83 protein-coding genes, 4 tRNA genes, 1 other RNA gene, 1 pseudogene and 1 riboswitch are annotated in these 97,874 nt (G+C 60.8%); of the genes and pseudogenes, 76 read left to right on the forward strand and 13 right to left on the reverse strand.

All coding sequences use genetic code 11. The annotated features are described in order from the left end of the window. From DWV43_RS03065 to DWV43_RS03210, 30 genes are all read left to right on the forward strand, one after another. Positions 1-102: arginine deiminase family protein (locus DWV43_RS03065; RefSeq protein ID WP_147343553.1), on the forward strand; the 102-nt coding region annotated here is incomplete at its 5' end. A gap of 105 nt (positions 103-207) precedes the next feature. Then, entirely contained in the window at positions 208-1,203 is a 996-nt protein-coding gene (gene argF / locus DWV43_RS03070; protein WP_117584234.1) for an ornithine carbamoyltransferase, read from the forward strand. Positions 1,204-1,341: 138 nt separating this feature from the next. Beyond that, the gene (locus DWV43_RS03075; RefSeq protein ID WP_369832310.1) at positions 1,342-2,829 is read left to right on the forward strand and encodes a YfcC family protein; all 1,488 of its coding nucleotides are present in this window, start codon (positions 1,342-1,344) and stop codon (positions 2,827-2,829) included. A 605-nt stretch (positions 2,830-3,434) separates the two neighbouring features. After that, positions 3,435-4,916: a DUF1846 domain-containing protein gene (locus DWV43_RS03080; RefSeq protein WP_117638233.1), complete on the forward strand. Its 1,482-nt coding sequence runs from the start codon at positions 3,435-3,437 to the stop codon at positions 4,914-4,916. Between the two features lie 256 nt (positions 4,917-5,172). After that, positions 5,173-5,511 carry a hypothetical protein gene (locus DWV43_RS03085; RefSeq protein ID WP_040358312.1) on the forward strand — a complete coding sequence of 113 codons (339 nt, stop codon included), beginning with the start codon at positions 5,173-5,175 and terminating at the stop codon, positions 5,509-5,511. 178 nt (positions 5,512-5,689) lie between these two features. Further along, positions 5,690-7,351, forward strand: a complete 1,662-nt coding sequence (locus tag DWV43_RS03090; protein ID WP_055252564.1) for a CTP synthase — start codon at positions 5,690-5,692, stop codon at positions 7,349-7,351. Between the two features lie 2 nt (positions 7,352-7,353). Continuing rightward, complete coding sequence (gene xerD, locus DWV43_RS03095; protein WP_172674638.1) at positions 7,354-8,295, forward strand: site-specific tyrosine recombinase XerD; 942 nt, start codon at positions 7,354-7,356, stop codon at positions 8,293-8,295. Between the two features lie 449 nt (positions 8,296-8,744). Beyond that, entirely contained in the window at positions 8,745-9,179 is a 435-nt protein-coding gene (locus DWV43_RS03100) for a division/cell wall cluster transcriptional repressor MraZ (RefSeq protein WP_035137949.1), read from the forward strand. Positions 9,180-9,199: 20 nt separating this feature from the next. Beyond that, positions 9,200-10,165, forward strand: coding sequence for a 16S rRNA (cytosine(1402)-N(4))-methyltransferase RsmH (gene rsmH / locus DWV43_RS03105; protein WP_117636014.1), 966 nt, complete (start codon positions 9,200-9,202; stop codon positions 10,163-10,165). A gap of 90 nt (positions 10,166-10,255) precedes the next feature. Beyond that, the gene (locus DWV43_RS03110) at positions 10,256-10,726 is read left to right on the forward strand and encodes a hypothetical protein (RefSeq protein ID WP_117584230.1); all 471 of its coding nucleotides are present in this window, start codon (positions 10,256-10,258) and stop codon (positions 10,724-10,726) included. 182 nt (positions 10,727-10,908) lie between these two features. Next, positions 10,909-12,609: a peptidoglycan D,D-transpeptidase FtsI family protein gene (locus tag DWV43_RS03115; protein WP_369831529.1), complete on the forward strand. Its 1,701-nt coding sequence runs from the start codon at positions 10,909-10,911 to the stop codon at positions 12,607-12,609. Between the two features lie 127 nt (positions 12,610-12,736). Then, on the forward strand, positions 12,737-14,161 hold the full coding sequence (gene murF, locus DWV43_RS03120) for a UDP-N-acetylmuramoyl-tripeptide--D-alanyl-D-alanine ligase (protein ID WP_117817052.1): 1,425 nt from the start codon (positions 12,737-12,739) through the stop codon (positions 14,159-14,161). 3 nt (positions 14,162-14,164) lie between these two features. Beyond that, complete coding sequence (gene mraY / locus DWV43_RS03125; protein ID WP_089571579.1) at positions 14,165-15,184, forward strand: phospho-N-acetylmuramoyl-pentapeptide-transferase; 1,020 nt, start codon at positions 14,165-14,167, stop codon at positions 15,182-15,184. Positions 15,185-15,193: 9 nt separating this feature from the next. After that, entirely contained in the window at positions 15,194-16,600 is a 1,407-nt protein-coding gene (gene murD / locus DWV43_RS03130) for a UDP-N-acetylmuramoyl-L-alanine--D-glutamate ligase (RefSeq protein WP_117817053.1), read from the forward strand. Between the two features lie 36 nt (positions 16,601-16,636). After that, positions 16,637-18,130 carry a putative lipid II flippase FtsW gene (gene ftsW / locus DWV43_RS03135; RefSeq protein ID WP_117640325.1) on the forward strand — a complete coding sequence of 498 codons (1,494 nt, stop codon included), beginning with the start codon at positions 16,637-16,639 and terminating at the stop codon, positions 18,128-18,130. After that, positions 18,120-19,235, forward strand: a complete 1,116-nt coding sequence (gene murG, locus DWV43_RS03140; protein ID WP_117817054.1) for an undecaprenyldiphospho-muramoylpentapeptide beta-N-acetylglucosaminyltransferase — start codon at positions 18,120-18,122, stop codon at positions 19,233-19,235. The genes ftsW and murG overlap by 11 nt, the downstream gene beginning before the upstream one ends. 97 nt (positions 19,236-19,332) lie before the next feature. After that, the gene (gene murC, locus DWV43_RS03145; protein ID WP_117817055.1) at positions 19,333-20,751 is read left to right on the forward strand and encodes a UDP-N-acetylmuramate--L-alanine ligase; all 1,419 of its coding nucleotides are present in this window, start codon (positions 19,333-19,335) and stop codon (positions 20,749-20,751) included. Positions 20,752-20,756: 5 nt separating this feature from the next. Next, positions 20,757-21,668 carry a UDP-N-acetylmuramate dehydrogenase gene (gene murB, locus DWV43_RS03150; RefSeq protein ID WP_117640323.1) on the forward strand — a complete coding sequence of 304 codons (912 nt, stop codon included), beginning with the start codon at positions 20,757-20,759 and terminating at the stop codon, positions 21,666-21,668. A 193-nt stretch (positions 21,669-21,861) separates the two neighbouring features. After that, positions 21,862-22,881: a cell division protein FtsQ/DivIB gene (locus tag DWV43_RS03155; RefSeq protein WP_233539191.1), complete on the forward strand. Its 1,020-nt coding sequence runs from the start codon at positions 21,862-21,864 to the stop codon at positions 22,879-22,881. 199 nt (positions 22,882-23,080) lie between these two features. Continuing rightward, positions 23,081-24,235 carry a cell division protein FtsZ gene (gene ftsZ / locus DWV43_RS03160; RefSeq protein ID WP_117647221.1) on the forward strand — a complete coding sequence of 385 codons (1,155 nt, stop codon included), beginning with the start codon at positions 23,081-23,083 and terminating at the stop codon, positions 24,233-24,235. 210 nt (positions 24,236-24,445) lie between these two features. Then, a complete protein-coding gene (locus tag DWV43_RS03165) occupies positions 24,446-25,246 on the forward strand; it encodes a polyphenol oxidase family protein (protein WP_089571585.1) in 801 nt (266 codons plus the stop codon). Continuing rightward, positions 25,243-26,079, forward strand: a complete 837-nt coding sequence (locus tag DWV43_RS03170) for a phosphate ABC transporter substrate-binding protein (RefSeq protein ID WP_117564651.1) — start codon at positions 25,243-25,245, stop codon at positions 26,077-26,079. The genes DWV43_RS03165 and DWV43_RS03170 overlap by 4 nt, the downstream gene beginning before the upstream one ends. Before the next feature lies 1 nt (position 26,080). Further along, positions 26,081-27,007 carry a phosphate ABC transporter permease subunit PstC gene (gene pstC / locus DWV43_RS03175; protein WP_117817057.1) on the forward strand — a complete coding sequence of 309 codons (927 nt, stop codon included), beginning with the start codon at positions 26,081-26,083 and terminating at the stop codon, positions 27,005-27,007. Positions 27,008-27,010: 3 nt separating this feature from the next. Continuing rightward, complete coding sequence (pstA, locus tag DWV43_RS03180; protein ID WP_055251684.1) at positions 27,011-27,916, forward strand: phosphate ABC transporter permease PstA; 906 nt, start codon at positions 27,011-27,013, stop codon at positions 27,914-27,916. 12 nt (positions 27,917-27,928) lie between these two features. Next, a complete protein-coding gene (pstB, locus tag DWV43_RS03185) occupies positions 27,929-28,732 on the forward strand; it encodes a phosphate ABC transporter ATP-binding protein PstB (protein ID WP_089571588.1) in 804 nt (267 codons plus the stop codon). 92 nt (positions 28,733-28,824) lie between these two features. After that, entirely contained in the window at positions 28,825-29,682 is an 858-nt protein-coding gene (locus DWV43_RS03190) for a PhoU domain-containing protein (protein WP_117817058.1), read from the forward strand. Positions 29,683-29,801: 119 nt separating this feature from the next. Next, positions 29,802-30,539, forward strand: coding sequence for a YggS family pyridoxal phosphate-dependent enzyme (locus tag DWV43_RS03195; protein WP_117817059.1), 738 nt, complete (start codon positions 29,802-29,804; stop codon positions 30,537-30,539). Positions 30,540-30,599: 60 nt separating this feature from the next. Next, positions 30,600-31,322 carry a cell division protein SepF gene (locus DWV43_RS03200; protein WP_089571591.1) on the forward strand — a complete coding sequence of 241 codons (723 nt, stop codon included), beginning with the start codon at positions 30,600-30,602 and terminating at the stop codon, positions 31,320-31,322. Between the two features lie 57 nt (positions 31,323-31,379). Beyond that, on the forward strand, positions 31,380-31,625 hold the full coding sequence (locus DWV43_RS03205; protein ID WP_227790178.1) for a YggT family protein: 246 nt from the start codon (positions 31,380-31,382) through the stop codon (positions 31,623-31,625). 61 nt (positions 31,626-31,686) lie between these two features. Further along, positions 31,687-32,361 carry a DivIVA domain-containing protein gene (locus DWV43_RS03210; protein WP_006234242.1) on the forward strand — a complete coding sequence of 225 codons (675 nt, stop codon included), beginning with the start codon at positions 31,687-31,689 and terminating at the stop codon, positions 32,359-32,361. 167 nt (positions 32,362-32,528) lie between these two features. Here the strand turns inward: DWV43_RS03210 and DWV43_RS03215 are convergent, their stop codons facing one another. The 3 genes from DWV43_RS03215 to DWV43_RS03225 form a co-directional block, all read right to left on the reverse strand. After that, the gene (locus DWV43_RS03215; RefSeq protein WP_117817060.1) at positions 32,529-33,059 is read right to left on the reverse strand and encodes a nitroreductase family protein; all 531 of its coding nucleotides are present in this window, start codon (positions 33,057-33,059) and stop codon (positions 32,529-32,531) included. Positions 33,060-33,342: 283 nt separating this feature from the next. Then, entirely contained in the window at positions 33,343-33,966 is a 624-nt protein-coding gene (locus tag DWV43_RS03220; protein ID WP_055251695.1) for a DUF47 domain-containing protein, read from the reverse strand. Positions 33,967-34,033: 67 nt separating this feature from the next. Next, positions 34,034-35,083, reverse strand: a complete 1,050-nt coding sequence (locus DWV43_RS03225) for an inorganic phosphate transporter (RefSeq protein WP_117786663.1) — start codon at positions 35,081-35,083, stop codon at positions 34,034-34,036. Between the two features lie 250 nt (positions 35,084-35,333). Here DWV43_RS03225 and DWV43_RS03230 point away from each other — a divergent pair, with 250 nt between their 5' ends. The 4 genes from DWV43_RS03230 (at position 35,334) to DWV43_RS03245 (ending at position 38,459) form a co-directional block, all read left to right on the forward strand. After that, complete coding sequence (locus DWV43_RS03230) at positions 35,334-35,672, forward strand: hypothetical protein (protein WP_147346257.1); 339 nt, start codon at positions 35,334-35,336, stop codon at positions 35,670-35,672. Positions 35,673-35,751: 79 nt separating this feature from the next. Further along, entirely contained in the window at positions 35,752-36,447 is a 696-nt protein-coding gene (locus DWV43_RS03235; RefSeq protein WP_117757011.1) for a Bax inhibitor-1 family protein, read from the forward strand. Between the two features lie 140 nt (positions 36,448-36,587). Further along, positions 36,588-37,721, forward strand: coding sequence for a TIGR02452 family protein (locus DWV43_RS03240; protein ID WP_117817062.1), 1,134 nt, complete (start codon positions 36,588-36,590; stop codon positions 37,719-37,721). A gap of 78 nt (positions 37,722-37,799) precedes the next feature. Beyond that, positions 37,800-38,459 carry an SGNH/GDSL hydrolase family protein gene (locus tag DWV43_RS03245; RefSeq protein WP_117584214.1) on the forward strand — a complete coding sequence of 220 codons (660 nt, stop codon included), beginning with the start codon at positions 37,800-37,802 and terminating at the stop codon, positions 38,457-38,459. Between the two features lie 246 nt (positions 38,460-38,705). Here DWV43_RS03245 and thiD read toward each other — a convergent pair whose 3' ends face one another. After that, the gene (gene thiD, locus DWV43_RS03250) at positions 38,706-39,536 is read right to left on the reverse strand and encodes a bifunctional hydroxymethylpyrimidine kinase/phosphomethylpyrimidine kinase (protein WP_117800350.1); all 831 of its coding nucleotides are present in this window, start codon (positions 39,534-39,536) and stop codon (positions 38,706-38,708) included. Positions 39,537-39,714: 178 nt separating this feature from the next. Continuing rightward, the gene (gene thiC, locus DWV43_RS03255; protein WP_099431544.1) at positions 39,715-41,049 is read right to left on the reverse strand and encodes a phosphomethylpyrimidine synthase ThiC; all 1,335 of its coding nucleotides are present in this window, start codon (positions 41,047-41,049) and stop codon (positions 39,715-39,717) included. After that, positions 41,042-41,157, reverse strand: a riboswitch (TPP riboswitch). (Overlaps the previous gene by 8 nt.) 63 nt (positions 41,158-41,220) lie before the next feature. On the opposite strand from thiC, the gene DWV43_RS03260 reads away from it, so the two are divergent. Then, positions 41,221-41,736 carry a hypothetical protein gene (locus DWV43_RS03260; protein ID WP_117779345.1) on the forward strand — a complete coding sequence of 172 codons (516 nt, stop codon included), beginning with the start codon at positions 41,221-41,223 and terminating at the stop codon, positions 41,734-41,736. A gap of 40 nt (positions 41,737-41,776) precedes the next feature. Here DWV43_RS03260 and DWV43_RS03265 read toward each other — a convergent pair whose 3' ends face one another. Both DWV43_RS03265 and DWV43_RS03270 read right to left on the reverse strand, forming a co-directional pair. Continuing rightward, the gene (locus DWV43_RS03265) at positions 41,777-42,586 is read right to left on the reverse strand and encodes a YaaA family protein (RefSeq protein ID WP_117817063.1); all 810 of its coding nucleotides are present in this window, start codon (positions 42,584-42,586) and stop codon (positions 41,777-41,779) included. Positions 42,587-42,689: 103 nt separating this feature from the next. Beyond that, positions 42,690-44,087 carry an aminopeptidase gene (locus DWV43_RS03270; protein WP_117817064.1) on the reverse strand — a complete coding sequence of 466 codons (1,398 nt, stop codon included), beginning with the start codon at positions 44,085-44,087 and terminating at the stop codon, positions 42,690-42,692. A 166-nt stretch (positions 44,088-44,253) separates the two neighbouring features. Here DWV43_RS03270 and polA point away from each other — a divergent pair, with 166 nt between their 5' ends. Further along, a complete protein-coding gene (polA, locus tag DWV43_RS03275) occupies positions 44,254-46,998 on the forward strand; it encodes a DNA polymerase I (protein ID WP_117817065.1) in 2,745 nt (914 codons plus the stop codon). Between the two features lie 345 nt (positions 46,999-47,343). Here the strand turns inward: polA and DWV43_RS03280 are convergent, their stop codons facing one another. After that, on the reverse strand, positions 47,344-48,171 hold the full coding sequence (locus tag DWV43_RS03280) for a Cof-type HAD-IIB family hydrolase (RefSeq protein WP_117817066.1): 828 nt from the start codon (positions 48,169-48,171) through the stop codon (positions 47,344-47,346). A gap of 554 nt (positions 48,172-48,725) precedes the next feature. Here DWV43_RS03280 and DWV43_RS03285 point away from each other — a divergent pair. The 4 genes from DWV43_RS03285 (at position 48,726) to ndk (ending at position 52,694) form a co-directional block, all read left to right on the forward strand. Then, positions 48,726-49,952, forward strand: a complete 1,227-nt coding sequence (locus DWV43_RS03285) for an argininosuccinate synthase (protein ID WP_035138001.1) — start codon at positions 48,726-48,728, stop codon at positions 49,950-49,952. Positions 49,953-50,185: 233 nt separating this feature from the next. Continuing rightward, positions 50,186-50,356, forward strand: coding sequence for a hypothetical protein (locus tag DWV43_RS10155; RefSeq protein ID WP_156058436.1), 171 nt, complete (start codon positions 50,186-50,188; stop codon positions 50,354-50,356). A gap of 118 nt (positions 50,357-50,474) precedes the next feature. Next, the gene (argH, locus tag DWV43_RS03290) at positions 50,475-51,905 is read left to right on the forward strand and encodes an argininosuccinate lyase (protein WP_117806434.1); all 1,431 of its coding nucleotides are present in this window, start codon (positions 50,475-50,477) and stop codon (positions 51,903-51,905) included. Between the two features lie 384 nt (positions 51,906-52,289). Then, complete coding sequence (gene ndk / locus DWV43_RS03295; protein WP_055251725.1) at positions 52,290-52,694, forward strand: nucleoside-diphosphate kinase; 405 nt, start codon at positions 52,290-52,292, stop codon at positions 52,692-52,694. A 175-nt stretch (positions 52,695-52,869) separates the two neighbouring features. Here ndk and rpiB read toward each other — a convergent pair whose 3' ends face one another. Further along, positions 52,870-53,337: a ribose 5-phosphate isomerase B gene (gene rpiB, locus DWV43_RS03300; RefSeq protein WP_117629409.1), complete on the reverse strand. Its 468-nt coding sequence runs from the start codon at positions 53,335-53,337 to the stop codon at positions 52,870-52,872. A gap of 270 nt (positions 53,338-53,607) precedes the next feature. Here rpiB and DWV43_RS03305 point away from each other — a divergent pair, with 270 nt between their 5' ends. Continuing rightward, positions 53,608-54,927, forward strand: coding sequence for a serine dehydratase subunit alpha family protein (locus tag DWV43_RS03305; protein WP_117817067.1), 1,320 nt, complete (start codon positions 53,608-53,610; stop codon positions 54,925-54,927). Here DWV43_RS03305 and DWV43_RS03310 read toward each other — a convergent pair. Then, positions 54,924-55,682, reverse strand: coding sequence for an HAD family hydrolase (locus DWV43_RS03310; protein WP_117757023.1), 759 nt, complete (start codon positions 55,680-55,682; stop codon positions 54,924-54,926). The two genes, DWV43_RS03305 and DWV43_RS03310, sit on opposite strands and share 4 nt — an antisense overlap. Before the next feature lie 315 nt (positions 55,683-55,997). On the opposite strand from DWV43_RS03310, the gene rpsA reads away from it, so the two are divergent. The 3 genes from rpsA to DWV43_RS03325 all read left to right on the forward strand — a co-directional run bounded on the left by rpsA (position 55,998) and on the right by DWV43_RS03325 (position 58,584). Then, complete coding sequence (rpsA, locus tag DWV43_RS03315; protein ID WP_022095232.1) at positions 55,998-57,164, forward strand: 30S ribosomal protein S1; 1,167 nt, start codon at positions 55,998-56,000, stop codon at positions 57,162-57,164. A 341-nt stretch (positions 57,165-57,505) separates the two neighbouring features. Beyond that, positions 57,506-57,867, forward strand: an RNA gene (gene rnpB / locus DWV43_RS03320) — RNase P RNA component class A. A gap of 78 nt (positions 57,868-57,945) precedes the next feature. Then, on the forward strand, positions 57,946-58,584 hold the full coding sequence (locus tag DWV43_RS03325; protein ID WP_199569345.1) for a YigZ family protein: 639 nt from the start codon (positions 57,946-57,948) through the stop codon (positions 58,582-58,584). 67 nt (positions 58,585-58,651) lie between these two features. On the opposite strand, the gene DWV43_RS03330 is transcribed toward DWV43_RS03325, so the two are convergent. Beyond that, positions 58,652-59,098: a C-GCAxxG-C-C family protein gene (locus DWV43_RS03330; RefSeq protein ID WP_117817069.1), complete on the reverse strand. Its 447-nt coding sequence runs from the start codon at positions 59,096-59,098 to the stop codon at positions 58,652-58,654. Positions 59,099-59,331: 233 nt separating this feature from the next. On the opposite strand from DWV43_RS03330, the gene DWV43_RS03335 reads away from it, so the two are divergent. The 4 genes and pseudogenes from DWV43_RS03335 to DWV43_RS03350 all read left to right on the forward strand — a co-directional run. Then, positions 59,332-60,615, forward strand: coding sequence for an O-acetylhomoserine aminocarboxypropyltransferase/cysteine synthase family protein (locus tag DWV43_RS03335; RefSeq protein WP_117629414.1), 1,284 nt, complete (start codon positions 59,332-59,334; stop codon positions 60,613-60,615). 140 nt (positions 60,616-60,755) lie between these two features. Beyond that, on the forward strand, positions 60,756-62,060 hold the full coding sequence (locus DWV43_RS03340) for an MFS transporter (RefSeq protein WP_117817070.1): 1,305 nt from the start codon (positions 60,756-60,758) through the stop codon (positions 62,058-62,060). A gap of 157 nt (positions 62,061-62,217) precedes the next feature. Beyond that, complete coding sequence (locus tag DWV43_RS03345; RefSeq protein WP_117629416.1) at positions 62,218-62,796, forward strand: xanthine phosphoribosyltransferase; 579 nt, start codon at positions 62,218-62,220, stop codon at positions 62,794-62,796. 153 nt (positions 62,797-62,949) lie between these two features. Next, positions 62,950-63,261, forward strand: a pseudogene (locus tag DWV43_RS03350) (peptide chain release factor-like protein); the annotation flags it as partial. A gap of 21 nt (positions 63,262-63,282) precedes the next feature. On the opposite strand, the gene DWV43_RS03355 reads toward DWV43_RS03350, so the two are convergent. Both DWV43_RS03355 and DWV43_RS03360 read right to left on the reverse strand, forming a co-directional pair. Beyond that, the gene (locus DWV43_RS03355; protein ID WP_117817071.1) at positions 63,283-64,245 is read right to left on the reverse strand and encodes a diacylglycerol kinase family protein; all 963 of its coding nucleotides are present in this window, start codon (positions 64,243-64,245) and stop codon (positions 63,283-63,285) included. Positions 64,246-64,331: 86 nt separating this feature from the next. Then, positions 64,332-65,753 (reverse strand): chloride channel protein, encoded by a 1,422-nt coding sequence (locus DWV43_RS03360; RefSeq protein WP_117817072.1) that lies wholly within the window; start codon positions 65,751-65,753, stop codon positions 64,332-64,334. A 214-nt stretch (positions 65,754-65,967) separates the two neighbouring features. On the opposite strand from DWV43_RS03360, the gene glp reads away from it, so the two are divergent. The 28 genes from glp to DWV43_RS03490 all read left to right on the forward strand — a co-directional run bounded on the left by glp (position 65,968) and on the right by DWV43_RS03490 (position 97,725). Beyond that, positions 65,968-67,230 (forward strand): gephyrin-like molybdotransferase Glp, encoded by a 1,263-nt coding sequence (gene glp / locus DWV43_RS03365; RefSeq protein WP_117817073.1) that lies wholly within the window; start codon positions 65,968-65,970, stop codon positions 67,228-67,230. Positions 67,231-67,240: 10 nt separating this feature from the next. Then, positions 67,241-67,720: a molybdenum cofactor biosynthesis protein B gene (locus DWV43_RS03370; protein WP_117817074.1), complete on the forward strand. Its 480-nt coding sequence runs from the start codon at positions 67,241-67,243 to the stop codon at positions 67,718-67,720. A gap of 202 nt (positions 67,721-67,922) precedes the next feature. After that, a complete protein-coding gene (gene modA, locus DWV43_RS03375) occupies positions 67,923-68,795 on the forward strand; it encodes a molybdate ABC transporter substrate-binding protein (protein WP_117817075.1) in 873 nt (290 codons plus the stop codon). A 245-nt stretch (positions 68,796-69,040) separates the two neighbouring features. Then, entirely contained in the window at positions 69,041-70,306 is a 1,266-nt protein-coding gene (gene modB / locus DWV43_RS03380; protein ID WP_233542711.1) for a molybdate ABC transporter permease subunit, read from the forward strand. A 3-nt stretch (positions 70,307-70,309) separates the two neighbouring features. Then, positions 70,310-71,380, forward strand: coding sequence for a sulfate/molybdate ABC transporter ATP-binding protein (locus tag DWV43_RS03385; RefSeq protein WP_117817077.1), 1,071 nt, complete (start codon positions 70,310-70,312; stop codon positions 71,378-71,380). Positions 71,381-71,842: 462 nt separating this feature from the next. Next, positions 71,843-72,154 (forward strand): hypothetical protein, encoded by a 312-nt coding sequence (locus tag DWV43_RS10245; RefSeq protein WP_199569349.1) that lies wholly within the window; start codon positions 71,843-71,845, stop codon positions 72,152-72,154. After that, entirely contained in the window at positions 72,064-73,008 is a 945-nt protein-coding gene (locus tag DWV43_RS03390) for a double-cubane-cluster-containing anaerobic reductase (RefSeq protein WP_199569350.1), read from the forward strand. Before DWV43_RS10245 ends, DWV43_RS03390 begins: the two co-directional genes overlap by 91 nt. A 159-nt stretch (positions 73,009-73,167) precedes the next feature. Then, entirely contained in the window at positions 73,168-73,932 is a 765-nt protein-coding gene (locus DWV43_RS03395) for an acyl-CoA dehydratase activase (RefSeq protein ID WP_117817078.1), read from the forward strand. A 70-nt stretch (positions 73,933-74,002) separates the two neighbouring features. Further along, entirely contained in the window at positions 74,003-75,052 is a 1,050-nt protein-coding gene (gene selD / locus DWV43_RS03400; RefSeq protein WP_117817079.1) for a selenide, water dikinase SelD, read from the forward strand. 60 nt (positions 75,053-75,112) lie between these two features. Further along, positions 75,113-75,739 (forward strand): sulfurtransferase-like selenium metabolism protein YedF, encoded by a 627-nt coding sequence (yedF, locus tag DWV43_RS03405; protein ID WP_117817080.1) that lies wholly within the window; start codon positions 75,113-75,115, stop codon positions 75,737-75,739. A 19-nt stretch (positions 75,740-75,758) separates the two neighbouring features. After that, positions 75,759-76,010 (forward strand): DUF3343 domain-containing protein, encoded by a 252-nt coding sequence (locus DWV43_RS03410; protein ID WP_117817081.1) that lies wholly within the window; start codon positions 75,759-75,761, stop codon positions 76,008-76,010. Next, on the forward strand, positions 76,007-77,146 hold the full coding sequence (locus tag DWV43_RS03415) for an aminotransferase class V-fold PLP-dependent enzyme (protein ID WP_117817082.1): 1,140 nt from the start codon (positions 76,007-76,009) through the stop codon (positions 77,144-77,146). The genes DWV43_RS03410 and DWV43_RS03415 overlap by 4 nt, the downstream gene beginning before the upstream one ends. A 67-nt stretch (positions 77,147-77,213) precedes the next feature. Further along, positions 77,214-78,572, forward strand: coding sequence for a branched-chain amino acid transport system II carrier protein (brnQ, locus tag DWV43_RS03420; RefSeq protein ID WP_117817083.1), 1,359 nt, complete (start codon positions 77,214-77,216; stop codon positions 78,570-78,572). 91 nt (positions 78,573-78,663) lie between these two features. Further along, positions 78,664-78,740, forward strand: a tRNA-Pro gene (locus DWV43_RS03425). Between the two features lie 6 nt (positions 78,741-78,746). Further along, positions 78,747-78,820, forward strand: a tRNA-Gly gene (locus DWV43_RS03430). Positions 78,821-79,143: 323 nt separating this feature from the next. Then, positions 79,144-79,980, forward strand: coding sequence for a formate/nitrite transporter family protein (locus DWV43_RS03435; protein WP_117817092.1), 837 nt, complete (start codon positions 79,144-79,146; stop codon positions 79,978-79,980). Between the two features lie 186 nt (positions 79,981-80,166). Further along, a complete protein-coding gene (selA, locus tag DWV43_RS03440) occupies positions 80,167-81,624 on the forward strand; it encodes an L-seryl-tRNA(Sec) selenium transferase (protein WP_158566024.1) in 1,458 nt (485 codons plus the stop codon). Then, positions 81,621-83,591 carry a selenocysteine-specific translation elongation factor gene (gene selB / locus DWV43_RS03445; RefSeq protein WP_117817084.1) on the forward strand — a complete coding sequence of 657 codons (1,971 nt, stop codon included), beginning with the start codon at positions 81,621-81,623 and terminating at the stop codon, positions 83,589-83,591. The genes selA and selB overlap by 4 nt, the downstream gene beginning before the upstream one ends. A gap of 214 nt (positions 83,592-83,805) precedes the next feature. After that, a tRNA-Sec gene (locus DWV43_RS10160) sits at positions 83,806-83,902 on the forward strand. A 262-nt stretch (positions 83,903-84,164) separates the two neighbouring features. Then, positions 84,165-85,520: an NADP-specific glutamate dehydrogenase gene (gdhA, locus tag DWV43_RS03450; protein WP_117817085.1), complete on the forward strand. Its 1,356-nt coding sequence runs from the start codon at positions 84,165-84,167 to the stop codon at positions 85,518-85,520. 167 nt (positions 85,521-85,687) lie between these two features. Beyond that, the gene (locus tag DWV43_RS03455; protein ID WP_199569352.1) at positions 85,688-86,590 is read left to right on the forward strand and encodes a xanthine dehydrogenase family protein subunit M; all 903 of its coding nucleotides are present in this window, start codon (positions 85,688-85,690) and stop codon (positions 86,588-86,590) included. Beyond that, positions 86,590-89,421, forward strand: a complete 2,832-nt coding sequence (locus DWV43_RS03460) for a molybdopterin cofactor-binding domain-containing protein (RefSeq protein WP_117817087.1) — start codon at positions 86,590-86,592, stop codon at positions 89,419-89,421. Before DWV43_RS03455 ends, DWV43_RS03460 begins: the two co-directional genes overlap by 1 nt. 140 nt (positions 89,422-89,561) lie before the next feature. Beyond that, positions 89,562-89,645, forward strand: a tRNA-Leu gene (locus DWV43_RS03465). An 88-nt stretch (positions 89,646-89,733) separates the two neighbouring features. Continuing rightward, entirely contained in the window at positions 89,734-91,035 is a 1,302-nt protein-coding gene (tig, locus tag DWV43_RS03470; RefSeq protein ID WP_233509174.1) for a trigger factor, read from the forward strand. A gap of 163 nt (positions 91,036-91,198) precedes the next feature. Further along, on the forward strand, positions 91,199-91,819 hold the full coding sequence (locus DWV43_RS03475) for an ATP-dependent Clp protease proteolytic subunit (protein ID WP_022095182.1): 621 nt from the start codon (positions 91,199-91,201) through the stop codon (positions 91,817-91,819). Between the two features lies 1 nt (position 91,820). After that, complete coding sequence (gene clpX, locus DWV43_RS03480; RefSeq protein WP_117817088.1) at positions 91,821-93,227, forward strand: ATP-dependent Clp protease ATP-binding subunit ClpX; 1,407 nt, start codon at positions 91,821-91,823, stop codon at positions 93,225-93,227. Between the two features lie 211 nt (positions 93,228-93,438). After that, entirely contained in the window at positions 93,439-96,135 is a 2,697-nt protein-coding gene (locus DWV43_RS03485; protein WP_117817089.1) for a valine--tRNA ligase, read from the forward strand. A 246-nt stretch (positions 96,136-96,381) separates the two neighbouring features. Next, a complete protein-coding gene (locus DWV43_RS03490; protein ID WP_117817090.1) occupies positions 96,382-97,725 on the forward strand; it encodes a folylpolyglutamate synthase/dihydrofolate synthase family protein in 1,344 nt (447 codons plus the stop codon). Positions 97,726-97,874: the final 149 nt, after the last annotated feature.

Genomic DNA, 97,874 nt, shown 5'->3' on the forward strand with positions numbered 1-97,874 from the left:
AAGGAGGGCCTGGACCTTCTCGTCGTGCCCTCCGCCGAGCTCTCCCGCGGCCGTGGCGGCCCGCGCTGCATGAGCATGCCCTTCTGGCGCGAGGACCTCTAAGTCTTTCCGTTTCCGGTGCGGTCCCCCTACAACCGCACCGGCTTCGCCCGTTAAACGGGCAACACTAATACTTACGTAATTCATTTCTTCGAAAGGATTCGAACCATGGGTGTTAACCTCTCCGGCCGTAGCTTCCTCAAGCTCCTCGACCTCACCACCGAGGAGATCGAGTACCTGCTCAAGCTCTCCAAGAACTTCAAGGACATGAAGCGCGCTGGCGTTCCGCACCGCTATCTCGAGGGCAAGAACATCGTCCTGCTCTTCCAGAAGACTTCCACCCGTACCCGCTGCGCCTTCGAGGTCGGCGGCATGGATCTGGGCATGGGCGTCACCTACCTCGATCCGGGCTCGTCGCAGATGGGCAAGAAGGAGTCCATCGAGGACACCGCCCGCGTTCTCGGCCGCATGTATGACGGCATCGAGTTCCGTGGCTTTGCCCAGGACGACGTCGAGGAGCTTGCCGCTAAGTCCGGCGTGCCCGTCTGGAACGGTCTGACCACCGAGTGGCACCCCACTCAGATGCTCGCCGACATCCTGACCGTCCAGGAGAACTTCAACTACGACATCAAGGGCAAGACCCTCGTCTTCATGGGCGACTGCAAGAACAACGTCGCTCGCTCCCTCATGGTCGTCTGCTCCAAGCTCGGCATGAACTTCGTGGCCTGCGGCCCCGAGGAGTGCATGCCCGCTGACGACGTCATCGAGGCCTGCAAGCCCATCGCTGAGGCCAACGGCTGCACCATCAAGCTGACCACCGACGTCAAGGACGGCGTCACCGGTGCTGACGTTCTCTACACCGACGTGTGGGTCTCCATGGGCGAGCCCGACGAGGTCTGGGCCGAGCGCATCGCTCAGCTCACCCCGTATCGCGTTACCTCCGAGGTCATGGCTATGGCCAACCCGGGTGCCATCTTCCTGCACTGCCTGCCCAGCTTCCACGACACCAACACCACGATTGGCGCCGAGAAGTGCGAGCAGTTCGGCATCACCGAGCAGGAGGTCACCGACGAGGTCTTCGAGAGCCCCGCTTCCAAGGTCTTCGACGAGGCCGAGAACCGCATGCACACCATCAAGGCTGTCATGTACGCTACGCTCAAGTAAGAGCATCTAGCATCTCGCTCGGGGTGCATTGCTGCGCACCCCGAGCGCTTTTGTCTGGTAAAAATCTCGCACAGAGCGACATGCACGGCACGGAAGAGCCGCTTCGGGCGAGATCAGTAATTGATTTATGAAGGGGGGATGAGAACTATGACTGAGACCGCTAAGAAAAAGCGCGGTATGCCTTCATCGTTCACCATTCTTCTTGCTCTGCTGGCAATCGTCGCGGTTATCACCGTTATCGTCTCCGGTACGTCCGGTGGCGCGGTTACCGCTGCCCGCTTGAGCGATTTCTGCACCGCCCCGGTCAAGGGCTTCGCTGACGCTCTGCCCGTCTGCCTCTTCGTTATGATCCTCGGCGGCTTCCTCGGCATGATGACCGAGACCGGCGCCCTGGACAACGGCATTGCCGTTCTGGTGCAGAAGCTTAAGGGCAATGAGATCATGCTCATTCCCGTGCTGATGCTCATCTTCTCCCTCGGTGGTACCACCTATGGTATGTGCGAGGAGACCGTTCCCTTCTACGCCCTGCTCGCCGCCACCATGATGGCTGCTGGCTTCGACCCCATGGTCGGCGCTGCTACCGTCCTGCTCGGCGCTGGCTGCGGCTGCCTCGGCTCCACGGTTAACCCGTTTGCCGTCGGTGCTGCCGTTGACGCTCTGACCGGCGTTGGCATTGAGGTCAACCAGTCCATCATCATCGGCCTCGGTGCCGTCCTGTGGATTGTTACCACTGTTATGTCCATCCTCTTCGTTATGAGCTATGCCAAGAAGGTCAAGGCTGACAAGGGTTCCACCATCCTTTCGATGCAGGAGCTCAAGGACGCCGAAGAGGCTCACGGCAAGGCTGCTTCCGAGGTTCACAAGGAGGTCAAGCTCACCGGTCGTCAGAAGGGTGTTCTGATCGCCTTTGCCTTCACCTTCGTCGTCATGATCGTCGGCTTCATCCCGCTGGCCGACCTCAATGAGGGCGTCGCCAACTTCTTCGATGCTGGCGCTGTCTATGACGCCGACGGTAACGCCATCGTTCAGGGCTGGTCTGCCCTGATCACCGGCCTGCCCATTGGCCAGTGGTACTTCGACGAGGCTTCCACCTGGTTCTTCCTCATGGCTGTCCTGATCGGTATCATCGGCGGCCTGTCCGAGAAGCAGATCGTCAACACCTTCATCACCGGCGCTGCCGACATGATGTCCGTTGTCCTCGTCATCGCTCTTGCCCGTGGTATCTCCGTCCTCATGGCTAGCACCGGCCTCGACGTCTACGTCCTCGACGCTGCCGCCAATGCTCTGTCCGGCCTGTCCGGCGTGATCTTCGCCCCCATGAGCTTCTTGGTCTACTTCGGCCTGTCCTTCCTGATCCCCTCGACCTCCGGCATGGCCACCGTCTCCATGCCCATCATGGGACCGCTGGCTGTCAAGCTCGGCTTCTCGCCCGAGGTCATGGTCATGATCTTCTCCGCCGCCATCGGTGTCGTGAACCTGTTCACCCCGACCTCCGGCGCCATCATGGGCGGTCTTGCCCTGGCCAAGATCGAGTGGACGACCTGGCTCAAGTTTGCGCTTAAGCTCATCGTCGCTCTCTCCGTCGTCTGCGCCGTCATTCTGACCGTCGCTTGCGTGATGCTCTAAGTACCCCTTGGGTACCCCACGGAAACCATGACGATCCTATAACGGATCACCTGGTCATCGTCTGTCCGGTGGGGTAACCCCACCGGTAGACTCCTACCTTTAGCCCCCTCCCGTTCCGTGCGCGGGAGGGGGCGCTCTTGTGTTCCGGCGTTTTACCAAACGCCGGAACCACTCGACGCTGCAAGCCCGCCAGAGCGGCAATCTGACGTTCAATCGTCGGGCATGGCCAAAAGGCCTATGCCCTCCTCTTTCACGTCACCTTGCTCGCTCTGGTGGGCTTTCGCTGACTTATGCTCAACCTGCGGCGCTGCCATTGTTGGCGCAGGGGGCGGCTTGCTCGCTCTGGTGTCTGTTCGCTGTCCGTTCTCTGCCCGCGACGTTTCTGCTGTTGGTGCAAAGGGGTCAGGTTACTTTGCGCCAAAAGGGGAAGTTGCGGTGGAATAGTTCCCGTTTGGCCGTCTTGAGGGGTTAAACAGGAGCTATTTCACCGCAACTTATCGATGGCGTGTTTGGTTGGTGCCTGTTGATGGCCTGGGCATCGGGGAGGGCAGGCTCCGTTATAATCGCGTAGGAACTTAATTTACGAAACGGGACGGGAGCCATACATGCGCCAGGGTTTCGACAACGCGAAGTATATCGAGCTGCAGGCCGCTCATATTAAGGAGCGCATCTCGCAGTTTGGCGGCAAGCTGTATTTGGAGTTTGGCGGCAAGTTGTTCGATGACTATCATGCCAGCCGCGTGCTGCCGGGTTTTGAGCCGGACAGCAAGTTTCGCATGCTCAAGAGCATTGCCGATGACGTTGAGGTCATCATCGCGATCAACGCGAACCACATCGAGAAGAATAAGGCCCGTGGCGACCTGGGCATTACCTATGACGAGGACGTTTTGCGCCTGGTCGACTTGTTCCGCGGCAACGGTTTCGCTGTCGCGGCGGTGGTCATCACCCAGTACGCCGGCCAGCCCGCCGCCGATGTGTTCCGTAATCGCCTGAATGCGCTCGGCATTCCCGCCAAGCTGCACTATCCCATCGAGGGCTATCCGCACGACGTCGACCTGATCGTGTCCGACGACGGCTATGGCAAGAACGAGTTTGTCGAGACCACCCGTCCGCTCGTCGTCGTGACTGCGCCCGGCCCTGGCTCGGGCAAGCTCGCCACCTGCCTGTCTCAGCTCTATCACGAGCACAAACACGGCACCGCTGCCGGCTACGCCAAGTTCGAGACGTTCCCGGTCTGGAATCTGCCCCTCACGCATCCGGTCAACATCGCCTATGAGGCCGCCACGGCCGACCTCGACGATGCCAATATCATCGACTCCTTCCACTTGGAGGCCTACAACAAGACCACGGTCAACTACAACCGTGACGTCGAGGCTTTCCCGGTGGTCCGTGCCCTGATGGAAAAGATTCTGGGGGAGAGCCCCTACCAGAGCCCCACCGACATGGGTGTCAATATGGTCGGCTTTGCCATCACCGATGACGATGCCTGTCGCGATGCCTCCAAGATGGAGATCGTCCGCCGCTACTTTTCTGCGGTCGAGGCCGTGCGCCGCACCGGCGTGGGCGATGAGCAGGTTGATCGTCTCAAGCTCATTATGAAGAAGGCCGGTATCGACAAGAATTACTCGCCGGCACGCTCGGCCGCCCTTACCAGGGAGCAGCTGACGGGTGGCCCCGTAGGCGCCATGGTCATGCCCGACGGCTCCGTGGTGACCGGTAAGACTTCCACGCGCCTGGGCGCCGCGAGCTCGCTCATCATGAACGCGCTTAAGCATGTCTCGGGCGTTGATCTTGAGCTCGAGGTCATCAGCGATGAGGCGATCGAGCCTATCAGCAAGCTCAAGACGCATTTCCTGGGTAGCAAGAACCCGCGGCTGCACACCGACGAGACGCTTATGGCGCTCTCGATCACCTCGGCCACGAGTGAGACGGCCGCTCGCGTCCTTTCGGGCCTGGAGCAGCTGCGCGGTTGCGACGCCTTCTTTAGCGTGATTATCTCGCCGACGGACGAGACGGTACTGCGCAAACTGGGTATCAACGTGTGCTGCGAGCCCAAGTTTGAGCGCCGCGGTTTCTTCCATCGCTAAGTTTGAAGCACCGCGGTAATTGCATTGCATTTTGGCCGTATCGGGTTAGCGCCCGGTACGGCTTTTTGATCAATAAAGCGCCTATTTCGGCGAAAAATAGTCGTTTACCTGCCTAGAAACAATTTGAGCGGTATACAATAACCGTAACTGTTTCATCCTTAGCGGGATGCCGCATGATGGATATTACCTGCCATCGTGAGGTGTGTCGGTCGCGCACGGCGCGTTAGATGCTCGTGCTCGGTTTGAGGAGGCTGCCATGGCGGGCAAGGGTCGTGCGAGTGTCAACGATATGAAGCGTGTCGAGGTGCTGGTGTTGATGGAGATCGACCAGCAAACCGAAGACAATGGCGGGCCGTATGGTTTCTCGCGCAAAACGCTTGCCGAGCGCGTGGGGGTTTCGCCGTATCGTGCCCGCGCCGCAATCGATCGCTTGGATTCCGAAGGCATGATTGATGTCGTCTCGCGTTATAGCGATGACGGCGGTCAGCTTGCAAATGGCATTTGCCTCACCGAACGTGGCGAGTGGTATCTTGAGGGCGTCCGTACCGGCATGCTCGTTCAAGAAATGCTTGAGGACGAGGTTGCTGATCGATAGCAGCATGTAACCCTTGCCATAGCGACGCCGCCTGGGAAACCGGGCGGCGTTTTGTTTCAAGATTGAGAAATGCAATCGCACACGAGAAAAATTGCGAACGGTCCGCGGCGCGAGTATTACAATGAAGACCCGTAAGATGTGGATAAACAACTTCTACGGGAAGCGCAGGTAACTCAATATGACCAAGCATGTGTTCGTAACCGGTGGCGTGGTTTCGTCCCTGGGCAAGGGTATCACCGCGGCCTCGCTGGGCCGTCTGCTCAAGTCGCGTGGCTACAAAGTAACGATGCAGAAGGCCGACCCGTATCTGAACGTCGACCCCGGTACCATGAGCCCGTTCCAGCATGGTGAGGTCTTTGTAACCGAGGATGGTTACGAGTCCGACCTGGACCTGGGTCATTACGAGCGCTTTATTGATGAGAACCTGACCCGCGATTCCAACTTTACGACCGGTGCCATCTACAAAAGCCTAATCGCCCGCGAGCGTCGCGGCGACTTTTTGGGCGGCACCGTGCAGGTGATTCCTCACGTCACCAATGCCATTAAGGATAAGTTCCGCCGCATCGAGGAGCAGACCGGCTCCGATGTAGTCATCACCGAGCTGGGCGGCACGATCGGCGACATCGAGTCCCAACCGTTTGTCGAGGCCATTCGTCAGTACCGCAAGGAGGCCGGCCCCGAGAACGTCTGCTACATCCACGTGTCGCTCGTTCCCTATATCGCCGCCGCCCACGAGGTCAAGACCAAGCCCACGCAGCATTCCGTCAAGGAGCTCCGCAGCTTTGGCATCCAGCCCGATATTATCGTGTTGCGCTCCGACCACCATATCGATGACGCTATCCGCGGAAAGATCGCAAGCTTCTGCGACGTCGACACCGATTGCGTCTTTACCAACGAGGACTGCGCGAGCATTTACGATGTTCCGCAGCTGCTTGCCGAGCAGGACTTTGACCTGCGCATTTGCGAGCGCCTGGGTCTGGACCCGCGTGAGCGCGACATGAGCGAGTGGAACGAGTTCCTGCGCAAACAGAATCACGCCAACCATCACGCCGACAAGGTGAAGATTGCCGTCGTTGGCAAGTACACGCAGCTGCCCGATGCGTACCTGTCGGTTATCGAGGCCCTGCACCATGCGGGCGTCTTCTACGATCGCCATGTGGACGTCCAGCTGGTCGACGGCGAGAGCCTCGACGAGCAGAATGTCTCCGAAGTTCTGGGCGACGCTTCGGGTATCCTGGTCCCCGGCGGCTTTGGCAAGCGCGCCCTGGAGGGCAAGATCCTCGCGGCCGAGTTTGCCCGCGAGCACAAGATTCCGTATCTGGGCATTTGCCTGGGTATGCAGGTAGCCGTGTGCGAGTTCGCCCGCAACGTCGTCGGCCTTGCCGGCGCCAGCTCCTCCGAGTTCGACCCGGACGGTCCGTTTAGCGTCATCGATCTGATGAGCTCGCAGGAGGATGTGACCGAGAAGGGCGGCACCATGCGTCTGGGCGCCTATCCGTGCAAGCTCGCCGCCGATACCCTCGCTCGCGAGGCATATGGCGAGGATCTCGTCTACGAGCGTCACCGTCACCGCTTTGAGTTTAACAACGCCTTCCGCGACCAGCTCGAGGACGCCGGCTTGGTTATCTCTGGCCTCTCACCCGACGAGCGCCTGGTCGAGATGGTCGAGCTGCCGCGCGACGTGCATCCGTGGTATGTGGCAACCCAGGCTCACCCCGAGTTCAAGAGCCGTCCGACCAACCCGCAGCCGCTGTTCCGAGAGTTCGTGCGTGCCTCGATCGGTCAGCACGAGGGTGTCGATCGCCTACAGGTGACGCCCATGAACCTCGCTACGGACTAAGGGTGCCGGCGAACAAAGAACATACCGAAGCTACTCCCTCGTCGCTCGCCGTGGCGGCGGGGGAGTATCTCGATTACCTCGCGGTCGAGCGGGGTTTGGCGCGCAACACGATTGCGGCCTACCGTCGTGACCTGACGACGTACTGCGCCTATCTGGAGCGGGCGGGCATCATGTCTTTTGATGAGGCGACTCGTCAGGTCGTGGAGGGCTTTGTCGCCGACCGTCGCGATGGGGGCTATTCCGATGCCTCGGTGGAGCGTGCGCTTGCGGCCGTGAAGGGCCTGCATGCCTTTTTGGTGCGCGATGGGATTGTGGCCCAAAATCCAACGGCGGCGTTGCGCCTGCCTAAAAAGGCTGAGCGTTTGCCGGAGTATCTATCGGTGGAGGATGTCTCGGCGCTGCTCGATCAAGACTTCCCCGAGGGCGAGATGGGCTTGCGCGACCATGCCATCTTGGAAGTGCTCTACGGATGCGGCTTGCGTGTGAGCGAGTTGGTGGGGCTCGATGTGGGCGATATCCATATCGACGATGGCTTTGTGCTCGTTCGCGGTAAGGGCTCAAAGGAACGCCTGTCCCCGCTGGTGGGAAGCGCGGCGCGAGCTCTGACGCTCTATTTAACTGAGGGGCGTTCTCGCTTGGCGGCCCATGCCCACGGAACCGAGACCTCGGCGGTCTTTTTAAATAAGAACGGCCGCCGTCTGTCGCGCCAGGGCATCCATGCCATCTGTGAGCGCTACGGGCGCCAGGTGGGGCTGGTGGGACTCCATCCCCATACGCTGCGTCACTCCTTTGCCACCCATATGCTTGCGGGCGGTGCAGACCTCCGTGTGCTACAGGAGATCTTGGGACATGCCGATATATCGACCACGCAGGTCTACACGCATGTCGATCGTACGCAACTGACCGAGGTCTATCTGGCGGCGCACCCGCTGGCACATCGTTAACACATCGCTGGCCTGCATATCTATAGGTATTTGGGGACGGGCCCCAGATTGCCGCGGCGTGCTTTTGCGCGCGCATGGGCAATCTGGGGCCCGTCCCATTTTTTGCCACTTGTCGTCGCGGTGGTGGGCCGCATGTGCCTTGGGTGGGGGAGTTTGGGGGCGATGTGAACGGCATGTAAAGGGACGCAAAAATCGCCTCAAGGTCAACTTGAAGGTTGAGGTTGAACGGCGGGGTGCCACAGGTGGCATCCCGCCGTTGCTGTAAACACAACATATTGTGTTTTCGAACATATGATTGGGGGTGTTTTGCAATATATGGTGGGCGGGGTGGGGGAAGGGGTGGGGAAAGGTGTTGAAAAATGGGACGGTTCCCCATATTATTGATGACGTCGACAGGCGGGGTGGTTCCCCGCGTACGTGCCATCTGAGTAACCGAGGGGAGGGCGCACATGGGAATGACGGGTGCATACGAGCGCAATCTCGATGCAAAAGGTCGTCTGTCCCTGCCTGCACCCCTTCGTGAGGAGCTTGGAGAGCACGTTCGCGTGTTTAAAGCCCTGGATGTCGATGCTCTGTACGTGTTCTCTGCCGAGGCCTTCGATAAGTGGGTCGAAGGACTCTTCGCGGGTCGTGAGGGCCACGAGGGTTTTAACCCGCGTGACATCAACGACCAGAAGCTCATGAGGGCGATCAACAAGCGCACCACGTCGATGGATGTGGACAGCGCGGGTCGTATCGGTCTTTCTGAGTCTCTCCGCAAGCAGGCGAACCTCGACCGCGAGGTCACGGTTGTGGGCAACTACGACCACCTTGAGGTTTGGGACCGCGCTACGGCCGATGAGGACGATGATGACGAGGCCCTGCTGGACCTCTTCTTCTCGTAAGGGCAAGGCACGAGTAACGGATGGAGCGTGGGATCTTGACACAAGAATATCGGCATGAACCTGTCATGCTCGGCGAAGTGCTTGAGTCGCTGCAGCTAAAGAGCGGCTCCGTCGTCTGCGACTGCACCCTTGGCGGTGCCGGCCATTCGGTAAAGATGGCCGCGCAGGTGGGGGAGACCGGCCTTTTGCTCGGCGTCGATCAGGACGACATGGCCCTCGAGGCCGCTGGCGCCCGTCTGGACCGCGAGGTTCCCGGCGTACCGCACCAGCTGCTGAAGGGCAACTTCGGCGACTTGGACGAGCTGCTTTGCTCGGCCGAGGTGCCCGGGGTCGATGGCTTCCTGTTCGACTTGGGCGTTTCGTCGCCGCAACTCGATATCCCTGGCAGGGGCTTTTCGTACAACGAGGACGCCCCATTGGACATGCGGATGGATCCGGGTAACAACACCTTAAACGCAGCTGAGGTCATCAACACCTATAACGAACACGACCTCGCCCGGATTCTACGCGTCTACGGCGAAGAGAAGTTCGCCTCGCAGATCGCGCGTGAGATCGTGCGCCGCCGCGAGCATGAGCCGATCGAAACCACCGGTCAGTTTGTCGAGATCATCAAGGCTGGTATCCCCGCTGCCGCTCGTCGGCATGGCGGACACCCAGCCAAGAAAAGTTTCCAGGCCATTCGCATCGAGGTCAATCACGAACTCGATGTGCTCGAGCGAGGGCTAGACGCCGCCACAAGGTGGCTCAACCCGGGCGGACGCATCTGCGTCATCTCGTATCACTCGCTCGAGGACCGTATCGTAAAGAACCACTTTAAGGAGATGAGCCAGGGGTGCACGTGTCCGCCGGAGATTCCGGTGTGCGTGTGCGGCAACGTGCCGATACTCAAGGTCATCACCCGCAAACCCCTGGTTGCCCAACCCGATGAGGTTGCGCGCAACCCTCGGGCGAGATCAGCCAAGATCCGCGTGGCGCAGCGTCTGTAGACGCGACCGCGCGATATTGGACCTCCCGCTCGCACCATAAACGAAGCTTAAACACACTACCAACGTACTCGGGATGGGAGGCGGCATATCATGGGCTACAACACCTCAAACGCAGCACTCGCCTATGATATGAACGCCATGCCCGCCTATCGTGAGACACCGCAGGCCCCCGTTGCTCCCCGTGAGCAGCGCACGCCGCGCTTTGATGTCTACACGGGCGCGGGCCGTCAGGCAAACCAGGCGGTAAGCCCGGTTTTCATGAGCGTTCTTAAAACGTTTTGCATCATTGCGGCTATCTTCATGACGATCGGCGTCGCCCGCGTGGCGCTCGCCGGCGTTACGGCCCAGGTGCTCAACAGCAACGCCGAGCTTACCAACACGCTCGAAAAGGCGACCGATGAGAGCTCCGACCTGGAGGTCATGCATTCGGTCTATGGCGCCGACACGCGCATTCGCGACCTTGCGGGCGCTTATGGCATGGTGGAGCCCAGCGAGAGCGTTACACTTGACTTTTCGCAGGATGCAGCCGCGGGCGCCAACGCGACCGCGACCGCTCAGTAGCAAGACGGTAGCTGAGTATGACAAATGACTATCGCCGCGGTTCCGATGGGGGCCGCGGTTCTGGACGTCCCTCGTCGCGGGGACGTTCTGGTTATCAAGGAACGGGTCGGCAATCTTACAACGCCGGGCGGTCCCGTGGCAACGACCCGGCGTCGCGACTTCGCGGCTCGGGTGGCCCTCAAGTGCATAACACCAGGTCGCGCAAGAGTTCGTCGACCGAATGGCTCACGGGCACGCCGCTGCCTCGCCGCAAAGCCGTCATGGGATTCATCGGGCTTGGCTTGGGCTTGGGCGTCTTTCGCCTTGCCGACTATCAAATTGTCGAAGCCGATAAACTGCGCGAGCGTGCCGATGCGCGTCGCCTGCTTGCGCAGACCCTCTATGCCAAACGTGGCACCATCTACGACCGCAACGGTAACGTGCTGGCGTCGTCGGTCGAATGTCGCAACATCGCCGTGAACCCGCAGCTTGTCGAGGACGTTGACAAGACGGTGTCGGCGCTGGTCAAGGCAACTGGAATCGATAAAAAGACCTGCCGCAAGCTCGTCGAGTCCGATGGAACCTGGGTGTATATCAAGCGCCAGGTGGACGAAGACGATGCTGTGGCGCTGGAGAAGAAGAACCTGCCCGGCGTGCTTTTTGAGCAGGCCATGAAGCGCGTATATCCATACGGCAATCTGGCATCGCAGGTGCTGGGTGTAGTGAATGTAGACAACGACGGCTTGACTGGTCTCGAAAAGCAATACAACAAGCTTCTGACCGGCACGAACGGTTCTCTCGTACGCGAGCGCGCGAGGGACGGCAGCTATATCGCGGGCGGTGCCTATAAAAAGGTGGCTGCGGTCGACGGCGTTGATATCGTGACGACGCTCGACGTCAATATCCAGCGTGCGGCCGAGGATGCCCTGGCAGAGGCAGTTGAGAAGACTAAGGCCAAGAACGGCTCGGCGCTGGTCACCGATCCTACGACAGGAGAGATCTTGGCAGCCTGCTCGTATCCGACCTACGACCAGACCGATTTGGAAAACGCCAAGACCGAGGATATGAACCTGCGCCTGGTTACCGACGCCTACGAGCCCGGCTCGGTCTTTAAGACACTCGTGGCGGGCGCCGGCTTCGACTTGGGCGTCGTGCGATCGAGTACGTCGTTTGAGGTGCCGGCGAGCATCAAGGTGGGCGACGATACCGTCACCGATGCCGACAAGCGCGACTATGCCATGACCATGGATGTGCGCGAGATGATGCGCCGTTCGTCCAACGTGGGCTTTGTCCTGGTGGGGCGCAAGATCGGTGCCGACGACTTTGCCGCCTATGTGGACAAGTGGGGCATCGGTCACAGCTCTGGTGTAGATTTTCCGGGCGAGAGCCTGGGCATCGTCAAGGAGCGTGACCAGTATGACGGCGCCACGCTGGGCTCGATGAGCTTTGGACAGGCGCTGTCTGTCTCGCCGATTGAGATCGCACGTGCCGTGGGCGGCATCGCCAACGGCGGCGTGATGATGACCCCGCACTTCTATAAGTCCAGCAAAGGCGACGAGAAGGACTGGGGCGAAGGCGAGCGTGCGATTTCTGAGGATGCAGCATCCCAGGTGACATCGTGCATGCAGACGGTCGTGTCGGAGGGAACGGGCGTTGGCGGCGCGGTTGACGGCTATGACGTGGCGGGCAAGACCGGCACGGCCGAACGTGCCGACGAGAACGGCGGCTACCTCAAGGAGAACTACATGTCGTCCTTTATGGGCTTTGCGCCGGCACAATCACCCAAGGTGCTGTGCTATATCACGCTCGACGGAACGCCGAGCGGCTCAGATGCCGCTGCGGTGCCGTTCCAGTCCATTATGGCCAACGCGCTCGACGTGCTGGGCATCCCGCGCACGAAGTAGGGGGTTACAATCTTTGGGGCGTGGTTTGTTGTCCCATATGAGGGGTGTTCGCATGCCCTGCACCACGCATGCGCGGCGCTGGGATACAATACGCCGATAGCATTATTAGGTTTACAGGGGAGCTGCAATGATAGAGATCGCCGTCAACAACCTCGCGGCCGCAACAGGGGCCCGAACCGTGACGGGAGAAGTCGATCGGGTATGCCGCGGGTGCGTTATCGACTCGCGCCAGGTCGAGGAAGGGACGATTTTCGTCGCCTTTCCCGGTGAAAACGTCGACGGCAATGATTTTGCTTCCCGTGCCGTCCAGTCGGGTGCCGGCGCCGTCGTGATGACGCGTGAGCCCGATGCCGAGTTGGTCTCGCTGGCGCAGGACAAGGGATGCGCCATCCTGCTGACCGATGATCCCGAGGAGTTTCTGCTTCGTTTGGCGCACGCGTACCGCCTGGAGCTTGGCTGCCTGGTCGTTGGCATTACCGGTTCCATCGGCAAGACGACGACCAAGGACGTGCTCGCCGCTGTACTCGCCAAGCGCTATCGTGTCTGGGCCACCAAGGGCAATTTCAATAACCTGATCGGCATGCCGCTCACGGTGCTTTCCGCTCCGGCCGATACCGAGGTCCTGGTGCTCGAGATGGGCATGAACCATTTCCACGAGATCGAGCGCCTGTCTCAGTCTGCCAATCCCAACCTTGCCATCGTGAGCAAGATCGGCACCTCTCATATCGGCATTTTGGGCAGCCGCGAGAACATCGCCCGCGCTAAGGCCGAGATCGTTCAGGGCATGTGCGCCGCTGGCGACTATTTGCCGCTGCTGGTTTTGGGCGGTGAGGACGACTTTACGCCGTTCATTCGCGACACGTTCGCCCAACCTGCTGGTATCGACGTGATGCTGGCCGGCGTCTCGGACGATGATGAGGTCCGTGCCCGCGACGTTCGCGTTGATGACGAAGGCCGTCCGGTCTTTACGCTCGATTTTGGCCAGGGTGAGACGATCGATACCATGCTTGCCATCCCCGGCGTGCAGTCCGTTCCTAATGCCGTTAAGGCCGCCGCGGTTGCCTATCGCCTGGGCGTGACGCCCGAGCAGATCGATGCTGCCTTTAGGGGTCTCACGATCACCGGACACCGCCAGGAGATCAAGCGCGCCAAGAGCGGTGCACGCGTCATCGATGACTCCTATAACGCCAGTGCCGAATCCATGGCTGCTGGCCTCGATCTGCTGTGCTCGCTTTCGTGCACGGGGTCTCGCATGGCGATCCTGGGCGAGATGGGCGAGATGGGCGATGAGGCTCCTCGCATGCATGAGCTCGTGGGCGCCTATGCCGCCGCCAAGAAGCTCGACATGCTGGCGTGCGTGGGTGGTGAGCTGGCCCAGCTTATGGCCGATGCCGCACGCATGATGGGCATGGACGAGGACCGCATCCAGGTGTTCTCCGATTATCAGCAGGTGCTCGACCGCATGGGCGGCGCGCTTGAAAAACATGATGTTGTACTGGTCAAGGGTTCCCGCTTTGTTGAGCTCGACCGCTTTGTGGAAGGTGTGTGCTAGCCCATGTTCGGCAATCCCTCGTATCCAACGTATCAGGCTTTTTTGGGGCTTGGCATCGCCGCAGCCATTGCGCTGCTGCTCATGCCGTGGTGGATCAAGCTGCTCAAGGTCGAGGGTATCGGCCAGCAGGTTCGTGCCGACGGCCCCAAGCGTCATTTGGTTAAGCAGGGAACGCCCACCATGGGTGGCGTTGTCATCCTCGTCGCGATCTCGCTGACCTGCCTGCTGATGGGCAAGCTCACCACCGAGCTCGTACTCGTACTGCTCGCCACGCTGGCGACCGGCGTGCTGGGCCTGATCGACGACCTGACCTCCGTTACGCATGGGCGCTCGCTCGGTCTGACGCCTCATGCCAAGATGATCGGCCTAACCATTATCTGTGTCACCTTTACGGTACTTGCCGTCAACTGGTGCGGCGTCGCCCCCGAGATTCGTTTTCCCGGTGGGTTGACGATCGACCTTGGCGTGCTTTCGACCACCATCTGCGGCTATTCGTTCCCGTGGCTCTATATTGTCTTTTGCTGGCTGATGATTGCCGGTCTTTCTAATGCCGTGAACCTGACCGATGGCCTTGACGGTCTTGCTGGCGGCACCTCCATGATCGCCATGCTCGCCATGGCTGCCATGGCGTTTTTGCACGGAGACGTGAATCTGTCCATCTTCTGTACCGCGTGTGCCGGTGCCTGCTTGGGCTTTCTGTGGTTCAACTGCTATCCGGCGAGCATCTTTATGGGCGATACCGGCTCGCTTGCTCTGGGCGCCGCGTTTGCCTGCACGTCCATCATGACCAACACCGAGGTCGTCTCCCTCATCATCGGCGGCCTGTTTATCGTTGAGACCCTGTCGGTCATGATTCAGGTTGTCTACTTCCATTTTACGCACAAGCGCGTCTTCCTTATGGCGCCCATCCATCATCATTTCGAAAAGAAGGGCTGGGCCGAGACCAAGGTCGTCATCCGTTTTTGGATTATCGCTGCGGCCTTTGGTGCCGTTGGCCTTGCTCTGTTCTTCCAGTTGGGATAGTGGTCTTTCATGCCTCTTGCTGATGTCTTTAGCCTGCTCGTTTTGGGTCAGGGCAAATCCGGTCTCGATGTCGCCCGCTGGGCGCTGGCACATCCCGAGCGCGTAAGCACCGTTACCGTGTATGGCGGCGGCACCTCTGAGCCCAATGACGCCACGCGTGCGCTCGAGGCTGCTGGTGCGTCGTTTGTCTATGGGACCGAACAGGTCGAGGGCGCCTATGACGTATGCGTGACGTGCCCGGGCATCTCGGAGTTCTCGGGCTTCTTTAAGGCCGGGCGCGAACATGCCGCCCAGATTATGGGTGAGCCAGAGTTTGCCTATCGCCTGTCGCCCGATAACTGGATTGCCATCACGGGCACCAACGGTAAGACGACCACCACGTCGCTGACTGATTATCTGCTCAAGGCTGCCGGCGAGGCCAGCGTAGCTGTCGGCAACATCGGTGAGCCGCCTATCAACGAGATTGACGGCCGAGCCCACAACGAGTGGTTTGTGGCTGAGCTCTCGAGCTATCAGATTGCTACGACCACCGAGCTCCACCCTCGCGTGGCAGTGCTGCTCAACATCACTCCCGACCACTTGGGCTGGCATAAGAGCCATAAGAACTATGCGCTTGCCAAGATCAAGCTGTTTGACAATATGGTCGATGACGATCTGGTGGTTGTCGACGTCGAAGACGCCGGCATTCACGAGTTCGATGAGTACATCTATACGCCGGGTCGCCGCATCTGCAAGGTCGCTTTTGACGAGCCCGAGGGTGCAGACGCCGCCTTTGTGCGCGACGGCAAAATGGTCGTGCGCCTGAAGGGCGTCGAGACTCAGCTTGTCGCCACGTCCGAGCTCAAGATCTCGGGCCACCACAATGTCATCAATGCCTTATGCGCCGCCACGGCTGCTCTGGCCGTCGGTGCCGATGTCGATGGTGTCCGCCGCGGTCTGGCCTCGTTCCAGCCGCTCGAGCATCGCGTGGAGCCGTGCGGCGAGATTGACGGTGTGCGCTACGTCAACGATTCCAAGGCGACCAACACCGACGCGGTCGAGAAGGCGCTGACGGCATTTCCCGATGACGACGTGATCTTGCTGCTCGGCGGCCACGATAAGGGCACGCCGCTCACGGACTTCGCGCGCGTTGTTATGGATAACGTGCGCTCGGTCGTCTGCTTTGGCGATGCGCGCGAGCGCTTCACCGCCGCTATGGACGAGGCCGATGTCGATGGCGATGTGGATATCGCCCAGGCGGATGACCTACGCGATGCCGTGGACGTTGCCCGTTCGCTGTCGAGCCGTGGCGACGTGATCTTACTTTCTCCTGCCTGCTCTTCGTTCGATGAGTTCTCGGGCTATGAGGAGCGCGGCCGCGTGTTTAAGGACTATGTGGCCCAGCTTGCCGCTGCAGCGAAATCGCAAATGGAATAGGGGTTGCCGGTGAGAGAGGAGAGCCCCCGACAAGGTATGAGGAGGCCCGACTCGGACCGTGCTTCCTCGCGGCGTAGCACACCGCGTTCCGGTCGCGGCGGGCGGTCGTTTAGCGAACGCTATATTGCCGGCGTTCCCGCCCGCATCATGCGCCCCCGTCTGATATTCATGGCCTGTCTGTTTATCTTGGTGTGTTTTGGCCTGCTGATGGTGTACTCGGCGTCTTCGGTCGAGGCGCTGCACGAGAATGGCTCAGCGACGTTTTTTCTGGGTCGACAGGCTGCGTTTGCCGTGGTCGGTGTTCTGGCGCTGATTGCCATCGTGCGCGTTTTGCCGGACAGCTGGTTTGGGGAGGATGTGCTCAGGATCTTCCTCATAGGCATGATAGGGCTACTGTTTCTGGTGTTCTTGGTGGGCAGCGGCAGCCGTGGCGCCACGCGCTGGCTCAACATCGCCGGCATTCAGTTCCAGCCTTCCGAGTTTTTAAAGCCATTTGCCATTGCGTATTCGGCCATCATGCTCGATCGCTTCTTTTCGCCCGGTGGCAACATCAACGAATTCCTTCGCAAGATGGGCATCTACCTGGGCATTTCGCTCTTTCTGATCTTTATCCAGCCCGATTTCGGTACCGTCCTGATCATCCTGTTGACCCTCATGTGCATGGCGTTGTTTGCGGGTCTCGACCCCAGATTTATCATCGGCGTGCTAATCTTCGGCATTCTCGTGATCGTGATTGCGCTTGTCGCAGAGCCATACCGTATGGTGCGTATTCAGGTTGCCTTGAACCCTTGGGCCGACGAGTATGGTGACGGCTATCAGGCCACGCTTGCCATCATGGCCTTTGCCTCGGGCGGTCTGTTCGGCCGTGGCATCGGCAACTCAACCATGAAGTACTCGTATCTGCCCGAGGCGCACAATGACTACATCCTGGCCATCATTGGCGAGGAAGTCGGTTTTGTCGGAACCGTCCTGTTCTTCTTGGTGTTTGCGATGCTGATCTACTCGGCGTTTCGCATTGCCGAGCAGGCGACCGATCGTCGGGGCGCGCTCATGGCGTCTGGCTCTGCGGTCATTCTCGCGGTGCAGTTTTTGATCAATGCGCTGGGCATCCTCAACGTGTTTCCCATGACGGGCAAACCGTTGCCGTTTATTAGCTATGGCGGTTCGTCGATTATTGTGTCGCTTATGCTTGCCGGTCTGATCCTACGCGTTTCGTACGAGAGCGCCCGTCGCGATGAGTACGACCGTCGCCGCGAGAGCTTTGCCGTTATGGATGAGAGTACCGCCGGCGTGCCCCACGTGCGCGGCGAGCGGTCTTCGCGTAACGGCTTTACCGTTCTGGATGGCTCTGCGACCGAGCCGGCAGCCCGTCCGCGTCAGCGAACGGCGCCGCAAGGTCGTCCGCAGCGCCCAACTCCTCGCAATGCGGGCGGCGGATATAATCGAATCGATTTGAACTCGGACCCGTCGGCGCGTTTGCGCACCGACGACCAGGGACCGCGTGTACGAAGGGACTACCATGACCGATAAGATGACCGTTGCTATTGCAGCCGGCGGCACGGCAGGGCATATCAACCCCGCGCTCGCCTTGGCCGAAGAGCTGCGTGACCGTGGCCACCACGTTGTGTTCGTGGGCCAGTCGCGCAAGCTCGAGGGTCGTCTGGTCCCCGAGGCTGGGTTTGATTTTGTGCCCATTACGGTTACGGGCTTCGACCGCTCCCGTCCTTGGACGGCGCTGACCTCGCTGTGGCGTGTCAACAAGGCCAAGCGTGCGCTCGCCAGTCATTTCTCAAAGGTCGGCAAGCCCGATGCCGCCATCGGTTTTGGTGCCTATGTCGAGGTTCCGTTGCTGGGGTGGTGCAAGGGCGCAGGCGTTCCGTATCTGCTGCATGAGCAGAACTCTGTTCCGGGCCTGGCCAACAAGATGATGAACTCCCACGCCGCTCGCGTGTGCATCTCGGTGCCGGCAGCGCGTTCGGTCTTTGAGCGCGAAGGTGACCCTGACCACGTGCTCATGACCGGCAACCCCGTACGTCGCTCGGTGATCGAGGGCGATCGCGCTCGCGGCCGCAAGGCACTTGGCGTTCCCGAGGACGCTACGCTGCTGCTCGTCTTTGGCGGTTCACTTGGCGCCCAGCACCTCAACGAGCGCGTGGCTTCGCTCAAAAACGAGCTGCTTTCGCGCAAGAACCTCTATGTGTTGCATTCGACGGGTGCCGACGGCTTTGAGGAAACCGAGCGCGCTTTGGCGCTGACGCCCGAGGGGGCGAAGCGTTACCGCGTCCAGCCTTACATCGACAACATGGGCGACATGCTGGCTGCTGCCGATTTGGTGCTATCGCGTTCGGGCGCATCGAGCGTGGCCGAGATCGCTGCGCTCGCCGTGCCCTCGGTGCTCGTGCCGTACCCGCATGCGACGGCCGACCACCAAACCACCAATGCCCGTTATCTGGTCGACGCCGGGGCCGGCGTGCTCTGTGCCGATGCCGATATCGACGGTTCTGCCTTTGCCGATGAGCTGCTGCACCTGGTCGATGACGCGGCGGCACGCGACGCCATGCGTCAGGCGGCGCGTGGTCTGGCTCGGGATAGGGCCGCCGCTCTTCTGGCGGATGCGGTAGAGGGTTTGCGTTAGTTAGACGGGATATCGTCGGTCGCCCTCGCGCTGATGCGGTAGGTGCGGTACAGTTAACGGGTTACAGGCAGTGTTTACGCAAGGAGTACACGAGCACATGGCTGATTCCCAGACTGCAACCTTCGCGCCCGAGTTTAAGAGCGCCCACTTTATCGGTATCGGCGGCGCCGGCATGAGCGGCATCGCCCTCGTTCTGCACGAGCGCGGTTATGCCGTTACCGGCTCCGACCTTAAGACGTCACGTTATATCCGCCAGCTTACCCGCGCTGGTGTGAAGGTGCATGTGGGCCATGAGGCCGCCACGATCGACGAGGTCAAGCCCGACGTGGTTGTTGTGTCCACCGCTATTCCGGAGTCCAACCCTGAACTCGTGCGCGCTCGCGAGCTGGGTATTCCCGTGTGGCCCCGTGCCAAGATGCTCTCTGCTTTGGGCCACGGCTACACCACCGTCGCTGTTGCCGGCACGCATGGCAAGACCACCACGTCTTCGATGTGCGCCACCATGCTCGACCGCATGGGTCTGGATCCGAGCTTCTTGATCGGCGGCATCGTCGAGGGCTATGACACGAACGGCAAGAACGGCTCGGGCGACTACTTTGTCGCCGAGGCCGACGAGTCCGACAGCTCCTTCCTGTTCCTGAACCCCAACGTGGTCATTGTGACCAACGTCGAGGCCGACCACCTCGATCACTACTCGGGTATCGAGGAGATCGAGGCAACTTTCGCCAAATTCATGAGCCTGGTGGGCGAGGACGGCACCGTCATCGTCTGCGGCGAGGACCCGCATCTGGTCGAGCTCGCCAAGTCGACGGGCCGTCACGTGCTTTCCTACGGCTTTGCCGAGAGCAACGACATCGTCTGCGTGCACCCGGATGTCAAGGGCATCCAGAGTGACTTTATCGTTCGCTTTGAGGACGGCACTGAGCACGCTGTGGAGATCAAGAGCAACCCCGGTCGCCACAACATGCTCAACGCCACGGCGGTGCTCACCGTCGCCCATGTCCTGGGCCTTGACATCGACGCCGCCGCCAAGGCGCTCTCGAGCTTTGAGGGCGTCCGCCGTCGCTTTACCCACGTGGGCGATATCGATGGCATCACCGTGGTCGATGATTACGGCCATCACCCCACCGAGATCAAGGCGACGCTTGCTGCCGCTTCCTCGCTGGGCTACAAGCACGTCGATGTCGTGTTCCAGCCGCACCGCTATTCGCGCCTGCAGGCCCTGTGCGACGACTTTGCCGATGCATTTGCCAATGCCGATAAACTGCTGCTGATTGATGTGTTCTCGGCTGGCGAGATGCCCATTCCGGGTGTCACCTCTAAGATGCTCGCCGATACCGTGCGCGCCAAGCATCCTGGCAAGGAGGTCGTGTACTGCTCCAGCCGTCTTGAGCTCAATCAGGAGCTCGAGCAGATGGTGGGCGAGGGCGACCTGCTGCTCACCATGGGTGCCGGCGACGTTACGACCGTCGGTCCCGAGTTCATTGAGTATCTGACTGCCAAGAAAGACGCTTAAGTCTAATGGGTCTGTTTAACGCCGTCATGGCGCTCTCGGGCATGATCGACACGGATGTGATCGAGGACGAGCGCCTTGCGCGTCATACGAGCTATCGTATCGGCGGCAAGGCCGACCTCTTTGTGACGTGCCATAGCTATCATGCCCTCCGCCGCGCCGTGGCGGTGCTCGATCGCGAGCAAGTGCCGTGGGTCATCATCGGCAAGGGCTCCAATCTGCTGGTTGCCGATGGCGGTTATCGCGGTGCCGTCATTTCGCTCGGACGTGAGTTTCAGCGCACGGTTGTTGCCGATGACGGTTGTACGCTGACGGTCGGTGCGGGCGTGATGTTTGCGCGCCTGGTCAACGATGCCCTGTCGCGTAGCCTCTCGGGCCTTGAGTTTGCCGTTGGCATTCCTGGTTCGGTCGGCGGTGCGATATCCATGAATGCCGGCACACGGACCGAGTGGATTGGCTCGCTGGTTGAGGATGTCGTAACGTTTGACCCGGCATCCGGTATCAAGCATTATGCGGGGTCCGAGATCACTTGGGACTACCGCGAATGTAGCCTTCCCCGCAATGAGATCATCCTCGAGTGCGTGTTCAAGCTTAAACCGGCGCCCAAGGCCGACATTCGCGAGCGCATGGAGCGGTACCTTACAAGGCGCAAGCGTACGCAGCCCATGGGTCGCGCATCCTGCGGGTCTGTCTTTCGCAACCCGCCCGATGCGAGTGTGGGCAAGCTTATCGAGGATTGTGGATTAAAGGGTTTTTCGATTGGCGGCGCGGAAGTTTCGCCCGTTCACGCTAATTTTATCGTTAATAACGGAACTGCCTCGGCCGATGACGTTGCCGCGGTTATTAGACATGTGCACGGAAAGGTGAGGGAGGCGTATGGCATCGAGCTCAGACCGGAAGTTAAATTCCTCGGCTTCTAGAGCATCGAAACCCACCTTCCGCCGCGCCGGAGGGCGTTCCGGCGCGCCTGCCAAACCTCAACGCAATACCGTTGCGCGCTCTAAGTCTGTCGGGCATGCTCGACAGGCCAGTCGTCCGGTCGTCGGCTCTCAGCTCGGTAATCGTCCGGCCGCAAAAAAGTCCTCGCGTCCCTCGGTATCGTCAAAGCCTGTTATGGGCGCCAAGCCTGCCCGTCCCATGGCAACTCCTAAGCCCTCGACGGGAACTAAAGCGGCGCGTCCGGGTCGCACGCTGGGCGCATCGAAACCGCGCTCGCTGACATCGGTGCCGGCTACCGCCAAGAAGCCTTCGGGTAAAAAAGGCGTCAACCCGTTGTCTTCACTTGGGGCGATGGCAAATAAAACATCAGACGCCGCTTCTGTCGTTGCGGGCAAAGGCAAAATCGTGGGCGGCGTTCTGGCCGTCTTGGTCGTGCTCGTCGTCGTTGCCATCGTGGTGATCAACTCTGGATTGTTTACCGCCACTGATATTCAGATTCAAGGCAGCGAGCATGTGACGAAGCACGATGCTATCCAGCTGATCGATTTGCCCGAGGGAACGTCGCTTTTTAACGTCGATCCCGACCAGATTACCGAGGACCTCAAGCAGAACCCGTGGGTCTCGGGCGTGGATGTCCAGCGTCAGTTTCCGCATACGCTCATCATTACGCCGATGGAGCGCAAGGTCATCGCCATTGCCTATATCAGCTCCGATGACCTTGCCTGGGCCATCGGGGATGATGACACCTGGATCGCCCCGCTGTCGACGTCGGTCGAAGTGGACGACCAGGGCAACGTCATCACGACAGGGCAGGGTTCAAATACCTTGACCGGAATCGATGCCGCGCTGGCGCTCGCTAAGCATTATGGCGCGGTGCTGTTGACTGATGTCTCGGCGGATGTCGCTCCAGTTTCCGGCCAGGCGGTGAGCTCCAAGGCCGTCAAGGCCGGCCTGGATTACGCACGCGGTTTTTCGAGCGAGTTCTTGGACCAGGTGAAGGATATTTCCACGCCTTCCGTTGAGGCTATCTCGGCAAATCTCGACAACGGCGTCGAGGTGTCGCTGGGCGATTCGGATGATATCGCCAAGAAAGAACGCATCGTGACCAAACTACTTTCGCAGGTAGAGGGCGTAACTTATATTAATGTGCGCTCTCCGGGCAACTACACGTTTAGGAACGCACCGACCGCCTAGCATCCTAAATGGCTTTGTTGAGGGGCCATACCACGCCGTTTATCTGGTTTGTTTGGTTTTCACGGTCAATTATTTGACTGATACGTTCATAATGTGCAAACATAATACGGTTTACCTTTGCATTTACTTTCAACCTGAAGGTTAATGTGCGCAGGGGTCAACCCATGCTATGGCTATAACCTTTGTTCGGAGGACCGACATGCACGAGACAGAGATCAACAACTACCTTGCCGTCATTAAGGTGGTCGGCGTCGGCGGCGGCGGTACCAACGCGGTCAATCGAATGATCGAAGAGGGCATCCGCGGCGTCGAGTTTGTTGCCATCAACACCGATGCTCAGGCGCTCGCGATCTCTGATGCCGATATCAAGGTGCACATCGGCACCGACCTTACCCGCGGCCTGGGCGCCGGCGCCAACCCCGAGGTTGGCCGCAAGGCTGCCGATGAGTCCCGCGACGATATCGCCGAGGCGCTCGCTGGCGCCGACATGGTGTTCATCACCTGCGGCGAGGGCGGTGGCACCGGTACCGGCGCCGCTCCCATCGTTGCCGATATCGCGATGAACGAGGTCGGCGCGCTGACCGTCGCCGTCGTGACCAAGCCCTTCACCTTCGAGGGCCGCAAGCGCAAGAAGAGCGCCGAGGAGGGCATCAAGACCCTCTCCGATTGCGTCGACACCATGATCGTTATCCCTAACGACAAGCTGCTCGACATCGCCGAGAAGAAGACCACGATGCTCGAGGCGTTCGCGATTGCCGATGGCGTCCTTTCCCAGGGCACCCAGGGCATCACCGACCTCATCACCGTCCCGGGTATCATCAACCTGGACTTCGCCGATGTTAAGACCATCATGAAGCAGGCTGGTACCGCCATGATGGGTATCGGTACCGCTTCTGGGGACACCCGTGCCGTCGACGCTGCCCAGCAGGCTATCTCCAGTCCGCTGCTCGAGAGCTCCATCGATGGCGCCACGCGCGTCCTGCTTTCCATCGCCGGCTCCAAGGATCTGGGCATCCAGGAGATCAGCGACGCCGCCGACGTTGTCGCCAATGCCGTCGACCCTGAGGCCAACATCATCTTCGGTACCGTTGTTGACGAGTCCCTGGGCGACCAGGTGCGCATCACCGTTATCGCTACGGGCTTCTCCGACTCCAACGTCAACCGTCAGGATGAGCTCTTTGCTGCTCAGCAGTCTCAGAGCAAGGCCGCTGCCTCCGCTGAGCCGCAGCGCACCGCTCCGGCTGCCAGCCCGGCTCAGGCCGCTCCGACCCGCAACGTCGGTGGTACCGAGCTGCCCAACTTTGGCAACGACCAGTTCGAGCTTCCCGACTTCCTGAAGCGCGGTAGCTTCTAGTTCGTTTTTCTCAACGACCTGCACGGGGTGTGTCCATTTGGATGCACCCCGTTTTGTTTCTCGTTTGTAAACGAAAGCCTTCAATCTCCTTACGTTCCCTTTACGTTTGGTCCCTACCGCTGCGGGTATCCTTTTAAGGAAGTATGACAGCCGTATAAACGCGGACTGCGCGGCGACGCCGCGGTACTTGTGTTATTAGGAGGCTTTAGTATGGCAGCACGTGCGGACAACGTTTCGCGTGTCGACCATGATGGAGTTACGTTGGTGGAGGGCGCGACATCCGATGTCCGCTTTGCCTTTACCGAGCGCACCGGTGGCGTTTCTGAAGATGCGTACTCCTCGCTCAACCTGGGCTCGCATGTAGGCGATGACCCCTTTGCTGTTCAAGAAAATCGTCGTCGAGCGCTCGAAGCTATGGGCGCCACTGAGTGCGAGCATAATCTGCTCGTGCCCAATCAGGTACATGGTGACCATATCGTTACGGTGACTTCGAACGGCGCCGACGATCTTGAGGCTGTTCGCGAGCAGATTGCCGAGGGCTGCGATGCCATCGTCTGTACGGCCCATGACGTGCCCGTGCTGCTCTGCTTTGCCGACTGCGTTCCCGTGGTGCTGGTGGCCCCTGGCGGATTTGCCGTGGTGCACTCCGGTTGGAAGGGCACGATTGCACGTATTTCTGCCAAGGCGTGCCAGGCGCTTTGCGATGCTGCCGGCTGCGATGCGAGCGACGTTTCCGCCTATATCGGCCCCCATATCTTGGCTGACGAATATGAGGTATCCCAGGAACTCATGGATCGCTTTGCCGTCGAGTTCTCTTGCATCGATGCGAGTGCCTCTCGCATGCTCGATCTTTCCGCTGCCATTTGTGAGGCGCTGGTAGATGCCGGTGTGGACGCGGATAATATCGTGGATACCCAGCTTTCGACTGTGCGCCAGAACGACCGCTTTTATTCCTACCGTAACGAGGACGGCACCTGTGGGCGCCATGCTGCGATCGGCGTGATGCTATGAGAAAGATCGTATCGGTCCTGAGCGCCGCTGTGCTTACGCTTACGCTGTGCGCCTGTTCTTCGGGATCTTCTACCTCTTCCATTACCGTGGCCGGCTCCACGACCTGCCTTCCTATCGCCGAAATTGCGGCAGAGGGCTTTAAGGAGGAGACCGGCATCGACGTGCTCGTTTCCGGTTTGGGCTCTTCCGCTGGCATCGAAGCCGTCAGCGCTGGCACGGCCGATATCGCCAGCTCCTCCCGTGGACTCAATGCCGACGAACAGGATCTGGGCCTGACTCCCATCGTCATTGCCCACGACGGTATCGCGGTCATCGTGAACGACGATAACCCGGTCGATAACCTCTCGACCGAGCAGCTCCGCGATATCTATGCCGGCAAGATTACTAATTGGAAAGAGGTCGGTGGCGAGGACCTGAAGATTCAGGTCATCAACCGAGACGAGGCATCCGGCACGCGTGAAGCATTCCGCACCATCGTGATGGACGGCACCCCGTTCGATCGCCGCTCGGCCGTTCTTTCGGGCACGGGCCAGGTGCGCGACGTGGTATCTCGTTCGCACGGTGCCATTGGCTACATTTCGCTGGGCTTCGTCGATAGCCTCAACGCCAAGACCTCGGTCAAGGCCGTCTCGGTCAATCATGTTGAGGCGTCCGAGAAGACGGTCGCGAGCGGCGGCTATCCCATCTCACGCGACCTTTACTTCTTTGTGAAGGGTGCGCCTTCGCAGCAGGCGCAGGATTACATCGACTATGTGACGTCCGAAAAGATGGACAAGCAGATTCGCGAGGCGGGCTTTATCCCCGTCACCAACGACGAGAAGGGGAGTGAGTAGCATGGAAGCACAGGAAAACTCCCAGACTGAGCAGAATGGTCAGGCGCCCAAGAAGCGCGAGCTGGCGCTCGTATCGCGCAGCACCTATATCAAGGAGAAGGCGCTGCAGCGGATCTTCTTTGCCTGCGCGTTCTTGGCGGTTGTTACCGTCATCCTGATTTTTGTCTTTACCACGTACTCGGCGCTGCCCGTCTTTACCGACATCGGTCTGGCGGACTTCTTTAGCTTTACGTGGGCGCCCTCTGAGGGTCACTACGGCATCGTGTCGCTGCTTGCCGGCTCGGGTCTGGTGACCGTCGGCGCGCTCGCCATGGGTGTGCCCCTAGGCGTGGGCACGGCCGTGTATCTGGTCGAGATCGCCAGCAAGCGCGTGCGCAAGCTCATCAGCCCTGCCGTTGACCTGTTGGCCGGCATCCCTTCTATCATCTATGGCTTCTTTGGCATGATCATCATCCGCCCGTTTATCGCACAACTGACCGGCGGTCTTGGTTTTGGCGCGCTGACGGCGTGGTTCGTGCTCGCCATTATGATCGTGCCCACCATCACGACGCTTACCATCGATGCTCTCAATTCCATTCCCATGGGCATTCGCGAGGCATCGTATGCCATGGGCGCCACCAAGTGGCAGACTATCTATAAGGTCGTGTTACCTGCCGCCAAGCTGGGTATCGTGGATGCCATCGTGCTGGGTATGGGCCGTGCCATCGGCGAGACCATGGCCGTGCTCATGGTCGTGGGTAACGCCCCGGTTATTCCCGACAGCATTGCGAGCCCCATCTCGACGCTCACGAGCCAGATTGCGCTCGACATGAGCTATTCCTCGGGTCTGCATCGCTCGGCGCTGTTCGGCATGGGCGTGGTCCTGTTTATCATTTCCGCCACGCTGGTGGGCATCGTCCGCCTGGTTTCCAAGAAGAAGAGGGGGTAGGCTATGTCCGATTCCGTTGACACGACGGTCGATACGACCTCGTCGCGCGAGCGCATCAAGCGTGCCCTTTCCCACGGCAAGAAGGGCCGCATCAACAAGGACCTGTCCAACAAGATCATGCTTGGCGTGTTCCGTGCCGCGGCATACATCACCACGCTGGTGCTGGTCGCTATCATCGCCTACGTGGTCATCAACGGCCTGCCACACATCTCGCTCGACTTTATCTTCGGTTGGCCCCAGGGCGTCAACGCCGAGGGCGGTATTTGGCCCACGATCGTCTCGACCGTCTATGTGACGGCGCTCGCCATGCTTATCTGCACGCCGATCGCTGTGCTGGCAGCCGTCTATCTGGCCGAGTACGCCAAGCAGGGCAAGATCGTCGAGCTCATTCGCTACGCTGCTGACGCTTTGGCCTCGGTGCCCTCCATCGTTATGGGCCTGTTTGGCTACGCCTTGTTTGTCGAGGCCATGGGCCTGGGCCTTTCGATGGTCTCGGCCGCTCTGGCGCTCGCGCTCTTGATGCTTCCCATCGTCATGCGCACCACCGAAGAGGCCATTCGCGCCGTCCCGCGCTATATCCGTTGGGGCGCGTACGGCCTGGGCGCCACCAAGTGGCAGGTTGTCTCCAAGATTGTGCTTCCTTCTGCCTTTGGCCGTATTGCCACGGGCATTGTCCTTGCCATCGGCCGTGCCATTGGCGAGACCGCCGTGGTGCTCTACACCATGGGCCAGGCCATCAATCTACCTATCTCGCCGCTCGATTCCGGCCGCCCCATGACCGTTCACCTGTACCTGCTTGCCAACGACGGCATCAACATGAACGCAGCCTACGGCACCGCGCTCTTGCTGATGGTGATCATTCTGGCCTTCAACCTGTTTGCGCGCTTCCTGTCGCGCAAGCGTCGCTAGTTAAGGAGTCCCATGTCCGTTTATCAGTCCGCTCCCACGCTGGAGCAAGCGGCCATTACGGCCAAGGATTTCAACTTTTGGTACGGTGACTTTCATGCGCTGACGGGGCTCGACCTCAACATCGCTAAAAACGCCATCACCTCCTTCATTGGCCCTTCGGGCTGCGGTAAGTCGACGTTTTTGCGCTGCATCAACCGCATGAATGATCTTATCGAGGGTACGCGCGTCGAGGGCACCATGACGCTCGACGGCAACGATATCTATGCCGAGGGCGTCGACCCGGTCGACCTCCGTCGCCGCGTGGGCATGATTTTTCAGCAGCCCAACCCGTTTCCCAAATCCATCTACGAGAATGTCGCCTTTGGCCCTCGTCTGCAGGGCGTGACTAGCAAAAGCGACCTCGATGACATCGTGGAAGAATCGCTCAAGCGCGCCAACCTCTGGAAAGAGGTATCCAATCAGCTCAACAAGGATGGTTTGGCGCTCTCGGGCGGTCAGCAGCAGCGTCTGTGCATCGCGCGCGTGCTTGCGGTGCAACCCGATGTCCTTCTGATGGACGAGCCCTGCTCCGCCATCGACCCCACGTCCGTCTCTAAGGTCGAGGATCTGATGGCCGAGCTGGCGCCCGAGATGACGATCATCATCGTCACGCATTCAATGCAGCAGGCAGCTCGTATCAGCGACTACACCGCATTCTTCTTGCAGGAAGTTGCCGGCGAGCCCGCCACGCTCATCGAGTATGGTCAAACCGACGCGATCTTCACCAGCCCGGTGGACTCGCGGACGGAAGACTATATCACCGGCCGCTTTGGCTGATCGGTGCGACTAGTCCCAAGCCGATCGGACCTGGTCCGGTGCGTATTCACTGTGCGGGCTGCATGACCGCACCCAACTGATTGGAGTGAACCATGCGCAAACTGTTTTCCCGTCAGCTCGTCGAGGCCCGTCACGAGATGCTGAGCATCTATGAGGCCGTCGATCTGGCTCTCCACGATGCCGTGAAGGCCTATGTGACCGACGACCGCAAGCTCGCCACCAAGACCAAGAAACGTACGCTTTCGATTGACGCGCGCTGCGCCAACCTGGAGGCCGTCTGCTACAACCTGATCGCCACGCAGTCACCGGTCGCCTCCGACTTCCGCCTGCTTCAGACGATCATCTACGTCGACTTTAACCTGCAGCGCATGACCGATAAGGTCCGTCAGATCTGCCGTGCCACGCGTCATATGATCAAGGCCGACATCTCGCTGCCCCAGGAGCTCGTCGGTACGGTTGAGGCCGAGGCCGAAGCTGTTTACCAGGTGCTGGGCTCTTCGCTTTCTGCGCTCGTCACCAATGACATGTCCATCATCTGCAACCTGGCCGTCGAGGACGAGCCAGTGCACGCCGCCTACGAGAAGTTCTTCCGCACCTTTAACCGTATGGATACGGGCGACTTTATGGACGACGACAGCAACTATGACGACCTGCGCCGCGCCATCATGGTTTCGCGCTACCTCGATCGCATCGCTTCCATTTCCATCGATGCCGCTTGCCGTCTGACCTTCCTGTTGACTGGTCAGCGTATGAACGCCGGCGATATCGCCCGTGTGGACGAGGATGAGCTCGAGAGCATGCGCGTGCCTTCGGGCGAGGGTGTTATCATGAGGCCCGCCGTCGACGCGCGCTACGTTGCCAAGGTGCCCGCCAACGAGGTCAGCGAGGGTCTTCGCTACCTGCTCGATCATCTTGAGGACGAGGACGATGGCGAGGACGACGAGGAGTAAGTAGCCCCGTTCGTCGAAAGATTGTAAATACCTAAGTGAGCGCGGCCTTGCACATGCGGGGCCGCGCTCTTGCGTTAGCATGGGACTACTTGTTTGGCTGTCAGCGGAGGCGATTGGCAATGGATAACTATTTGGATTTGATGCGCGCTCGCCGCGAGCAGATTCTGGAACGTTTTTATGCGGCGCTCGATCGCGCGGGCCGCCCCCACGACGCCGCGCGCCTCATTGCCGTGTCCAAGACCGTTGGTGTCGATGAGACTGTTGCTGCCATCCAGGCGGGGTATAGCCATTTTGCCGAGAACCGCCCGCAGGAGCTGGTTCGCAAGCTCACGGGTCTGGCGGAGCATCCGGAGCTGTCCGAGGTGCGCTTCGATATGATCGGCAACCTGCAGACCAATAAGATCAATGCGGTGCTGGGCTCAGCCGAGCTGATTCACTCGGTGGGTTCGCTGCATCTGGCACAGGCGATCTCGAGCCGTGCTGTCCGCAAGATTGAGGCAGGCGAGCTCGCCGGCCCCCAGCGTGTGCTCATCGAGGTCAATGTGAGTGGTGAGGAGTCGAAGGGAGGCTTTTCGCCCGATGAGATTCGCGCCGCCGCGGGTGAGCTTGCGGAACTTGAGGGAATTTGCGTACAGGGGCTTATGACTATGGCGCCCCGGGGGAATAAGGATGTGGCACGCCGCACCTTTGCGGGGCTTCGTGAGCTGAGGGATGAGCTGGAGGCTGCGCATCCCGATTTGAACCTGCCTGAGCTTTCCTGCGGCATGAGCGAGGACTTTGAGCCTGCCCTTGAGGAGGGCTCTACGCTCGTTCGCCTGGGCAGGGTAGTATTTAGCCCGGAGTTTGCAGTAAAATAAGGCTCTGAAGTGCGCACTGATTATCGGGGCGCCTGCACTAAACCGCGAGAGGACACAACCATGGGCTTCCTTGACGAGATTAAAAATAAGATGCACCTGGGCGGCCAGCAGGGTTACGACCAGGGTTATGGCCAGGACGACGACTACGGCTACGATGACGGCTATGACGATAGTTATCAGGGCAACGGCTACGGCGGTGCTTCGGGCGAGGGCTTCTACACCCAAGACGAGCCGAGCAACGGCCTGCTTGGTCAGACGCGCCGCGGTGAAGCTGAGTCGGTTGCCGTGTATACGCGCTCCGGTCAGCTGGTCGGCGATGACTCCCGCCATGCCACGACGTATAACCCGCCTTCGCGCTCGCAGGACAGTGTTGCGAGCGGTTATCGTCCTGGTGCCTATGACACGCCGTCGAGCTACGCCGAGAACACCCGCGCCCGTGCCGCCGCTGCGCCCGCGCCTGCACCGAGTGATGCCTCGGCCTATGCGAGCAATATCATCAACGCCACGCCGCAGCTGCCGGCCTATGTCCTGCGCCCCGAGAGCTATGACGACGTGGAGACCGTGGTGCGCCGCGTTCGCACCAAGCAGCCTGTCGCACTGATTTTTGTGGGCGTACGCACCGAAGTTGCTAAGCGCGTCTTGGACTTCTCTTACGGCTTTGCCTGCGGTCTGGGTGCCACGGTCAAGGAGGTGGGCGACCGCGTGTTCATGGTGCTGCCCGCCGGCTGCGAGGTCAAAGATTCCGATCTCAAGAAGCTTCGTGCCGACGGCTACCTTAAGTAAAGACAAGACGAGGAGATTCCCATCAACATCTACACTATCGTCCAGCTGGTCAACACGCTGTTCAACTTCTATTCCACGCTCATTGTCGTCTACTGCTTTATGACGTGGATTCCCATGAAGCAGGGTGGTTTGCTTCAGGATATTGCTGCGGTGCTCGATAGCGTGTGCGGTCCGTGGCTCAACCTGTTCCGTCGTTTCATCCCGCCGATGGGCGGTATCGATTTTTCGCCGGTCGTTGCGATTATTGCGTTGCAGTTGGTGCAGAGGCTGGTTCTGCAGCTTCTTATAGGTATACTCGTATAGAACTGACTTAGTAACTTACGTCGGGCGTGTAGCGCCGAGGCGATGAAAAAGGAGACTTGTTATGGCTATTACCCCTGCAGACATCCAGGCTCAGACTTTCTCTGAGGCCAAGCGTGGCTACGATCCCGCCGAGGTCGACGTCTTCTTGGAGACGCTGTCCTCCGAGGTTGACGCTATGCTCGCTAAGATCGTCGACCTTAAGGGTCGCCTGACTGCTACCGAGCAGCAGCTTGCCGATGCGCAGGCTCAGCTTGCCCAGGCTCAGGATGCCACCGCCCAAGCCGTTCCTGCCGCCCCCGTGGCTGCTCCCGCCCCTGACTTCTCCGCTCAGGAGCGCCAGATTTCCGCTGCCCTGATCGCTGCCCAGCAGACCGCTGAGACCATCGTCAACGATGCCAACGAGAACGCTGAGCGTATCCGCAACGAGGCTGACGCTAAGGCACGCGAGGTTATCCGCCAGGCTCTGACCGAGAAGCAGGCCGAGCTCGAGGAAATCGATCGTCTCAAGGCTTCCCGCGAGGAGTTCAAGGCCGAGTACCTCAAGCTCATCCAGCACTTCATGGACGATGCCCAGAACTCCTTCCCGGCCGACCTCATGGCCTCCACGCCGGTCGGTTCTGCCGCTTCTCCTGCGGTGACTGTTCCCGCCGAGCCGCTGCCCGTCGCTGACCCGGTTGTCCCCGTGGCCGATCCCTTCGCCCCGATCGACAACTTTGCCGCCGACGACCTGGACTAACATTCGGCCTACAATTTAGTGCCTAGAAAGGACCCGCAGCTTGCGGGTCCTTTTTTATGACTGTGCCGGGGTGCGTAACATAAAAAACCGAGCCCTGCACATAGTGGCGCAGAACTCGGCGAACGGGTGAGCGGTCAAGGGTAGGTTTTAAGGCATGTCCCAAAAATCTACTTGAGGAGGAAGTCGGAGAGGGGAATGGTGCGGGCCTCGCGATGCTCGGGGTCTGCGATGTGGTCGGCAGGATAGCCACAGACGAGCATGTGATAGGGATAGACACCCTCGGGCAGGTTGAACTGCTCGCGGGCTAGCTCGGGCTTAAAATGGCACACCCAGCACGTTCCTAGACCCTGCTCGGTGGCCTCCATCATCATCTGATCACACACGATGGATGTATCGATTTCACTGGAATTCATCTGGTCATACGGGCGTACCCAAGCATCATCGGTAACGCTGCAAATAAGGAAGATGAGCGGAGCGCCAAAGATAGACCCATCACGAGCAAACCGAGGCTGACAAGCAGCAGCCTTCTCCAGAAGCTCGGGCGTATCCAACACCATCACACGAGAAGGATGATTATTACAAGCAGAAGGAGCAATGCGCCCAGCCTCAACAATGGCATCCACCACAGCCTGCTCAACAGAACGGTCCTCAAAAGAACGACAAGAATACCGACCACGAGCCAGATCCAAATAAGACATACAAGCCCTCCTATAATTAAAAATCAAACAAACCAAAAGTAACCCAAAGAGTACCCAAAGCAGCAATCAGCCAAACGCTCATCAAGGGCCAAAGTGTCCGAACGGATACCAAAGGTCCCTTCAGCCAAACCCCCATCGCGCTAAATCTATCAGCCAAAGTTCCCAATGGTGGTACGTAAGGCGAAGGGCCGGCCACGGTTTACTTTCGAACGACTCTGCAAAGCAGCCGGAGTGAGAAAGCAAACCGTGGCCGGCCCTTCGCCGCCGGGACACGTACCCCCAATTAACTGTTCTTCATGACAATCGAATCCACGACATCGGCCACATTCTCGCAGCAGTCGGCGCAGTACTCCAGGAAGGCGTACACGTCACGCCAGGCGATAACCTCGAGCGGGTCCTTGCCGTTAACGTGCAGGTTACGCATGGCGTTGATATAGAGCTCGTCGGCCTCGGACTCGATGGTGTTGATCTGGATGACGAGCTCGCGCAGCGTCTTGGACTTGCGGTAGTTGGGCAGCTCGACCATCAGGTCCTTCATGGCGCGGCAGGCGTCGGTCACCTTGTGGGCGATGACGATGGCGTCGGGATGGATGCTCTGGATGTTGGTGAAGTAGACGCGCTGCACGACGCCCTCGATACGGTCGAGTACGGTGTCGAGCGAGCAGCTCATCAGATCCAGGTCCTCGCGCTCAAGCGGGGTGATAAAGGCCGTGAGCAGGGCGTCCTCAAGCTCATGGTGCTTCTTGTCGGCCGCATGCTCGATCGCGTGCATCTTGTCGAGCATATCGTGAATCTTCGCGGGATCGAAGTTCTCGAAAATCTTGGTAAGCAGCTCGGCGGCCTGGACGGCAAGGTCGGCGCAGGCGACGTAGTTGTCAAAGTAGAATGAATCGGGTTTCTTTGCCATGAGTGGGTCCTTTCGAGGCGAAGACGGGTGGGCGAAGTTTTGCGGTCCGGATGGACGCTCGGTGTGGCTAGAGGAACATCATGAACAGCTTGGCCATGACAAAGCTGATGAGTCCGCAGGCGGGGAAGGTGAAGAACCAGGTGAACATCATGTCCTTGACGACGCCGAAGTTGATGGCCGAGAGGCGTTTGACGGCACCGACGCCCATGATGGCGCAGGTCTTGATGTGCGTGGAGGACACGGGGATGCCGGTAAGGGTGGCAAGCAGCAGGTTTGCGGCGCCCGCCAGGTCGGCGGAGAAGCCCTGGTACTTTTCGAGCTTGACCATGCTCTGGCCGACGGACTTGATGATGCGCTCGCCGCCCACACTGGTGCCGATGCCCATGGTGGCCGAGCACAGCAGCATGATCCAGATGGGGATGCCGGCGTCGCCGACGCTAGTCTGGCCGTTGGCGAAGGCGACACCTAAAAAGAGCACGCCGATGAACTTCTGTCCATCCTGCGCGCCGTGCATAAAGCTCATGGCCGCGGCACTCGCAATCTGAGCATATTTAAAGAAGACATTGGCACGTCGCCTGTTGGCGGCGGCGAAAAGAATCGAGACGAGTTTGCACAGGATCCAGCCCATGACAAAGCCCAGACCGATGGAGAGCGCCAGGCCGTAGATGACCTTCATCCACTCGTGGACGTTGACGCTGTTCGCGCCGCCGAGGGCGATGGCAGCACCGGTCAGGCCGGCGATAAGGCTGTGGCTTTGCGAGGTGGGGATGCCAAAACGCGACGCTGTGGCGCCGTAGACGACGATGGAGAAGAGCGCCGCGCAGAGGCACGCGAGTGCCATGGTGCTGTTTCCGCCAAAGTCGACGATATGTGAGATGGTGTTGGCGACGCTCGCGTTAAAGTGCGTCATGATGAGCACGCCCAAGAAGTTGAATGCGGCGCTCATGAGGATGGCGGCGCGGGCGGGCATGCAGCGCGTGGTGACGCAGGTCGCGATGGCGTTGGGCGCGTCGGTCCATCCGTTGACGAAGATGGCGCCGAGCGCGAGGATCACGGTGACGGCAAGGACTGGGTTCGACACAAGCTGGCCGAGGAAGGTTGAGAACGTTACGTCCATATATGGGCTTTCTCGAAGTTTGCAGACACGTTACAAAAACATGATAAATCGTATCACCTCCTGCGGGTTTCTTTACCGAGTTCTGATGGGAGAAGTGAATTTTTTGGCACTAACATTGAATATTAGCCCTGTTGACCGCGGGTGTTCTTTTTGCTAACACGCCATGAGGACACGTGCGCGCGTCCCAACACCCCAAAACCACAGTCTGTTCGCTTTACAACATACAAACATGCGTTCGATAATAGGGGCCATGGAATATCGACAGACAGACGGCAAAACTCGACGCGTGCACAAGCAGTATGTGGACGTCGTGGCTCGCATCCTTGCGGGCGGACAAGTCGTGCCGGTCACCGTCTGCTGGGTCGACGGCCGTTGTTTTACGATCGACGAAATTATCTCGACCACCGGGTTTGGCCTGACGGTTCACGGCATTCGTACGGCAACCTATAAGGTACGTTTTGGCGGACATGCGACCGAGTTGTATCTGGAGGACCAAACGCGTGAGCGGGCGGACGGCTCGCAGGCGCACGTGATGCGTTGGTGGGTCTGGGCTTTTGATCGTACGCTCGAGGGCGAGCGCCGCAGGTAAGAGCGCGCGGCATTCGGGTACAATGGCAGGAATCTTGTCACCTACGGCGCTGTTGTGGCGCTTTTTGAAAGGACGAAGTATGAACGATATCCAGGGCTATCAGAACGGCCCCATCGAGACCGGCGCAAGCCGCGCCAAGGAGATGTCGCCGCGCGCGTACAATCTTGTCATGTCTGCTCTGATCTTTTTGGGCTTTTGCGCCATGGGCGCCGGTGCTTACTTTACGAGCACCATGTCGTTTGCGCGCATGATGATGAGCGGCGCCGCTTTGCCGCTGGTCTTTGGCTCATTTATTTTGACCATCGTCGGCATGGTCATGATGTCGGCTGCTGCCAGCAAACAGTCCGTGGGCCTGTCGCTCGTGGGCTACGTGGTCTTTGCGAGCACCTTTGGCCTGACGGCGTCGTTTGGTCTTGCCAACTACGACCTGCCTACCATTAACACCGCCTTTATCGCCACGGCCGCCATCACCTTTGTCTTTGGTGCGCTGGGCGTGACCTTCCCCAAGTTCTTCCAGCGTGTGTATGGCATTGGTTTTGGCATCTTGCTTGCCACGATTCTGGTCGAGATCGTGCTGATGTTCATGGGCGTTTCGCAGTCCATCACCGACCTGATCGTGATTGTGGTGTTTGCCGGCTTTATTGGCTACGACACCTATGTGGCCACGACGGTGCCGCCTACGCTGCCCAATGCGGTGCTCATGGCGTCCAATCTGTTCGTGGACATTATCAACGTGTTCCTACGCATCCTGAACATCCTCGGCCGTCGCGATTAAAGCGCGGCATTGCGATGCTTTCTGCCGGACACGGTAAAACGATGCGAAAGGCGGTCCTTCGGGGCCGTCTTTTTTGTGCGCGGCGGGGTATCATGGATGGGAAAAGCCGATAGCGGCAGCGACAGGAAAGGTGGCCATGTATGGCAGACGTCGACAACAGGAACCGTAACCGCAGGTCCAACCGAGCGGGTCAGCCCAATCCCAAGCGCGAGGCCCGTGCCAAGGCCGCCGAGCGCCATGTGATGACTGTGTCCGAGGCCTGCGCCAAGGATATCGAGCGTTCGCTTGCTGGTGTTCGCGAGTTTGACGGCATGCCCGCCGGCTTTGTCGCGGCGATGAAGGCCAAGGTTCAGACTGCTGTGGCCCCCGAAGAGCAGGTCGCCGAGGACGTCGAGAACGCGGAGACTGCCGAGGTCGAGGCAGCGCCCGAGACCGAGGCGGCGCCCGAGCCCGTCGAGGAGCCTGCCGAGGAAATCGCCGAAGCTGAGTCCGCGCCTGCTGAGGAGCCCGCTCCGGTCCTGCCCGAGGTCACTGTGCTTGATGCCTCCGCCACGCAGGCAATCCTCGATAACGGTCGCGGCTATGCGCAGTTCTGCGACATGGCCGTGCTCGCCTTTGCCTCGTTTACCAATCCGGGCGGTGGATATATTCAGGGTTATCTGGGCCAGGAGGCCACGCTGTGCGCCGATTCGTATCTGTACAACGTTCTCGATAGGCAGCGTAAGTGGTACGGCGAGAACCGTCGCCGCAACATCAACTGCGAGCTCTATCGTAACCGTGCCCTAGTGGTGCCTGCGGTGCGCTTCGACCGCAACCACGTGCATGCATACGCCGACGTGATCGTGGCCGCCGCGCCCAACGTTAAGCGCGCCCGCCAGGAGTATCGCGTGAGCGACGATGCTCTGCTGGATGCCCTGCGCGACCGCATTCGCTTTGTGCTCGCCATCTGCGACGAGTTGGGTCGCGAGAAGCTCGTGCTGGGCGCATGGGGCTGCGACAACAACGGCTTTGATGCCGAGGCCGTGGCCGAGCTCTTCCGCAAGGAGCTCGCATCGGGCGACTTCAAGGTCAAGCAGGTCTTCTTTGCCGTGCCCTCTACGCGCTGGGACGAGGACTTCGCCAAATTCGAGCACGTGCTGGCAAACTTCCCCGAGCGAAACGAGGAGTCCTATGCTCAGGTTGCCGCCCGCGCCGCAGTCGCCCGTGCCGCCGAGCAGGCTCAGGCCGCTGCCGAGGATGACGAGGATGACGACGACTGGCGCAAGTACCTGTAAACGGTGCTCGTGATGCGATATACCGAGCCGACGGGAGAGGCTGCTCCTGTCGGCTTTTTATTGAGTGGGGAGCTTACGATGAAAAACGTTCTGTGCTTTGGTGACAGCAACACCTATGGTTACGATCCGGCGGGCATGCGCGACGGTACCGCGGTGCGCTATGCGCAGGATGTGCGCTGGTGTGGCGTGGTCCAACGTGACTTAGGCGAGGGCTGGCATGTAATTGAAGAAGGCCTCAACGGCCGCACGACGGTACGCGACGACATGTGCCATCTGGACACTAACCTCAACGGCATTCGCGCGCTTCCGATGCTGCTCGAGGCTCATAAGCCGCTGGACGCCATTGTGATCATGCTGGGCACCAACGACTGTAAGACGGTCTTTAACGTGACAGCTTCCGATATCGCCCGTGGCGCCATGGCGCTGATTCGCGCCGTCCGCGCGTTTCCGTGGACCGACGCTGCGCCTTGCCCGCGCATCCTGCTGATGGCTCCTATCAAGATCAAGCCGCAGATCGCCGATGTATATATGACCGATTTTGACGAGCGTTCCGTCGAGGCATCTGAACATTTTGGCGAGTACTATGCGCACGTGGCCGAGCAGTTTGGCTGCGACTTTTTGAATGCCGCCGAGTTTGCCGAGCCGGGCGATATCGACTATCTGCATATGATGCCCGAAAGCCACGAGAGCTTGGGACATGCCGTGGCAGCCAAGCTCCAAGAGATGCTCGGTGAGTAGCGCGACCCAAAGCGGTACAAAAGTTTCCCTTGCGGCGGCTTGTTTCGCTGCTTTGTCTTGATCTGTAACAGTTCCAAGGCCGGAAACGGGCTAGATGTTACAGATTAAGATTATTTAGGTCGATATCGGTCGTTTGTCTCGATCTGTAACATCTGGGCGGCTAAATCATCCCTATCTGTTACAGATCGAGATATATGCAGGAACCGCCACAAAGGTGTCCTTTGCGGCGGTTTTGGGCTGCGAATCTTAATACTGCCACATGTGGTTGACAGGGCCGGAGCCTTTGCCCATGTTCAGGCCGGCGGCCAGAGCGCCTGTCAGGTATGCCTTGCCGGCATTGACGGCATCGGCAAGATCCATGCCCTGGGCCAGCGCGCAGGCGATGGCGGACGAAAGCGTGCAGCCGGTGCCGTGTGTGTTGTCGGTCTCGATGCGCTTGTGGCGGAACCACGTGGTGAGCGGATCGCCCAGATGGTTGCCCTCGTCATCGAGTGGCGCGGGTTCGGCCAATACATCGTTGGCCTCGTTGACAAGATGCCCACCCTTAACGAGGGATGCGCAACCAAAGCGGCGGGTGAGGAGCATGGCAGCATTTTGCTGTGTGCGCTCGGAGTCGACCTCGTAGTCAAGCAGGGCCATGGCCTCGGGAATGTTGGGCGTGATAACGGTCGCCAGCGGGAACAGGCGGCGGGTGAGCGCCTCGGCGGCATCTTCGGCAATCAGCCGTGCGCCCGAGGTGGCTACCATGACGGGGTCGACGACCACGTTTGTCGCGTTCCAGGCGCTCAGGCGGTCGGCGATAACCTCGATAATCTCGGCAGAGGAAACCATGCCGATCTTGACGGCGCTGGGGCGGATATCGTCAAATACGGCGTCGATCTGCGCAGCGACGATATCAGGGGAGATATTCTGCACGGCGGTGACACCGAGCGTGTTTTGTGCGGTGATGGCGGTGATGGCCGTCTCGGCATACAGGCGGTGCGCCGTGATGGTCTTGATGTCGGCCTGAATGCCGGCGCCACCGCTGGAATCGGATCCTGCGATGGACAGGACGGCAGGTACCTTACTGCGATCCATGTTTGCTCCCTTGTTCGGTCGGAATCAAATGGGTCTTTAAGCCAGCATTATAAAGATGCCCGGGCCGACTCTATGTCGAACCCGGGCGGGCGATGCAATCTTTACGCAAATGTAAGCAAATGTTCACACGTCAACAATTGACGAACACCATGTTACCGATTGTGGCTCCGGTGACGAGTTAGTCCTCCATGCCGAGGTCGATCGTCGTGCCTTCGAACACCTTGTTAACGGTGCGGACGGCGCACATCTTGCCGCACATGGTGCAGGTGCCCTCGGTGGCGGCGGGGGATTCTTCGTAGCGTTTCTTGCCGGTGACCGGGTCGAGAGCACACTTCCACATGGCATCCCAGTCGAGCTTGCGGCGTGCCTGGCCCATCTTGTCGTCCATGTCGCGGGCGTGCGGCACCTTCTTGGCGATATCGGCGGCGTGCGCGGCAATCTTAGTGGCCATGAGGCCATCGAGCACGTCCTGGGCGTTGGGCAGGCACAGGTGCTCGGCCGGCGTCACGTAGCACAGGAAGTCGGCACCGGAGCTGGCGGAGATGGCGCCGCCGATGGCAGCGGTGATGTGGTCGTAACCCACGCCGATATCGGTCACCAGCGGCCCGAGCACATAGAACGGGGCATTGTGGCACAGGCGCTTCTGCAGTTTCATGTTGGCGGCGATCTCGTCGAGCGCCATGTGACCCGGGCCCTCGACCATGACCTGGACGCCGGCGGCCCAAGCGCGCTTGCACAGCTTGCCCAGCTCGATCATCTCAGCGGTCTCGGTGGCATCGTTGGAGTCGTAGAGGCAGCCCGGGCGGCAGGAGTCGCCGAGCGAAATCGTCACGTCGTACTCGTGGCAAATCTCGAGCAGCTCGTCAAAGTACTCGTAGAAGGGGTTTTCGTTGCCGGTGACCTCCATCCAGCCAAACAGTAGCGAGCCGCCGCGACTGACGATGTTCATCAGGCGGCCGGTCTCCTTAAAGGTCTTGGTGACCGACTTGTTGATGCCGCAGTGGATGGTCATAAAGTCCACGCCATCCTCGGCGTGCGCGCGCACGACCTCGAACAGGTCGTCCTTGGTCAGCTTGACCAGCGGCTTTTCCATGTAGCCGATGGCGTCGTACATGGGGACGGTGCCCACCATGAGCGGCGTCTCGTCGATGAGCTGCTGGCGGAACTGGCGCGTTTTGCCCGAGTTGGAAAGGTCCATGATGGCGTCGGCGCCAAAGTCCTCGGCGATCTTGACCTTCTTCCATTCCTCGGCGGCATCGGCCTTGTCGCCCGAGATGCCCAGGTTGACGTTGACCTTGGTGGACAGGCCCTCGCCGACACCAAAGGCGCGCATGCCCTTTTTGATATGCACGATGTTGGCGGGAATGGCGATGCGGCCGTCGGCCACGCGCTCGCGGATGTACTCGGGGTCGCGATGCTCGCGCTCGGCGACTTCCTTCATCTGCGGCGTGATCTGCCCGGCGCGGGCGAAGTCGATTTGCGTGACGAGCTTGGGCTCGGTCTGTGTGCTCATTGGCACGGCTCCCTTCGTTGGCATTACCCATATCAGGTTTGCGGGTCAGGGCGGGCGCGCCCAGTCTCAGCCTGCCGTCTTGTCCTGCAAGCTCCCCGTTTATGTAATGGGCTCAAGTATAGCTCGAATGGGTACGATTGGCATAACGAGCGTGCCTGTGGGGAGGCGAACATGGAAGACAAGCATCTATATCGAGAGACGCAATGGGATGTATCGGCCGAGGAAAGCCGTGCGCACCATGGCCTTGTCGCGATTGGTTTTGCGGTGCTTGCCGTGCTGGTGATTGCCTTTTGTATCTGGACGTTTGGCGGTCACGGCGGCGCAGCATGGGAGTTCGAGGCCGACGATGCCCTGCCGATCATGACAGTGAAGGTTACGGGCGGCAATACCGTTGCCGCGCCGGGCGACTATTGGTATTCGCGCGATGGATTTGTCCAGCTTCAGCTGAGCGGTGGGTCTATTCCTGGTGAGGAAATCGAACGCGTGACGTATGATGCGGCGCTCAAAACGCTGACGGTGAAGCTCAAGAATCAGGGCGACGTGCCTACGACTATGGATATCGCGCTGACGGAATGGCGCTTGGAGCCCCCATCGGGTGCTGCGGTGTCCGAGGTAGAGCACGTTAAGATTACCTACCAAGATGGCTCGACAAACGAAGTTGCCAAAGCCGACGGCTTGGCGGAATAGACGCCGTGCCTAGGCAGCACATTCAAAAGTAGCGGTGGTCCTACAAGGTCTGTTCGTTCAGGAAGACCAAAGTGTTCTTATTTGAAAGCTCGGGAAAGTGACGATAACCAACGTCAAACGCGGTGAGCCCGCTTACATCCTCGAGCTTGTTTTCTGCCATCCAGCGCACCATGGAACCACGTGCCTTTTTGCTGGCGGTCGAGCGCTGGATGGGCTTACCGTTGCGGATGCCTTCGCCAAAGAGACACGTGACGACCGTGGCGTCGCCCGCGAGATGGGGCAGAACGGCTTTGGCGTACTCTACGCTGGCGAGGTTGACGATCGTGGTGTTTGAGCCTGCCGGGGCGATAGCCCGCGCGAGCTTGTCGCTCCAAAACGCATAGAGGTCTCGGGCATCGTCAACGGCGAGCTTCGCGCCCATCTCCAGCCGATATGGTTCGACGGCATGAAAGGGGCGAACGCACCCGTAGAGGCCAGAGAGGATCCACAGGTGGCTTTGCAGCCATGCGAGCTGCGCGGAATCCATCACCTCGGGCGCCATGCTCTGGTATTGAATGCCGTGGTAGGACATGACGGCAGGGGAGAGGTGACAGGCGAGTGCGGGATTGTCGAGATCGCCGTTTTTCAGGATGGGCCCGAACTCATGCAGGGTGTTGAGGCAAGGCCCCAGCAGTTTGTCACTCACGTTCCATAGCGCCTGCAGGCTGTCGCTGCCTTCATTCCGCTCGATATCTAGCAGTGCGCGGTGGAGGCGAGCCGTCTCGCGCGCAAAGGGTGGAATGCCCAGGACTTCAAAAGCATCTTGGGCCGCGCACATCTGCTTGGCGGGCGAAATGACGACCTGCAGCATGGACTCTCCTCTGCCAAAAAGGAAGTTGCGGTGGAATACGGTCTGTTTTGGCCGTTTATGGGCCAGTTTAGTCTGTATTTCACCGCAACTGATGAAGGGTTGGTTACGCGCGCTCGATGAAGGCCTTGTAGCCGCGATAGGCCTCGTAGATATCGGCCTTGTTAGCGACCTCCCACAGGGCGTGCATGGACAGGACGGCAACGCCAGAGTCGATGACGTTCATGCCGTACTTAGCCATGATGTATGCGATGGTGCCGCCGCCGCCCGCGTTGACGCGACCGAGCTCGCAGGTCTGGAAGTCCACGCCGGCCTCGTCCATGATGTCGCGGATGAGGGCCACATACTCGGCGTCGGCGTCGTTAGAGCCGCCCTTGCCGCGGCTGCCCGTGTACTTGTTAAAGCACAGGCCGCGACCCATAAAGGCTGCGTTCTTGGTTTCGAACTTGCCGGCGTAGCCCGGGTCGAAGCCGGCGGACACGTCGGAGGAGAGCATGCGGCTGCGGGCGAGCGCGCGGCGCAGGGCCAGCGGGCTATCCTCGCCGGCGAGCGTCATGATCTCGGCGACGGTGTTCTCGAAGAAGCGGCTCGTCATGCCGGTGGCACCCACGGAACCGATCTCCTCCTTGTCGACGATGAGTGTGATGCTCGTGCGCTCCATGTTGGCGACGTTGATCTGGGCGAGCATGGACGGATAGGCGCAGACACGGTCGTCGTGGCCATAGCCCAGAATCATGGAGCGGTCGAGGCCCATGTCACGGGCGGGGCCGGCGGGCACGACCTCGATCTCGGCGGAGAGGAAGTCCTCCTCCTCGACGTCGTACTGCTCCTTGAGGATATCCAGGAACATCTGCTTGACGGGCTCCTTGGGAGCGTCCTTGTCGTCCTCGTCAAACTTGACGGGGCGGCCGCCCACGATCACGTCGAGGATCTCGGCGTCGACGGCGTCCTTGGCGGGCTTGGCCATCTGCTCGCTCGAGAGGTGGATCAGCAGGTCGGAGATGGTAAAGACCGGGTCGTCGGCCTTGTCACCGATGTTGATGTCGACGGTGGTGCCGTCCTTTTTGCAGATGACGCCCACGAGTGCGAGCGGGGAAGCGACCCAGTGGTAGCTCTTGACGCCGCCATAGTAGTGCGTGTCGAGGTAGGCCATGTCGCCGGCCTCGAAGGCGGGATTCTGCTTGAGGTCTAGGCGCGGCGAGTCCACGTGGGCGCCCAGGATGTTAAAGCCCTGCTCGAGCGGGGCGGTGCCCAGGTTGACGAGCATGAGGTCCTTGCCGTGGTTGGCGGCGTACACCTTGTCGCCGGCCTTGAGCGCGCGGCCCTCGGCGATCACGGTCTCCAGATTGACGTAGCCCGCCTCCTCGGCCATCTTGATACCGGCCTTGACGCACAGGCGCTCGGTCTTGTTCTCACTCAAAAACTGCTTATAGCCGCGGCAAAGCTCCTCGAGCTCCTCGATCTGCTGTGGCGTGTACTTTTTCCATGCGCTGGGACGCTCCATGACGCAGGCTCCTTTCGGATCGATCGTGCTGGTTGATGTACCGTGAGCCATCGTATCACGCGCGGGCCCGCGGCGGCAGGGAAGCCTGATGTGCGGTGGCCGCGGGGCGGGGAGCGTGTAAACTGGTGTGAGCAAACCGTGCCCAGCCCAAAGCGAGGTATTCAATATGTCTGAAAAGCGCCGTACCTTTGCCGTCATCGACGGCAACTCGCTCATGCATCGCGCCTTCCACGCCGTGCCGCCGACCATGAACGCGCCGGACGGTCGCCCCACCAACGCGATCTTTGGTTTTCTGAACATGTTCCTCAAGATGATCGATGCCTTTAATCCCGACGGCGTTGTCGTGGCGTTTGACAAGGGCAAGCCGCGCGTGCGTATGGAGATGCTGCCGCAGTACAAGGCGCAGCGCCCGCCCATGGACCCCGACCTGCACGCGCAGTTCCCCATGATCAAGGAGCTGCTCGCCGCGCTCAACGTGCCCATTTTGCAGTCCGAGGGCTGGGAAGGCGACGATATCCTGGGAACCATGGCGCGCCTGGGCGAGGAGGCCGGCTGCGACATGCTGCTGGTGACCGGCGACCGCGACATGTATCAGCTCGTGACCGAGCACGTCAACGTGGTCTCGACTCGCAAGGGCCTGTCCGACGTGGCGATCATGACGCCCGAGAGCGTGGACGACCTGTATCACGGCATCACGCCGGCGCTCGTGCCCGATTTTTACGGTCTGAAGGGCGATACGTCGGACAACATTCCCGGCGTACCGGGCATCGGCCCCAAAAAGGCGAGTGCGCTCATCGCGCAGTACGGCAGCCTTGACGAGGTCATCGCGCATGCTGACGAGGTCAAGGGCAAGATGGGAGAAAACCTGCGCGCACACATCGACGACGCGCTGCTGAGCCGTAAGGTGGCGACCATCCGCACCGATGCACCCGTTGAGCTCGATTTTGAGGCGACGTCCTTCCCGGCGTTTTCCGCCGATGAGGTTTCCGCGGCGCTGGGCACGCTTGGTATCACCGCCATGCAGAACCGTTTCTTGGCGCTGATCGGCGGCGAGGGCGGGGCAGCTGCCAGCACGTTTGAGATTCCCGCCGTTTTGCGCGCAGCCGCCGGCGATGCTGGCGCGCTTGGTGCCGTTGCGGCTGAGGTCTCCCGCGTGATTGATGCCGGCGAGTGGGTCGCCGCCGTGGTGGACGATGACAAGGAAGAGGGCGCGCTCTTTGGGCTGACGCGCACGCTGTGGTTGGCGACGTCCAAGGGCCTGTTTGCGCTCGAGGAGGGCGACAGTGGTGCGGCGGCTGAGGTTGAGGGCTTCAACTTCGCCCACGGCGTGATTGCCGGCGTGCTCGCGCGTCTGTTTATGGAAGGCCGTGTGGCGAGCCCGGATATGAAGGCGCTTCTGCATGAGCTTTCGCCCATCGATTCTTCTGAGCTCGAGCTCATGGATCCGCTGGCAGTCGATTCCACGCGCATCTTCGATACCGTTGTTGCCGCCTACCTGTTGGATTCCGACCGCTCCGAGTTTGACGAGGTGTATCTGGCCGATACGTATCTGCAGATGGCGCTGCCTGCGGCGCGCGGCGCAGAGGGTGCTGGCGAGGACGCTCCTGCGCCCGCCGCTCGCACGGCGGCCTTGACGCTGGCGCTGGTTGCACCGCTGCGTGACCGCATGGCCCGCGAGAACGCCGCCAACGTGTTCGATGGGATCGAGATGCCGCTCGTGCCGGTGCTTGCCAAGATGGAGCGCGCGGGCATGCTCGTGGACCCCGACCGCCTGCACAGTCTGTCCGAGGGCCTGGCGACCCAGATTGCCGATGTCGAGCGCAGCATTCGCGACCTGGCCGGCGACGAGACCTTTAACATCGGCAGCCCCATGCAACTCTCGCACGTGCTGTTTGATGTTATGGGACTTCCGACCAAGGGCCTCAAAAAGACCAAGCGCGGCTACTATTCGACCAACGCCAAGGTGCTGAGCGACCTTGCCCGCGACCATGAGATCGTGCGCCTGATTTTGGACTGGCGTGAGAAGTCCAAGATTAAGTCGACCTATCTGGACACGCTGGGCCCGCTGCGCCGTGGTGACGGGCGTGTGCACACCACGTACAACCAGACCATCACCGCGACGGGGCGTTTGTCTTCGAGCGACCCCAATCTGCAAAACATTCCGACGCGCTCGGAGCTGGGGCGTACCGTCAAGACGGCGTTCTCGGCGGGCGAGGGCAGCGTCTTTTTGGCGGTGGACTACTCGCAGATCGAGCTGCGCCTGCTCGCGCATCTTTCGGGTGACGAGCACCTGGTGCGCGCCTTCAACGAGGGCGAGGACTTCCATGCCGAGACGGCCGCGCGCGTATTTGGCGTGCCGGTGTCCGAGGTGACACCCGACCTGCGTAGCCGCGCCAAGGCCGTGAACTTTGGCATCGTGTACGGTCAGCAGGCCTATGGTCTGTCGCAGTCGCTGCACATCTCGATGGCCGAGGCGCGCGATATGATCGATCGCTACTACGAGGCCTACCCGGGCGTGCGCACGTTCCTCGACAATGTGGTGGCGCGAGCCAAGCAGACGGGCTATGCCGAGACCATGTATGGCCGCAGACGCCATATTCCCGAGCTCAAGGCCAAAAACCCACAGCTCCGCGGCTTTGGTGAGCGCACGGCCATGAACCACCCCATGCAGGGCACCGCCGCCGACATCATCAAGATCGCCATGGCCCGCGTAAGCCGCCGCCTGGAAGAAGAGGGTTTTGCCGCCCACATGATCTTGCAGGTACACGACGAACTGGACTTTGAGTGCCCCGTCAACGAAGTCGAGCGCCTAACCACCATGGTCCGCGACGTCATGGAACACGTCGTAGACCTCCGCGTACCGTTGATCGCCGAAGCCAGCACCGGCATAACCTGGGCCGACGCGAAATAGGGAAGCACTCCGTAAGGCAAGCTCGCCCAAGACGCAAGCCCCCACATACTTAAGATTTGGGACAAACACTACTGATTAATTTGACCCACAGTAACCAAAACAGAGGGGAGCCCCTCCCAACAAGGAGCTCCCCTCTGCTCAAATCATTTCAGCTAAGTATCTAGACACTCAAGACGCCATCTTGGCGGCAGGAAAGTAAACCTAGGACCTGGCCGGGCGGCGCGGATTAGTTTTTCGTAGATTCCGCACGAGCCGGAAAGCACTTAATGTGCTTTCCGAGCGAGCCCAGGACCTGACCGAACGAAAAACTAATCCGCGCCGCCCGGCCAGGTCCGACGAGCCACGTTACCGAGCCGCCAGGATGGCGTCGATGAGCGTCAGTACGCCCCCGTCGTTGTTGCTCGGAATGCGCCATTTGGCATGCGCGTTCATGTGCTCCTCGGCATTGTCCACGATAAAGCTATGCCCGACGCGCTCCAGCATGGGGATGTCGTTGTACGTATCGCCCACGGCAGCGGCGTCGGCGATATCGATGCCCAGGCGCTCGCAGAGATGTGCTACGCCCGACCCCTTGTCGACGCCCAGGTTCATAAAGTCGATCCACTCGCGGCCAGCATTGGTGACATAGAGTCGGTCCGAGAATGCCGGGCTGTAGTCCTCGCGAAACGCTGGCTCGGCATCGTAGGCGGGGAAGAAGATCGAAATCTTGTTAGACTCGATGTCAATGCCCTCAAAGCTATCGACGTAGTTGATCGTGTTGTAGTAGACGCTGATCTCGTCGTGGTATTGATGATCGCGGGCAAGTACATAGAACTCGTCGAAGCAGCACAGGACGGGGACAGCGCGCGAATCCTCCGAGGCGCGGCTCAAGACCTGCTGATACAGCGCCACGTCGATAGTGCTCTTATAGATATAGTTGCCGCGGTAGATAACGCACGCGCCGTTATCGGGGCAAAAAGCGATGCGGCTCTTGATGTCCTCAAACATCTCCTCGAGTTTGGGGGCGGGGCGTCCGCTGGCGGGGCAGAATACGATGCCGGCGTCGGCGAGCTTGTCCAGACGCTCATCAAGACCCTGCGGCAACACGCGCTCGTCGGTGAGCAGCGTCTTGTCCATGTCGACGGCGATGAGTTTAATGTTGCCGATGTTGGCGTCTGATTCATAAGTCTGCATAAATGCGCCTTTCCGTTTCCAGATTGTTTCGGGCGTAATGACCCTCTGCTATGTAATCGAGCGTATTTTCGCAGGAATGGTGCGTACTTGCACTGCAATTCACAAACTAATGAAAAAACTTTTCAGAAATTTGAATTTGTCGCTTGTACAGCAGGCACTTTAGCGTAATATAGCGACCATCGAAAACGGAGACGGCAAAAGCACCGCTTACCGAGGAAAAGGTACCGTTTGCGATATTAGAATTGCGCCCGGCGATAGGTGAAAGGAGAGGCAGATGCAGTTCGTAAAGATCATCACTACTGCAGACAATGCCATCCGACGCCAGCGCGCAATTTCCCGACGACGATAACAATCGTCTCTGTCCGCATGGGGCTAAATGCCCCAACAGAGTCATTTTGAGGTCGTTGGGTTTTAGCACGACATTGCTGCATGTTTCTAGGGCATGCTGTGCTGCTTTTTGCTATTTAACCTGATATTGCACGGTTTTTTGACCTCGAAATGACTTGCAACTGACCGATGTTCTAACTAGCTACCAAGGGCGAAAGGAAACAGCCATGAGCAAGGAAAAAGTCGTTCTCGCATATTCCGGTGGTCTTGATACATCCGTATGTGTCAAGTGGCTCCAGGACGAGAAGAATCTCGATGTTGTTTGTGTCTGCGGCAACGTGGGCCAGGAGGAGACCGGTCTGGACGCCAAGAAGCAGAAGGCCCTCGACCTGGGCGTTCTCGATTGCCAGGTGCTCGACCTGCGCGACGAGTTCTCCGATGAGTTCCTGACTAAGGCCATCGCCGCAAACTCTATGTACGAGAACAAGTATCCGCTGCTCTCCGCCCTGTCCCGCCCGCTGCTCGCCAAGAAGCTTGTCGAGGTCGCTCACGAGTTTGGCGCGACCTACGTCGCCCACGGCTGCACCGGCAAGGGTAACGACCAGGTTCGTTTTGAGGCTGCCGTCAAGGCCCTCGACCCCGAGCTTAAGGTTATCGCCCCGGTTCGCGAGTGGGATCTGAAGTGCCGTCCCGATGAGGTTGCCTATGCTCACGCCCACAACGTGCCGGTTCCCGAGGGCGCCAACGACAACCCCTATTCCATCGACGACAACCTGTGGGGTCGCGCCATCGAGTGCGGTCACCTGGAGGATCCCTGGAACGAGCCGCTCGACGACGCCTGGGTTATGACCAAGAACCCCGAGGACACGCCGGACACCCCGACCTACACCGAGATTGAGTTTGAGGCGGGCAAGCCCGTCGCCGTCGACGGCAAGAAGATGAAACTCTCCGAGATCGTCATCGCCCTCAACAAGATCTCTGGTGACAACGGCTTTGGCCGTCTCGACCTGGTCGAGGATCGTCTGGTGGGCCTCAAGAGTCGCGAGTGCTACGAGGTTCCTGGCGCCCTGACGCTCATCACCGCCCACAAGGCGCTCGAGGACATCTGCGTCGAGGGCGACCTGCTCAAGACCAAGATTAAGCTCGAGCAGGATTGGGCCACCGCCGTGTACAACGGCCAGTGGTACAGCCCGCTCAAAAACGCGCTCGATGCCTTTATGGCCGACACCCAGAAGTTCGTGACCGGCACCGTCCGTCTGAAGTTCTTTAAGGGCAACTGCCATGTCGTCGGCCGCAAGAGCCCGTTTAGCCTGTATGACTACGGTCTGGCTACCTACGACCGCGACACTACGTTTGACGAGAAGGCCAGCGCCGGCTTTATCGAGATCGATACGCTGTCGCTCAAGACGTGGGCTAAGGTCCAGGGCCCCAGCTCTGCTGCCGCCCAGGCCTAGCGCCTCCTTCCTTTGGTATCCGCGCGGCCCATCCGCGTGATACATAACGGGCGCATGGGGTCCCTACCTTTCGTTATGCTTGCTGACACTTCTTAACATCGGTGGCCCCTACGTTCCGCCCGCATATATGATGCCGCGTCTGCGGCTGAGTCCGAGCCCCGCCGGGGTTGTCCGGCGGGGCTCCTCCTATCAATTTGACGGCCCTGCGCCTATATATATGGGGAGTATCCATTATGTTCAATGCTATCGCGCATGCTTTACTTGCCCTCGCGCCCGAGTTCGATGCTGCAAAGGTCGAGGACGTTCCTATGAGCCTAAAGGCCTGGATCGATGGTTCGCAGGGCAACATTCGGAGGGAGACGTTGGGCGCCAAGTGCATGGCGCGTCACTTCTTTGCAAATTAGCTATATGGCCTCGCACATGGTGGGGAATATGCAAAACTAGCGGTTGAGAAATCGCTTTAGCGACAGGGCGCATTGCTTTGGGCGCTTGTTTTGGGATTTGATGAAAGGGGACGGTTCCATGGCTCTTTGGGGCGGTCGTTTTGAGGCAGGCGTGGCCGAGGTCACGCAGGAGTTTGGCGCGTCGTTGCCGGTTGACAAACATCTCTATAAGCAGGATATCGCCGGATCTAAGGCACATGCCAAGATGCTGGCGGCCCAGGGCATTATCAGCGCCGAGGACGAGCAGGCGATTGCCGAGGGCCTGACCGGAATCGAACAGGATATCGATGCCGGCAACTTCACCTTTGATATCAACGACGAGGACATTCATATGTCCATCGAAAGCGAGCTGACGCGTCGTATCGGCGAGGCTGGCAAGCGCTTGCATACTGGGCGTTCGCGCAACGACCAGGTGGCGACCGATACGCGCCTGGGCGTCAAGGCGCTGGCCAAGGAGCTCATGGAGGCCAATCTTGAGCTGCGCCATGTGCTGGTGGATGCGGCCAAGAAGTACGACAAGGTGATTCTTCCGGGCTACACGCATATGCAGCACGCTCAGCCCGTGCTGCTGTCACATCATCTGCTGGCGTATTCCTGGATGTTCGCGCGCGACTTTACGCGCCTGAAGGCCGCCTTTGATGCCGCCGACAACTGCCCGCTGGGTGCTGCCGCGCTTGCCGGTACGAGCTATCCGCTCGATCGCCAGATGACGGCTGCCGAGCTTGGCTTTGCGGGTGTGATTCCCAACTCGCTCGATGCGGTTTCCGACCGTGATTTCCTGCTCGATCTGCATTACGCCGGCTCCGTCATGGCCATGCACCTGTCGCGTCTTTCCGAGGAGATCGTGTTGTGGTCGAGCTCCGAGTTTGGCTTTATTACGCTTTCTGACTCGTACTCCACCGGCTCGTCCATCATGCCGCAGAAGAAGAACCCCGACTTTGCCGAGCTTATCCGCGGCAAGAGCGGCCGTGTGTATGGCAACCTGGTGCAGCTGCTTGTGACCATGAAGGGCCTGCCGCTGGCCTATAACAAGGACTTGCAGGAGGACAAGGAGGGCGCGCTCGATACCGCCCACACGCTCATGCAGTGCCTGTCGGTTATGGCCGGTATGATTTCGACTTGGACCGTCAACGAGGATGCCATGGCGCGCGAGTGCGGTGTGGGTCATCTTGCCGCCACCGATGTTGCCGATTACCTGGCCAAGCGTGGCCTGCCGTTCCGTGAGGCGCATGCCGTGGTGGGCCATCTGGTCCTGATGTGTGAGAAGCGCGGCTGCAATCTTGAGGACCTGCCGTTTGAGGTGTTCCAGGAGGCAAGCCCGCTCTTTGAGCGCGATATTACCGAGGCACTCGACATCCCGTCGATCGTTGCCGCGCGCACGACCGAGGGCGGCACCGCTCCTGCCGCCGTTGCCGTGCAGCTGCAGCGTGCCGAGGCGCAGCTCGTGGCCGACGAGGGCGTGTTTGGATCGCTGACCAAGGTTGTCGAGATGGGTCACGGGGCAAAGTAGAGGTTTGGCTGAAGACGTATTGTCCATTTATTGATAAATCGTTTTTGCTTTACGGGCGTCTGCTGATGCGGGCGCCCCTATTTTGCTGCTATGGGGGAGGGGCTTGTCGAGAACTTCTGTAGGACCTTTGGGCAGGTTGTGAAGGGGGTACGTTCGCGGGTGGCAACCGACCGCCCGCTCTGTTCGATGTGGTTGATGAGCGGTCGGATGGTACTCTAATCGGGCTTCGAAACAGAAGTGACACATATGGAGCGCTTTAATAAATTGCAGCGTTTCAATAAACAGCTTTTTGTTTAACTGCAGCTAAAACTCTGTTACGATGCAGTCCAGGCGGGTGCCGGAATGGGACTTGGGCACGCGCGAACCTACTTGAAAGGCTACCTTATGGCTATCGAGAAGACCTTCATCATGATTAAGCCCGACGCCGTGCGCGACCGCAAGATCGGCGAGATCGTTGCTCGTATTGAGCGCAGCGGCCTTGTCATCGAGCGCATGGAGATGACCACGCTCGAGCGCGCTACCGTCGAGGAGCACTACGCCCATCTGGCCGACAAGCCCTTCTTTGGCGGTCTCTGCGACTTTATGACGAGCGGTCCGGTCGTCAAGATGGTCGTTTCCGGTCTCTCCGCTGTTTCCAAGATGCGCACCCTTATGGGCGCTACCAACCCGCTTGATGCTGCGCCCGGCACCATTCGCGGCGACTTCGCTGTCGATGTCAACGCCAACGTGATCCACGGCTCCGACTGCCTGGAGAACGCCGAGATCGAGATCAAGCGCTTCTTTGGCTAAACCAGCTTTGACTCCTTAAAGCTGTTAGCGTGTGGCTTGGGCGCCGCGGAATTCCAACCGCGGCGCCCTTTTATTCCGGTAGATTTTTGGTAAACGCATAGAAAACTACTAAAGAGCCCCGTCCGGATGTTTCTTCCGGGCGGGGGCTGGCGCTAGCGTATGGCTTTGTAAGTCTTTAGGCCTCGTCGACAATCTTTAGTCCGCGGGTCTGGTCGATCTCGTTGAGGAGATTGACGCGACGCTCGTGGCGGCCGCCCTCAAACTCGGCGTCGAGCCATTCGTCGACAATCATCTTGGCGAGCTCGGAGCCCACGACGCGGGCGCCAAAGGCCAGCACGTTGGTGTTGTTGTGCATACGGGAGAGCTTGGCGCTGAAGGGCTCGGAGCACACGACGGCGCGTACGCCCTCGACCTTGTTGGCAGCCAGGCTAATCCCGACGCCGGTACCGCAGATCAAGATACCCAGGTCGACGTCACCGTTGGCCACGGCCTTGCCCACCTTGTAACCGGCGATGGGGTAGTCGAAGCTCTCGGAGGTGTCGGTGCCATAGTTCACGACCTCGCAGCCGCGCTCCTTCAGGTGCTCGGAAATGATGTTCTTGAGCTCGACGGCGGCGTGGTCGTTACCGATACCGATCTTCATGAGTGGTTCCTCTCTGGTCCGTGCGGCGGAATTGCTAAAGGTTTTACCGCGTTCGACTGCATGATAGCGCGACTTTTGTGTAAACGCTCGGGCGTTTTTTGGTCAAACGCTTAAGCATGCAACAAGACCTGCTTTTCATGAATGAATGCCGCCAGTTTGTGCTTGAGCGCCGTCCGCCGGAACCGTGGTTGCGGTTTTTGATGCATTGTTATCAAATAAAGGAGCTAACTTTTTTGAGAGACCAGCCCGTTATGCAAGCAGGAGATACCTATGCCTACCGATTCCCTTCGTGATGCCGCGTTTTGCGATGTTTTGAACCGCGAGCTTGTCTGTGCGCTCGGCTGCACCGAGCCTATTGCCGTTGCCTATGCAGCGGCGTTGGCGAGCCAGACGCTCGGTTGCGAACCCGATTATATGGACGTTGCCTGCTCGGGCAACATCATCAAGAACGTTAAGAGCGTGACCGTGCCCAACTCGGGCGGTATGCACGGTATTGAAGCTGCAGCCGTGCTGGGTGCCGTGGGCGGTGACGCCAAGAGCGCGCTTGAGGTGCTCGAGAGCGTTAACGATGAAGACCGCGCTCGTGTGGCCGAGCTCCTCGCCGACGCCGGCTACTGCGATGTGTCGCTTGTCGAGGGTGTGCCCAACCTCTACATCAAGGTGACTGCGACGGCCGGGGGCCATACCGCGGTCGTCGAGATTACCGATCACCACACTAATGTCACGTGCCATACGCTCGACGGTATTCCGGTATGCGGCAAGTCGGCGGGGGAGTGCGCCGCCTGCGCCGAGCGCGTGGTGGCCGAGCGTGCGGCAGATAACGCCGATACGCCCATGTCCATTGATTCCATCATCGACTTTATCGAGGACGGTGACATTGAGGGCGCCCGCGCTGCCGTTGAGCGTCAGATTGAGCTGAATGGCGCAATCAGTGCCGAGGGCCTTGCGCACGCTTGGGGCGCCGAGGTGGGTCGTACGCTGCTGGGTGCTCGTGCCGATGACGTCGCCTGCCGTGCCCGTGCCCGTGCGGCCGCCGGGTCCGACGCCCGCATGAACGGTTGCGCGCTGCCGGTCGCCATTGTGTGCGGCTCGGGCAATCAAGGCATTACCTGCGCATTGCCCGTCATGGAGTATGCCGAGTACCTGCGTTGCGACCACGAGCGTCTGGTACGCGCCGTGATGCTGTCCGATCTTATCGCCGTGCATATCAAGAGCTATATTGGTGCGCTTTCGGCGTTTTGCGGTGCTATTTGCGCCGCGTGCGGCGCCGGCGCTGCGATTACCTGGCTGTGCGGTGGCACGCGCGAGCAGATTGGCGCGACGGTCTCGAATACGCTCGGTAACGTGGGCGGCATCGTGTGCGACGGCGCCAAGGCGAGTTGTGCCGCCAAGATTTCGGCTGCCGTCGATGCGGCGATTCTGGGACATGACATGGCCATGCAGGGGCGTGGCTTCCGTGCCGGCGAGGGTTTGATCCAGGATACCGTCGAGCAGACGATTGCCAGCATGGGCTACGTGGGCCGTGTGGGTATGAAGGACACCGACGTCGAGATCCTCAACATCATGATCGGCAAAACCCAAGTGTGCTAGGACAGTTCGTCGGCTACTTGGTGTTCGTAGAAGGCTTCTACTACGGCGTTAAAGTCGCGGGCGAAGCCTTCCATGGTTCCGCGCCAGGTGACTCGGTTGGGCTTGCCCTGGCCTACATAGGCAGTCTGAATGCCGCAGGCGGGGTTAGGGAAGTCGCGTTTGGGATCGTTGCCCACCATAAGGACCTCGTGCGGTTCGAGCCCCATCACCTGAAGCTGCTCTAGATAGTAGGTGGCATCAGGCTTGCAGCGGGTGGCGTTTCCCATGTGCGTGACGAGCTCAAAGGGGGCGTCGGCCAGGTCGCCCCAACCCATGCGGCACTCGATGGCCCCCTGCGGAAAGCTGGGGTTGGTAAAGAGCGCGCAGCGCAGCCCTGCGTCCTGTACGGCCTGAAGCGCGGCGTGTGCGCCCGGCATGGCATGGGCGTTGATGAGTTCGTCATTCTTGTACGGAAGAACTTCGCGGTCGTAGTAGGTAAACGCCTCGTAGATAAGTGGGTCCGAGAGGCAAATGCCGCATCGGCGCTCGACCTCTTCTTGGTAAAACTCAAGATTGGTGCGATTGTCCGTGCTGCTGCGGCGATTGGCGTTGAGGTCGACCAGGATGGTGCCGAGGCGTGCCATCGTGCCACCGCGGCTGCGGCGCCCGATATCCGCGAGCATCGAAGAGACATCCTTAAAATAGCGAAGGATGAACGCGTTGAGGTTGATGCTAAGAAGCGTTTCGTCCATATCGAAAACGACTGCTTTGAGCACGCGGGCACCTTTCTCGAAAAATCGATCTAGAATCGTTGGCTCCGGATACTTTACCCCAAAGCCGAATGCCTGGCTGGTTATCGTCAAGTTGCGGAGACGTGTGTTCATAAGATTACGAAAAAGTCTCCACACGAGTAAAAAATCGCAGTTCACGCTTGAAATCGAACTCATTTCCCCGTAACCTATACGAACGTGATTGCATAAGCGTCACATTAGTATCTGTCGGCTCCCGAGTGTTCCTAAACGTTGTGTGCTTGTCGCACCCTTCTGTAGGTCCTAGCAATCGGGGCCCCGTAGTTCGAAAGGGGTCCACCTTTGAGTGAGATTCAGAACTCGTCCATTTTCTCTCTTGACGATGTCAACGAGGAGGAGATGAACAACCTCATCGACGGTACGATTACCGACTTTGATGAGGGCGATCTCGTTAACGGCACTGTCGTTAAGATCGAGCATGACGAGGTGCTCGTTGACATCGGATTCAAGTCCGAGGGCGTTATCCCGGTCCGCGAGCTGTCCATCCGCAAGGACGCTAACCCTGCAGACATCGTTGCACTCGGTGATCCCATCGAGGCTCTGGTTCTCCAGAAGGAGGACAAGGACGGTCGTCTGGTCCTGTCCAAGAAGCGTGCCGAGTACGAGCGTGCTTGGAACCGCATCGAGGAGAAGTTCAACTCCGGCGAGAACGTCGAGGGCGAGGTTATCGAGGTTGTCAAGGGCGGCCTGATCCTCGACATCGGCCTGCGTGGCTTCCTGCCCGCTTCCCTCGTCGACCTCCGTCGCGTCAAGGACCTCACCTCCTACATGGGCACCCGCATCGAGGCCCGCGTCATCGAGATGGACCGCAACCGCAACAACGTTGTCCTCTCCCGTCGCGTCGTGCTTGAGGAGTCCCGTAAGGCCGAGCGCTCCGAGATCCTGTCCAAGCTCAAGTCTGGCATGCGTCTCCAGGGCACCGTTTCCTCCATCGTCGACTTCGGCGCCTTCGTCGACCTCGGCGGTATCGACGGCCTCATCCACATCTCCGAGCTCTCCTGGAACCACGTCAACCATCCTTCCGAGGTTGTCAAGGTCGGCCAGGAGGTCGAGGTCGAGGTTCTCGACGTCGATCTCAACCGCGAGCGCATCTCCCTGGGTCTCAAGCAGACCACCGAGGATCCGTGGCGCGCACTGGTCAAGAAGTACCCCGTCGGCGCTATCGTCGAGGGCACTGTGACCAAGCTTGTCCCGTTCGGCGCTTTCGTCGATCTGGGCGAGGGCATCGAGGGCCTGGTGCACATCTCCGAGATGGCCAACAAGCACGTCGATCAGCCTTCTCAGGTCACCCATGTGGGCGACAAGGTTCAGGTCAAGGTCATGGAAATCGACCTCGACCGTCGTCGTATCTCCCTGTCCATGAAGTCTGCTGCTGAGACTCTGGGCGTCGAGATCGAGGTTACCCCGCTGCCTTCCGAGAAGAAGGACGAGGAGACCGACGCCGAGTAAATCGGTTTGACGATCACTTGTTTTAAGGGATCCGTCCGTAATGGACGGGTCCCTTTTTGCATTTGCTGCTGAGGTGCGCGATGTCGTCCGCGCGCAATGCTGTCCGAGCTGTCCACAGGCTATTAGGTTTTCGGTGCATGAAAAAATGCCGACATCCCGCCTCGGGGAGGAGGCGGGAACGCACCGAGTAGACGGAGGGGTGCGGAGCGCGGTCGCGTCTCGACTGACGACGTTGCCCATCGACAGGACCATTGTAGCGCATGGCGGTTCTTGGTTTATCGTGTCGAGCGTTTGCGTTGTGCCATTGCCTGCGGCAACGGTGTGTTACACTCTTGCACTGCTGAGTGGGCCAGACGGTCGCGCGATGTGCTGCTTGCAGTACGCGTGAGGAAAGTCCGGGCTCCAGAGGGCGGGATGCCGGCTAACGGCCGGGCGGAGTGATCCGACGGAAAGCGCCGCAGAAAAGAAGACTCCCACCTGCGCCGCAAGGCGTAAAGGGAAAAGCTGAAACGGTGGTGTAAGAGACCACCAGCGTCGTGGCAACATGGCGGCTTGGCAAGCCCCATCCGGAGCAAGCGCGAATAGGAACGCTATGGGCCGGCCCGGTTCGCGTTCGGGTAGCGTGCGTGGAGCTGCACGGTAACGTGCAGACAAGATAAATGACCGTTCACGACAGAACCCGGCTTACAGGCCCACTTGGCATTTTTGTTACCCTGACAATCGGTACGGCCTTTGCCGTATTATTGAAGCTGTTTGTTGCTTTGCTTGTTGTTGAGGGGCTTTGTTGGACAGCTATTTTACTCTGCAATCGAATATTGAGGTTTCGGGCGAGTTTGTGGACCGCAAGAGCCGGTTTATTGCCCAGCTGGTCCATATTGAGTCCGAGGACGAGGCGAATGCCTTTATCGAGATGGTTCGCAAGCGTCATTACGACGCTCGACACAATGTTCCCGCGTGGATTTTGGTCGATGGACGCGAGCGCCAGAGCGATGATGGTGAGCCGAGCCGCACGAGCGGTATGCCGACACTCGAGGTGTTGCGCGGTGCGGAGCTCAAAAATGTTTGCTGCGTAGTGACACGCTATTTTGGTGGTACGTTGTTGGGGCCCGGTGGCTTGGTACGCGCCTATACCGCGGCGACGCAGGCGGCGGTGGCCGCGGCTCAGGAGGCCGGGCAGATCGTTGAGATGACGAGTGTCGTGCCTGTTGACGTGCATGTGGCCTATCCGCAGTATGAGCAGGTGCTTCGCTTGGCCCAGGATTCCGGTGCCAAGGTTTCGGATACCGAGTACGCGGATGCCGTGACGATTCATTTGGTGTTTAAGGCGGGGGAGCAGGAGCCGTTTTGCGTTAAGATGCGCGAGCTTATGGCGGGGCGCGAGGAGATTGAGGTCGGCGCTCCCGAATTTGCCGAGTTCTAACGACGACGGCCGGCGTGCTTTTGGATGAATCCCAAGCGCGCCGGCCGTCGTTTTATGTTGTCGCCGTTTACTCGGCGAGCTGCTTTAGCACATCGCAGGCGATGTCGACGGCGTCGTCGATGCAGCCGGGGCAGCTGCGGAGCGGACCCTGGTCCGATCCGACGCCTTTGAGCGTGCCGCAGACGGTCGTGGTGTTCTTCTCGCCAAAGCGCTTGGCAATCTCGCGCGACAGCTTGTAGGTCTGGCCCTTGGTCTTGGGGTTCTCCATACCGTCGCTCATCACAAAGCCCATGATGGCCACGGCGCCCGAGATGGCGCCGCAGGTCTCGGTCATGCCGCCCATGCCGGCGCCAAAGCCCTCGGTGAGGGTAAAGGCGATCTGGGGGTCGAGCCCCACAGCGGGCGCGAGCGTGCAAGCGACAGCCTGGGCGCAGTTAAAGCCGCGGGCGTGGTATTCGGCAGCCTGAGCCTGACAGGCGGTGATGTCGAGCTGGGCCGTATCGATTTGCTTCATCGTTGTCTCCTTGTTCATGGTGTACCCGCCTATGGTACCCTTGCCGGCGCATTCGCTTATCGAGACCGCAGTGCATATCTCATTGTTTTTCGCCATCGAACACTTTCTTAAGATTTGGGACAAATAAACCTGATTAATTTGTCCCATAACCTATCGGCGGGATGGGTTGAGAGGGGTGCGGGGTAGCGGTATTGTGAACCGAATAAAACAAAACCCAAGTAAGGGAGTTGGATATGTGCGAGCAGACTATCGGTACCACGTGCGTTCAGGGCGGCTATCATCCGGGCGATGCGGAGCCGCGCCAGGTGCCCATCTACCAGTCCACCACGTGGAAATACGACACGTCCGAGCACATGGGCAAGCTGTTTGACCTGGAGGAGTCGGGCTACTTCTACAGCCGTTTGCAGAACCCCACGTGCGATCTGGTCGCCGCCAAGATCTGCGAGATGGAGGGCGGCACCGCTGCGATGCTCACGAGTTCGGGCATGGCCGCGAACTTCCTCGCGATCTTTAACGTGGCCGGTGCCGGCGATCACGTGGTCGCGAGCTCTGCTATCTACGGCGGTACGTATAACCTGCTCGCCCACACCATGGGCCGCATGGGCGTGACTTGCACGTTTGTCGCCCCCGACTGCACCGATGAGGAGCTGGAGGCAGCCTTTGAGCCCAATACCAAGCTCGTCTTTGGCGAGACGATTGCCAACCCCGCCCTTGCCGTGCTCGATATTGAGCGCTTTGCCAAGGCCGCGCATGACCACGGCGTGCCGCTGATGGTCGACAACACCTTCCCGACGCCCGTGATGTGCCGTCCCTTTGAGTGGGGCGCCGACATCGTCACGCACTCTACCACCAAGTACATGGATGGGCATGCGGCCTACCTGGGTGGCGTGATCGTCGACCACGGCCAGTTTGACTGGATGGCCCATGCAGACAAGTTCCCGGGTCTCACCACGCCCGACGAGAGCTATCACGGCGTGACCTATGCCGAGAAGTTCGGTCGCGAGGGTGCCTTCATTACCAAGGCAACCGCTCAGCTCATGCGCGACCTCGGCCCCATGCAGAACCCGCAGGCGGCGTTTTTCCTGAACAGCTCGCTCGAGAGCCTGCATGTGCGCATGCCGCGTCATTGCGAGAACGGCCTAGCCGTTGCCAAGTTCCTGCAGAGCCATCCCAAGGTGCGCTTCGTGAGCTATCCGGGCCTGGAGGGCGACAAGTACTATGACCTGGCTCAGAAGTACATGCCCAACGGTACCTGCGGCGTCGTGAGCTTTGGCTTTAACGGTGGTCGCGCGGCGGCCGAGACCTTTATGAAGAGCCTTAAACTTGCCCAGATCGCCACGCATGTGGCTGACGCCCGCACCTGCTGCCTGCATCCCGCTAATGCCACACACCGCCAGATGAACGATGAGGAGCTCATCGCCTGTGGCATCTCCGCCGACATGGTGCGCCTGTCGTGCGGCCTCGAGGATACGGCCGATCTGATTGCCGACCTTGAGCAGGCGCTCGAGCAGTGCTAGGCTAGCGTTCGCATAAGGCGCCGATGCTGGCAGAAAGCTTCGGCGACCTTCAGTTCCGATTCCGTAGGCGGGACCCCAATTGCGTTTTTGCAGGCGATTGGGGCCCCGTTTTTTGCGTTGTGCCACTCGAAAGGATGGATATGGAGAAAACCGCAGAGCAGCTGCGCCGCGAGCACCTTGCCCTTGAGGGCGACACCCATGGCAAGAACAAATGGGCGATTCTGTTTACCGTGCTCATCATGACGTTTATGTCGTGTCTGGATTCGACCGTCGTGACCGTGGCGTTGCCCGTGATGCAAAAGGAGCTGGGCGTGGGCCTCGACCGCATCCAGCTGGTGAGCTCGGTGTACCTGCTTGCGACATGCGTGGCTATGCTGCCGTTTGGCCGCTTGGGCGACGTGCGCGGCAAGGTGGGCGTATTCCAGCTGGGCGTCATCGTTTTTACGGCCGGCTCGCTGCTTTGCGGCCTTTCGAGTTCGCTCGAAGTTCTTATTCTGGCACGCATTGTGCAGGGCGTCGGCTGCGCGGCGGCCATGGCTAACAACATGGGTATCATCACCGAGTCGTTTCCGGCGCGCGAGCGCGGTCGTGCCATGGGTATTCTCGCGACCTTCGTGGCCCTCGGCATGATGTGCGGCCCCGTGCTCGGCGGCATGCTGGTGGCAAGCTTTCCCTGGGAGAGCATCTTCCTCATCAACCTGCCCATTGGCGTCATCTCGTTTATCGTGGGACTCTATACACTACCGCATGTTAAGCCGGAGGCCGGCGAGCGCCCCATGTCCCTGATTGAGGCTGCTCGTCGCTGCTTTGCAAATTCGGCCTTCACCATCAACCTTGCTTGCATGCTCATCGTGTTCGTTGGTATTGGCGCATCCGAGTTTATCCTGCCGTTCTATTTTCAGGACGCTCACGGCTTTGGTTCCGACATCTCTGGACTACTCTTTTTGGCGCTGCCGATGGTGAATGCCTTTATCGGCCCGCTTTCGGGTACGGTTTCGGACCGCGTTGGCTGCGAGGGCCCCACGGCGGTCGGCCTAGGCGTGTACGTATGCGGTCTTTTTGCGGTAAGCACGCTCGACGAGCACTCTTCCATCCCTGTGATCGTGTGTTGCGTCGCGTTTATGTCGTGCGGTACGTCGATTTTCCAGAGCCCCAATAACTCGCTGTATATGGGCTCGGCTCCGCGCGAAGCGCTCGGCTTTGCGGGCAGCCTGGGTAGCCTGGCGCGCTATGCGGGTATGGCAGTGGGCATTACAGCGGCATCGCATATCCTGTATGGGCAGATGAGCGTGGCGATGGGCGAGTCCGTGACCAGTTTCGTTGCAGGCCGTCCGGATGTGTTCCTGTTCGGCTTTCGCTCGGTGTTCTATGTGCTCATGGCTGTGGCCGCTGTGGGTTTTGCGCTCGCCATGGTGCGTTTGGTGAGGATGCGCGCCCGCCATTAGTGTGTTGAGAGACTGTCTGCCACGATTCGCGCCGTCCCAAAAAGACCGGTTTGTGGTGCGATGCGGCTTGTGGGGCGGGCGGGGGTCGGTCCGTGGTAGACTATCGAACAACGTTTATTAATCGCGCGGCATCGTTGCCGCGAGAAGGGGTTGCGCCATGCAGGAGCTTGAGGATCGTATTCGCCATGACGGCATCGTAAAGGCCGGTAACGTCCTTAAGGTTGATGCCTTCCTCAACCACCAGTGCGACGTTGAGCTGTTCGACCACATGGGCGCTGAGTGGGCCCGTCTGTTCAAGGATGTCGAGATCAACAAGATTCTGACGATCGAGGCTTCGGGCATTGGTATGGCTTGCATCGCAGCCCAGCATTTTGGTGGCGTGCCGGTTGTCTTTGCCAAGAAGGCACAGTCCATCAACCTCGACGGCGAGCAGTATGCTACGACCATCTACTCCTTTACCAAGCAGAAGGAGTATCCGGTCATCGTGGGCAAGCGCTTCCTGTCCGAGGGCGACAAGGTCCTGATCATCGACGACTTCTTGGCCAACGGCTGCGCGCTCGAGGGTCTTATCAAGATCTGCGAGGCTGCGGGTGCCGAGGTATCCGGCATTGGCATTGCGGTGGAGAAGGGCTTCCAGGGCGGTGGCGATAAGCTCCGCGAGCGTGGCTTCCGCGTTGAGAGCCTGGCCCGTATCGCCGATATGGACTGCGAGACCGGCGAGATCACCTTCGCCTAAGCGCGCAACACAAGCGATTGGTATGCGATGTGACAAAGGGACTGTCCCTTTGTCACATTTTTTTGTATGAGGGGAGGTATTGATATGGATGAGAACAAGATGGGATGGTGCGAGTATGCGCGCTATGCCGCGATGGCGGCCGAAGAGTTGGCGCGCGATTGCGAGGTACAGGTGTTTCGCGCGACGGGTCCGGGCGGACAAGGCGTGAACACGACGGACTCGGCGGTGCGCATGAAGCACGTGCCCACAGGGATTACCGTGACGGCGCGCGAGAGCCGCAGCCAGTTCCAAAATCGCGCGAGCTGCCTGCGCAAGCTGCACGCCGAGCTCGAGCGACGCGGACGTCCACCGCGTCGACGTGTAAAGACCAAGGTGCCCCAGCGCTCTCGTCAGCGCAGACTCAATGACAAGCACTTCAATGCCATTAAAAAGGCCAACCGACGCAAGCCGGGCAGCGACGAGTAGTCGTTTGTTCCACTGGCCTTGCTAGCGGGTAGGGTGCCAAACTTGGATGGCGCTGCCGAGGACGTCGACCTCGATGCGCGAGGCGTCAACGGGCTCGCCGTCGGCCTGGATGGGGTAGTCGGGCTCCTCAAAAGTTAGCTCGGCATGGCGGCAGCGGCGCATGCGAACCGGTGGCAACTTGGTATGGTGGCCGTCCTTGGCCGAAAGGAACATAGGCAGGGCTACCGCGCGAGGGACGGGGCCGCAGGCGTAGCAGACGTCGAGCATGCCGTCGCAGGGGTCGGCATCGGGGCAGATGCGATAGCCCGAGCCATAGGTAGGACCAAGCTGAATCGCCATGATGATCGCCCTCACGCGCTCGGCGGGCGCGCCGTCAAAGCTGACTGTCATGGGGTAGTTGCGGTAGCGCAGGCCAAACTGCTCAAGTCCCGAAAGGGTGTAGAGCGGCGCGCCCGTCAAGCCGGTCTTTTTGCGCAGCTCGGTGGTGCCCAGGCCGATGGCGGCATCGATGCCGACCGAAAGCGTCTGGTCGTAGTACTCAACGGTAGCCTCGCCGCTGCCGCTCGCAGGGCTCCACGAGCGAATGCGCCCGATGTCCTGACGCTGCAGCTCGCAGGTGAGCAGCGCGCCATAATCCTTGCCGGAGAAATCGTCGATGCCGAGCGTCTGGGCAAAATCGTTGCCGGAGCCCACGGGCAGGACGGCAAGAGCGGGGCGGGCGTCCTCCTTTTGCGTCATAAGCCCGTTGACGACCTCGTGAATCACGCCGTCGCCGCCGAGTGCGATAACGGTGCGATAGCCCTGAGCCTGTGCGGCCAGCTCCTTGGCGTGTCCCATACGCTCGGTCAACACCAGGTCAAACTGGGATGCGCGTGCAGTCATGTCCAAAAAGCGTTGCAGGCGCTCGGCAACTTCGCGTGCCGCACCCGACTGGGCGGCTGGGTTGGCGATGATGAGCGTGCGACCAAAATCAGTTGCGTGCATGGGGCGACTCCCGGCGTGTGACATGACAGTGCGGTCGCGCTCAGGTCGAATTAGCCCCGATTGTGGCTGCACGGCGATTATTACATCTACTCTATCAGGTCGTTGTGGCGCTCGATAGCATCCGCTACCGTACCTCCCTCATCCACAATAAGCGAGCGGCGCTTGGGTGAGATGATGCGCTGGGCGGGGTACACGCCGCGGTGTCCGCCGGCGAGATAGCTGATAAAGGCCACGATGACAAAGAACCCGGCGGCCGTGCCGTGGAACAAGTCGATGGCCATCATGCAGGTGGTGATGGGCACGTTGAGGCCGGCACAGAAGACGCCGAGCATGCCGAGGGCCGCCATAAAGCTCGGGTCGAGTCCAGCGAGGCAGCCAATCCATCCGCCGAGCGCCGCACCGATGCCAAACAGGGGCGTGACCTCGCCGCCTTGGAAACCGGCACCCAGGGTGAGCGCCGTTACGACGAGCTTGATGGCGGCGTCGGCGAGGGTGGTGGTGCCGGCAAACCCGGCGCCCGAAAGCCACGTGGAAAGGCCGGCATACTCCCAGGCGTCAAGCAACGCATAGGCCGCAAGCACCACGAGTGCGCCGACGAGCGCACGGACGAGATAGTTGGTGATAAAACGCGCATACAGGTTCTTGACCGTGCGGACCGACCAGGCAAAGAGGCGCGCCGTCAGGCCAAAGACAATGGCTCCGATAACGACGATGGCAACCGTTCTGGGCGTCATGTCGGGAACGCTGGCGATGACGTTGCTCTCGTACTGGGTGCCCAGGGCGAGTGACGTAAAGTAGCCGGTAAACGAGGCGACCAGGCAGTAGATGCCCGCGGTGTAGTCGATCTTGCCGATAAAGCACATCTCCATGCCAAAGAAAGCTCCGGCGAGAGGTGATCCGAACACGGCGCCAAAGGCAGACGAGATACCGGCGAGCATGAGGTCGTGGTGGTCGTGTTTTTTGAGATGGGCAAGGCTCGAGACATTGCTGGCGATGGTACCGCCGATCTGCACCGCGGCGCCCTCGCGGCCGGCCGAGCCGCCCGTCAGATGCGTGAGCGTGGAGCACACAAAGGTGAGGATGGCCATGCGCGCATGGATGAGTCGTGTGCCCAGGGCGGAGTCGATGACCAAATTGTTGCCGCGCTTGGCGGCGAGACCGTGGTTCTTGTAGACCCACGCGGTGGCCACGCCCACGACGGGGAGCAGGGCGTAGATCCACGCATGGCTCTCGCGATAATCGGTCGCAATATCCAGCGAGGCCAAAAACGCCCAAGCGGCAACGCCCATGGCGAGCGAAACGACAACGACGAGCGCGAGCAGTTTGGCGCTCGCGAGCATGTTGTGGGCATTGCGGCGCGTGTCGGCGGCCAAGAGCTGTTCGGAGCGGGTGAGCTGGTTGCGACCGCTGATGATCAAGTCGGCCGGAGAGAAGGACCTGCCGTCTGTGTCCTGACGGGTGTCATCAGACGGGTCGAGTGTATTTTCACGTTTATCGATAAAAGCCATAACGTCCTCTTTATTGTTGCGATGCATGCATTATAAGACGGCACCCCGTGCCTTAAGGCAATTGACAGGTTTCGGTTCTGTTACGAAAGGCGCGTGGCCGACAGGTGTATTTGCCGTTGCGGGCCATGTCTTGAGCGGGCAGCGGGGGATTATACTGAACCAAACATAAAGAATCGGCGCCACTGTTGCGCGCCGTGGCATGTAAGAGGTGTATATGGCTAAGACGCTCATCCCGCTGGAGGACGCGCAGGCAATCGTCCTTTCGCAGGTGCGCAGGACCGAGCTCGTCGAGATCCCGATTTGGCAGGCGGCCGGTCTTCCCCTGGCTGAGGATGCCACGGCCGATATCGATATCTCGCCGTTTGCCAACAGCGCCATGGATGGATATGCCGTGCGTGCCGACGACCTCGCCAAAGCGTCCTCCGATACGCCCGTGACGCTTTCCGTCGTGGGGCACGAGGCGGCGGGCCATGTGTTTGAGGGCGCGATTGGCGCGGGCGAGACCGTCCGTATCATGACGGGTGCACCGGTGCCCGAAGGTGCGGATGCCGTTGTGAAATACGAGATCGTCGAGGTGCTCGACGGCGACGGCAACGAGGGTTCACACGTGAGCTTCTCGGCACCGGCTAAGGTGGGGGAGAACGTTCGAGCTGCAGGCGAGGAGGCCCATGCCGGCGATGTTGTGATGCACGCTGGCGAGGTTGTGGCCCCGGCCGGCGCCGGTTTGCTGGCGAGCGCCGGTTACGCGAACGTTAGAGTGCACGCCGCCCCGCGTGTGGGCGTTATCTCGCTGGGCACGGAGCTGGTCGCGCCCGGCCAACTGCCGGCGCGTGGGCAGATTCGCGATTCCAATTCCTCGGCGTTAATGGCCGAGGTGCTCGATGCTGGGGCCGACCCGGTGTTCTACGGCATTGCGCCCGACGACGAGCGGGCGATTGCCGAGCTTGTGCACCGCGCCGCGCAAGAGTGCGATTTTGTCATTACGAGCGGTGGCGCCTCGGCTGGCGACTACGACTACGTGACGGCGCTGGTTCAGCGCGAGGGCGAGGTGCTGTTCGATCGCATTTCGTTGCGTCCCGGCAAAGCCATTACGTTTGGCCTGCTCGGCGGCAAGCCCTATCTGGGGCTTTCGGGCAACCCCGCGGCGGCATACGTGGGCTTTGAGATGCTCGCCCGCCCGGCGATTCGCAAGATGCGCGGCTTTGCCGAGGGTGCGCGTCCCGTGCAGCAGGCGGTTCTTACCCACGGCGTGAAGAAGCGACAGGACCGACGCTTCTATGATCGCGCCACGGTTGCGCGCGATGCGCAGACGGGTGAGCTTACGGTCACCGAGGCGCACAGCCAGAACTCGGCGCTGCTCGGAACCATGCAGCGTGCGAACTGCCTGTTGCGCATCAACGAGGGTCCGTGCGATCTTGAGCCGGGCGACGTCGTGGATGTCGTCCGTGTCGATCTGCCCGAGGGCGCCGTGCTGTAGGAGGAATGCTATGGAGTTGAAGATTTCGATCGTGACGTGCTCGGATACGCGCGATCTTGCCCAGGACGAAGCAGGCGCTGCACTCGAGGAGCTCGTCGCGGCGCAGGGCTGGACGGTTGCCTCGCATACGGTGGTGCATGACGATGTTGACGAGATCGGTGCTGCCATTGTGGCTGCGGCCGACGATTGCCAGGCCAACGTGGTCATCACCTGCGGCGGCACGGGGCTTTCGATGCGCGACGTGACGCCCGAGGCGACGCGTGCCGTCTGCGACCGCGATGTGCCGGGTATTGCCGAGGCGATCCGTGCATACTCTATGACCAAGACGCGCCGTGCCATGCTTTCGCGCGCCGTGTGCATGCAGCGTGGGGCTGCGCTTGTCATCAACTTTCCGGGATCCACGAAGGCGGCTCGCGAAAGCTGGGAGGCCGTGAGCGACCAGCTGGAGCACGCGGCCCACATGGCGGCGGGCGGTGGACACGCTCGCTAAACTGCTTGCCTGTAGCGGAGTGACCTTATGGGTCGCTCCGCTTTTTTAAGCGGCGACAACGCGAGCGTCTTGCGGCTATCGGTATAAGAAATTATCAAACGATAATTTCTTATCACAAGCATTATTCGCGCTAAAGTATAATTCAATTACAGGATAAAGCCCGCGGCGGGGTGCCCGGGCGTAGCGCTCGAAAGGGTTGAACATGTTCGATATGGTTTCTCGCCGCGGATTCGTCTCGCTTTCTGCTGTCGCCGCTGCCGGCCTTGGCCTTGCTGGCTGCTCGGGCAACAAGACGTCTGAGCCGGCCGGCTCCGATGCGGGTTCTGCCAAGACTTCTTTCAAGAAGGCTGTCGAGCTGCAGGTATTTGCCGCCAACTCGCTCGAGAAAGCTCTGCCCGAGGTTCAGAAGCTCTACACCGATCAGACCGGTACCACCTTTGCCGACACGCAGTTTAAGGCGTCCGGCGACCTTGTCGAGCAGATGCGCGCCGGCGCTGCGGTGGACGTGCTCATCACGGCCTCTAAGGGCACTATGGATGATGCCGAGGCCGCCGAGCTCGTCGATGCCGACACGCGCGAGGACATGTTCGTCAACGACCTCGTGATTATTCGTGCCGAGGGCTCCGACACCAAGGTCGAGGCTATCGCCGACGTCGCGAGCCTGGACGGCAAAATCGCCATCGGCGACGCCAAGACCGTTCCCGCCGGCAAGTATGCCAACCAGGCGCTGGCTTCTGTTGGGCTCTACACCGGTACCGAGGGCGACGACGGTGAGTATGCACCCGAGCTCGCCGACAAGGTGGCTTTGGCCGACAAGGTCGGCACCGCCGCAGCTTACGTCTCTACGGGCGACTGCGTGGCCGGCTTTGTCTACAGCTCCGACATCTTCCGCTACGACGGCATCGAGGAGGCCTTCGTGTGCCCCGAGGATTCGCACAAGCCCATCGTGTATCCGGGTGCCGTTGCCGAGAGCTCCGAGCACGCCGACGAGGCCAAGGCGTTCATCGACTTCTGTCTGACCAACAAGAAGGCGCAGAAGATTTGGGCTAAGTACGGATTTGAGCTTTCCGCGTAGTGCGGCCTGGCGCGATAATTCCATCGTTTTGTGTTTAACTCCGTCCTTGTATTCTCTTGGAGCTTTTCGTGCTTAATAGATTCCGCATGCTTGTCGCCTGTGCTTTGACCTTCGCGCTTTGCTGGGTGCCAGGATTTGCGTTTGCTGGGGAAGCTGAGGACGGGGCTCAGGTTGCTGCGACCGCTCATGGGCTTTCCTATGGGATCGAGGGTTTTGAGCGGTTGGCCAGGGGGACCGCTCGTGCCATGGAGGGCCAGCCTGAGGGCTACCGGTTTCCCGTTGACGAGGACGTGGACCTTGTAGTGGCGCCTGCTGCCGATCGCGTTGTGGTGTGGGTATCGCCCAAGGCGGTCGAGAAGTATGGATTGGATCCGCAGGACAACGAGTGCGCATCGGGTCTCAAGGCTCTCGTCTGTGAGCTCGACAGCGCAAACTGCATGGGAGGCGCACGGCTGGAAGACATGGAACTTCCTTGGTATGCCACGACGGAAGCGGCGTTTAATGTCGGTGGGTATACCTATGCCTTTGATGAGCGCGGTGCGAATGGGGACCGCTATGTGGTCATCGCATCAGCCTCGGGTGATGCCAAGGGCGGCGCGCGTTGGCTTGATAGCGCTCAAATCGTGGTAGCATCATCTGTTATGATGCAAGATGAACAGGAGCCCTTGGCGTCCCTTGTCGCCTTTTTGACCGGCATCGACTATCGCCCGCTTTGGGTGTCTATCAAAACGAGTGGCCTTGCCCTGGTGATTGCCTTTGCGCTGGGCCTGTTTGCCGCATGGAAGACTATGGGCACGACGAGCCGCGTGAAGGGCCTGCTCGACTCGGCCTTTACCATCCCCATGGTGCTGCCTCCCACGGTGTGCGGCTTTCTGCTCCTCATGCTGTTTGGCCGCTCGACCGGGGTTGGCCAGTGGCTTATCGCGCACGGCATCTCGATCGTCTTTACCTGGCCAGCGGCGGTGATATCTGCCGTGGTGGTGTCGTTTCCCCTGGTCTACCGTACGGCGCTCGGCGCCTTTGAGAGCCTGGACACGCAGATGCTCGACGCCGCGCGAACCCTGGGGTGGTCCGAGCGCCGTATCTTTGCCAAGCTTATGATGCCACTCGGCTGGCCCTCGATCGCCGCCGGTACGGTGCTCGCCTTTGCCCGTGCGATGGGTGAGTTCGGTTGCACCCTCTTCTTTGCGGGTAACTATGCCGGTATTACGCAGACCATCCCCATCGCTATCTACTTTGAGTGGATGGGTGGCAACATCTCAGTTGCCCTCTTTTGGGTTGTCGTCGTGATTGCGTTTAGTTTCCTGGTCATCCTGTTTATCAACATGTACACCGCGCATTCGCAAAAGTATCGCGAGCGGGGCCTTTCCCGTGCGGAGCGCAAGCGGGCCAAAGAACTCGCCGATACGGCCGATTCGCTCGACCCGGTGGGCGGCGATGCCCTGCGTATCGATCGCGAGGCGCTGGCCGAGCTCATGCGCGATGATGCCACTCTGCAGGGAGGTCGATAGGCCATGTCGATCGTTCTGGATATCAAAAAGCGCTATCCCGGGTTTACGCTCGATATGCAGCTTGAGGCTGGAGAGGAGCGCGTGGCGCTGCTGGGCGCCTCGGGGTGCGGCAAGAGCTGTACGCTACGCTGCATTGCCGGTGTGGAGACGCCCGACGAGGGCAAGATCGTCGTCAACGGCGTGACCTTTTTTGATTCGGCGGCGGGCATCAACCTATCGCCCCAGGAGCGTAAATGCGCCCTGCTGTTCCAAAACTATCAGCTGTTTCCCAATATGACGGTGGCCGATAACGTGTGCGCCGGCGTACAGGATGCGGGTGACGTCGCTGCACGCAAAAAGCTCGCCGAGCGCTATCTGGGCATTTTTGGTCTGGCCGATTTTGCCGACCGCTATCCCGCACGCCTCTCGGGTGGTCAGCAGCAGCGCGTGGCGCTTGCGCGCATGGTGGCGGCACACCCGGGCATTTTTATGTTCGACGAGCCCATGAGCGCGCTCGATGCCTACCTTAAGAGCGCGCTCGAGCAGAACATGCTCGACCTGTTCGACGTGTGCAACCGCACCGTGCTCTACGTGAGCCACGATATCGACGAAGCGTGTCGCCTGTGCCAGCGCATTTGCGTGATGCATAACGGGCATGTGGAGGAGATCGGCTCCGTCGAAGATGTGGTCCGCCGGCCGCAAACCTTGGCCGCGCTGCGCTTGACGGGCTGCAAGAACACAAGCCGGGCGTGCAAGATCGGCGACGAAGAAGTTGAGGCTCTCGACTGGGGCATGACCTTTAATGTGGGTCGCGAGGTTCCTGATGATGTGGCGTACCTGGGGATTCGCGCAAGTTACTTCCATGTTGACAACCGTGCCGGGCGGGGTCGTAACAGCTACGACTTACACGTGGCCCGGGTGAGCGATTCGCGCTTTGAGCGGCTGGTGCTGTTGGACGTGCCACGTGTCGATGCGCCCACGCGTCTGCAGTGGAAGGTCAACAAGGTGAGCGTGGCTTCCGACGAGCTGCCGCAGGCCGACGAGACCCTGCGCATGCACTTCGATGCCAAGAGAATTCATCTGGTTTGTCGATAATGTGACAAAGGGACAGTCCCTTTGTCACATGCGGGACCTCGGTCGCCTAGAAGCGTGACCGTTTGCCGAATCTAGACTGACAAAACCTTATCAATATGATAAATAATTATCAGAGGGTAGGTTCGGGCATTAGACATCTTGTGCTCCGATGCTGTCGTACGTGTGTCGGCGGTGTTCGTCTGGACGACGACCGCCGGTATAATTGCCTTCGATAAGAAATAGGAGGGTGCGTCGATGCCGCAGATGACATATTCGTGTCGTATTGCGGCGCGCGCCCTGTATATGGCTCGGAGCCGCATATGAGCAGGTATGTTCACGGCTCCGGGAGAGACGACGCACAACTAAATAATCGACCGCAAAGTAGGTTCCCTAAAAATCCGGTTTTGAGCACGGCCGGGCAATCGCCGCCCGTCGTGCATCGATACCGCTGTTATCCGTTTTTGGTTCGAGAGGGGAACCGTCATGGCTGAAGCAATCGAAGAGGTCAAGTTGCCCAGCACGTTTGAGGAGTTCAACGAGCAGCGCAAGGCCGCGTTTATTCGCGTCAAGGATTACAAGCAGGCCGGTAATCGCCTGATCGGGTATCTGTGCAGCTATACGCCGCTCGAGATTATCGATGCCGCGGGGGCCGCAAGTGTCGCTCTGTGCGGTACGTCCGATGAGGTGATCGCGAGGCCGAGAAGGTGCTGCCGGCAAACCTGTGCCCGCTCATCAAGTCTACGTATGGTTTTGCCTATTCGCAAAAGTGCCCGTTTACGTACTTTAGCGACATGATCATCGGCGAGACCACCTGCGACGGCAAGAAGAAGATGTACGAACTGCTCAACGAGCTCAAGCGCACGCACATTCTGCATCTTCCGCAGGGTCGCGATCGTGCCTACGAGCGTGAAGGCTGGTACGAGGAGTGCCGCCTGCTCAAGGAGGAGCTCGAGGGCTTCTACGGCATCACGATTACCGACGATGACCTGCGCGCCGCCGTCCGTCGTCGCAACCGCTTGCGTGCGGCCCAGCTCGAGATGTTTGCGCTGCAGGCCAACCAGCCGGCGGCCATGAGCGGCGTCGACCTGATGAGCACCATGTTTGCCGGTACGTTCAGCTTTGATATCGAGGCCTATACGCAGCAGCTGGAGCAAAAGGTCGCCAAGCTGCGCGAGGCCTACGACGCGGGCGAGCGCCCGGTTGCGGCGGATGCCAAGCGCATTCTGATCACCGGCTGCCCGGTGGGCGGCGTGATCAACAAGATCGGCCGCACCATCGAGTCCAACGGCGGCGTGGTCGTGTGCATGGACGACTGCTCGGGCGAGCGCACGGCGGCCATGATGATTGACCCGGACGCACCCGACATTCTGCGCGCTATCGCAGACCGCTACCTGGACATTAACTGCTCGGTCATGACGCCCAATGATGGTCGTATGGAAAACACGCTGGCCATGTGCGAGAAGTATCACGTCGATGGCGTGGTGGAGAGCGTGCTACAGGCGTGCCACACCTTTAACGTGGAGAGTGCGCGCATGCAGGAGGCTGTCGAGGGTGCGGGCATTCCGTACATGAAGATTGAGACCGATTACAGCAACGGCGACATGGGCCAGATAGAGACGCGCATTGCCGCCTTTATCGAGACCCTCTGACGTCTGAGGCACCCGACCTTCCGGCTCCAACCCTCCTCGCGTACCTTGAGTACGCTTCGTCGGGCTTGTCGCTCGGAATCTCGGGCACCTCAGACGCCAGAGGGCCGTTGTTGCAGTGGTGTCTGATCGTTTGATTAGTTTGCCGATTAGGAGAGAGCCATGATAGGGGTCGGGATCGATATCGGGTCTACGGCGGCTAAGGCCGCTGTGGTCGATGGAGAGGGTTCGGTGGCGTGGACGTGCGTGCAGCCAACCGGGTATTCGTCGGTCGATGCGGCCGAGCGCCTGCGCGTGGAGCTCACTGCAGCCGGCTATGACGTGACGGGCGATGATGTTCGCGTGGTCGCGACTGGCTACGGCCGTGTTGCCGTGCCCTATGCGCACAAGGTCGTGACCGAGATTACCTGCCACGGCACCGGTGCCGTGTGCCTGTTTGGCGACCACGGCACCGTGATCGACGTGGGCGGTCAGGACACCAAGGTCATTCAGATCAAGGGCAGCCGCGTGGTAAAGTTCGCCATGAACGACAAGTGCGCCGCCGGCACGGGGCGCTTTTTGGAGATCATGGCCGACCGCCTAGGCATTTCCCAGCAGCAGATGGCCGACCTGGCGCGTTCCGGCGAGCCTACCAAGATTAGCAGCATGTGCACGGTGTTTGCCGAAAGCGAGGTTATCAGCCTCATCGGTCGTGGCGAGCCGCGCGAGAACAATGCGCGCGGCGTGATCGACAGCGTGGTCTCGCGCGTGGCGACCATGGCCGGGCAGGCCGCGGGCGCCCCGTACTACCTGACCGGTGGCCTGTGCGAGAACGCCTTCGTGGTGGAGCGGTTGGGCGAGCTACTGGGGTCGCCGGTGACCACCTCGCCCCAGGCTCGCTTTGCCGGAGCGATCGGCGCGGCGATTCGCGAACAGGCGCTCAATTAATGCATCCGCCTTGGGCTCGTATTCATGCGTATACTGAGAGAAAATGATTGACCGATGAGAGGGGGCATCGATGCCTGACGATCAGATTAAGCTCACGTCCATGACGGCCGCGAGCGGTTGAGCCGCTAAGTTGGCTCCCGGAGCCCTCGCCCAGGTCCTGGGCGACTTACCCAATGTGCATAACGACAACTTGCTCGTGGGGTTCGATACCTCCGACGATGCGAGCGTCTTCCGCGTAGGGGAGAACCTGGGGCTCGTGCAGTCCATCGACTTCTTCCCACCGATGGTCGATGACCCGTTCCTGTTTGGCCAGATCGCTGCGGCCAACTCGCTGTCGGACATCTACGCCATGGGCGGGCGGCCGAGCCATGCCATGAACCTGCTTTGCATGCCCAGTTGCCTGGGCGTTGAGGTTGCCGGTCAGATTCTGGCAGGCGGCGCCGATAAGTGCGTCGAGGCGGGTTGCTCCATCGCGGGCGGCCATACCATCAACGACGACGAGCCCAAGTACGGCCTGTCCGTGAGCGGCTTTGTCTCGCTCGACCGCATGCTCGCCAACAGCGGCGCGCGCGCTGGCGATGTCCTGCTGCTGACCAAGGCGATCGGCTCGGGTATCATCACCACGGCCATTAAGGGCGAGCTTATCGAGCAGGATGAGGCCTGTCCGATGTGGAACTCGATGCGCACCCTCAACGAGGCCCCGATTCGTCTGGCCGAGGGCCTCGAGCTTCACGGCTGCACCGATGTCACGGGCTTTGGCCTGATCGGGCACGCGTGCGAGATGGCCGAGGGCTCGGGCGTGCAGGTTGAGCTTGCGTCGGGGGCGGTGCCGCTCTTTGATCAGGTGCTCGACATGGCACGTCTGGGCATTATCCCAGCGGGCTCCTACCGCAACCAGGACTTTTTTGGCCCGCGTGTGGCTGCCGACGAGGACCTGGAGCCGGGCATGCTCGACGCGCTGTACGATCCGCAGACGTCTGGTGGCCTGCTTATCGCGGCGCCCGCGGCGGATGTGGATGAGCTTGCGCGTCGCCTGGATGCCGAGGGGTGCATCGCCGCCGTTATCGGGCGCGTGTGCGAGGCGATGCCGGGCGGTCCTGCTGTTCGCGTTGTGCATTAAAGAAAACCGTTTATGCGACCGCCTACTGTTCTGGGCGGTCCCTTTTGAAAGGATGTAGCTATGTCTACCAAGATTGAAGTCAATGCCATGGGCGATGCCTGCCCGCTGCCCGTCGTCAAGACGCTCAAGGCCCTCAAGCAGCTCGATGGCGAGGGCGCTGTCGTGACCTCGGTCGACAACGAGACGGCCGTCAAGAACATCTCCAAGATGGCGCAGGAGAAGGGTTGCACGGCCTCGGTCGAGAAGATCTCGGACGCCGAGTGGCACGTGATTGTCGCGACCGCCGGTGCCGTGGCAGTTGCGGACCCCGAGCAGGACGGTGCCGCTTTTTGCGACGCCAGCGCCGGCAAGGGCAAGCTCGTCATTTCCGTCTACACCGACTGCATGGGCCGCGGCGACGACGAGCTGGGCCACAAGCTCATGAAGGCCTTCATTTTTGCCGTGACGCAGCAGGAGGAGCTGCCCGCGACCATGCTGTTCTATAACGGCGGCGCCAAGCTGACCGTCGAGGGCTCTCCGGTGCTCGACGACCTGAAGGGGCTGGCTGAGCAGGGCGTCGAGATTCTCACCTGCGGTACCTGCCTGGATCACTTTGGCATTAAAGACCAGCTTGCGGTGGGCGAGGTCACCAACATGTACGTGATCGTGGAGAAGATGGAGCAGGCCGTGCGCGTCGTGCGCCCGTAGCGTATTGGTTGGAGTTGCCATGAGGGAGAAGCGCCCGGCGCTTGTCATCACGTTTCCCACCACGGCGGCCGCCATGGGCTGCGAGTCCCTGTGCGTTGAGCGTGGCCTTCCCGGGCGAACGATTCCCGTGCCCGGGGAGGTCGCTGCCGGCTGTGGTCTGGCGTGGAAAGCGTTGCCTGCCGATGAGGAGCTGCTGCGCGGCGAACTCGCCGCGGCGGGCGTTCCCACCGAGGGCTATACCGTGATTGATATGTGGGAGGTCGTGCGATGATCTACCTGGATAACGCGGCGACGACCATGCACAAGCCGCAGACGGTCATCGATGCCGTGACGCAGGCGATGTGCTCGCTCGGCAATGCCGGGCGCGGCGCCACGTCGGGTGCCCTCGATGCCGCTCGTACGATTCACGGTTGCCGTGCCAAGCTCGCGCGCTTGCTGGGCTGCCCGCGGGCTGATCATGTGTGCTTTACGTCCAACTCCACCGCGGCGCTCAACACCGCCATCAATGGCGTGGTGCGCCGCGGCGACCGCGTGGTCACGACGGTGCTCGAGCACAACTCCGTGTTGCGTCCGCTCAACCGCCTGGCGGCAGAGCAGGGCGTGACCGTTGAGCATGCGGGCTGCGACGCGAACGGTGCGCTCGACTACGAAGAGCTTGAGCGGCTGGTGACGCCGGGCACACGTGCCGTGGTGGTGGCGCACGCCTCCAATGTGACCGGCAACGCGGTCGACATTGCGCGCGTGGCCGCCATGGCCCATGCGGCCGGTGCGCTCGTGATCGTCGATGCCTCGCAGTCTGCCGGCACGGCGCATATTGATATGCAGGCCATGGGGCTCGACGTGGTGTGCTTTACCGGCCACAAGGGGCTCATGGGTCCGCAGGGGACCGGCGGCCTGGCCGTGGCGGAGGGCATTGACGTGGCCCCCTGGGCCATGGGCGGTACGGGCGTGCACAGCTTTGATCCGCTGCAGCCGCTTGAGTGGCCCACGCGCCTGGAGGCGGGCACGCTCAACGGCCACGGTGTCGCCGGCCTTTCTGTCGGCCTCGACTTTATCGAGGCCCAAGGTGGGGTCGAGGCGATTGCGGCGCATGAGCGAGCACTGGCGGATCGCTTTCTCGCTGGCGTGCGCGAAATCCCGGAGATCAAGCTCTACGGTGCCTTTGACCAGCCCGTGCGCTCGGCGATCGTTTCACTCAACGTGGGCGATATCGATTCGGCCGAGATTTCGGACGCGCTCATGCAAGGGTGGGGGATTGCGACGCGCCCCGGCGCCCACTGCGCTCCGCTCATGCACCGCGCGTTGGGGACCGAGCGCCAGGGTGTCGTTCGCTTCTCGTTTGGGTATTTCAACACGGACGAGGAAGTTGACGCCGCGATTGAAGCTTTGCGCGATTTAGCTTGCTAAAGCGTATATACTTGCGGGATGGGCCTTTTGCCCGTCCCGTTTTTGTTTCGACCCGAAAGGTGGTCCCATGGCCTCATCCGCCCCGCGCGGCCTGCGCTCCGACCATGTCGTTACCGTCGGTATCGCCCTGTTCTCGATGCTCTTTGGCGCCGGCAACCTTATTATTCCGCCGCTGCTGGCGCTGCAGGCAGGTTCTGCCACGCCGGTCGCCATGCTCGGCTTTCTCATTGCCGCCATCGGCCTGCCCGTCATGGGCTTTATCGCCGTGGCACTTGCCGGAACGGCGCGCGAGCTTGCCGGCCGTGTGCATCCCAAGTTCGGCGAGTTCTTTGTCGCGGCGGTGTATCTGGCTATCGGCCCGTGCCTGGCCATTCCGCGCACGAGCTCCACGGCCTTCGAGATGCTGGTGCCGCTGTTGCCCGAGGGCGTCTCGCTCGGCACGGCGCGCCTGGTGTTTGCCGTCGGCTTCTTTGTCGTCGCGTTTGCGCTCACGCTGCGCCCGGGCGTCATCACACGCGTGCTCGGCCGCATTACGGGCCCCGCGCTCATTGCGCTCATCGTGCTGGTCGTTGGTGCTGCCGTGATCTCGCCGCTGGGTCCCGCTGCCGCGCCGCAGGCCCCCTACGATGCTGGCGCTGCCGTGCAGGGCTTTCTGACTGGCTATCAGACCATGGACCTGCTCGCGTCGCTCGCCTTTGGCATCATCATCGCCGAGACCATCCACGAGTTGGGTGTTACCGATGACAAGCGCGTGGCCTTCGAGATTTCGCGTTCCGGTGTGATCGCCGGCGTACTCATGGCCATCATCTACTGCGGCTTGGGCCTTGCCGGTATGCAGCTCGGCACCGTGATGCCCGACGCTACCAACGGCGCCGCCATCCTCGCCCGTTCGGCCTCCATGCATTTTGGGCTTGCCGGCACGGTCGTGGTCTTTGCGATCTTTTTCCTCGCCTGCATGAACGTGTGCATCGGCCTCATCAGCTGCTGCTCGCGTTACTTCTGCGAGACGTATGTGGTCGAAGGGGGAGCGGAGGCCTCTGAGGAGGCCATGCGCCGCCCCTTTGCGGTTCTCGCCTTTGTGTTCGCAGCGTTTTCGTGCGTGCTCTCCAACGTGGGCCTCGACGTGATTCTTATGTTCTCGGTGCCCATGCTCAATGCCTTGTATCCCGTTGCCATTGTGCTGGTGCTTATGGGCCTGGTGCACGGTTTTTGCGATGTGCATCCGCAGGTATGGGTTTGGGTCGGCGGCGTCGTCGCGGTGCAGAGCGTGATCACCTCGGTCCGCGACGCGTTCTTTGCTGGCGCGTGGCTACCGTTCGATGCGCTGCCGCTGGCGGATATCGGTGCCGCGTGGGCGCCGGTCGCCGTGGTGGCGTTTGTGATAGGCCTGCTCCACAGCCGGTTTGTCGCACATTCGAGGAGCTAGAATATCGCCGCTTGCACAGGCGGGAAGTCTCCCCTATAATTTCCTTCGCTTTGGGACACGCAAGGTTTATGCCTTAGCTGCTCAACACCTTCGGGACGTGGCGCAGTTTGGTAGCGCGCCTGCTTTGGGAGCAGGATGTCGCAGGTTCAAATCCTGTCGTCCCGACCATATCTTGCGGGCGTAGTTCAATGGTAGAACCCCAGCCTTCCAAGCTGATGACGCGGGTTCGATTCCCGTCGCCCGCTCCATAAGAATTGTTTTAACGGCTTTGGTTTCCTTTGGGAATCAGAGCTGTTTTCGTTTACGCGCCGGGCGACGGGAATCGAACCCGTCAGGGTGCGGAGCTGAGAAAATGCGTGAGCATTTTCCAGCGCAGCACGCAAGGGCCGAAGGCCCGCAGCGAAACAAGGATTTGCGAAGCAAATCCTTGGACTTCCCGTCGCCCGCTCCAAGCTATATAATCGCAGGCCAATATGCTAATTTGGCTCGCGTTTATTTTTATACCGTCCGACCTCGCGGGGCAAATGAACCAAGAGCGTTTGTCCCACATCGTAAGAAAGTAGTGATTGCCATGGCACAGAGTAAGGCAGAATACCCCACCCCCGACTGCCTGGCGCCCGCCGCGATCGAGGCTAAGTCCGAGGCCGCCGGCGTTACCAAGGCCAACCTGCCGGTCTCGAAGGCCTTTTTGCTCGCCATGTTCGCCGGAGCGTTTATCGCCTTCGGCGGCCTGTTCTTCACGGTCTTTCTGAGCGATCCCACGCTTGGCTGGGGCGCCCAGCGCTTCGTGGGCGGTCTTGCTTTTTGCCTGGGACTGGTGCTCGTGCTCATTTGCGGCGCGGAGCTGTTTACCGGTAACTCGCTTATGGTATGCGCGCTTAAGAGCAAAAAGATTACGCTCGTCCAGATGTTCAAGGCTTGGGCTGTTGTGTGGATCGGCAACTTTGCCGGCGCCCTGTTCGTTGTCTTTTTGATTTACATGGCAGCTATTTATAAGCTCAACGGCGAGGCCGTCGCCAATACCATGGTGAGCGTCGCCGCCGGTAAGGTTGCGATCGACGCCGTTACCATCTTCTTCCGCGGCATTTTGTGCAACATCTTTGTCTGCCTGGCCGTATGGATCGGCACTGCCGGCAAGACCGTGGTCGACAAGGTCGTGGGCATTTTGCTGCCCATCGCTGCCTTTGTGGCCTGCGGTTTTGAGCACTGCGTCGCCAACATGTACTTTTTGCCCATGGGTATTTTGATGCACTCCTGCGGCTATGGAGCCGATGTCGCTGGCGCCGATGCCCTCAACGCTGCCGGGTTGGCGCTCAACCTTACGGTCGCCACGCTGGGCAATATCGTGGGTGGCGCCCTGATCGTGGCGCTGGGCTACTGGTTTATCTACGCCAATAAGGAGGCCTAAAGCCACCAAGCCATAACCGACCAAAAAGGGACAGGTTTATTTTGGCAGGTTTTAGACGAGGCGCTTCGACGTCTTGTCACGAGCTGCCATAATGGACCTGTCCCTTTTGCGTGCGCGCCGGTATTTATTTGCCCGATGACGATCGCGGGGGACCAGCTTTTTATTGAACATGTCGAAAGGCTTTTCATGAGCGACTGCGAATCCATGTCTGCCGAGGTGCGCGGCCGCCTGCGTTCCATTCCCGCCGTTCACGAGCTGCTTGCCGAGTGGCCGGTCATGAAGGCTGCTGGCGATGCAGGCGACACGATGGTACGCGAGGCGATTGACGCCGAGCTCGATGCCGAGCGCGCGGCGATTCGCTCCGGCGCCCCTGCAAGGAACAAGCGCGAGCTCGCCTTGGCAATTGAGCAGCGGACCCATCGCCTGTCGCTGCCGACCCTGCGCCCTGCCGTCAACGCGACGGGCGTTGTGATTCACACCAATCTGGGCCGCGCTCCGCTCGCTCCCGCGGCGGTGCAGGCGGTGACCGATGTCGCCCGAGGCTACAGCACGCTTGAGTATGACGTCTCAACCTGCGCTCGCGGGGGCCGCAAAGAGCATGCCGCGCGTCTGCTGCGCACGCTCACGGGGGCGCAGGACGCCTTAGTTGTCAACAACAATGCCGCCGCGGTGCTGTTGGTGCTTGCCGCGCATGCCTTCGGCAAAGAGGTCATCGTGAGCCGCGGCGAGCTTGTCGAGGTGGGCGGCAGCTTCCGCATCCCCGACATCATGGCGGCTTCGGGTGCCAAGCTTGTCGAGGTTGGCTCTACCAACCGCACACATCTGGATGATTATCGAAACGCCATCACGCCCAACACGGCGATGATCCTCAAAGTCCATCCTTCCAACTACCGTATCGAGGGCTTCCACGAGGAGGTTTCCGTGGCGGAGCTTTCTGCGCTGGCGCATGAACATGGCCTGTTGCTTTACGAGGACCAAGGCTCAGGCGCTTTGCTTGCAGATGGGGTACTCGCCGATGCGGGGGAGAGGCCCGCGTCCGTGTCTCTTGGCGCCGGCGTTGACGTCGTCTCGTGCTCGGGCGACAAACTGCTCGGTGCTTCGCAGGCGGGCATCATCCTTGGCAACGCCCAGGCAATTGCCGCCTGCGCCTCTCATCCGCTTATGCGCGCGCTTCGCCCCGGTAAGCTCACGCTCGCGGCGCTCGAGGCCACTTTGCGACTGTATGTGACCGGTCCCGATGCGGCGCATCGGGAGATCCCGGTACTCAACATGCTTTCCGGCGCGCCGGCTCCGCTCGAGCGCCAGGCCAAGCGCCTGCACGACCGCATGCTGCGCAAGCTTCGCGAGGCTCAGTGCGAGGAGGCCGTGGAGCTGCAGGTTGTCGAGGGCGCCTCTACTCCCGGCGGCGGATCGCTGCCGACTGTCGAGCTCCCTACATTTTGCGTTGCCGTCTGTCCCGTCGATGGGCGTCTATCCGCCGATGGCCTAAAGCGCGCTATGGTACAGGAGCCCGATACGCCGGTTGTGACACGCGTGCGCCACGACCAGGTGCTGTTTGACGTTCGCACGCTTTTGCACGACACCGACCTTGACCTGTGTGCGTCTGCGTTGGCGGATGCCGTGCGGGCGGGTTTGCGTCGATGACTGCGCGTGAGCTTGTCGAGTGTCCCGTTGTCGTTGGAACAGCAGGACACGTCGACCACGGAAAGTCGGCCCTTATCGAGGCGCTGACCGGCAAAAATCCCGACCGTCTGGAGGTCGAACGGCGCCGAGGCATGACCACTGAGCTCGGCTTTGGCGAGCTCGAGCTTCCCAGCGGCAAGCTTGTCGGCTTGGTTGACGTGCCCGGGCATGCGCACTACCTGCGCGCGATGGTACAGGGTGCCACCGGCGTGGACGTTGCGTTGCTGGTGGTTTCTGCCGTTGAGGGCGTGATGCCGCAGACGCGAGAGCACGTGTACGTGTTGGAGCTGTTGGGCGTGAGGCACCTCGTGGTGGCGCTCACGATGCGCGATCTGGCCGATGACGAGACGGCGGAGCTCGCCGAGCTCGACGTGATGGACTTCCTCAGCGATACCGTCTTTGCCGATGCGCCCGTGGTGCCTGTTTCCTCGCGCACGGGCGTGGGCATCGAGGACGTTCGCCTTGCCCTCGATGCCGCCATCGACTCTTTCCTGGCCGATGCCGCATCCCGCCCGGTGCGCCCCGGTCTGGCCCCGCGCCTGCCCATCGACCGCTGCTTCACCATCAAGGGATCCGGGACGGTCGTCACGGGCACGCTTCACGATGCCCCCGTAGCGGTGGGCGACGAGCTCGTCTCATGTCCCGCGGGCGTGCGCTGCCGCGTGCGTGCGATTCAGGTGCATGGTGATACTCCTCGGGCGTTGCCCGGACAGCGCGCGGCGCTCAACATCGTGGGCGACGGTGCGGGCGACCTTCCGCGTGGCGAGGTCCTCTGCGGGTCTGGTGCTGAGGGCTCGACGCTCAGGCTCATCGCCCGCTTCACGTATCTGGGGCGCGAGGGCACCAAGCCCGCGCCCTTCGGGTCCGGTACGCGCGTTCATGTGATGGCGGGTACGGCGGAGGTCCTTGGCCGTATCATGCTCATGGAGGGTGAGGGACCCATTGAGGTTGGCGAGACCCGCATCGTGCAGGTCCGTCTGGAGGAGCGCCTTCCCGTGCGATCGGGCGACGGCCTCATTGTGCTCGCGTTCTCGCCGGTGGTGCTTATCGGCGGCGGTCGTGTTCTTCTTTCGCGGTGTCGCCGCTCGCGCGTCCTCTCCGCGGGCGAGTGTGCGCTGCTCGGGGCCCTGGATGCCGACGACCGCGCCGCCGCCGTTGCCGCATGGTTGGGGCTGCAGCGCCTGCCCGTGCCTGCCGCGGCCGCAGCCCGTGCTCTCGATCTTTCGGGTGCCGAGGCGGCTGCGCTCCTGCACGGGGCGGTTTCCTCGGGTCACGCCGTGGCGCTTCGTGCCGAGCGCTCGACCGAGGAGCTCTATGCCGCCCCCGCTGTGCTCGATGCCGCCCTCGCCACGCTCTCCGTCACGTTGGCCGCCATGCACGGGGCCGCGCCCAAGCAGACGGGTTTCACGCCGGGCGAGGTCGCGCATGCCGCCTGGCCGACAGCGGGCGAAGACGTCGCGTCCGCGCTCGTTCTCGAGGGCTGTGCGCGCGGCGTGTGCACCGTCGACGGTGCCGAGGTGTTCGACCCGCACTCTGCCGCTGCGGCGATACGTGTGGTGCGCGAGGCGAGCCAGCGCATCGTGGCCGCCCTCGACGAGGCGGGTCTCGGTGCGGCGACGCTGCCCGAGGTGGGTGAGCGTCTGCAGCTCGATCGCGACACCATGACGCGTGCCCTGCGCGAGCTTTCGCTCAACCGCGCGATCGTTAAGATCGAACGCGACGTTGCCTTGTCTGCCGCCGCCGAGGCCCATGCACGTGAGGTCGTCGCCGCGGCTATCGAGGCTGCTGGCGGCGTTGCCACGACGAGTGTGCTGCGCGAGGCCTTAGGCGTGTCGCGCAAACGAGCCATTAGCATCTTGGAGCACCTGGATGCGGTGCGTTTTACGACGCTCAACAAGGAGGCCGGCGGTCTCAGATCCCTGCGCTAGGGCTCCGAATCGCCGCGGGCCACAAAACCGGCCTATCTACTACGTTTAAGTGAGTACCCTCGACCATTTCAAAAACCGCAAAAACAAAACCGCAGGTAGATGACTTGCCGATGTTACGAAAAAGTGGGTATGGCTAACCCTTGCTGGTTAAACGTAGTAGATGGGCCGTTTTCGTGGCGCGACACTGCGCGTTTGGTAAAATACCGCCACGTTTGGGAACGGATGGGCTCCGGTGGGCCCCGCGGTCCTCAAAACCGTTGTGAGGCGTGCAAAACGTCTTGGATGTGTTCGATTCACATACGTTCCCGCCAACGCATCCTGCCAACCACCACAAAGGTGCCTGTCCTCTTTGTGGTGGTATGGACCATGTGGACGAAACAGCTTCGAAACACGCGATTTGTACGTCGGGTGCTCAAAAACGCTTCTACCTGCATCGTAATCAAAACGAAACATCTGCTCGTCGGCTTATGCGAAACTTTGCTGCAACAGTGCGATATTATCCATACTCGATAAAGCTCGCGGCGCATGGGGCGCCGCGAACGACACCTTTCTTTTCCATCAATTGGAGGAAGCATGAGCTACACGCAGAAAGTTCTCGACGAGCTCAAGGCCCGCTATCCCGAGCAGCCTGAGTTCATCCAGGCCGCGACCGAGATCCTCGGCACCATCCAGCCGGCGCTCGACGCCCATCCCGAGTACGAGGAGGCCGCCCTGCTTGAGCGCCTCGTCGAGCCCGAGCGCATCGTTATGTTCCGTGTCCCCTGGGTCGATGACCAGGGCAAGGTTCAGGTCAACCGCGGCTATCGTGTCGAGTTCAACTCTGCCATTGGACCCTACAAGGGCGGCCTGCGCTTTAACCCGACGGTCACCCTGGGCATGCTCAAGTTCCTGGGCCTGGAGCAGATCCTCAAGAACAGCCTGACCACCCTTCCCATGGGCGGCGGCAAGGGCGGCTCCGACTTTGACCCCAAGGGCAAGTCCAACAACGAGATCATGCACTTCTGCCAGTCCTTCATGACCGAACTCTATCGCCACATTGGCCCCAATACCGACGTTCCCGCCGGCGACCTGGGCGTTGGCGGCCGCGAGGTTGCCTACATGTTCGGTCAGTACAAGCGCCTGACCAACGAGTGGACCGGCGTCCTTACCGGCAAGGGCCTCTCCTTTGGCGGCTCGCTCGCCCGTACCGAGGCCACCGGCTACGGTCTGGTCTACTTTGTGGACGAGTACCTCAAGAGCCGCGGCGACTCCTTCGAGGGCAAGGACGTCGTCGTTCACGGCTCCGGTAACGTCGCTATCTACGCGGTCCAGAAGGTTGCCCAGCTCGGCGGCAAGGTGCTGGCCTGCTCCGACACCCACGGCTGGGTCGAGGATCCCGACGGCATCGACTACACCGTGCTCGAGCATGTCTACAACAAGAAGCGCTCCGGCCACGACAAGGGCGTCACGCTCGCTATGTACGTCGACGAGAAGCCCAATGCCGTGTGGCACGAGGGCGACGGCCGTGGCGTGTGGCAACTGCCCTGCGACATCGCGCTGCCCTGCGCTCGCGAGAACACGCTGTTGCTCGAGGACGCCCAGGCGCTCGTCGCCAACGGCTGCAAGGTGGTCGGCGAGGGCGCGAACATGCCCACGACCATCGAGGCCACGACCTACTTCCAGGAGAACGGCGTCGCTTTTATGCCCGGCAAGGCTGCCAACGCCGGTGGCGTGCTCGTGTCCGGCCTGGAGATGAGCCAGAACGCCGAGCACCTGTCCTGGACCTTCGAGGAGGTCGACGGCAAGCTCGAGCAGCTCATGCGCGGCATGTTCCACAACGTGGACGACACCGCCAAGGAGTACGGCGAGGAGGGCAACTTCGTCATGGGCGCCAACATCGCCGGCTTCCTGAAGGTCGCCGACGCCATGCTCGCCCAGGGCGTCTGCTAAATCTTCGCTCGATATAGCATCGCAGAAGGCTCCCAGTCATCTTGGCTGGGAGCCTTTTTTGATCCGCATGCGACGGAGGAAAACGGTTCATTTTGTCCCGACACGAGCTATGCCCCCTCGTTTGGTACACTTAAAGGTACTGGACAAGTGAAGAGATGGGGGAGAACGTGCTCAAGTTCGGTACCTACGTCCGTGTTGGAAACGCGGCCGAAGCCTATGAGCTCTTACAGAAGAACCGCAACAACAAGATTGTGGGCGGCGGCATCTGGATGCGTCTGGGTTCGCGTCGCGTGGCGACGGCGATTGACCTTTCGGCCTGCGGACTCGATCAGATCGAGGAGACCGAGACCGAGTTTCGCATCGGTGCCATGTGCACCCTGCGCCAGCTCGAGCGTCATGCCGGGCTCAACGCGCTTGTCAACAATGTCTTTGAGTTCGCCGTCCACGATATCGTGGGCGTGCAGCTGCGCAATACCGCCACGGTGGGCGGCAGCATCTACGGTCGCTTTGGCTTCTCGGACGTTCTCTCTGCCTTCCTCGCGCTCGATTCCTATGTTGAGCTGACGGGCGCCGGCCGCGTGCCGCTCGCCGAGTTCGTGGATATGGGCTACGTGCGCGACGTGATCGAGCATGTCGTGGTCGTCAAGCACGATTACCGCGCGAGCTATGAGGCCGTGCGCAAGGCTGCGACCGACTTCCCCTCGCTCAACGTCACCGCCGCCTGGTGGGACAACAGCTGGCACGTCACCGTGGGCGCCCGCCCGCTGCGCGCGACCCTGCTGCAGGGCGAGGCATGTGGCCTCACCAGCGAGCAGCCTTCCGAGGACGAGCTGCGCGCCCTGGCCGCGTCCGTACGCGCGTTGAGCTACGGCACCAACCTGTGGGGCTCGGCCGACTACCGCCGCCGCATCTCGGCCCCGCTCGCCATCCAGGCCGTGCGCCGTGCCGCCGGCATCGAGCTTTCTGCCGCGCTTGCCCGCGAGCTCGAGACCGTGCAGACCCCTAAGTTTGCCACGGACGAGTATTCCTGCCGCCGCGTGCCCGGCGTCGATTCTAGCGAGGTGCGCTAATGGCTGCCAAACTCATCGATCTTTCCTTTACGCTCAACGGCCGTAAGGTCAAGGTTCAGATTGCCCCCGACACCATGCTCTTTGCACTGTTGCGCGAGCAGGGTTGTGCGTCGGTGCGCTGCGCCTGTGAGACCACAAACTGCGGCCTGTGCACGGTGTGGCTCGACGGCGACCCGGTGCTGAGCTGCTCGGTTCCCGCTGCCCGTGTTGAGGGACACACCATCACCACGCTCGAGGGCCTTAAGGCCGAGTCCGAGGCGCTTGCCCGTGCGATGGCTGCCGAAGGCGCCGAGCAGTGCGGTTTTTGCGCCCCCGGCCTCATCATGAACGTGCTGGCGCTCGCCCGCGCCGCCAAGGAGGACCCGAGCCTCGTCGCCACGCGCGAGGAGCTCTCGCGCCAGCTGGCCGGCAACCTCTGCCGCTGCAGCGGCTACGAGAGCCAGCTGCGCGCCATTGTGCGCTTCCTCAACGAGTCCGGCGTGCAGGTGGGCTTCGAGATGCCCGAGCTGCCGGTCAATAACACCAGCTCTGACGGCGTCACCTACAAGCAGATCACCCACAAGCAGCCCAAGAAGGACTCGAAGGCCCTGCTCGAGGGTCGTCCGGTCTACACCGGCGATATGGTGCCCGCCGGCGCCCTGATCGTCAAACTCAAGCGCAGCCCCTATGCCCGCGCCAAGATCCGCTCCATCGATACGTCGCGCGCCCTGAAGGTGCCCGGCGTGGTGGGCGTTTACACCTATGAGGACGTGCCCAAGCGCCGCTTTACCATCGCCGGTCAGAGCTATCCGCAGCCGAGTCCCTACGACCGCTTGATCCTCGAGAACCTTGTGCGCTACCAAAACGAAGAGGTGGCGATCGTCGCTGCCGAGACCGAGGAGGCTGCCGACAAGGCGCTCAAGCTCATCAAGGTCGACTATGAGGTGCTCGAGCCCCTGCTCGACTTTACCCAGGCACTCGATAACGATATCGTGGTCCACCCCGAGGGCGACGTGACCTTTATGTTCCCGCAGGGCGGCGATGTCCCGCGCAACCTGGTGTGCAGCGGTACCAGCGATTTTGGCGACCTTGACGAGGCCTTCGCCCAGAGCGACATCGTCTTTGAGCGCACCTACACCAGCCAGGCCACGCAGACCGCGCCCATGGAGACCTTCCGCGCCTTCGCGACGACCGACGCGTTCGGCCGCATCTCCGTGACCACCTCGACGCAGGTGCCCTTCCACGTGCGCCGCATGGTCGCGCAGTCGCTCGACATTCCGCAGTCGCAGGTGCAGGTCATTAAGCCGCGCATCGGCGGCGGCTTTGGCTCCAAGCAGACGGGCTGCTGCGAGATCTTCGTGGCGTTCGTCACCCAGCAGACTGGCCGTCCGAGCTACTGCTGCTACACCCGCGAGGAGACCATCACCGCGGGCAACTCGCGCCACCAGATGCAGATGACCGTTAAGCTGGGCGCCATGAACGACGGCACCATCACGGCCATCGACCTGCACACGCTGTCCAACGCCGGAGCGTACGGCGAGCACGCCACCACGACGATCGGCCTTTCGGGCCACAAGAGCCTGCCGATTTACAACCATGTGAAGGCGAGCCGCTTTAGCTGGGACGCTGTCTACACCAATACCAACCGCGGCGGCGCGTATCGCGGCTACGGTGCCACCCAGGGCCAGTTTGCCGTGGAGAGCGCCGTCAACGAGCTCGCCGACATGCTGCACATGGACCCCGCCGACCTGCGCCTTAAGAACATCGTGCGCGAGGGCGAGACCATGCCGCAGTACTACAACGAGAAGCTCAACGCCTGCGCGCTTGACCGCTGCCTGCTGCGCGCGATGGACATGATCGGCTGGCGCGACAAGCCGCTGGCCGTGGACCTGGGCGACCGTGTGCGCGCCCTGGGTTGTGCGCTCACCATGCAGGGCTCGGGCATTTCCAACGTGGACATCGCCGGCATCGACATGCGCCTGGAAGAGGACGGCTTCATTACCATCGGCACCGGCGCCACCGATAACGGCATGGGCGTCGACACGATCTTGGCGCAGATTGCCGCCGAGGAGCTGGGCGTGGAGAGCTCGCTGATCGTGGTGCGCGGCGTGGACACCGACGTGTCGCCGTTCGACGCCGGCTCGTACGCGAGCTCCGGTACCTACGTGACGGGCCTTGCCGCCAAGAACGCCGCGACCGAGCTGCGCGAGAAGATTTGCGCCAAGGCCGCTCAGATGTGGGACGTTGACGCCGCCGACGTGGTCTTCGACGGCCAGTACGTGCGCCTGTCCGACGAGCGTGCCGCTCGTGAGCAGAACCGCTACCTCACACTGCGCGACTTTGCCAACCTGTGCGTCAAGAACATCGCTGGCGGCGACGCACTGACCTCGCATGCTTCTGCCTGCCTGCCCGTTTCTCCTCCGCCGTTTATGGCCGGCATTGCCGAGGTCGAGGTCGACAAGGCCACCGGCAAGGTGACTGTGGTGGACTACGCGGCGGCCGTCGACTGCGGCACCGTGATCAACGAGGCACTCGCGCGCGTCCAGGCCGAGGGCGGCATTGCCCAGGGTATCGGCCACGCGCTCTACGAGATCGTCGAGCACGACGACCGCGGCCGCCTGCGCACCGGCAACTTTATGAGCTACAAGCTGCCCACGCGCCTGGATATCGGCAGCATTCGCGTGGCCTTTGAGCCGAGCTACGAGCCGACGGGTCCTTTTGGTGCCAAGTCGATCGGCGAGGTCGTCATCAACACGCCGCTCGCCGCTGTTGCATCGGCCGTGGCACACGCCACCGGCCACCAGGTGCGCTCGCTGCCGATCACGCCCGAGAAGGCCCTGCTGGGGGAGTAGCGGGTCAGCGAACAAGTCGTAATGGGCGGGGCGGGGCAACTCGCCCCGCCTTTCGCACTCGTGGTGAGGTCGTGAGCCTGTAAAACGTGTGCGTGCGCTTGTCGTTCGTATCTGCTATCATTCCTAGTCTGTGCGCTCATGCGGGCGTGGCGGAATTGGTAGACGCGCCAGATTTAGGTTCTGGTGGGATTCCCGTGAAGGTTCGAGTCCTTTCGCCCGCACCAACGCATCTGCGTCGGCTTCGGCCGTCGCGACACTTTGTTGCATAAAGGTACCAGCACCTCAGATAAGCTGGGCAGTATGAGGAGGAACGTGTTGAACATCACCGCTTCTGACGTCAAGGACGCCAAGCTCACCGCTACGGTCACCATCCCGGCCGCCGACGTCGACGCCGCGATCAAGAAGGCCTATAAGGACACCGCCAAGAAGTACCGCTTCCCGGGCTTCCGTGCCGGTAAGGCTCCCCGTCCGGTCATCGACTCTGCTCTTGGCGCCGAGGCTACCCTCGCTCAGGCCACCAACGACCTGATCGCCGCCAACGAGCCCGCCGTCCTCAACGAGCTGGACATCGTCCCCACCAAGAGCGGTGACTACAAGGAGCTCGACCTCGCCAAGGATCACGAGGACTACACCTACACCGTCGAGTTCTCCCTGCGTCCCGCCGCTGAGCTCTCCTCCTTCGACGCTGTCGAGATCGAGATGCCCCCTGCGGAGGTCACCGAGTCCGAGATCAACAACCAGGTCGAGATGCTCCTCAACTACCGTGCCACCTTCGAGGACGTCGTGGGTCGCGCCGTCGAGGCCGAGGACTATGTCACCGTCGACCTCAAGGCCGTCGAGAACGCCGACAACTTCGCCGCCGAGGGCCGTATGCTCATCGCCGGTAGCGACAGCAACCCCGCCGAGTTCAACGAGGCTCTGATCGGCGCCAACGTTGACGACGTCAAGTCCGTCACCTGGACCGACGAAGCCGAGGAGGGCGAGGAGGCCGAGACCCACACCGTCGAGGTCACCGTCAAGGGCATCAAGGTCCGCAACACCCCCGAGCTCACCGACGAGCTCGTCAAGTCCGACTTTGGCTTCGACAGCATCGACGCTATGCGCGACGCCATCAAGATCGAGATCGAGCAGGACAAGGCTTCCCGCCTCCCGGCCGAGAAGGAGAACCGTTGCGTCTCCGCTCTCGCCGAGCGCCTGCAGCTCGACGAGATGGATGCCGACTACGAGCAGTCCGTCTTTGAGGAGCTTGGCCAGAACTTCCTGTCCAACCTCGCTGCCCGCGGCATGACCCTGGACACCTGGCTGCCCGCTTCCGGCCTGACCATGGAGCAGTTCATCGGCGACCTGCACAAGCAGGCCAACGACGTTGCCCGTGAGTCCCTGGCGCTCGACGCTCTCGCCCGCGAGCTCAAGATTGAGGTCACCGAGGACGACATCAACGCCGAGTTCGAGAAGGCCGGCGTCAAGGACGTCGAGGCTTCCAAGGCTGAGTTCATCGCCGATGGCCGCATGCCTGCCGTCCGCGAGTCCATCCGTCGCTCCAAGGCCGTCGACCACCTGGTCGAGAACGCCAAGGTGACCGAGGTCGACGAGACCGCCAAGGACGCCGAGTAATTCTCGCCACCTTGCCCACGAGCGCATGCATGCGCCCGTGATGGGGTAAAGTTATAAGCCGATTATCCGGTTGCTTCGTACGGTGCCAGCCAATGCATAGCATGCGGGCACCGTACGTTTATCTAGAACCAATTTGGTCCGCAAGAGAGAAATGGAGATGCGTATGATCGCTAAGTTCGATTCCGCACTCGTGCCATACGTTATCGAGCAGACGCCGCGCGGCGAGCGCAGCTACGATATCTATTCGCGCCTGCTCAACGACCGCATCATCTTCTTGGGCGAGGAGATCAACTCCGTCAGCGCCAACCTGGTCGTTGCCCAGCTGCTGCATCTTGAGAGCCAGGATGCCGAGAAGGATATCTCGCTCTACATCAATTCGCCCGGTGGCGAGGTTTACTCTGGCCTGGCGATTCTTGACACCATGAACTTCATCAAGCCGCAGGTCTCCACCATCTGCGTCGGTATGGCCGCGTCTATGGCTGCCGTGCTGCTTTCGGCCGGCGCCAAGGGCAAGCGCTTCTGCCTGCCGCACTCCAAGGTCATGATTCACCAGCCCAGCGGCGGTGCCCAGGGTCAGCAGACCGAGATCGAGATCGTGGCCGAGGAGATCAAGAAGACCCGCCGCGAGCTCAACCAGATCCTGTCCGACGCCTCGGGCCAGCCCATCGAGAAGGTCCAGGCCGATACCGAGCGCGACAACTACCTCACGGCTGCCGAGGCCCTCGACTACGGTCTGATCGACCGTATCGTCACCTCGCGCGATCTTGCCGCGAAGGATGCCTAGGATGGCAGGAAACATGCAGGACAACTTTGACGAGAACGGCAATCCCATCCGCTGCTCCTTCTGCGGAAAAGAGCAGGGCCAGGTCCGTCGCCTCGTAAAGGGCCCGACCAACATCTTTATCTGTGACGAGTGCGTCGCCGCCTGTTCCGAGATTCTGGAGGAGTCGCTGGCTTCGGACTTTATGGACGCTGCCCGCAATGGCAAGCTGCCGGGCTTCCTCAACGACCACGGCCAGGCTGCCGGGCAGCCCGCTGTGGACCCCGAGACCGAGGGCTTTGAGCTCGAGGACGACCGCCAGGTCATCACGCACGTGCCGACGCCGCACGAGATCTATGACGAGCTTTCGGCTTATGTCATGGGCCAAGAGGACGCCAAGCGCGCCATGTCGGTTGCCGTGTACAACCACTATCGTCGCGTGATCGAGGGCGGCGCTGCGCTTTCGGCCTTTGACGACGGTTTGGACTCGCAGCTCGACGACGATATGGACGAGGTGGAGCTCGCCAAGTCCAACATCCTGCTGCTCGGTCCCACCGGCACCGGCAAGACCCTGCTCGCCCAGACGCTCGCGCGCATCCTCGAGGTGCCGTTTGCCATCGCCGACGCCACCGCGCTCACCGAGGCCGGTTACGTGGGCGAGGATGTGGAGAACATCCTGCTCAAGCTCATCAACGCCGCCGATGGCGAAATTGAGCGCGCGCAGGTGGGCATCATCTACGTGGACGAGATCGACAAGATCGCCCGCAAGGCCGAGAACCTGTCCATCACTCGCGATGTCTCGGGCGAGGGCGTTCAGCAGGCGCTGCTTAAGATTCTTGAGGGCACGGTGGCAAGTGTTCCGCCCACCGGCGGCCGCAAGCATCCTCAGCAGGAGCTGCTGCAGATCGATACGACCAACATCCTGTTCATCTGCGGCGGTGCCTTTGTGGGCCTGGATAAGATCATCGCCGACCGCGTGGGCAACAAGGGCGTGGGCTTTAACTCCGAGATCGCCGGTCCCACCTCGGTCGACGAGAACGACCTGCTGCGTCAGGTGCTCCCGCAGGACCTCAACGCCTTTGGCATGATCCCCGAGTTCGTGGGTCGTACGCCCGTCGTCACCCAGACGCAGGCGCTCGACGAGGACGACCTGGTGTCGATCCTGACCGAGCCCAAGAACGCCGTCGTGCGCCAGTACCGCAAGATGTTCCAGCTCGAGGACGTCGAGCTTGAGTTTGAGGACGCCGCCCTGCACGAGATCGCCCGCATGGCGCTCGCCCGCAAGACCGGCGCCCGCGGCCTGCGCGCCATCTGCGAGGACGTGCTGCAGCAGACGATGTTCGACCTCCCCAGCGAGGAGGGCGTTTCCAAGGTCGTTGTGACCGAAGCCTCCGTAAAGGGCGAAGAACAGCCCCGACGCATCTACGGGTAAACCTGACAAAAACGTGCTTGCAAATAGCCTCCGACCATCCGCGGTCGGAGGCTATTTTATATATACGCAATAACCCCAACTACCTGTGTTATTCTGTGTGTTTGTTTAAGCCTCAGCGAAGTCATATCAGACTGAAGTAATCGATACCTAAGGGGAGGAATGCAGACCCTAGCGAGCCTACATTCCTCCCCGATGGGACAGGGGGAGATATATGGAAGAAATGCCCAAGAACTACGATCCGTCGACCAACGAGCCGGCGATCCTGCAGAAGTGGCTTGACGGCGGCTACTACAAGCGCCGTGAGGGCGTGGGCGACTGCACCGTCACCATTCCGCCTCCCAACGTGACCGGCAAGCTCCACATGGGTCACGCCACCGACGACTCCATCCAGGACGCCATCATCCGTATGGCCCGCATGCGCGGCAAGTCCACGCGCTGGGTGCTGGGCACCGACCACGCCGGTATCGCCACACAGACCAAGGTCGACAAGAAGCTCAAGAGCGAGGGCATCAGCCGCCTGGAGATTGGCCGCGATAAGTTTGTCGACGCTTGCTGGGACTGGACCCACGAGTACGGCGGCATCATCGTCGAGCAAATCAAGCGCATGGGCTGCTCCGTCGACTTTGACAACGAGCGCTTCACCATGGACGAGGATTACGCCCAGGCCGTGCGTAAGGTCTTCTGCGACTGGTACCACGACGGCCTGATCTACCGTGGCAAGCGCATCGTCAACTGGTGCCCCAACTGCACCACCGCCATCTCGGACGACGAGGCCGAGTACAAGGACGAGAAGGGCCACCTGTGGCACCTGCGCTACCCGCTGACCGAGCCGGTCAACGGCCAGGACTACATCGTCGTCGCCACCACGCGCCCCGAGACCATGCTCGGTGACACGGGCGTCGCCGTCTCCCCGAAGGATCCCGAGAAGGCCGCCTTCGTGGGCAAGACCGTCATGCTGCCGATCGTCAACCGCGAGATCCCCATCTTTGAGGATTGGCACGTTGATGCCAACTTTGGCTCCGGCTTCGTTAAGGTCACCCCGGCTCACGACCCCAACGACTACGCCATGGGTCAGGCCCACGACCTGCCGCAGATCAACATTTTCGACGAGCACGCGGTGGTCGTCGAGGGCTATGGCGAGTTTACCGGCATGAACCGCGACGAGTGCCGCGAGGCCGTTGTCAAGTGGTTCGACGAGCACGGCCTGCTCGACCACGTCGAAGAGCTCGACCACTCCGTCATGCACTGCTACCGTTGCGACTCCGCCCTGGAGCCGTGGCTGTCCGAGCAGTGGTTTGTGGCCGTCGACAAACTCAAGGGACCGGCGCTCGACGCCGTCAACTCCGGCAAGGTCACCTTCCACCCCGCGCGTTGGACGCAGACCTACACCACTTGGATGGAGAACCTCAAGGATTGGTGCATCAGCCGCCAGCTGTGGTGGGGCCACCGCATCCCCGTGTTCTACTGCGAGGACTGCGGCTGGGAGGACGCCCTGACCGAGGACACCGACGTGTGCCCCAAGTGCGGCGGCCATCACGTGCATCAGGACGAGAACGTGCTGGACACCTGGTTCAGCTCGCAGCTGTGGACCTTTGCCACGCAGGGCTGGCCGCAAAAGCCGGAGCTGCTCGAGGGACATCACCCCACGACGGCGCTCGTCACCGCGCGCGACATCATCGCGCTGTGGGTTGCCCGCATGGTCATGAGCTCGCTGTACTTCCTGGACGAGGTGCCGTTTAAGGACGTCGTCATTTACCCGACGATCCTGGCCAAGGACGGCAGCCGCATGTCCAAGTCCAAGGGCAACGGTGTTGACCCCATGGACCTCATTGGCATGTACGGTGCCGATGCCATGCGTTACAACCTGCTCACGCTGTGCACCAACAACCAGGATGTTAAGTTTGACGCGAACATCGACAAGAAGACCAAGAAGCTCATCGACAGCCCGCGTACCGACCAGGCCAAGTCGTTTGTGACCAAGATCTGGAACGCCAGCCGCTTCCTGCTCATGAACATGGAGGGCTACACGCCCGGCGAGCCCGTCGTTGAGACGCCGGCCGACGCCTGGATGTTCAGCCGCCTGGCAAAGGCCGTCAAGATGGTCACCGAGGGTATTGAGAACTACACCTTTGGCGACATGGCCCGCGGCGTGCAGCAGTTCTTCTGGAACGAGGTCTGCGACTGGTACGTCGAGGTCACCAAGGCCCGTCTGAAGGGCGAGGGCCGTCTACAGGCGCAGCGCAACCTGATCTTTGTGCTCGACACCTCCATTCGCCTGATGCACCCGCTTATGCCGTTTGTCACCGAGGAGATCTGGGACAACATGCCGGCGAGCGTGCTCGACCTGGACGCCGAGGGCAACGTGAACCGCGCCGAGGCGCTCATGATCGCCAAGTGGCCCGAGCCCGCCGACTACGCCAAGTACGTCGACGAGCCCGCCGAGCGCGCGTTTGAGCTGTGCCGTGCCGTCGTTTCCGCCGCCCGTGCCACCCGTTCGCGTTATCGCTTAAGCCCCAAGGCGGAGCTCGACGTGGTCGTGCGCGCCGGTGCCGAGGACATCGAGAAGCTCGAGAGCCTGCGCTCCACGATTGAGCCGCTGGCGAACACCGCTTCGCTGGTCATGGGCACCGATGTTGAGAAGCCGGCTGCGAGCATTGCCGTGGTCGATAGCGGTGTCGAGGTCTTTGTGGTGCTCGAGGGCAAGGTTGACCTTTCGGCCGAGAAGGCACGCCTGGAGAAGGAGATCGCCGCGGCCCAGAAGGAGCTTGCTGGCTGCGAGAAGACCCTTGCCAACGAGGGCTTTGTGGCCAAGGCCGCACCCGCGGTGGTCCAGAAGAAGAGGGACCGTGCAGCTGAGCTCAAGGAGATCCTGGCGGCGCTGACTGCTCAGGTTGCTGACTTCTCGTAGGCGTAACTGAGGGACGCGGTTTGGGGCATTGCTCGCTACTGCGGACACTTATTCCGCCGTTCTAACGAACGGCGGCTGACTCGACGCTGCAAACGCCTCTGATGGCCAATCTGCCGTTCAACTTCGGGCGCATGGGCATAAGCCCTATGCGCCCTTGTTTCACGGCACCTTGGCTCATCAGAGGCGTTTTCGCTGACTATCCTCAACCTATACTGTTTTATTTTTCTATGAATGGCGGTTCTAAAAATGCCTAAGCGTTCCGGCTTGTATACCGTTCCTTTTGAGTTTGATTTGCTTTCGTTTGATGAGGCTGTTGGGCTGGCTGCTGATACGGGGCGGATTTCTGGGGATGCTGGGCCTCTGCTCGAGACGGTTGTCGATATGCTTGATGAGCTGGGACGTCCGGACGAGTACTTTGATTGCATTCAGGTTGCCGGCACCAATGGCAAGACTTCGACTACGCGTTTTTCGGCTGCCATTCTTCGTGGTGAGGGGCTCAAGACCGCGCTGTATACGTCGCCACAGCTGGTACGCTATCCCGAGCGCATGGAAGTCGATGGATGTGTCGTGAGCGATGAGGCATTCGCCCGTGGCGTTTCTGCCGCCGTCGAGGCGGGGCATCGCGTGAATGCCCGTCGTGTGACGGCGGGGGAGCGCGCCTATACCATCACGCCGTTTGATCTGCTGACGGCTGCTGCTCTTGTGGTGTTTGCCGAGGCTCGCGTGGATGTTGCCGTGCTCGAGGTTGGCATGGGCGGCCGTTGGGACGCCACGAGTGCGACCGATCCCGTCGCCGTTGCCATTACGGGCATTGGGCTCGATCACACGCGTATTTTGGGCGACACGCTCGAGGCCATTGCGGGGGAGAAGGCCGCGGTCATCAAACCCGGGCGCCTGGTTGTGCTGGGCGAGGGCACGCATGAGCCGAGCGTTCAGCGTGTGATGGATGCCCGTTGCCGAGAGTGCGGCGCTGTGCCGCTCGTGGTGAGCCATACGACGACCAAACTTCCGGCACACGTGGGCGATACGGTGGAGTTTAGCTGCACCACGCCGCGTGCGATTTATACGTCGAGCATGGTTAAGCCGGCCTATCAGCCGCAGAATGCTGCGTGCGCGATTATGCTGTGCGAGGGGTATTTGGGTCGCGAGCTCGACCATGAGGCGCTCGACGCTTCGCTTATGGGCTGCCCCACGCCGGGCCGATTTGACGTGCTGGGGACCGATCCGCTCAAGCTGATTGATGCCTGTCATAACCCCCAGAGCTGCGAGAACTTTGTGAGCGCACTGGACGAGATCGATCCGTGCGTGGAGAACCGCCCCACGCTGCTGTGCGCCGCGCTGGCCGATAAGGACGTGGCGGGTATCGTTGACGTTCTGGTTCCGGCGTTCCCCCGCGTGGTCGTAACCCAGACCGATTCCGATCGCGCCTTGCCCGCACAGGAGCTTGCCTCCCTGGTGGACGCCGACAAGCTCGCGGGCGTGTACCCCAGCGTATCCGAGGCCCTCGCGGCTTTCGATGCCGCGGGCGAGCCCTTCGTAGCAGCCGGCACCATCACCCTAGCAGGCGAAGTAGCCGGCCTGCTGCGCTAACCCATCCCCTCAGCGGTTGCGGTGAAATGCGGACTGTTTTACAAGCCGGAAGCCTCAAACAGTCCGTATATCACCGCAACTCAAAAGCAGTCAATTTGGGACGTGTCTCTATGGTTTTGTCAACCGCGTGCTTCGCGCCATTTCGGCAT

Source organism: Collinsella sp. AF05-9, assembly GCF_003465595.1.
Classification (GTDB): domain Bacteria; phylum Actinomycetota; class Coriobacteriia; order Coriobacteriales; family Coriobacteriaceae; genus Collinsella.

Bases quoted from the DNA above. Each gene is read 5' to 3' on its own strand.
- argF (WP_117584234.1), top strand. From the start codon at position 208: ATGGGTGTTAACCTCTCCGGCCGTAGCTTCCTCAAGCTCCTCGACCTC.
- DWV43_RS03075 (WP_369832310.1), top strand. From the start codon at position 1,342: ATGAGAACTATGACTGAGACCGCTAAGAAAAAGCGCGGTATGCCTTCA.
- DWV43_RS03080 (WP_117638233.1), top strand. From the start codon at position 3,435: ATGCGCCAGGGTTTCGACAACGCGAAGTATATCGAGCTGCAGGCCGCT.
- DWV43_RS03085 (WP_040358312.1), top strand. From the start codon at position 5,173: ATGGCGGGCAAGGGTCGTGCGAGTGTCAACGATATGAAGCGTGTCGAG.
- DWV43_RS03090 (WP_055252564.1), top strand. From the start codon at position 5,690: ATGACCAAGCATGTGTTCGTAACCGGTGGCGTGGTTTCGTCCCTGGGC.
- DWV43_RS03100 (WP_035137949.1), top strand. From the start codon at position 8,745: ATGGGAATGACGGGTGCATACGAGCGCAATCTCGATGCAAAAGGTCGT.
- rsmH (WP_117636014.1), top strand. From the start codon at position 9,200: ATGGAGCGTGGGATCTTGACACAAGAATATCGGCATGAACCTGTCATG.
- DWV43_RS03110 (WP_117584230.1), top strand. From the start codon at position 10,256: ATGGGCTACAACACCTCAAACGCAGCACTCGCCTATGATATGAACGCC.
- murF (WP_117817052.1), top strand. From the start codon at position 12,737: ATGATAGAGATCGCCGTCAACAACCTCGCGGCCGCAACAGGGGCCCGA.
- mraY (WP_089571579.1), top strand. From the start codon at position 14,165: ATGTTCGGCAATCCCTCGTATCCAACGTATCAGGCTTTTTTGGGGCTT.
- murD (WP_117817053.1), top strand. From the start codon at position 15,194: ATGCCTCTTGCTGATGTCTTTAGCCTGCTCGTTTTGGGTCAGGGCAAA.
- ftsW (WP_117640325.1), top strand. From the start codon at position 16,637: ATGAGGAGGCCCGACTCGGACCGTGCTTCCTCGCGGCGTAGCACACCG.
- murG (WP_117817054.1), top strand. From the start codon at position 18,120: ATGACCGATAAGATGACCGTTGCTATTGCAGCCGGCGGCACGGCAGGG.
- murC (WP_117817055.1), top strand. From the start codon at position 19,333: ATGGCTGATTCCCAGACTGCAACCTTCGCGCCCGAGTTTAAGAGCGCC.
- murB (WP_117640323.1), top strand. From the start codon at position 20,757: ATGGGTCTGTTTAACGCCGTCATGGCGCTCTCGGGCATGATCGACACG.
- DWV43_RS03155 (WP_233539191.1), top strand. From the start codon at position 21,862: ATGGGCGCCAAGCCTGCCCGTCCCATGGCAACTCCTAAGCCCTCGACG.
- ftsZ (WP_117647221.1), top strand. From the start codon at position 23,081: ATGCACGAGACAGAGATCAACAACTACCTTGCCGTCATTAAGGTGGTC.
- DWV43_RS03165 (WP_089571585.1), top strand. From the start codon at position 24,446: ATGGCAGCACGTGCGGACAACGTTTCGCGTGTCGACCATGATGGAGTT.
- DWV43_RS03170 (WP_117564651.1), top strand. From the start codon at position 25,243: ATGAGAAAGATCGTATCGGTCCTGAGCGCCGCTGTGCTTACGCTTACG.
- pstC (WP_117817057.1), top strand. From the start codon at position 26,081: ATGGAAGCACAGGAAAACTCCCAGACTGAGCAGAATGGTCAGGCGCCC.
- pstA (WP_055251684.1), top strand. From the start codon at position 27,011: ATGTCCGATTCCGTTGACACGACGGTCGATACGACCTCGTCGCGCGAG.
- pstB (WP_089571588.1), top strand. From the start codon at position 27,929: ATGTCCGTTTATCAGTCCGCTCCCACGCTGGAGCAAGCGGCCATTACG.
- DWV43_RS03190 (WP_117817058.1), top strand. From the start codon at position 28,825: ATGCGCAAACTGTTTTCCCGTCAGCTCGTCGAGGCCCGTCACGAGATG.
- DWV43_RS03195 (WP_117817059.1), top strand. From the start codon at position 29,802: ATGGATAACTATTTGGATTTGATGCGCGCTCGCCGCGAGCAGATTCTG.
- DWV43_RS03200 (WP_089571591.1), top strand. From the start codon at position 30,600: ATGGGCTTCCTTGACGAGATTAAAAATAAGATGCACCTGGGCGGCCAG.
- DWV43_RS03210 (WP_006234242.1), top strand. From the start codon at position 31,687: ATGGCTATTACCCCTGCAGACATCCAGGCTCAGACTTTCTCTGAGGCC.
- DWV43_RS03215 (WP_117817060.1), bottom strand. From the start codon at position 33,059: ATGTCTTATTTGGATCTGGCTCGTGGTCGGTATTCTTGTCGTTCTTTT.
- DWV43_RS03220 (WP_055251695.1), bottom strand. From the start codon at position 33,966: ATGGCAAAGAAACCCGATTCATTCTACTTTGACAACTACGTCGCCTGC.
- DWV43_RS03225 (WP_117786663.1), bottom strand. From the start codon at position 35,083: ATGGACGTAACGTTCTCAACCTTCCTCGGCCAGCTTGTGTCGAACCCA.
- DWV43_RS03230 (WP_147346257.1), top strand. From the start codon at position 35,334: ATGGAATATCGACAGACAGACGGCAAAACTCGACGCGTGCACAAGCAG.
- DWV43_RS03235 (WP_117757011.1), top strand. From the start codon at position 35,752: ATGAACGATATCCAGGGCTATCAGAACGGCCCCATCGAGACCGGCGCA.
- DWV43_RS03240 (WP_117817062.1), top strand. From the start codon at position 36,588: ATGGCAGACGTCGACAACAGGAACCGTAACCGCAGGTCCAACCGAGCG.
- DWV43_RS03245 (WP_117584214.1), top strand. From the start codon at position 37,800: ATGAAAAACGTTCTGTGCTTTGGTGACAGCAACACCTATGGTTACGAT.
- thiD (WP_117800350.1), bottom strand. From the start codon at position 39,536: ATGGATCGCAGTAAGGTACCTGCCGTCCTGTCCATCGCAGGATCCGAT.
- thiC (WP_099431544.1), bottom strand. From the start codon at position 41,049: ATGAGCACACAGACCGAGCCCAAGCTCGTCACGCAAATCGACTTCGCC.
- DWV43_RS03260 (WP_117779345.1), top strand. From the start codon at position 41,221: ATGGAAGACAAGCATCTATATCGAGAGACGCAATGGGATGTATCGGCC.
- DWV43_RS03265 (WP_117817063.1), bottom strand. From the start codon at position 42,586: ATGCTGCAGGTCGTCATTTCGCCCGCCAAGCAGATGTGCGCGGCCCAA.
- DWV43_RS03270 (WP_117817064.1), bottom strand. From the start codon at position 44,087: ATGGAGCGTCCCAGCGCATGGAAAAAGTACACGCCACAGCAGATCGAG.
- polA (WP_117817065.1), top strand. From the start codon at position 44,254: ATGTCTGAAAAGCGCCGTACCTTTGCCGTCATCGACGGCAACTCGCTC.
- DWV43_RS03280 (WP_117817066.1), bottom strand. From the start codon at position 48,171: ATGCAGACTTATGAATCAGACGCCAACATCGGCAACATTAAACTCATC.
- DWV43_RS03285 (WP_035138001.1), top strand. From the start codon at position 48,726: ATGAGCAAGGAAAAAGTCGTTCTCGCATATTCCGGTGGTCTTGATACA.
- DWV43_RS10155 (WP_156058436.1), top strand. From the start codon at position 50,186: ATGTTCAATGCTATCGCGCATGCTTTACTTGCCCTCGCGCCCGAGTTC.
- argH (WP_117806434.1), top strand. From the start codon at position 50,475: ATGGCTCTTTGGGGCGGTCGTTTTGAGGCAGGCGTGGCCGAGGTCACG.
- ndk (WP_055251725.1), top strand. From the start codon at position 52,290: ATGGCTATCGAGAAGACCTTCATCATGATTAAGCCCGACGCCGTGCGC.
- rpiB (WP_117629409.1), bottom strand. From the start codon at position 53,337: ATGAAGATCGGTATCGGTAACGACCACGCCGCCGTCGAGCTCAAGAAC.
- DWV43_RS03305 (WP_117817067.1), top strand. From the start codon at position 53,608: ATGCCTACCGATTCCCTTCGTGATGCCGCGTTTTGCGATGTTTTGAAC.
- DWV43_RS03330 (WP_117817069.1), bottom strand. From the start codon at position 59,098: ATGAAGCAAATCGATACGGCCCAGCTCGACATCACCGCCTGTCAGGCT.
- DWV43_RS03335 (WP_117629414.1), top strand. From the start codon at position 59,332: ATGTGCGAGCAGACTATCGGTACCACGTGCGTTCAGGGCGGCTATCAT.
- DWV43_RS03340 (WP_117817070.1), top strand. From the start codon at position 60,756: ATGGAGAAAACCGCAGAGCAGCTGCGCCGCGAGCACCTTGCCCTTGAG.
- DWV43_RS03345 (WP_117629416.1), top strand. From the start codon at position 62,218: ATGCAGGAGCTTGAGGATCGTATTCGCCATGACGGCATCGTAAAGGCC.
- DWV43_RS03355 (WP_117817071.1), bottom strand. From the start codon at position 64,245: ATGCACGCAACTGATTTTGGTCGCACGCTCATCATCGCCAACCCAGCC.
- DWV43_RS03360 (WP_117817072.1), bottom strand. From the start codon at position 65,753: ATGGCTTTTATCGATAAACGTGAAAATACACTCGACCCGTCTGATGAC.
- glp (WP_117817073.1), top strand. From the start codon at position 65,968: ATGGCTAAGACGCTCATCCCGCTGGAGGACGCGCAGGCAATCGTCCTT.
- DWV43_RS03370 (WP_117817074.1), top strand. From the start codon at position 67,241: ATGGAGTTGAAGATTTCGATCGTGACGTGCTCGGATACGCGCGATCTT.
- modA (WP_117817075.1), top strand. From the start codon at position 67,923: ATGTTCGATATGGTTTCTCGCCGCGGATTCGTCTCGCTTTCTGCTGTC.
- modB (WP_233542711.1), top strand. From the start codon at position 69,041: ATGGAGGGCCAGCCTGAGGGCTACCGGTTTCCCGTTGACGAGGACGTG.
- DWV43_RS03385 (WP_117817077.1), top strand. From the start codon at position 70,310: ATGTCGATCGTTCTGGATATCAAAAAGCGCTATCCCGGGTTTACGCTC.
- DWV43_RS10245 (WP_199569349.1), top strand. From the start codon at position 71,843: ATGGCTGAAGCAATCGAAGAGGTCAAGTTGCCCAGCACGTTTGAGGAG.
- DWV43_RS03395 (WP_117817078.1), top strand. From the start codon at position 73,168: ATGATAGGGGTCGGGATCGATATCGGGTCTACGGCGGCTAAGGCCGCT.
- yedF (WP_117817080.1), top strand. From the start codon at position 75,113: ATGTCTACCAAGATTGAAGTCAATGCCATGGGCGATGCCTGCCCGCTG.
- DWV43_RS03410 (WP_117817081.1), top strand. From the start codon at position 75,759: ATGAGGGAGAAGCGCCCGGCGCTTGTCATCACGTTTCCCACCACGGCG.
- DWV43_RS03415 (WP_117817082.1), top strand. From the start codon at position 76,007: ATGATCTACCTGGATAACGCGGCGACGACCATGCACAAGCCGCAGACG.
- brnQ (WP_117817083.1), top strand. From the start codon at position 77,214: ATGGCCTCATCCGCCCCGCGCGGCCTGCGCTCCGACCATGTCGTTACC.
- DWV43_RS03435 (WP_117817092.1), top strand. From the start codon at position 79,144: ATGGCACAGAGTAAGGCAGAATACCCCACCCCCGACTGCCTGGCGCCC.
- selA (WP_158566024.1), top strand. From the start codon at position 80,167: ATGAGCGACTGCGAATCCATGTCTGCCGAGGTGCGCGGCCGCCTGCGT.
- selB (WP_117817084.1), top strand. From the start codon at position 81,621: ATGACTGCGCGTGAGCTTGTCGAGTGTCCCGTTGTCGTTGGAACAGCA.
- gdhA (WP_117817085.1), top strand. From the start codon at position 84,165: ATGAGCTACACGCAGAAAGTTCTCGACGAGCTCAAGGCCCGCTATCCC.
- DWV43_RS03460 (WP_117817087.1), top strand. From the start codon at position 86,590: ATGGCTGCCAAACTCATCGATCTTTCCTTTACGCTCAACGGCCGTAAG.
- DWV43_RS03475 (WP_022095182.1), top strand. From the start codon at position 91,199: ATGATCGCTAAGTTCGATTCCGCACTCGTGCCATACGTTATCGAGCAG.
- clpX (WP_117817088.1), top strand. From the start codon at position 91,821: ATGGCAGGAAACATGCAGGACAACTTTGACGAGAACGGCAATCCCATC.
- DWV43_RS03485 (WP_117817089.1), top strand. From the start codon at position 93,439: ATGGAAGAAATGCCCAAGAACTACGATCCGTCGACCAACGAGCCGGCG.
- DWV43_RS03490 (WP_117817090.1), top strand. From the start codon at position 96,382: ATGCCTAAGCGTTCCGGCTTGTATACCGTTCCTTTTGAGTTTGATTTG.